This window comes from Paenibacillus vini, from assembly GCF_018403325.1.
GTDB lineage: Bacteria > Bacillota > Bacilli > Paenibacillales > Paenibacillaceae > Fontibacillus > Fontibacillus vini.
The window spans coordinates 15312-103759 of the sequence record NZ_BOSL01000018.1; the positions used below are offsets into that span (position 1 = coordinate 15312).

An 88448-nucleotide genomic window follows, 5' to 3' on the forward strand; every position below is an offset into this window, starting at 1 on the left:
AAAGCTAACAGTCGTCGCATTGCCGGCGGCATCACTCACGACAAGCGTGTAGCTGCCTTCTGCACTTATCGTAGTGCCCGAAGTATACGGCTGGTCGTTTAACAGAGCATTCCCCTCTGTAAACGTAATCGTTCGATCCGTATTATAACTCACCCCGTTCACGACACCGGAAACGGCTGGAGGTGTTTTATCAACAGTAAAAGATACCGTCGTTATATTGCCGGCCGAATCCCTGACCACAAGCGTATAATTACCGTCCGTACTTACTTTACCGCCCAAAACAAACGGTATACCATTTAATGTAGCTGTCCCTTCATCGGACGTTATTGTGATGTCGGTATTATACAATCCGCCTTGGGTAACCCCCGTTATTATAGGAGGAATGGTATCCAGCGTTATGGAGTCTTGATAGATCACGGATTCTGCATTCGAGCTGTCGCGAAGCTGATAATAGACTGTTTTAAGTCCGTCTCCGGTGGTCAGCGTCCAAGATCTCGTTGCTGCAGCCGCCTCCCAGTCCGACCAATCGACCCCATCGTTAGATAATCTCATTTCAACAGAATCACCGTTGGGATCACTGTTCGTCAAATTCAAATTCACACTGGTTGTATTGGTATAAAGCATCCCTCCAGCGATTTCAACCGAGCCCGTCGGAGGCTGATTTTCCTCATAGGTAACAATCAGCTGCGGACGCTTGTAGGCATTGTCTATTTCTTTAGAGTAAATCATCATTTTCACAGTATCAGTTAAGGACTCATTCCCTGTCAGCACAAAAGTAACATTCCGATCGTTTGCGTCTGTCTGTACATTAACAATAGAGGTTACGTCTATGGACAGTTTCTGATCTTCCCCGGGATTTGGAATCTCGTTGTAATTTACATGTACAGGGGGTCCATCCAGTTGAAAGGTGGGAAATACCAGATCGTCATCCATCATCGTGTTATTGGGAGAACCCCAAACATCGATGTAAAATTCATTCCCATTAAGAGGATCAACGTCCGCTACTAAAGTAAGCTGAAGCTCGTATTTAGTAACTGTTCCTGGGATCGACCCGAGGTTAAAACGAAGGGCTGCTCTAGCAGGTTCTACTGGACCAAAAGGATCTGTTGTGCCCACATATAATTGTTGGGCAGTGTCATCCGTCCCGACATAACTATTCCCTACGGCAAGAAGATCCGCTTCCACTTCCAAATTTCTCGTAGAGGCATGTGCCGTTGTACTTAGCAGCGCCGGAGATACGACTCCGGCAAGCAGTAATACCGCCAGGACAACGGATAATGTCTTTCTGTACATAAAAGATATCCCCCCATATTTAAATAATAGTTTAAAAGTAAAATGACCTGAAATCCTTATAGAAGTCAGGTCAGTGAGTTGAAAATAGAATATAAATCAGATTACGATCTGGGAGGGAAAATCCCCTCCAGTGCAATAATAAAATTAAGTCCAAGATACGGCTGTCTATTATTGTGCGGCTGGGTGCCGCCTTGTGGTTGAATTGCTCTTGGACTCATGGGCGTATCCGGAGCAGTTCCGTAGATTTTTTGCCCGCTTAATCCGGCAGAGTTAGTCCAGATCGCCCCTGTGGGGGTAGCGACTCCATTAGATACGGATTGGCTGTTCGGAACATGCGAATGTGAAGGAATTTGAGTTTCCAGCAGCGTGACGGCAGCTGAACCTGCCGGTTCACCAACCCTGTAATCGCGCAATCCGGGACCTCGTCCCTGGTGAATCGGAGCCCGGCCCTGGAAATTCGGAAGGGCAAAGGTGGTTTTTCCGTCACCTCCGTATTGCGTCCCCAACAGGGAGAACAAAGCCGTATATCGGGTAAGCGGGAGCAATTGACCGTTACAAAACGCCCAGCCTTTAGGCTCAAAATTTCCGGCAAACAAACGAATTTCTCCAAGAAACTGGTCCATGCTGCTCCTCCTAATTCCTTGACGGGTAAATTCCGTTAATGGCAATACAAAAAGACAACACATTATAAGGCTGCATATTGTTATGAGGCTGGCTTTGTCCCGTCGTGGATAGAGCGTTAGAGCTCATTTGTGTAGTTGCCTCAGCCGCATACATAGACGAGGGGGCAGTCCCCCAAACATTATTCGCCGCTTTGTTTGAGGACGAAGTACCAGCTCCGAATACGAAATGCGTATGTTGAGGCATTTCTTGGACCGTTAATGTATGATGCTCTTCGCCTGCGGATTGTCCAAGCTGTACACCATTGCCCGGGTGAACGGGCACTCTACCTCTAAGATCCGGCAGGGCAAACGTAGTAACCCCGTCACCGCCGTAAATGGTACCCAGTAAGGAATATAAAGCCTGGTTCTGATGAATCGGGAGAGTCTGTCCATTGCATGCGGCCCAGCCTTTAGGGACAATCCCGAAAGAAAACGAGCGAATTTCACCTAGGAAAGGTTCAGACATAATAATCCTCCTCAAAATTTTTAACCCTGCATCGGATAAACACCAAATAATGAGATAATAAAGGTGGTCGTTAAAATCGGCATCACATTGTCATGCGCCTGATTTCCGCCGGAAGGAGTAATCCCGGCTGGATTCATGGTTCCGTTCGGTTCGCCGACCACATAGGGCCTTGCGTTGCTTGATCCCCAAACGTTATTTTGCGGGCTAACCGACTCACTGGCTCCAGCATTTGCGGAAACCATATGCGTATGAGCAGGAAGTTGTCCGGTAGTTAAAGTAGCCGTTTCAGAGCCTCCAAGCTGTCCTAGCGCATACAAGGTTCTTGTAACAGGATTTTGACCGGTATGCAGAGGAATTCGCCCTCTTAAATCAGGGAGAGCGAAAGTATTCCGTCCGTCACCTCCGTAGGTTGTGCCCAAAAGCATAAACAAGAGGTCATATTCGCTAATGGATAACAGACTTCCGTCACAAAAGGCCCAACCGGCAGGCGCAAAGTTCCCCGCAAACATGCGGATTTCTCCAATATAGGGCTCACTCATTTCCAAATCCCCTCTCCCTCATTGTCCGGATGGATACGGATACCAACTCATTTTCAAGTACAGGTCATCCGAACTACCGGTTAGCTTAAAGCCCAGCCTTTCATAAAGCCGCCGGGCACGGTTATTTGACATAACTTGAAGCTCAATTGTTTGTGATTTCGCTATAGCCGCCTGCTGCAGCTGCCTGATCAGCGATTCTCCAATTCCACGGCTTCGAAAGCCTGGAAGCATTGAAATATCAACCAAGCTGATTACACCCGTAGTCCGATTAAGGATAATACGCCCAGCCGGCTTTCCTTCGTAAGAGATAATGAATTGCTCCGCATCGGGATATTGCAGCAAGTACGAACCCTTTTGCAACCTCCACTGCATATCCAGAAACTGCTCAATCTGCGTCTCTTCCCAGCCCCATAGCAAAATCTCGTCTCTTCTCGTCGAAGCATACAAGTGGTATAAGAACAATTCGTCTTCGATCCCTGCCAGTCTTGTTTCTATCATACTAAGCCTTTCGTATGGATTTGGATTAGCCGTTTGCTGACTTGAATTGATAAATTTCCTGTCTACGACAAAAATCACTATTTTACGTTAGTAATTCTACATTTATTTGGATATTCCTTCCTTAATTCATAAAAATAATTAGTTTTGTCAATGGTGCTAACAACCCATGCCTCTGGAACGCAAATAGGGCCAGACATATAACGCCTGGCCCTACTTTTTTCTCAACTTTAATAATGGATATATCCGAGGTATTAGCTGCAGCACATTACAGCTTTATTGATATCCGACTTCTTTATATGAACATTACCAAGCTCATCTGTTCTGAACTCAATCTCATTGTCGCCAAGTCTTTGCTCAAGAGACGTTCGCGTTTCGTCGGTAAGAGCGTTCGTTTCCGCGAAAATGACATAAGGATCCGATTTAGTACAACTTGCTATGGATATACAGGCCATTGCTAAGATCGAGACGAAAACCGCCTTCCTGCGAAAAGAATCTAGTTTCATTTCATCCCCCTGGCCGAGTATTTAAGGTCTAAAACACTGTTTAACCGTCCCTTTTCCTTCATTAACCTCAACCTCGGCATATGCACCGTTTATAAACGTAACCTGCGGGGGAACATGGCCGCAATCGATATCATAAATCACCGGAATTCCTAATTCCCGGGACAACTCCTCATATATATCTTCTAAAGTATAATTTTCAACAGGCCGATTTACGCCGCTTCTGCCGAACATAATCCCGGAACAATGATCGAACCACCCGGCGAGTTTCATCTGAACCAGTGATCTGCGTATGTCCGTGGTTACCAGTTCACAGTTTTCCAAATACCAAATGACCGGTTCATTATGGATATGAGCACTTTGAAAATGCCGCACGTCCCCAAAAGGGGTACCGATCAAATGCCGGATCGTATCGATACAGCCTCCCAGCAGGCGGCCTTGTAATTTTGCACCCGATCCCGATACAACCTTCCAATGAGTCTGCTCCGTTAAATGGAAAACAAACGGGGACTCGGCTTCGTGGTTCCATTCTTTTTGATATAGCGGCGATGAATGCTGTTCGATAGATTCCCCTGGCTTAGTTGATAATACGGATTGCCACATAGCTGTCGTTTCGTCGCTGTACTCGCCCCTTAAGTCGATCAGATTCGTTCCATGTGCCGTAGCGAGACCCGTTTTCAGAGTGACGGCCAGCAGCAGCACACTGAGATCCGAATAGCCCAAAATCCACTTGCTTTTCAAGTGTTCAAAATCGACGTATTCCAAAATTTCGATTAACAATTCTCCGCCCCAGGGAGGAATAATCAGGTCGATGTTTTCATCTTGCATCATTTCGTTGAATTCCTTGGCACGAGTTTCAGCTGGCGCTGATTTGGCCTTATGCTGGGTCCACACCGTTTCGCCGCAAACCACGCTGTAGCCTCTTAACTTAAGCCGATCACAGGCACGGTTGACTAAATCATGCAGGTTCTCTTCCACTCCGGAAGAAGGTGCGGTTACCCCGATTGTTGTTGCTCCTTCTTTTAAAATAGGATATCGAATCATTTCAATCACCATCCTGCTCTATTTAATGAAAGTTATTTCTACAAATCATACATTACAAAGGATATAACAGGTAGTGATTTCCTGAAAATAATTTAGAGTCATCAGTTGGCATTGCTAAAAAGACCGATAATCCGCTCAGCCAACGGCTTCCATAAATGCGGATATTCCTGGTTGATTAACTGCCTCACCTGCTCGGCCCGGATACTGCTGAAATCTTGATCCTGAACGACAAGCGTGTAGGCTCCGTTTACCGTATCGCCAATGGCAATGTGCCCGCTCGCATATCCTCCTATAGCGATGTGCGAAGCGATGGCGCCGCCGCCTAATGAGAACATACCGATCGACAAACCGCCAATCGTCAGAATTCCTAGCGCAAGCCCGCCGATGGCCAGAAGGCCGGTCGCGACTCCCCCAACTCCCAGCAGCAAGCCAATTGCCAGCGCCGCCAGACTGATAAGGCCCCCGGCAAGCACCCCGATACTCAGGCCGCCCAGCGCAAGGATTCCAATCGACAAGGCCCCAATTGAAATATTGCCGACAGCAATGATTCCCTTGGCGACTTTAATACCGCGTCCTAAATGAATATGAACGAGCGGGATTCCGAATAACTTTGCTTTACTTTTGTACTCAAAATGAAAATAAGGACGCCAACCTGCCGGGACAATTCCCGGGACTTGGGATGGGGTTTCCTCGACAACACCCGGAATATCCTTGACCAGATGATCTATCGTTACGTGAAAAAGTTCACTTAATGCGATCATCTTATCCATCTCAGGATACGACTGCCCCGATTCCCACTTGGATACGGCTTGCCTGGATACACCAATTACCTCCGCCAAATTTTCCTGGGACATTCCCTTTTGTTTTCTGTAGCTTTGCAGTTTTTCCGCAAAGTTCATCGTCATCACCTCACGCACATCTTATAATAACGACCTATTTTCGGCTATCAAGTAAGGCTGGCAATGTGTCAACTACAGGTTGCGATGTGAATTTAATAGCTTTTCTTGAAACTGTTCTCGTAATAATCGAAGAATGCCGAGATCTCGGACGCTTTCTGTCTCAAGGCCTCGTCATCGGTGATCAACTGCCAGCCATAGGTGAAATAAGGCTCCCAGTTGGTCTTGCTGATAGGTGAAAGATCATACTGCTGTTTAACCGCGTCGATCGCGTCTTTGTAGTCTTTGGTAAACTGTTTAAAAGCTTTATCGGTATCCACGAAAACGGGCATGTCTTTTTTGTTATAACCCATTCTGTAGGCCTCCTCGCCGTTTCCGAAAGAAAACTGTGGATATTGCGCATCCATCTCCTTGACTACAACAGCAAGTTCATCTGATAAGCCCCCTGGATTGAAGCATCCCCCAAGCCCAAAAGCCATGCAAACTAATAGAAGCAACCCGATAATCGGTTTTCTCATGATAAGCTCCTAACCTCCTTAAGACTATCATTTGGCGATCCCAAAAAAATAAATCCGGAATTGCCTATAATTATATAGACAACCACGGATTCGTTCCATCGTTTACTTAACTTCTATTGTTCCTTCTCTCATGCTAAAATAGCCGTTTTTCACAAAAGAGAGGATTCTGCTGACGCTGATTCCGGTTTGGTTGGAAATGTCCAATACGATCGTGTCCGGCCGGGCCTCAACGATACTGCGTATTTTCTTGTAGGTCGTTTCGCAGCTTTGGCACATCCGGCTCTCCGATCTTTCATATAAATTACCGCAAAAATCACAAATCCGATAGTTTCCCATGATGTCTCCTTACGTTTCATTAATCTTTCGATTTTCAACCCAGCTGCGAGAATACTAGGAATATTATACTAGGATTTCAGAATTTTAAACAATATTAGTGATAAATTTCTCTTCAAGAGCGTTTAATCTATATAGATCGGAGAGGAGATAACCTGAATATGAAAAAATGGATTTTGGCGATCTTGCTCACATCCCTGCTGGCATCACTGCTCATAGGCTGTTCTGACAAGTCTGACGACTCGGGCGTCCAGAAAGATCAGAATATAAAGCCTCCGGCGGAAACGCAGTCAGTAGATAACGGAACAGATGCGGATACAAACGCTGGCGCGAATACAAATACCAATTCAAACGCAAACACAACTGTGGAGACTAAAATGCCTGGCCAACAACCCGAAGGGGAGCAACATCTCGCGGACATAGACAAATTAAGCACTTTGTTCGGGTTTACGAATTCGGACGGCAGCCAAATCATCGTGACGGGGCAGAATGCCGGACTGGACACTTCCATGCCGGATTACGGAAAAATAATCGGTGAAGGCGGAAAAACTTACAGTGTAAAATTTGTGAAATGGCAAAAAGGCAGCGAGCAAAGCAACGGCCGGGACACCGCCAACAATTTCGCCCACCTGGAGGGTTATATTTTCGATGTAATCAACGGAAAGGCTGCTGGCAACGAGACCTACTATGTGGTGAATGAGCAGGACTTTGACCTGAAATCATTGATTAAAATTTCTTCCCCCGAGCAGACGATGACAGATAAGGAGCTTGAAACGGAGGAAACGCTCAAGGATAACATCTCCCTCATGAAAGACCGGGGCGTAACCGATATGTGGAGTCTAGCCGACATCGGATCAGATCAAAAACTATATCTCGTTAAATTTGAAAATAAGGATAAGGACCGGCTATTCAGCATCGTCTTGTTTACCGGAGACGACTTCTTATTTCAGGATTATCCTGCCATTGCCGAGGACGACTATTCCGTCTGGCGTGTGGATGACGGCGGCGAGGTGTCGCCTGACATGTTTCCGCTGCTCTTCGCCGCTGAAACCAGGCAAGGTCTCCTGCTCGGCTTATCCTGGTGGGGATCTGAAGGACTCAACACCTTTTTCCTGGCGGAAAACGAGGGGAACCTCAAAGAACTGGAAATCAGTTACGGGCGGTATACCGCGCCTTGATGGATTGAAGTCTCGAATCCGTTGCAATCTTGGCAGTAACAACCGAAGCAATCGGCAGACCGCTCAACGTAGTTGGGTGGTCTGCTTTTTTGATGTGTTTTTGCCCCTTGCAATTATATCGGCATCCGATATAATATATCGTAAACGGATATATCGGTCGACGATATAATAAAGGAGTGGGGTTTATGCCAGAAAGCACGGCACTCACCGAAGCGGTTTATTACATCCTCCTGTCCCTCTATGAGCCCATGCATGGTTATGGAATTATGCAGAACGTATCCAAACTAAGCGGCGACCGGCTGACGTTGGCGGCGGGAACGCTTTACGGGGCGTTGAGTACCCTTTTGGAACGCGGATGGATTCAGTCTTTACCCGGAGAAACCAATTCCAGGAAGAAGGAATACGTAATTACGGCAGCCGGGAAGCAAGTCGTTCAAAACGAATACTCGCGGCTGAAGGAATTGATCGAAAACGGAGCCAAAATTATAGGGAGGGCGGATTTATGAAGCATACCGTTCATAAGGTATTTAGCATCGGGGCGTTTGAGAAAGAGGAGCAATGGCTTAATCAAATGGCGGCAAAAGGCATGATTCTGACCGACGTCGGCTTTTGCAAATACGTTTTTGAAGAAGGACTCCCAGGCAAATATATCTATCGGCTTGAGCTGCTCAATAATCTTCCTTCCCATGCGGAAAGCATTGCCTATATTTCATTTTTAGAAGATATGGGCATCGACCATGTCGGCTCCTATTTACGCTGGGTGTATTTTCGACGGAAAGCTTCGGAAGGCAACTTCGATTTATTTTCGGATATCGATTCAAGGATCGTCCATTACAAAAGAATAACCACCCTAAGCTCGGTATTGACCTTAGTGCTGGCGATTCTCGCAGTCGTCTATTTTGGGCAGGCAGTTAGTTTTTTTGCGACCCATACATCCGGCTTCTTCCAGCCGTTTCTTGGATATGGCATCATATTCACTATCGTTGCAGCCTTGTTTCCTTTAGTGACTCGACCTGTGCGAAAATCTTTAAAAGCTTTACTCAAGGAACGTTGGATTCGAGAATAAGGAACTATAATTACTAAGCGCAAACAAAATAGCTGGAGTCTATTGCCTCCAGCTATTTTGCGACTATGTTGCGTATATTCTATTTGCCGCTCCAGAGTTTGACACGGTCTTTGACGAATTTGCCGTAAGCTTCTTCCATCTCTTTCACGCCCGCTTTATCCAAATCCGCCATATAAGCGTCCCAGATTTTATCAAACTCTTCCGGTTTCGCCATGATGGCTTCCGGAACCCGTTTCCAGGTGATGTCCTTCATTTTGGCCATAAGAATCGTTGCCTTGCTGTCGCTCGGCAATGCGATATTGTAAACTGCGCCTGCCTTTCTTTCCGGAAACTCTTCCTCACTCGGGAACAGGTCTTTCCAGTGTTCGATCTTGTAAGCTGCCAAAGCTTCTTTTTCAGGCGCGCTGTAAGAAGCAGTAAGGGATTCGCTGTTGCTCTTCGTAAAATAGTTACCGGTGGAATCCTTGATTCCGTCACCGTAATGGACCGAGAGATTCCAGTACAAGCCGAGACCCGATTCCTTCATATAAGCATTGCCTTCGTTGTCCATTTTCTCTTGTACATCTTTCGGAACGACTCTTTTTCCATCCTCAACAACGTAGTCTTCGCCTTCGACACCCCAGTTCATGAGGATTTGTCCTTCTTCCGAAGCCAGGTAGTCCAGGAATTTAATTGCCGCTACAGGATCCTTGCATTTGCTGGAAATCGCAATACCGTATCCTCCGTCAAAGCCAGCCGGCCAGAAACTCGCGTCTTTGTACTCTTTGGATACAGTAACCGGATAGTGACCATACGTCTGATCAAATTTGCCGGCAGACTTCAGAGCCTGCTGCGCCTCGCCATAATCCCAAGCCGGATCGATCAGGCCGAGTACCCGTCCGGAAGCAACTTTAGCTTTAAATTGGTCGGTCTTTTGAACAAAGCTCTCATTATCCAGCAAACCGCTAGCGTTCATATGGTTCAGCCAACGGAAATATTCACGCTCCTCCGGACGGCGGAAATGGTAAGTCACATCAAAGGTTTCTTGGTCGACGTAATATTCGCCGTCATCCGGCGCGCCCGTTGTAAAGAAGCCCATATTCGTCACCTGATACATATGCCAGTCATCCGCATTAAGCGTCAAACCGATGTTTTTGTTTCCATTTTCATCCGTCGGATGCTTAGCCAAATAATCCTTGATTACCTTCTCGTAATCTTCCAACGTGCGAATTTCCGGATAACCCGCTTCTTTTACAACGCGATGCTGGAGCTGGAATCCGTATTCAGCTTTGAATTTCCGCTCGTCGATGGAAGACCATGTCGGAATCGCATAGATGGACTGGTCGTCCAGACTATATTTAGCGCGAACGATTTTGTCGCCCAGCATTTTTTTGATATTCGGAGCATGCTCCTCAATCAAATCGGTCAAGTCCATAACCGCGCCCACATCCACCAGCTTGCCAAGATCCGCCTTGGCTGCGATGAGATCGGGAACCTCTCCGGTCGCCGCCATGATCGATACCTTCTGCACGGGATCTCCTACTGCAAACTCGGCATCCAATACGACGCCTGTTTTCTCCGTAAGTACTTTGCCGATTCGATCCTGCATGTCATTCCAGTTGGAACTCGCATCCTCGGAAAAATAAGTTAGCGTAACAGGACTTGATCCGTTACCGCCCGAATTCGTCGACTTCGCCGGATCTCCCCCGTCCGCAGCATTGTTCCCGCCGCAGCCTGCGAGCATACTTAGCAGCAGGCCCGCCGTAAGTAACGAGGCTGCCGTTCTCTTTACTTGTTTCTTCATAATGACATTACACTCCCCTGTTTAATAATATCATGTATAGTACAGGCTTACCTGGACATACCGAACCTCAGAACTCGACAGTTTTTACCAATGCATTCTGTAATTTAGCTCTTTACAGCTCCAAGCGTCATCCCTTTAACAAAATACTTCTGCAAGAAAGGATAGACGATCAGAATAGGGACTGTCGCCACGATGGTGATCGCCATTTTTACTGAATCGGGAGAAACTTGCGCCATGAGCTGCGACATATTTTCACCCCGTACGTTGTTGGCATTCGTCATCGTGCTCTGCAAGACTTTCATCAGCTCATACTGCAAGGTCGTCAACTTCTCGTTGGAACCGTTAAACAGATACGTATCGAACCATGAATTCCATTGCCCGACGGCGAGAAACAACGCAACCGTTGCGAGCGCAGGCTTGCAAAGGGGGAGAATGACCCGCCAGTAAATCGTAAAATCGTTAGCTCCATCCAGCTTCGCCGATTCCTGAAGCGCGTAGGGAATCCCGTCGATAAATGAACGGATAACGAAAATGTTGAATGCGCTTACGAGCCCTGGCAAAATATACACCGCGAACGTATTGATCAAGTTCAAGTCCTTGATGAGAATAAATCCCGGAATCAACCCGCCGGAGACATACATCGTAATGGCCAGGAACGTCGAGATGAAGCGTCTTCCTTGAAAGTCTACCCGAGCCAGCGTATAGGCCAGCATCGAACCGCTGACTAGACCCGCCAGCGTACCGACCAGCGTACGGAGCACGGAAATTTTGAAGCCGGTGATCAACCCGCTGTAGCTGAAGATTACCTTGTAATTTTCCAAAGTGAATTCTCTCGGATATATCGTAATGCCGCCCCGAACCGTGTCTACGGAATCATTGAACGAAATGGCAAGCACATTCAGGAACGGATATAGCGTTAAAATAGTAATGATCCCGATGAGCAGGTATACGATGAAATCGAATATCCAGTCTTGAGGAGACTTGGATGTCAATCTCATTCTTTTGGCGGATGTGGCCGATTCGGCTGCCTCCATATCAAAATCCCTCCTTGCACGATGCTTTTACATGATGCTTTCGTTTGCGAATTTTTTGAACATCCCATTCGCTACAAATAACAAAATTACGCTGATGACTGAATTGAAGATACTGATCGCTGTACCAAAGGAATATCGTCCCATGGATAATCCGTAATTTAACGCATATAAATCGAGTACCTCGGAATAGTCGCTCACCAAATGGTTGCCAAGCAAGAACTGCTTCTCAAATCCGATTCCGATCAAATGGCCGATGGACATAATCAACAGTACGATGATTGTCGGACGGATGCCCGGAAGCGTAATATGCCAGATTTGTTTGAGCCGGCTTGCTCCATCGACCCTGGCAGCTTCATAGAGTTCAGGCCCGATGCCCGAAATGGCGGCCAAATATATGATGGCGTTCCAGCCTGTCTCCTTCCATACGTCGGCTCCGGTTACGATCCCCCAAAACATATGACCCTTCGACATAAATTGAATCGGTTGATCGATAAGATGCAAGCCCATCAGCACGCTGTTCACCACACCGCCATCCGTAGACAGCATTTTGGTTACGATCCCCGCCGCTACAACCCAGGATACAAAGTGCGGCAAATACGAGACCGTCTGCACAAACCGCTTCAAAACCTGCACTCTCACTTCATTTAGCAACAATGCGAACAGTATCGGGAATACTAAACCGGCCACAAGTCCCATAAAGCTCATTGCTAACGTATTTCTAAGCACAAGGTAGAAGTGGTCGTCCTTAAACAAGGTTTGAAAATGCTCGAATCCAACCCATTTCTGACTAAAGAAACCTTTACCGGGTTTATAGTTTTGAAATGCCATCGTCCATCCCCAGAGCGGTAAATATTGAAAAATGAATACCCAGATTACGAAAGGAATCGACATCATATAAAGGAATCTCTGATTTTTGAACACTTTCCATCTCTGCGATTTTTTACTCAATCCGCCGCTAGTTTGGTTCTCTACTGTTATCGCTTTCATCTGTTTGTTTCCCTCCTCTCATTTCTAATCCTATAGCAATTATTAAGAGAGAAATATATCTTGGATTTCGCACAAATTCATTCCAAAATCCACAGTGTTTTCTGAAACTATCATCGTTTGCAAAACAAGGGGAAAATAAAATCCCCCCTGTCGGCAGCATGTAGATGCCGTACAGGGGGGGATCGGTGACTCAAGCATTCATGAAGTTCATATAAACCAGCAAACGTTTAAGGATAACGGCTGTTTGGGCACGGTTCACCTTACTTTTCGGTGCAAATCGGTCTGCGGTTTCTCCTTGAATTAGTCCCGAAGCTACCGCTTGTTTAATACTATGTGTCGCCCAGGAACTAACGGATGAACTGTCGCTGAATTGTTCCAACGTAATGCCTGTTGCTGCCGGGGCCTTACCTGAAATAGCCGCCGCACGAAGTATCATTGCAGCCGCCTGCTCACGAGTTATTAGAGCATTCGGTTGAAAAGTACCATCTCCCAAACCTTGGATTATTCCCATTTCACTCGCGGCTTGGACCGCTCCAGCATACCAGTCCGTTTCCGAAACATCGGAGAAGTCTCCAGTTACAGATTCAGTAGGCAGGCCGAGTGCTCTGCTGATGAGCACAGCGAATTCGGCGCGCGTGATCGATTGGTTCGGTACAAATGTCCCGTCACCTGTCCCGTTAATCACCAGTTTGTTGGACATTTGCTCGATATCGCCCTTCGCCCAGTGCCCTTCAAGATCGGCGAACGTTCGGTTCAGCTTGACCACGGTATAGCGACCGTTTTGGTTATGCTTGATCGTCACGACGGTCTTTCCGTTCCGTGTTGCAAATACCGCCGGTACAAACGACATTTCCTTGGTTACCGGATCAATCGACACCGCCGTCAGATTGTCCCCGATCGCCGGCGGGATCGTAATCGTTCGGGTTACATAGGTGTTTCCAAAGCTGTTGATTTCTACAGATCCGTTACCGGACTCAGCCGTAATGCTAAACTCGAACACATCACCAGCCAACTGGGCATTCGAGGACTTTGCCTTATTGAGGATATCCGTTTGTATTTCCGAATCCCTTTTGATTTTGACGGATATTGATGTTTTTGCAACCTCAGTGCCTAACTGTTTCGTTACTGAATCAACATCGATGAGCTTAACCGGAAGGCTGTAAGTAAAGGAATCCGACTTTATCAGGATCGTCGCATTAGGCATACGGCGTGCCGCCTCGGCGAGAGATCCTGCCGGAATGATGACCTCAGCCGTATCGCCGCCTTTTACTTCAATTTCAAAAACTTGCAACTCCGCGGGTTGCTCCTTTAATCTGTCGAGCGCTTGGGTAAGCTTCGAGCCATCCACCTCGACACGCTGAATCCCCTGGTTGCCGGTATCTCCTATGCTTCCTATATTTTCAGGTTTCCCCGAAACGCCTGTATTTCCAGCATTGCCTGTATTACCTGTGTTGCCTGTATTGCCTGTATTACCCCCATTTCCTCCACTTTCTCCATTATCTTTGGAGTACAAATCACTCGGAAGTTCGTCGAGCGTAATGACGTTATCGTGGTGATATACCTTTTGCAAATGTTCCAACGTATTCGTTTTCCCATCTCTGATAAAGTCGCCGGTCCAAGTACTGAAAAAGCTCCAGTCTGCGCCATATGCCTGCAGCAAATCCGGATCCGGTATCGGACCATTCTCGGCTAAACCAACCATCTTCTTATCATTTACCAAGGAGACAAGCCCCTCATATTTTGCAATGCTCGGATTGTAATCCCCTGCCGGATTATAGATATCCACACTTACGATGTCTACTACATCGTCGCCCGGATACCAATCCTTATTTTCGGAGTTCCATACCCAGATCAGATTGTTTAATTTATGATGGTTGGTCAACCGATCGTACATCAGCCTGTACAGCTGTTTCGTAGGTTCAGGACCTTTGGCACCCCACCAAAACCAGCCTCCCTCCGCCTCATGCAGAGGTCTCCATAACACCGGTACGTTGTTATCTTTCAACCGCTTCAACTGAGCTGCGATGGAATCGATATCCCGGATCAGCAGCCCGTAATCCTCCGATTCCGGATTACTGAGCGCATATTCAACATCAAAGGTCGTAAACTCGGTATAGAACCCTCTCCACCATTCGTAACCCGGCTCATTACCGCCGATTCCCTTCGGCGCATTCCAATGCCAGCACAAAGCAACGATCCCGCCGCGTTTGTACCATTCAATCATCTTCTCAGTCTCTGTAGAGGTAGCTCCGTTTTCAACACGAGATGGAGAGTAATCGATCAAGTCCGTGGAGAATATCGCCGGGTATTTTCCGGTCTGTTGATTAATCCACTCCACATCCTCAAGCGTCTGCTGTCCGGAAATGATATTCCGCCCGTACTGGCTGAGTAAGTAGTTCATCAGCGATCTGGTCTCCGGCGATGACTCCGGATTGTTCAATGTACCTGTCACATCATGCCCCTCCGGTTTAGCGGTTGGCGTCAACTTGACGTAGTCAATGTTGTACCACCCCCAGTTCGGCAAAAATTCAATGGTGTTATCACCCTCATTCAGAAGAGCTTTGCCGGCGGAGACTTCGATGAATTCCGTGGTTTCGGTGAAAGTAATCTCCGAGGTTTCCCCGTTAATCACCATGCTCGTCTTCTTGTCGCCGTTCGGAGAGCTATAGCCGATAACGATATCATACATGCCTGCCGAAGATGCCTTGTAGATCAGTTTAAGCGACCCCGATTGCTGGAACGCTGCGTACCCTTCCCCGGAGTACCCCTCACCAGAGGTGCCTATCGATACATCCCCGGTCATTATTCCGTCCTCTGCCTCAAGCATGCTGCCTGATGCGGGTGCGTTGGCCGGTTCAATCTTGATATGTTCAATACCATAATATCCCCAACCGCGCATAATTTTGATGGTATTGCTGCCGGCGTTAAGGAGCACTTTGCTGGCCAGCTTTTCAGCCCGCACAGTTCCGGGCGAAGGTGACTCCAGCGTCAATTCTCCGGCGCCCGCTCCATTGATCTGGATACTTGTTACCTTATCCCCGTAACCTTCAGGAATGTAGTAGCCGATACTTAGTTTATACAGACCCGCTTCAGCAACGTTCACCGGAAATGTAGAGCTGCCCGCCGGTTCTGAAGCGCTTTCATCTTCACCGAAAAAATATGAGATATAACCTTCCCCGTCATACAAAGGATCACTATCTTCACCGACTGGACCGCGCTTCTCAATGCCGTACCCTTCCAACTGAGCATCGGCATACGTGACTGTAGTGACACTCAGGGGATCTGCGGGCGGCGGCGTGATATTAACATCCGGCACCTCAGAAGAAGCAACTGCTAACAATCGAACCGAATCCAACGTTCCCATCATAGACAACAGCAAAGCGACACATAAAATAACTGAAATCCTTCTAACTATCTGCGTAGTCATTAAGCTCCTCCCAACTTCTCAGCATGATTTGGAAACCATTATAAAACGCTTTCAAACCCAACTTTAAAGGATACAAAGAAATAGAAACATATCATTAATTCATACATTTTCAATTCACAATCTACAGTGATTTCAGAAATAACCATATGTTTTCATTCTGGGAAAAGGACCCCTTGCCGGCATCTGGCCATAATCTGAACAAGGGGGTAACGCATCTTGATTAAGATTTCTTTTGATAGGCGGAAGGCGATTGACCATCGATTTTTTTGAATTTGCTGTGAAAATAATTGACGTTCGGATACCCGACTTTTTCAGCAACCTCATACACCTTCATCCCGCGAGCAAGCAGCTCCTTGGCTTTTTTAACCCGGACATGGTCCAGATAGGTATTAAAATATTCTCCGGTGTGGTTTTTAAATAGCTGGCCGAGGTAGGATCTGCTGTAATTGAACAAGCCGGACAAGATTTCCAACCTCAGGTTCTCGTTGTAATGCCGGTCTATGAAATCGAGCATCCGCTTCATTTCGTTATCCCTGCTGGAATAGTCCGAACAGCGGGCAAGTCTTTCCAGAACGGCCGCTACATAGTCGACTAGATCCCGAATGCTGCGCTGACTGTAAATCCCCGCAAGAAATTGGGTTGGATCCCCGGAATAATCCGATTCCTGCCAAAGGCTTGGAGAAGTTTTTCGAACCGTTTCATTGGCCAAGTAAAAAAATCGTTCCCGAATCTCCGTTTCATCTTTTCCTTCGGCAACCATTTGGGCAGCCACCCCATCCAGGATGGACTGGATCGCTTCCGCATGTCCAACATCTACCGAGTAAAAGAGACGAAATGCCGCTTCTTCCCCGTCCTCGGGTGACGTATCAAGCAAGCCTGCGGTTGCATGTCTATAGCTTTCCGGAAGTTCAGGCGTCAACAGCCTGCCTTTGTCATAAAAAAACCGGTGTTCCAGCAGCGATCGGGCCGTGCGGAACGATTGCGGGATTTCGAGAAGCGATGGAACCGTTTCTCCTGCCGCCGCTTCCATCTCACCGCGGATTTCAGCAGACAGTCTCAGCAGCTCCCTGTACAGATCCGCCCGGCCGAACTCGCCGACTGGCGGTTTGCTAAGAAGCAGCACGGTATAAGGAGCAAAATTAAGAACAACACCTTGACCATCCGAGGCATATGCAACGACCAAACGTTCCCGGAAATTGCGAATCCGCTCATCCTCTTCCTGATGCAGACCCGGAAAGGAGATCAGTACAATCTGATATTTCGGCCAATCCATGCCAAGGGAATCGGCCAAATCCTTAAAGGAACCGCTTTCCAAATCATGGGCACCGGAGAGAAGAGAATATACGACCCATTCCCGGGAATGGGATTCCTGCTGCACCTTCTTCTCCGCACGTTCCTCGGTAAGGCGGACATGCAACTTTTGAAGAAGAGAAGAGAGCTCCTCTTTATTTACCGGTTTAAGCAGGTAATCCTCAGCCCCGTTCTTAAGCGACTGGCGTGCATATTCAAAATCTGCATATCCGCTAAGAACGATCGCACGGTTGTTCATACCACGGTTGCGAATTTCTTGAAGGAGCTGAAGCCCATCCATGCCGGGCATACGGATATCGACCAGCAGCACATCGGGATTCTGCTTCTCAAGGAACGCAAGAGCTTCCTTTCCATTCGACGCGGTGCCAACAATCTCGTAGCCCAGCTCCTTCCATGGAATCAAAGTCTGCAATCCAAGGCGCAGTTTTGGTTCGTCATCAACAATCAGTACTGAGAACATTGGAATCATTCCCCCTTGGTATGCTAAATGTGATCCGGGTTCCTTCCCCTTCTTTACTTTTAATCGAGAGTCCCGAATCATTGCCGTAGGTAAGCCTTAATCGATCATGCACATTTCTGAGCCCGATCCTCCCTTCGCTTTCCTCCGGTTCCTTTAACTTGTTCTGTAAGTCCTCCATCTTCTGCTGAGGAATACCAGCCCCATCATCCTCAATCTCCACGAACACCTCATCGTCTCCTCTGGCCTCCGTTCGAATGGTGATCAGCATAGGCCCCTCCTCTTTCCCATCCAATCCGTGAAAAATCGAATTCTCCACAAGCGGCTGGAGAATCAAAGGCGGGATTTCGATTTCTCCGGTGCCCGGAGCAAGCGCTATATCGTAGAGAAGCCTGTCTTCATATCGGAACTTTTGGAGTTCCAAGTAGCACTGCACCATCGCAAGCTCCTCGGAGAGCCGGATCTTACCGCTTCCGACCTCTAAGCTGCTGCGAAGCAAGCTGCTTAGCTGCCAGACGGCTTGGGCTAAATCCTCCTCGCCCCGGATATGGGCCTCCATTCGAATCGATTCCAGGGTGTTGAACAGGAAATGCGGATTGATTTGACTGGCCAGCATCTTGAACTTGATCTCGTTTTGCCTGGATTCCACCAGCCGTTTTTGCTGATTACTCTCTTCCACTTCCAGCATCAACTGGCTAATTCGTTGGACAAGCGAGTTGAATTGCCGGGAGAGCTGACCGATTTCATCTTTGCCGTCCAGGTCAAGATACGCATCCCAGGAACCGGGACCGGTGCCTACTCTGGACATTTGTTTGCTTAGGCGCAGCAATCTGCTCGTAATAAGAGATGCCGAGGCGGAGACAAGCAATACCGCTATAATCAGACAGCCTCCAAGAACCATGATGGCCAGCCTAATCACTTTATTCGCATCCCGGACGATATCGGACACCGAGAATACCGAAATGACCCGCAGCCCATTCCAACTGCTCTCCGGGACCAGGCTGGAGATGACCACTTTGGATGGCTCGCCATCCATAACGGCATCAAAGCTGCCGGCCTGTTGCGTCAGTATATTGTCTCCGGCATGCACTTCAGCAAGATTTCTGCCGTACATATTCGGCCGGTTAGCGGCTACAATATTGTTTTGGTCGTCCACGATCATCGTCGTAAACGATTCTTGAGAAAGGATGGAATTCAATAACGAGGTATTTACATTAATGACAAGCACGCTTTCCTGACCAGGTTCATCGAGGCTGATTTTTCGAGCCAGACTTAAATAATACGTCTGATCGCGTTCATCCTGAATAAATCCCCAACCGGCCAGCCCTTTTTTGCTTAACGCCGTTTTGTACCACTCCTCCTGCTCTGTCTTGGCGTCAGGCGGCATGAACTCCCAGTTGTTCAGCATCGTCGGGTTATCCGTGTAGAGTCTAATAGCTTTAACCTCTTTATATAGCCGTACGTAATCCCGTATGTCGGTGTATTGCCGGTACGTCTGAATGACCTCGATGTAACTGCCGTACCTTCGGCTAGCTACGGATTTCATACGGCTATCGTTGGAAAGCTGGTACGAGATATCAAGCGGCACCTTGATTACCTCCTCCGTTCTTTTCCGAACACGGTCAACATTGTCCACGGCTTGTTCGAAGGCATCCATGATCATAACTTCACGCAGCTTGCCGGTTAAGTAAATTCCGCTGGCCAGAAGTGGAACTACCGCAACCGTGATAAAGATAAGAGACAATTTCTTTCTGAGTTTTATGTCATTCAGCATTCTGACAAACATCATGTTCTGGCCCCCTGTTTTGGAACTTCCATAAAAACGACCCCTTTCATAAAAAGGGGCCACCGGTATTCCATGACAACAATATAGAATTCAATTATACCGTCCGAAAAAAAATTTAAAAACAGGAGAAGTCTGTTAATAAAGCTTAGGCAATTTATCCAGTGTGATGGCGTAATCGTTATGATAAGCGTTATAAAGTTCCTCTTTTGTCGTAAACAACTCGGTCTTTCCGAAATCATTGGACCAGGTCATGAACCACAGCCACGGAATTCGCGATTCCGACAACCGGGCTACGCTCGGGATCGGTCCTATTTCGCCGAGGGCAACAAGTTTGCGGGTCGGGGTGATCGCGATCAATTCCTCATATTCCGCCCGTAAATCCATATGCTGATGAGCCGGCGGATACAAATCCCGGGAGATGATGTCAGCAACCTCGTCTCCGACATATCCTTCAACGAGCGGAGAATTCCAAACCCAGATCAGGTTGTTCAGATCATGAACATTCGTATACCGGTCATACATGATGCGGTATAACTGTCTAGCCGCTTCCGGACCTTTGCTTCCCCACCAGAACCAAGTTCCCTCGGATTCATGGAATGGCCGCCACAAAATTGGAATGCGCTTGTCGCGGAATTCCTTGAGAATCTCGGCCATCTCATCCATATCGGATATAAACGCCTTGTATTCGTCAGTTCCTTCAATAATCGCTTTGGTAGCGTCGAAATCGGTATGCTCCGCGTAGAAGCTTTTGTCCCGGCCGCCAAGCGGAGAGAACCAGTGCCAGGTAAAGGTGATCAGTCCGTTTTCCTTTTCCGCCCATTCCCAAGCTTTCTGAAGCGTATCCTTGTTCTCGGCAACCTCCAGCAGGCACTCTTCCCCACTGTCGTCATAATTGATGTTCGGTGAATAACCAAGCAATTCAAAGCCGAGCAGCGCCGGCGATTTCCCCGTCACTTCGCGAATGAAATGAAGTTCATCCTGAGCTATGGTCTGCGTATGCTGTCCCGTAATGATGCCCTTTCCGGATATTTCGCTTAAATAGTTCAGAACGGCCTTTACTTCATCGGATGCTTTGGGATTGCAAGGTACAGTATGGATCGTTTGCATGGAATCTACCCTTTCGTTACGCTCAATGACTAAAATGAGACGTTGTTTATTTTTTATAATACATATTTGTTATTTTTGTTATTACATTTGTCATAACAAACAAAACAAATATAACACCGAGATCATTAGCCAGTCAAATTTTCTCTATATTGGCGCGTCAAAAATCAAATAAACAACTATCTTGCTCTCTCGTTATTTTGTTATGTCCTTGTTTTTATCTGTGCGCAACATTTCCTTAACTCCCGATCCATACCTCCCAGTCGGGCAGCCCATCCAGAGTAATCGTCCAGGGATGATGATATGTCTTCCGCAACTGCTCAAGCTCGGTGTATTCCCCGGAATACACGCGACGGCCGTCCTCTTCCCTAAACACGAACTCTCCGTACCAGGTGCAGTTCCACGCCCACGGCGTGCAGTCTTTAGCCATCCGATCCGGGTCGGGAACGACGCCGTTCTCCGTCAGGGCGATGATTTTATTCCTTTTTGAGTATGAGGCGGCGGACAGAAAGCGCTCCTTCTGGGACGAGTAGTCATGCTTAGGCGGATAAATATCTTCGCCAAGGATATCTACGTATTCGTCTCCCGGGTACCAACCGGCATGCTGACCGTTCCACACCCAGATCAAATGATTCAGCCCATGGTGCCGGGTCAGCCGCTCGTACATCAGCTTCCACAGGGCAATACAAGGTTCCGGCCCCTTGGCGCCCCACCAGAACCAGCCGCCCGAAGCTTCGTGCAGCGGCCTCCACAGCACGGGAACCCCCGCTTCTTGCAGCAGGGCAAGCTGCGCGGCGATGGCATCGATATCCCGAAGGATCAGCCGGTAATCTTCACTATCAGGATCGCTCATCGCCTTCGCTACATCAAAGGTCGTCGCTTCCGTATAGAATCCTCTGCCCCACGACCGGTCAGGCGGCAAATCGACAAGATCCTTCGGAGCGTTCCAATGCCAGCAAAAGGTTACGATTCCGCCCCGCTTCCACCATTCGATCGCCAGGTCCGTGTCCCGGCATTCCGCTCCTCGCTCCACTCGGGATGGCGAATAATTCATGAAGTCGAATCCGGCTACAGCCGGATATTTGCCAGTGGCTTCATGAATCATATCCAGTTCAGGTGTCGATAACACACCGATTTGTTGGCCTGTCAGCATGTAGCGGCCATAGATACTGCACAAATATTTCATCAGCCCCTGTGCTGTCCTGGAGGCCTCAGGATTAACCAATACCGGTTCGACCTGAAAGTCTAAGCCAGACGAGTTCTGCAAATATTGCCGATTGATTTCTTCCATGAGCTATCCCACTACCCCCGTTCTCTCTACACTTTCCACGAAATGTCGCTGAACGAACAAATACAGAACTATCAACGGCAGGATAGCCAGCAATATCCCCGTGTCCACGACAAGAGCCACGTAGTTCGGATCCATTTTGCCCGAAGCGCCCAATCCCGCCAAAGCAGAAAGGTATTGACCTGCGTCCGCCGGAAACGAAGCGATTTTCAGCGGCATCAAGGCGCTGTCGCTCATAAACAGCGACGTATAGAACGTGTCGTTATACTGCCACACGAAAGAGAACAAGGTCACGGTGATAAGCGGAGGGAGCGCATTCGGCAGCATAATCGTAAAGAAAGTCTTGATTCCGCCCGCCCCGTCGATGAGCGCCGCCTCCTCGATTTCCTTCGGCAGCCCTCTGAAAAACTGACGGAAAATATAAATGAACAACCCTGCCTTTAACCCTGTCCCCGTTGCGGAAGTGATCACGGACGGCCAGAAGCTGTTCAGCAAATTGACGCCATCCTTACCCGTAAACAGGTGAACAAGACCAAGCACGTCAAAGTTCCGGAAATGCAGGTACATCGGCACCATCAAGGTGCTCATCGGAATGAGAATCGTCAGCACGACGAGCCCGAACAACAGGTTGCTCCCCGGAAACTTGAACCTGGCGAACCCATAGCCGGCCAGCGCGGTCGACATCGTCGTCAGCACCATGGTGATAACCACGTAGGTCATCGTATTCAGCAGCAACGGCCAGTAATCCAGCAAATCCAGAGCCAGCTTGAAGTTATCCAGCGTGAAATGCACCGGAATCATGTAAATCGTCGGATTGTAAATATCCTCCTTCGCCTTGAAGGCGACCGAAAACTTCATCAGAATCGGGTAAACGATAATAAACATGATCCCGATGATGAGCAAAAACCGGCAAATCGACCAAAGCCCATTCAGCGTTTTATTTTTCACCCGGTTGATTCGGTTATGGGCGGCCGCGTCTGCGGGGTTCCAAATCGGTTGCATGCCTAGCGCCCCTTCCTAGTTGTGATAAAACGTCTTTCTCGATACGATATAACCCATCACGAGCAGCAATATGCTGACAATAATCGTGTACAGCCAGGCCATGGCGGCGCTTAATCCGAAGTTTTGCGTCTTGAACGCCGTTTCGTAGATCATTTTCGTTACCGGACTATCCGAGAACGAATCGATAATCGTATAAATGATGTTCGTCAAAATCAGCGGACTGACCATCGGGAATGTCACCTTCCAAAACGTCTCATAAGCCGTTGCGCCCTCGATTTTGGCTACTTCGTACATGGAGCCGGGAACCGATTGCAGCGCCGCCAGAAAGATCAGAATCTGCACGCCCGAATTGCTGATAATTTCATAAATCCGCATAACCGCTTCCACAATGTAATCGATAAAGCTGATCGGAAACCCCGCCTCGAACAAAATCATGACCATGGAACGGATATTGAACTGGGAGGATGCCTGCCCCAGTTGTTCCGCAACCTCCGCGTTGCCGACGAGATTAATGAGGCCCGAACTTTCCGCCGCCGCGACCGCACCCGAAGCAAGAATGACGGGAAGGAAGAAGATGGCACGTGCAATTCCCCGGCCCCGGAATTTTTGGTTCAGCAGTACGGCCGAGAACAGGCTGAAGAATAGGATCAACGGCACGTCCACGATCATGCCCAATATCGATTCCGTTAAAATCCGGTTGAAATTCGCATCCACGAACAACGCATCGGTAAAGTTGCTCCAGCCGACATTTTGCAACTCATACCCGCCCGGCGATACCGTCAGCTTATTGAAGCTGAAAGAGATCGATTGGGCCAGCGGCCCCGCGAACAGGAAAATAAATCCGATCAGCCAAGGCGCGATGAACAGCAGACCGAGCATGGAGCGTTTTTGCGTAAGCGTTAATTTCAGTCTCATGCCCCATCACCCCCTGCCGCAAAATGCTGAGCTTCCACCCGTACGCCGTTAATCGTTACCGCCTGATCCGTGTAGTTAATGATGACCGACGCCCCGCCTTCGTATCTCACTTCCACAACGCCCTCCCGATGCCGGATATGTTCCGCAATCGGAACGTTCCGCAAGGGACCGAGCACTTCATTGACTTCCTTATAATAGGACACCGCTTCGTCATACCAGGCTTGGTATTCCGTTGAATACATGTAATCAAAACGCGTGAACTTCAGCGTAGAAGAAGGCTCATATGACCAAAGGAAATGCGGAGAGGTCCCCAGCTCAACCGAGCTCAGCATCTGTCTGCGTACTTCCTGTTGATCCCCGAGATTCAGCGCCTCACCGGCATAATCAATAAACCCGTGAACGACCATTTGATAAAAAGGGATTTCCTCATCGCTCAAGCTGAACCGGCTGCTCGAAGCCGGAACGTCAATGACATGCTTGGCATAAGGCCAGCTGTAGGCGCTCGCGTCTGCGAACATCAGATCCGGAAAAGAGTCGCTTAGCTTCCGAAGCTGGTCGCTTACGATTGACTTGGCATCTTCACGAAATACGACCCGCTGCACCCGATAATCCGAACTGAGAACAGCGCCGAGATCCCGAAGCGACAACGCCCCGATCCCGTATTTATCGTAACTTTTCGCAAACTCGTCGACATAGTACGGAAGCTTCGCCGGCGACAGGAGGTTGTAGGTCCCGTAATACGGATCCATCCGGTTCATATTCCGGTCATACGGATACAGCTCCGCCACTTCCCGGGTTACGAAACGGGCCGCATCCGACGAAGGATTGAAATTCCCGTCATCTCGGTACACTCTTTGAAAAGCAACATCCGGATAAAGTCCGCCTCCCTGCTCCTTAAGCCGGGCTGACAGCTCCTTCAGATCAGTCACGCTTCCTAACACCCGGTCCGCCTTCGCCTTAACCGGCGGCTTGTGATGGACGCCTTTGCCGAACCAGCCCAGATAACGCATCCGTACATTGGCGATACCGTCACCCTCCAGCTGCTGCGCCATTTCCCCGGCTTCCTCAAAGCTGGTCATCGATATCACGGCATCATAAGGCACGCCGAGAGCAGATTTCTGCTTGTCGATACTTCCGAGCACATCCAAGTAGAAGGGAAGGTTAGTTCCTTCCTCCAGCGGGTTCAGCTTGTTCTGCGCGACCAGTGATTCCCGGTAAACTTGCGCCATGCCGGAATAACTTGCGTCCCCTCCAGTCAGAAACCGGTAACGAACAGCCAAATCTCCTGAATAGATCTTGTCGCTCAGCAGTTGAATCTCCTGAATCTGATCTCCGGTGTATAACTCCAGCTCATCTTCACCGCGCACGGCAAAGCTGCTGAACACATAGTTGTACGAGTTTTGCTTGCCGCTGATATCCGCCGCGATGCTCGCAATCGCATCGCCTTCTTCGATTACCGCGAACCATGCCGTATCGCCGGCCTTCATGCCGTATACCGGCATGGTGGCCTTCCGGGCGACTTGCCCCCGGCTCCAGCTGTTGTCGTTCGGGTCATCCCCGTACACCCGCTGCACGTACTGCTCTTCCTTGACCTTGCCGTTATTGAGCCGAATCAGGGCGCCGCTGCCGTCAGGCACCAGCATGTACCCCGTTTCCTTCGTTCCCGCCGCCCCGAAGAAACGGAGCAGATCGATACTGCGGATCCGGTGCTTCGCGCTTTCCGTAACCTGACCGACCGGTACCGACACGACCAGAGAGTCCCCGTCCAGCCGGTACTCCAACGGCACCGTGAAATTCGGCTTCTCAGCACCGCCGCCGGCCCCGTACCCGTTCGCCTCGTTATCCGCGGCCAGGTCTTCTTCCGTGTACCCGGCTTCTTGGAAGGCGGCCAGCATTTTTTTCAGAACGAGCGGTTTCTTCACTTGGTCGTCGAGCCGTTCCAGCAGCTCCGGATTGTCTTTCACCGGATAGTAACGGGTCTCCACGTACCTGGCGAGCGATTCCTCCAGCTTGCTCAGCACCTTTTCCTGAAGCCTTGTCTTGGTAATATATTTAGGCATGGCGTCAATCCCTAGTGAAACGTCGCCGAGCGTGTACGTCACCCGGATTCCGTTCCGTATTCCTGCCGCCGAGAAATTGTTGTTCGCCACACTCCACGGATTGCTCCAATAAGTTTCAAGCGTACCGATTTCATCGCGGAAGGAGACCGCAAACTGGGAGGCCATCACTTCCTTTTCAAAAGGGGAGGCGATGGCGTCTTCCTCACGGTCCGAAGGATTGCTATGCCAAATTTCGCCGCTTTCCCGTTCCATGACGGACACCTCGGCCGTTTGTTCGTTGTAATACAATGACAATGCCTCGTTCTGCGCGACCAAAATCATTCCCGGAACGCCTGCGGAGTCATCCTGCAGCTTGCTCAGCTCTTTCCCGGGCTCGGGCGCCTCCGCCTTTGGCCGGTAATCGGCAGGATTTACCGCCGGAGCGCCTTGGTTCCATAGCATAAATCCTCCGGCGACAGCGATAATGACGGCACAGGCGAATATTGTCAGGATCCCTTTTCGTTTGTTCATGTGCCCGCCTCCTATACCCGAAAAATAAGCTCTCTATAAATATTGAGAAGAAAATCGTAAATTTGCTGCAGCATGCTGAAAATGAGCGTTCCCAGGAAGACGATGATGCCCATGACGATTACGGTTAATACACATGTCAGCACTGTCTTGGCGGGCGTAAATTGATGAACGGTCATGATGCCGACGAACAGGAGACCGAGAAACCAGAGGACGGCAACCGTATTCAGCAAGTAGTAAAAGGATGTTTCCTCCTGTACCATAAATCGGCTTACCAGCGTCATCGGCGGGTAAATTAGAACCATCGGAACAAGCGCGTAAGAGGTCGCCATCACGATGTCCTTGAATCTTCCCTCGCCACCCATTAGCGTCGTGACCGACCAGTTGGCGATGCTCCAGAGCAGGAACGGGAACAGGACAAAAACGAGCTCGCTTATGCTGTTCAGCCGCCGAGGATCGTTGAAGTTCACCAGAAACCCGGCAAACTGCTTCTGCAAAATCATGGCGACCACAAGCAGAAACAGTATGATCATCGCCACGCGCAGCCTGCCCTTTTGTTCATATTTCATATCCCAAAACCCGTCGAACGGATGAACGATGACATGGAGAGGAAATTTAAAATCATCCCGCTTCATGGCCACTCTCCCTCCTTTGCTTCCAGTGTCTCGCTGCTTTATATACGACAAAGGCGGCTGCGGCTGCCAATAGCAGTGTCAGTACCGTGCCGAAATGCTCCTTCATCACTTCTCTGCGGTATCTTTTGTAGGCAACGGAGTAGTTTTTCCGGTCCATGCCAAGCTTGAAGTAGGCAAGGGCTTCCTTATTCTCCTTGCGCATCAGCTTAGCTTTGCCGATCCCGGTGTAAGCGATGTCATAATTCGAATTCAGTTCAAGAACCCGGTTCCAATAGTCTTCCGCTTCGGTATCCTCGCCCTGGTAATGGAGCCGGACCGCCCGGTTCACATTGGACCCGAATTCCGTCGGTACGAACACGACGATATTGCCTTTGCCCCGGTCAAGCACAAGCTGCCTTTCTCCAATATGCTCGACGGCAACCGGCGTTTTGAACATCCCGAGCTGATTGCCGAGCCCTCCGAAAATATATAGGAGATTTCCGGATTCGTCATAAGTGAACACCCGGCCTTGCGTGGAGTCGAGCGCGCTGTACATGCCGTCACCCAACACTTTGATGTCGACGAATTTGGAAGGCCCGGTCGTTCTCCGGTAATAAATATCGCCCGAAACATCGTAATAGCCATACCGCTTCAATACGTCCTCGCCGGACGGATTCAGCCGTTTGATCGGCTCCTTGGACCCAACATCGATATTGGTCGCGTATACGAAGCCTTTATGATCGATATCCTGGTTGGAGAATTCCGTCGGTACGAACAAAGCCATCTGCGCCCGCTGCGCTTTGGTGGAGACGAGCCGCCAAAAATAATCGACATAATTCCGCTTGACCTTGATCGTCCCCACGTAGCCGATGAACGTTCCTTTTTCGTCAAATTGCATGATGCCTTCATAGACACCGTTAGCTACGACAAACACCCGCTTCGCCTCGTCGACCGTCACCTTGAGCGGCTGAAACTGAAAGCCCGCCGGAAGAACATCCGACTGCGGATTTTGAATGATCCGAACAAGCTCTCCTCCCGGGCTTAAAATAACAATCCGCTTGTTGCCCGTATCCGCCACATAAATTTGTTCTTCGTGATCCGTAAAAATGCCGGAAGGATTAGAGAACCCATCCTCTGTACCTTCATTATTAAAAGAAGAAATGACCTTAACCTCCGTCCCGTCTTCACGGAACTGCACGATCCGCTGATTGCCGGTATCCAGCACATACACCGTGCCGGATTTAGAGATATGCATATCGGCCGGTTCCAGAAAATCGCCGACCCCGAGCTCCCTGCCTGTAATGTATCGTTCGGGCAGGTAGGCCGCAGGCATCGGTGTCGCTTCCTCCCAGAAGTTATAATTGTAGCTCTCGTAAGGAGCCTGGGCGGATGACCCGATGATCGGGACCGCCGGTGTACTGGCGGTTGCGGTGGACTCGGGTGCGGCAGAAGCCCGTGAAGAAGCACCCGGCATCACGGAAGTCAGTATCAGGGAGATCGCTGCGGCGCAAATAATCCATTTTTTTGCTGTCATGAACTCCCCTCCCTTAATCCTTCATGCCCGACGTAGCCATCGTTTCGATGATCCGGCTTTGCGCGAACACGAACAGGGTGATTGGAACGCTCATCAGGATGAGTGCCACCGCCGCACCCGCTCCGGCTCGGGCGATCCCGCCCAGAATAATCTGGTTGGCAGCGTAATGAAGCGATTTGAGCTGCTCGCTGTAAATGAATCCGTTTCCGTCGCTTCCCCACAGCATCTGGAACAACAGAATAATCAGGGTCAGCCACGCCGGTTTGACGTTTGGCATGACCACCGACCAAAATATGCGGTATTCGCTGGCACCGTCGATTTTGGCCGCCTCCAGCAGCGCATCCGGAATTTGCTCCATGAACTGCTTCATTAAATACAAGCCGAGCGAGAAGGCAAATGCCGGAACGATGACCGCCCAATACGTATCGATCATGCCGAGCCACGATAGGATCATGTAGTTTGGCGTCTGTGTTACGACCGGAGTAAACATAAGCGACAGCACTACGATCGTGAACAGAATCGATTTGCCGGGAAATTTATGCTTGGCCAGCGGATAGGCCGCAGCCGATGCAAGAATGACATGGCCGAGAATTCCGGCGCCGGTAATGAATACTGTATTGAAGATATAGCGGGAAAACGGGACCCAGGACTGACCCAGCAGGTTCATCAGGTCGAGAAAGTTGTTCCATGTCGGGTTGCGGACAAACAGCGTCGGAGGAAACAGAAAGATTTCATCGAGCGGCTTGAATGCGTTATTGATCGCATAAACGAGCGGGAGCGCCATGAATGCGCCGAACACCGAGAGCAGCAGGAACAGAAAGAAAGTTCCGGCAAATGAACGGTTGACCCGCTTCTTCCCCAGCCGCAATTTGAACTTGAGCGGAAACGGACGGCTCAGCGCTCTTGTGCCGGTCATTTTCGTTTCTACCTTCACGTTTACTCACCCACCTTTTGCAGAAGTTTTTGGACGATCAGGTTCGTTCCGACCATAATAATGAACAGCACGGTCGCGATCGCGGACGCAAAGCCCATTTCAAACCGGGTCGTCCCGTAGTCGATCAGGTGAGTAACAATCGTCTCGGCAGCGTAGTTGACGCTCGGGAAGCCGGCCAGCGCGATTGAAACATCGGCGACGGCAAACGAGGTCGTGAGCTGAATCACAGCGCCGAACATCAGCTGCGGCCGCATGGATGGGAGCGTAATATGCCACAGCTCCTGCCAGCGGTTGCGAATGCCGTCAACTGCGCCTGCCTCATACAGCGTTTTGTCTACCGTTTGCAGCCCGGCGATGAATGCGAGGAACCCGGTTCCCAAGCTGAGCCACAACTGGACGAGAATAATGATCGGCAAGATGTAGGCTTCCGTTTTGAGCCATTGAATCGGCTCCAGGATGAAGCCCAGCTTGATCAAAAGCCCGTTGGCGATCCCGTAACGGTCTCCCGAGAAGATCATCAGCCAAATAAAATAGACGTTGCCCGAAATGGACGGAGCGTAAAAAACCAGTGTCAGAAACGCCCTCAGCTTCGGACTAAGCTCGTTGATAATCCAGGCGAACACGAAGCAGGCCAGGTAACTGACGGGCCCTGTGATCGCCGCGAACAGAAGCGTGTTCTTCATCGCGGTTAGGAAGATGTCGTCTTCCAGAAACAGACGGGTGTAATTTTGCCATCCTACAAAACGCGGAAACTCCAACATGTTGAAATAAGTAAAGCTCAGAATAATGGATATAAGAACCGGAAGCACCGTAAACAGCATGAACAAAATCATGTAAGGCGCCAGCAGAATGTAGGAATGCTTGCTGGCTTTGATCTCGTGCCACTTCATGGCCCACCAGGTATTGTGCATCTTGCTTCCCCCCTACTTCTGCGGCTGGCCGAATTCTTCTTGCTTGTTGCGGATTTCGTCGTGGATATACTGGACGGAATCCATGATCGCTTCCCGGGGCTCGACCCCGCTGATCACCGACCTGTAAAACGCGTTAAACAGATTTCTTCCCGTGGAGTACCCGCCGGGTACTTCCGGAATGCCTTCTACCCATTTGAACTGCTCTTCCAGGTTCTTGTAATCCTCCACGGGCCAAGGCAGTTGTTCGAGCGCTTTGATGTTGGCGGTCGGATAACGGGCGGCCGCTCCCATCAGCCCTTCCATCTCCCGGCCGAAGCTCGTTTGCGTCTCGTCACTCGTCCACCATTTCAGAAATTCCCAAGCGGCTTCTTTATCCTTGGCGTTCTCCAGCATTAACACCCCGCTACCTCCCGAAGGGACCGTGCGGTCCACGCTGCCGTCTTCTTGTGCCGTTCCCGGTACCGGAGCGAAGCCCCATAACCCGCGAATTTCCGGAGCGAAGACGGACAACTGGTTATAGGTGGTGTAGTCCGCGATTCCGATCGGCATCTGCCCGGTACGGAACCGATTCGGGAAATCGTATTCCCGCTCCAGCTTGTAATCGGTGTAATATTCAGTCCATTGCTTGAAAGCTTCTATCCCTGTTTTGGAATCGAGATCCGATTCCGTGTCGTTATTCCTATAGAACTGCCCGCCGTTTTGCATCAGCAAGGTGGCATACATGGAATTAGGCGGTAATGTCGTCCACTGGTTCGGCGCCTGAGCTACGACCGGCAGACCGAAGGCCATATGGTTTTTGTTCAACACGGCCAGCAGGTTCGCGACATCGTCCCAGGTTTCCGGTACTTCGAGTCCAAGCTCGGCCAGCACATCCTTGCGGTAAAACAACATGTTGAACGTCTGCGTTTCCGGCAGCGCATATACCCCGCCGCGATATTCATAAGGTACGATCGCGCTTTCCCGGAAGCGGGCGGCCACTTCGTCGTAACCGCTTAGCTGCGTCAGGTCGGCTGCCGCGTTCCGCATCGCGAAATTGACGGGCAGGTCATTGCCGATTTGCATCGCGACGTCAGGCCCTTGACCGGCCAGCGTCGCCGGCAGAATCGTTCCCATATTGACCAGCTTCAAATTGACATTAATCCCAGTCTCCGGCGTGAACGTTTCATCAATCATCGCTTTAATCGCATTCGCCTGGTCCCGGCCGCTGCCGATCCATACCGTTACCGACCTTTGATCTTTCTTGGCCGACACGTTGCCGATTTGGTTGTAATCAATGAAGAACGATGCGCCGAAGGTTGATAATTCATGGACGATTTTGTCCCCTGCGCTCATTCCGCCGCCCGGCAGTTTCTTTCCCGGCGACGCAATGTAAATTTCGTCGATTTCCAGCGGCTGCTCCCTTGCTTGCTGCAACCAGGTGCCTAAGCCCCCGGTATTTGTTTTGTAAGCCGCCAGTCTCCGCGGTATCGTATCCGGGTCCTTCACCATCTCATCCAATTGCACCGCCATCGTATTTAGCAAGGCTTCCTGATCGCTCGACTGTCCGGACAACTCCACCAGCCTGTCGGCAATCGCGCGCAGCCGTTCGCTTTCCGCCTGAAACAGCTCCAGCAGTTCGGGAATTCGCTGTTCTACGCGATAATCGCGGAATTCGTCCGGTTTGGTGCCGGTAATCATCAATATTTTGCGGTACATCGCATTCAGATTAAGCAAGCTGTCTTCGACCTGCTGGATCAAAGGAGCAAATTCTCCCAAGCTCACTTCCATACGCAGCACGTGCTTGCCCTCTTCCAGCTTGAACAAATACGGATCGTCCCCGCCCATGACATCGATGCGGTAGCCGCTCTTATAACGAAACGGCGCCCGGTTCATCTCCTCGAACGGTACTTGTCCGTCTATGGTCAGCTTTCGTGTCGAGTAAATCCCGCGCACGAAATTTTGTTGGGTGCGGAATCCGATGTGGTACAGCCCCGTTTCAGGAACGTCGATCTCCCACTCGATCCATTGCCCGGGCAACCGCCAGTTATAGCCGCCGATCGTATTAATCCGGACCTTTGACGAATTGTAAGGGCTTACACTCGGGCTTGAACGTTCGCTTAACGGATACAGGGTCGGAGAGGATTTCGCCGTCGCGGCTTCCCCCTGAACGATCACCAGCTGTCCTTCGGTTTCTTTTAATCCTTCCGCTTGGTACTGCTGCAACACCTGTTCATACGGGAGTGCCTCCGCATATCTGAACAGCTTTAAGCTGCGAATAACCATCGGCTCCCGGGATGCGGACAGCGTCAACGTATGCTCTCCCTTTTCTAAATAAAACTGCAGCGGCTCCGTAATAAAACCGTCGGAATCCTCCAGAAGAACTTCCCGCCAACCCGGCCGTTCTGCCTGTTTCGGTCTGAGATCGTTGCCCTGATTATCCTGTTCGATCTCCGCCTTCTCGTTGTCCCAGATCCGGTCAAATTGCAGGTAACCCGCTTCTTCAAACGGGATGCCGCCGTCGATTTTCAGCTGCCGTTCGATGGAGGAGCTTTTGCCTTCGACCGGATAGTAAAGCAGGGACAAATTATAGAGGCCTCCCTCAGGGATGTTCACCTTCCATTCAAGTTCGCCCTGTTCCCCGGTATATACCGAAATCCCCTTGTTTCCTTCGTAGTCCTGGAGCTTCTTGACTTCCGCTCCATCCTCGCGGGAATAGTCCGCAGCTTCGATGACTATTTCATAATCGGGACGAGACTTACCTTCGAACCCGGCTAAATACTCACCATACGAAGGTTCGGCCGTACTCCCCTTCACCCCGGCGGCCAGCTTGACCACAGGGAGCTCTGATCCCATTTCCCTGTTACCCTTTGAGGCGGACCCGCCGCCAAAACTGCCGGAGAACCATAAGATCAGCACCACGGCGGCAACAGCGATGAGCATCCAGCCCCATCTTGTTCTCCATTTCCGTATCCCAGTCAATGTCCATCCTCCTCGCACAACCCGTGTGAACAAGAAGGGGACGCGATTAATCATTACGTCCCCTTCTTGCCTGTCTATTCAGCTAGCCGACGCGAACCGTTTATTTACCGAGTTTATCGACGGATGCCTGCGCCTGCTGCTTGTATTTTTCGGCTGTAGCGGTGACGGATTGGTTGTTCACGATAATGTCTTCCACAAAAGTATTCGTTGGATAATCCGGATAGGCTTCGTCCAAGGTAATGACGCCTGTTCCCTTAATGTGCTGGAGAATCATATCGATGTCTTCCTGATTGCCGTACATGCTTTCCAGATAATCCTGCCCCGGATATTCCTCGGTCGGCGGGAAATCGAACGTTTCTTCATAAGCCTGGTATACGGCGGCCGCATCCTTCACGCCTTTAGGGATGAATTTGGCGGATGCTGATGTATTCGCATAGGTTTGTTCCGATGATCCTTGCGGCCCGTTCGGGAAAGGTACGATCCCGATGTCGAAGGTCAAGTCGCCGAGCATCCATTCCGCTGCAGGGAACATCGCCACATTGCCGTCTTTAAACGTGTTTGTTTCTTCCCAATTTGTTTTATTGCCTGTTTTAACCCGAACGACTTTGTCGACATTATATAAACGGTTCACGAATTCCGCAGCTTCAATGGTACGCGGATCGGACAACATTTCTTTTGCGTTTTGGGAATCCACGGTCACTCCGCCGTTGGCCGCCGTAAAATGCTTCACAGCGTCAATGGCCCACCCGGAAAATCCCCAAACATCGGTTTTTCCGTCATTGTCCGTATCCTTGGTTGCCTGTTTGGCGATTTCCAAAAATTTATCCCAGTTCCATTCTCCTTTACTGTAGATCTCCTGAAGATCCGGAAGGCCCAGCTTTTTGAACAATTCCCGGTTATAGTGGATCCCGGCCCAAGGGAGATCGGATTGTCGAAAGCATACTCTCCGCCTGCGATCGCAGGGTATTTCGTCTGCAGATTGCCCTCGTTGTTTATATTGTTTTTGTCTGTCGTAAACTCGCTGATCTGAAGGAGCTGCCCTTTCAAAATGGCAGGCAATGCCGATTTATATTCCATTTGTACGATATCGGCGAACGGCTCACCGGCCAGAACGCTCGTCGTAAATTTGTTCATGTATTCCTCAAACGGAATGTTCACGAATTCAAATTTGCAGTTATATTTTTTTTCGACCTCGGCAATTTTTTCAAGGCGCGCTTTGTCGCCCGCAGTTGCGCCGGCTGGCTTTAAATCCCACCATGCCGCAACCTTAATGATTCGTCCGCCCAAATCGACCGGAGGCTCCTCCGACGGTTCAGGCTCGGCCGTATTCTGCGGAGTCGTGTTGGTTGATTCGGGAGACGGCGCCGGCTGACTCTGTGACGTATTATTGCCGCCGCCGCAAGCGGAAAGCAGAAAAACAAAGCAGAACAACAGCAAAGAAAGCCCTTTCAATTTCTTCATTGTGAAAACCTCCCATTTGTTCTATAGATTCTACCTTCATGAAACCCCTCTTACATTTCAAACCAAACGAATAACAAAAATAACATAATAAAAACAAGTTATTGATAATCACCTCATTTTGTTATTGCCGTTTGGAAAATAATATACAACCAACCAACTAATTCGTCAATAAATAATTATGATAACAGAAGCGGTTTTATGCTAACATGTCCGTGAGAATAAAAAGAAAGCCCCAACGACAACATGTCGTTAGGGCTTTCTTCTATTTTAGTTTTGCTTATATTTCTTGATCTTTGTTAAATACGGAATTATCTTTTAAAATAACTTCTCCCTGGATGAGCAGCTTCTCGAAATTAGATTGAGGATTGGCCATTCGCCATAAAAGCTTGTCTACTGCACGCATGCCGAGAAGCTCTTTGCTGACATCCACGGTAGCTAGCAGCGGCAACGATTCGTCGGTGTTGTCGAATCCGGTGATCTGCACCTGGCCGGGAACATCAATTCCCAGCTTTTGTAGTGCTTCCATGACGAATAGAGCTGTCGTGTCATTCGTGCAGACAAACACCTCGGGCAATTCATAGGATGCCACGACTTTGGGGATCGCTTCGTGAATATGGGCGATTTCCGGACCGATCAGTTCGGGAATCTGCTCCTGTTTCAGCTTGTGATCCTCCAGCACCGACTTGAATCCGATCCAGCGTTCGTAGAAGCTTTGAGCATATCCTATCAGTCCTACAAACTGGAAGTTTTTATATCCTTTGCTGACCAGCTTGACCATCATTTCTCTCATACAGTGAAAATTATCCGCAAACACGGCATCCGCCTGAAAGGCCGGATCCTGATGATCCACCATAACTACGGGAATTTCCAGCTTTTTGATGTCTAGCAAAATCTGTGTCGATACGGCTCCGATCGTGACGATGCCGCCGATAGCCTTCGGGTTGAGCAAGGAAAACATATGCTCGCCGGAAGGCTCCGTGAGCGTAAGAATGTCCGCCCCTCTCTGATTCAGTCGCGCGGAGATTCCGTTAAAAACCGGTCCCCAATAAAGTGAATCCGCGTCCTGGTAGCGGACATTGGGAAACAGCACAAGAATAGCGCCGGAATGAGCTTCTCCTTCCGTGTAGGTTGGAGAGCTTTGGAGCATGGCCGATTTGCCTGTATCCTTAAAGTATCCAAGCTGTCCCGCGGCCTTCAAAATCATCTCTCTCGTCTGGGTGCTGACTCCCGACTTCCCCGAGAGAGCGCGTGAAACGGCAAACTTGGAAACACCGGAAAAATCTGCGATTTCTTGTATAGTTACTTTTTTCATAATATCAACCTACTTGACGGCATATTTATTCACCAACTGCAAGCCTGTTAGCTTTCGTTAGGTTGATTCCATAATAACATGGATGGAACATAAAGCAAAATACAGATTTCACAATGTTTCTATCAGTTTCCCGCACTCTCATACCGCCGCAGGCCGATTCGCAGAATCAGCAAGGCCAGACCGACGAAATAGGCCGCTACCAGCGGACTGAACCAGCCCCAATAGCTCCAAGGCTCCTTACCGAACATGGCGGCCGCCGGAAAGAAACTGACGAATGCAAACGGCACGATGATCGAAATAAAGAGCTGCAGGCCCAGCGAGAAAATCGTGATCGGATATTTGGCGAACTCGCCCAAATTATGGACCATGATCGGGAAGGCGTTCCCGCTGCTGCGGATCCAGAAGGCGGAGCAGTTCGCCGCCAGATTGATAGCCACCCGGATCGTCATCGCGGAAGCAAACAGCAAAACGGCCATAACGATGGTCTGAAGGTTCCAGGCGATGTCGATATGGGACAAAGAAATAGCGATAATGCTTCCGCCGATTAGAATATTTCCTAATCCGTTCATGCCGATCCCCGTACAAAAAATTTGCAGCACGATCGGAACCGGCCGCACCAGATAACGGTCCAGTTCGCCCATATTGACCAGCCGGAGCATCCGCCAGGTCCCCTCGAAGAATAGAGAGCCTACCCCCTCCGACACATAAATGGCGGCATACATAAAAGCAACCTCCCAAAGTCCCCAGCCTTGAATATCCGGAATTCGGGAGAATACGACCCACAGGAACAAAAACCCCGTAATCTGGGTCATCGCCGCGGCACCGATCATGATATAGAAATCGGCGGAGTATTCCATCATCGCTTTTAACTGCTGGCTGTACAAACGCCAGTATAGATACAAAATTCGCCAGGGCGAATTTTTCACCCGTATATTACTCTCCATTCCGTTACCCCCCATGAATCGTAATTTGTCGGACGGCCCGGGACCACATCCATTTGCCGAGCAGCCAGAGCAGAACGATCCATACCCATTGGATAGCGATCAGTTGAAGCGCATCGGTTCCCGCCGTCATACCGAGGCCGATGGTGACTGGCGTATTGACGATACCTTGGAACGGCAGCACCATGGCGGTCGATTGCAGCCAACCCGGGAAAAACGCCAGCGGCACAAGCGCTCCCGACAGCAGGTTCGTAATGGATGTCCTAGCCCAGTATATGCCGAAGCTGCTCGTAGTCCAGAAGCAAAGCAGGGCCGACAAGTAAACGATGCTGAACTTTAACAGAATCGAGGACACGATGCTGAACGCGAACAACAGAAGGGTGCCTGCATCGTGCGGCAAGGAAATACCGAACGTGAAAATCGCCGCAAGCCCGATCAAAATGCAACTGAGCAATCCCTCCAACACGCAGGAACCAAGCGTTTCTGCGAGACGGGCTTTCTGGAACTGGATCGGACGCAGCAGGTCCATCATGACGCTGCCGTCGATGATTTTGCTCGTAATGCTGGATTCCGAGTAATAAGAAAGCATGGAATTGACGAAAAAGGTTACCAGCAGGTAGGCCTGCATCTGACTCCAAGTGAAGCCGGAAAGCTGGTCCTGACCCGTGTAAATGGCTTGCCAAAGACAATACATGGCGATCAGCCCGATAAAGCTAGCGAGAAAATTCAGTATAAATGAGAGCCGGTAAGCAAGCGTGTTCTGCATGGAGCAACGCGCCAAAGAAACATATTTTTTGAAGGCCGGTGCGATCAATCAAGCACTCCCCTTCCCCGCTGCGGACAGGGCGGCTGAATCCAGTTTGCCGTCGTAGACGCGGCGGATGATCTCTTCGATGCTCGGTTCGTCAATGCGGAAATCGACCACTTCTCCGCGGCTCATCACCCGCTTGACGATATCGCTTGCCGTGCAGCGGAAGCGGTCGAAACGGATGGATAAATCCGTATCCGAACTAGCTTCCAGCGAATCTCCGGACCGTTTCACCTGGATTTCCGGCAACCCGCGGAACAACTCTTCCGCATCCGGGATCGGCGAACTTAATTGCATATGTATTGTCCGTTCTCTGGCAAACTCGTCCTTGACCTCCTGAAGCTTGCCGTCATAAATGATCCGGCCCTGATCGATAATGACCAGCCGCTCGCACAGATCCTCGATATCCCCGAGATCATGCGTGGTCAGCAGCATCGTCGTCCCCTTGCTCCGGTTCATTTCCTTGATAAAATCGCGGATCCGGTGCTTTACCGCAACGTCCAGCCCGATCGTAGGCTCGTCAAGGTAGACGATCTTCGGATCGTGCAGCAGCGCTGCGGCCAGGTCGGCCCGCATGCGTTGCCCGAGCGAGAGTTTCCGGGCCGATAAATGCAGGAACGAATCCATGCCTAGCAGTTCCGTGAAGACATCCAAGTTTTTCTTGAACCGGTCCGTCGGCACCTGATAAATATCTCTTAGCAAGCTGAGCGATTCCCGGACCGGGATATCCCACCATAACTGCGTCCGCTGGCCAAATACTGCACCGATCCGCTGGGCGTTCTCCATCCTCTGCTTGTAAGGAACCCGTCCGTCAACGATGATCTCTCCGCCGGAAGGTACCAATACCCCGCTCAGCATTTTAATCGTTGTCGATTTTCCCGCTCCGTTCGGGCCGACGTACGCTACCGTCTCCCCTTCCTCGATCTTCAGGTCAATCCCTTCCACCGCATACTTGTCTCTATAACGCTGGGTAAATAAATGTTTTACCGCGCCGGCCAATCCGGGATCTTTTACCGCCTGGCGGAACACTTTTTGCAGTCCCTTTGTCTCGATTAAGCTCAAGGCTGTCCACTTCCTCCCCGTATGAATTTTCTTAATCTAAATAACTATATAGCAAAATATTCCTGCTTCCTACCCCATTAATTAGGAAATCTATCACTAGATTTCTTAGAATATGAAATCGGCATGAATTAGACAAAAATTGCACTTCCCGCTATGATGTGGGGAAAACCCGCAGTAAGGGAGCCGCCTTATGAAAACTTTTTATCAGAACTGGAAACTCGATCAGGAGCTGCCTATGGTGATCCATCAAAGCATCGATCTCTCCTTTTATCCCCATTTTCATGCCGAGGTCGAATTCGTTTACGTGGAGTCGGGCAGCATTCTGGTTGGAGCAAATGAGGACAAGCGCCTGTTGAAGCAGGGCGATATGGCTATTTTCGGCAGCAACGACATTCATTACTTTGATAGCAAGGATCTTGCCTCCAACATGATCGTCGTCATTTTTCACCCGGAGCTGGTCGGAAAATCCGTGAGTTGGCCCGGCGATTTTCGTTTTGAATCTCCCTTTATTCCCGCCGATCAGCCCGGATTGCAAACGGTAAAGGCGATACTGAACCGTATTCTGCGAGAAAAAAAGGAAGCCAAGCCCGGGCACCGGCTGCTCATACAAGCGAGCTTGCTGGAACTGTGCGCCATAATGCAAAGACACCTGCCTGTTCATGCCCTGGAGCGGGAATCGCAAGAACGGATCGCCACCAGGAAAATAAGAATTCAACGGATATTGTCGTTCATTGAAGAGCATTATCAAGAGGATCTTTCTGTCGAAGCGATGTGCGTCCAGTTCGGAATGGAGCCGTCCTATTTTTGTCGCATGTTCAAAAAATCGATCGGTATGAACTTCAGAACCTACCTCAATACGATTCGCGTGCTAAATGCTACGAGACGGCTGGAAATCAGTGATGCCAGCATTACGGACATCGCATTGGACTGCGGTTTTGGCAGCGTCCGCACCTTTAACCGGGTATATCGGGAGCTTCAAGGCTGCCCGCCTTCCGAGGTTCGCAGAAGAAAGAATTAGTTGATCTCTGAGATAAAAAGTGCATTTTTTGACTATATAACGGCATAAACTGGCGAGAGATTTCGCTGGCTTCTTTCTATAATGGACTTACATTCATCATTTCAAATTTGAAATCTTTGATGGAGGGATTCTATGAAGCAACTACGCATCGGAATGGTCGGTTATAAGTTTATGGGAAAAGCCCACAGCAATGCCTATCGCACGCTGCCCATGTTTTTTCCTGAAGCCGTGAAGCCCGAAATGTCGGTGCTGTGCGGCAGAGACGAGAAAGCCGTCAGTCTTGCGGCCGAGCAATTGGGCTGGAGAGAATACGTCACGGACTGGAAGGAGCTTGTTGCCCGGGACGACATCGACCTGATCGACATCAATGCGCCAAGCGACGTCCACAAAGAGATCGCACTGGCTGCGGCCAAGGCGGGAAAGCACATTTTTTGTGAAAAACCGTTAGCGCTTACATTAGGCGATTCCCGTGAAATGCTGCAGGCGGCTGAGGCGGCTGGCGTGCGTCATATGGTCGGGTTTAACTACCGGTTTTCACCGGCGGTCCAGTTGGTCAAAAAGCTGGTCGAAAGCGGCCGCTTGGGGCAAATCTATCATTTCAGAGCCTGGTTCCTCCAGGACTGGATTCTGGATCCGGAATTCCCGCTTGTATGGCGGCTGCAAAAAGAGATCGCAGGTTCCGGTTCACACGGCGACCTTGGAGCGCATCTTATCGATCTTGCCCACTATCTCGTCGGCGACATTCGCGAGGTGATCGGCATGAGCGAGACCTTTATTAAGGAACGGCCGCTGGCCGACGAGATGACCGGACTCAGCGCCAAGGGCGGCAAGGGTAAAGACGCCCCCAAAGGTCCGGTAACGGTAGACGATGCCACCCTGTTCCTGGCCCGGTTCGAGAACGGGGCGCTCGGCAGCTTCGAAGCGACGAGGTTTGCCGCCGGACATCGCTCGACCAATTCGTTCGAGATCAACGGAAGCCTCGGCAGCGTCAAGTTCGATTTCGAACGGATGAATGAGCTCGAAGTCTATTTCACCTCGGACGACGAAGACGTGCAGGGATTCCGGCGCGTTCTGGCTACAGATCCTGCACATGCCTATGCGGAGGCCTGGTGGCCGCCGGGACATACGATCGGTTTTGAGCACACCTTTATCCACGAGGTGCTGGAACTCGGAGCAGCGATATCGGAAGGCCGCCAGCCTGAACCGAATTTCCGCGATGGCGTGAAATGTCAGGCCGTGCTGGAGGCGGTGGAACGCTCGGTGAGCGAACGCCGGTGGGTGGACTTATCAGAGATGGAATAAGAATGAAATCCGATATATGAAGGAGACCCGATCATCATGAAAAAAGCATTAATCGTCTGGGGAGGCTGGGACGGCCATGAACCGGAGCAGGTGGCGGATATTTTCGCCGGGGTTCTGCGGGAGCACCGCTTTGACGTTGAAGTCTCGGACACGCTGGAAGCTTATGCGGATGCCGAAAAATTGCTAGGGCTGGATTTGATCGTTCCGGTCTGGACGATGGGTGAAATTTCGCAGGAGCTTGTCAATAATGTGTCGGCAGCCGTACAGGCTGGGACCGGTCTCGCCGGTTGTCATGGAGGCATGTGCGATTCGTTCCGTAACAATGTGGACTGGCAGTTCATGACAGGCGGACAATGGGTAGCTCATCCCGGAAACGACGGAGTGGATTACCAAGTGGAAATCAAGCAAAGCTCCAGCCCGCTGGTCGACGGCATCGAAGATTTTGCCGTGAAGACCGAGCAGTATTATCTGCATGTCGACCCCGCGGTCGAGGTACTTGCCACGACCCGCTTTCCGGTCGTCGACGGCCCTCACCGCTTCAACAAAGCGGTCGATATGCCGGTCGTGTGGACGAAACGCTGGGGCCACGGACGCGTGTACTACAACTCGCTCGGCCATCACGCAGATATCGTTGCGCTGCCGACGGTCAAAGAGCTCATGACGCGAGGCATGCTATGGGCGGCAGATGGCAAACAACGCGCTATGTCACAGCAAGGGAAAGACTCATCCGCCGGCGGGTTCAGCTACAGCGGGATGGGCGACAGCCAATATGACGCATAAAGGGATGGAACCGGTTATGGAGAAAATCAAAGTCGGTATTATCGGCTGCGGAAAAATCAGCGGCATCTATATGGAAAATTGTCCTAAATTCGAGGTGCTGGATCTCGTGGCCTGCGCGGACCTGGATTTGAACCGGGCCCGGGAGCAAGCGGCACTGTACAGCATCCCCCGCGCTTGTACCACCGAGGAACTGTTAGCCGATCCGGAGATCGGCATCGTCATCAACCTGACGATCCCTGCCGTGCACGCCGAAGTCAGCTTGCAGGCGCTGCGGGCCGGTAAGCATGTGTATGTGGAAAAGCCGCTAACTGTCTCCCTCGAGGAAGGACGGCAGGTATTGGAGGAAGCTCAGGCCAGAGGCCTGTTGGTAGGGAGCGCGCCCGAAACATTCTTCGGAGCCGGCATTCAGACCGCGCTCGGGCTGATCGAAGACGGTGTAATCGGGCGTCCGGTCTCGGCCACGGCGTTTATGATGAGCCGGGGCCACGAGCATTGGCATCCCGATCCCGAGTTCTACTACGCGCCGGGCGGCGGCCCCATGTTTGATATGGGCCCCTACTATTTGACCGCACTCGTGCAATTGCTCGGGCCTATCGCCCGAATTGCCGGCATCACGGGCAAGGCTTTGCCGGAGCGGACCATCACCAGCGAGAAAAAGTACGGCTCGCGGGTTCCCGTTGAAGTTCCGACACATGTCGCCGGAACGCTGGAGTTCGAAAGCGGGGCGATCGCCAGCCTGATCACCAGCTTCGACATTTTCGGCGGCAGCAGCCTCCCGCCGATCGAGATCCACGGCACCGAAGGTTCGTTGCTGGTGCCGGATCCGAACACGTTCGGCGGGCCGGTCAAATATCGCCGGACCGGCGAAGCGGACTGGACCGAGCAGCCGCTGCTGCCGGGCTACGAGGACAACAGCCGCGGCATCGGCCCCGCCGATATGGCGTACGCGCTGCTGCGCGGCCGCAAGCACCGGGCGAACGGCGAGCTCGCTTACCATGTGCTTGAAGCCATGTGGGCGTTTCATCATTCTTCCGATTCCGGTCACTATCATGAAATGAAGAGCCGATGCACGCGCCCTGCTGCGCTTCCGGCAGGTCTTAAGCCGTACACGCTGGATTAATAACGATATCGGAGCGAATAAAATAAAAAGACGGTGAAGCCGATGGCTTCAACCGTCTTTTTTGAATTTGCGCTGACATTAGCGGGCTTTGGCCTGCAAATACGCCTCTTTATAAGCAGCCGCCTTTTGAGCGATGATGGAGAAATCCTTTTGCTTCAATGCCTCATTCGTCAGGTCCGAGCCGATGCCTACGGCAACCGCGCCGGCCTTGATCCAATCGCCGAGATTGTCCAGCGACACGCCGCCGGTCGGCATAATGTTGGCCTGCGGCAACGGCCCCTTGATCGCTTTGATCATGGACGGATCGTAGAGGTTGCCCGGGAACAGCTTGACGATATCCGCTCCGAGTTCCAGCGCTTCCTGGATTTCCTTGATGGTCATAACTCCCGGCATGACCGGGATCCGGTAACGGTTGCAGAGCATGACGGTATCCCGGTTGAGACAAGGACCTACGACGAATTGCGCACCGCTTAGAATCGCCGCCCGAGCGGTCTCGGGATCAAGCACCGTTCCTACGCCGATGATGGCGTAGCTGGCGGGATCTTTTGAATCCCACGAATATTTGGCGGATAGCATCTCAATGGCCCGCAGCGCGAAAGGCACGGTCATCGTCACCTCGATCACTTTAATGCCGCCGGCAATTGCCTGTTCAGCCATCTCTACCACTTGCTCAGGCGTTTCGCCGCGCAGCACGGCAACGACGCCTTCCTCCGCGATTTTCTGCACCAATTGTAATTTTTTCATATGAACTCCTCTTTCTTTATAGGATGGTTGGATAATTGATATGATTCACACGGTATATTGCTGAAATGTAATTTCGGTTCCGTTGACGCTGGACTCCGCCTTTCCTTCCGCCAACTTCGCTAAGCGAAGGTTCTCTTCATGAAGGAGTCCCGTATATTCAACGGTTAGTCCCCCTTCATCGGCAAAAACGGGAGTTCGTCCCGCCATCAACGCCGCAAAATCCGTCAAGCTGTTGATTCCTTTAGTCTTGACGTCCTCTAGGGAGACGGCCTCGACGACAACGCCGATCCGGGAACCGCGGCAAACAGCAAGGTTGTACCCGGACATCGGACGGATTTCGTAGCTTCCGTTCAAATAAACGGCAAACAGCACCTCGTCCACTTTTCCGAATAAAGCTTCCGCTTCGTAAATCCATTCGCCTTCAGGCAAGACACCGACAACTTCATTACCTTCCGGAGCATCCTGTTCAATGGCTTCGGCTGGAAGCGGATACAATGATATTACCACATTTTTACGGTAGAGGACTTCCATCCACGGACTTTGATGGCGCGGATCCCGCCCGGAAGGATCATACCCTTCGCCCGGATGGAAAAAATAGAGCTGATTTCCCTGACCGCCCCGGCGGACCGGAATACTGAACATCCAGCGCAACTGCTCATTGTCGAATTCCCGGACTCGCTCCCATAGGCCGCCGGCGGCATAATGCTTCGTCACGTAAGCATAGGAGTGAAGCTGCCGAAATCCTTCGTCCGTGACTTTCCAAAGTGCCCGGCTCACCACCGCCGGCTCCGTCCGGTTTAATGCCAGACTTCTTGCTCTTTCCGGCGCTTCCCGGAACAGAAAACCGGCATATTCCGTCCGGGGCATGTCTGCCGGAAGCTCAAAATCGCCAAACTGGGCATAATCATGGAGGACATTGGCATCGCTTGGAGCATCATGCGGCCACCCCCGCGAGTGAGCTCCTGCCCAAGCTCCCTTCAAATAATAAGAAGCTCGCAGCGTCCATAATTCGTCAAGCAGCTCATCAAGGTCGCTCTCTACCCGAGGATCGGCGGCAAATTCCAAAGCGCAGGTGATAGCCTGAATCCAGTGCCAGAACCAAGGCAGGCATCCGTACTCGGCCATACCTTCCTTGCGAAGGCGCTCCAAGGTCGAGGCCAAACAGTTTTTACCGTCCTCCAGAAGCTCCTCGTCGCCATAAAGCTGTCCGAAAATCAGCTTCGCCGCTGTGTATTTGGCCTCATGATGATTGCAGACGGTAAGCGGCCGGCGATAAAATCCTCCGCGATAAACATGACCCAGCGCTGTCTCAAACTCCGCCGCAAGGTGTCCGCTCATCTGCCGTTCGTACTTGCGGTGGAAATAAGCCATCAGGCTCCCCATCAATTCCACCGGCAGCTCATGCGGGGCCGCCGTTTCCGGTACCGGGTCCAAATTCAGCGGCCAATGGCCGTACATCGGACGGTCCGGATCCCTCTGTTGAAGCCGGAGCACCCGGACCAGGACATGCTCCGCCAACCGCTTGGCTTCCTGCCGGTCAAATGGCAGTTCTTCTTCATATAGCGGATCTGTCGAAGCGGCGAACAGGTAGGAAGCATAGTAAAAGTTATTGCGTACGTCTCCATGAAACCACAACCCGCTGGTAAGCAAGGGCTCTCTCCATGCTTGTTCCGCTACAGACCGAACGATCTCATTCATTCTTGTGGTGTAACCGTTCATTTTCTCCCCTTTCCTTTTCTTCATTTCATCCCTATTCCCTCGTTGATTAATATCCTAACATGTTTGTCCGGGACTCGTAATTCGGCAATTTAAAGGCAAAACCGCATTTATTACAACATTTTTCGATCCCATACTGAGTGCAGAAGAGGATAGCTTGCAAAATGAACAAAAAAGGATTAATGTAAACCTATATAAACATTATAAACCTAAATAAACGAAAAGAGGAGATTTATTTATGGAAAGACGTTACGCCTCTCATCCCAACGAAGTTAAGCGGTTCGATACGGAACGGCTTCGTCAGGAATTTCATATTCCCAAACTATTCACGCCAGACCAGCTTGAGCTGGTGCTTACCCATGAGGACCGCATGATTGTCGGCGGAGCGGCGCCGGTAAACGAAGCTGTGAAGCTGGAAGTCGATTTGAAAGAACTGGGTGTGGCCTACTTCCTGGAGCGGCGCGAACTCGGAGCGATCAATGTCGGCGGCCCCGGCATCATCTCCGTAGACGGTACGGACTATGAATTGAACACAAAGGATTGCCTGTATGTAGGAATGGGCTCGGAAGAGGTTCTGTTCAAAAGCAAGGACGCTGCGAATCCGGCCAAATTCTATCTGAATTCAGCGCCTGCCCATAAAGAATTCCCAACCGCAAAAACAACGCTCGCCGAAGCGGAATCCGGTGCACTGGGCTCTATCGAAAATTCCAACGACCGGACGATCCATCGCTTCATTCACGAGAACGGGCTTCAAAGCTCGCAGCTGGTGATGGGAATGACGCAGCTCAAAACCGGCAACATGTGGAATACGATGCCTGCCCACGTTCATCCTCGCCGGATGGAAGCTTACATGTATTTCGACTTGCCGGAGGAAGCTGTTGTTTTCCACCTGATGGGCGAGCCGGACGAAACGCGTCACATCGTAATGAGAAACGAACAAGCCGTCATTTCGCCGAGCTGGTCGATTCACAGCGGAGTGGGCACCAGCAATTATACGTTTATTTGGGGCATGGCCGGAGATAACAAAGCTTATTCCGATATGGACGCCGTCCCTATGAAACATTTAAAATAAGAGGTAAAACTAAACGGAAGCGTGGACATGATATGAGCTCGATACGACGTTACGAAAAAATTATGGAGGTTCTGCTGACGAACAAAGAGGTCACGGTAGCGGAACTAAGCGACAGGCTCGGGGTTACGGGCAAAACGATCCGTGAGGATCTTACCCGGCTTGAGGAGCAAGGGTTGATCATCCGCGTGCATGGCGGAGCGGTTCTTGCCCAAGGGGACCAGTTCGGTATTCTTCCCGCCAAGGAACCCCTGGTCAAGCATGCGGAGGAAAAAGCCGATATCGCCCGCAAAGCGCTGGCCCATATCCAGGAAGGCGACATCATTGCGCTTGACGGCGGCAGCACCACGCTGGAGATTGCGCGCCGCCTCGATAACCGGCCTATGACCGTCATTACGAACGACGTCTATATTATCAGCGAACTTGCCGCCAAAGACCATATCCGTCTCGTCGTTCCGGGCGGGTATCGCGTCCGCAATATGCTGGCCGGTCCGGAGGCAACGGATTACGTAAAACAATTGAACATTCAAAAAGCGTTTATTTCGGCGACCGGAATCCATCCGGAACACGGACTATCCATCTACACCGGCGATCTGATTGAATTCAAGCGGGCCTTGATCGATACGGCCCGTGAAGTGATCGCCGTGATCAATCATCATAAATTCGGACAAACCGCGCTTCGTACCTTTGCATCCCTGAACGAAATCACGCGGATCATAACGGACGGCGCACTTCCCGCCGAGATAGGCCGTACCTATTCGGATGCGGGCATTATTGTGGAATAACTACGATTCTCCACTTATTCTAAGGAGTGTTCTTACTATGAAATTATTCGATCTTTCGGGAAAAACAGCCCTTGTTACCGGCTCGTCCGGCGGACTCGGCCAAGGCATCGCGATCGGCCTGGCGGAAGCGGGCGCCGATGTCGTGTGCGCTTCTTATAGTTCAAGCCAGGAAACCGCGGACCGGATTACGGCACTGGGCAGAAAAGCATCCGTCATCGAGGTCGATCTCAGCAATCACGATAAGCTGCAGGCAACCTTTGACGAAGCCCTCAAGTTGACCGGGCATATCGATATTCTCGTCAACAATGCCGGTATCATCCGCCGTACGCCGGCCAAGGACCATAGCGAGAAAGACTGGTTCGATGTCATCGACATTAACTTGAACACCGTATTCCTGCTCTCGCAGATCGCCGGCAGACATATGATCGAGCGGGGAAGCGGTAAAATCATCAACATCTGTTCGATGCTCTCCTACCAGGGCGGTATCAATGTTCCGGGTTACACGGCCTCGAAGCATGGAGTCGCCGGGCTGACCAAAGCCTTCGCCAATGAGTGGGCAGCAAGCGGCATCCAGGTCAACGGGATCGCCCCGGGATATATGTCAACGGACAATACGGCTCCGATCCGTGCCGATGAGAACAGAACCGCCTCGATCACCGATCGGATTCCTGCCGCACGTTGGGGAACGCAGGAGGATGTTAAAGGACCCGCCGTCTTCCTGGCATCCACTGCAGCCGATTATGTGAACGGTCATATCCTCTGCGTCGACGGCGGCTGGATGGCGAGATAACTGAGTACAGCTGAGTACAACTAAGCATAATTTAGCACACAAAAAAGCCCGTTCGGGGGATCAACCTCCGAACGGGCTTTTCTTTATTTCTATTACTGAAGCAGGCAGGAGAAGTTATAGAGGTTATCTACCGCTCCACATGGCCTTTCCCGGCCAGCAGCCTTTCGATCTCCGCTGCGCTCGGCAAGCCTTCCCAATCCCCGACGGCCTGAATGACCTGAGATCCGATCAGGTTGCCGAGGCGGACCGATTCCTCAAGGCCATACTCCCGGAGCAGACCCGCCAGGAAGCCGGCGCAAAATCCGTCGCCCGCGCCAACCGTATCAACGACGTGCTCCGCTTTGAAGTAAGGGACCGCCGTCAGTTTTCCTTTTTCGTACAAGTAAGTCTCGTTCTCTCCGCCCTTAATGACGCTTGCTCCCGGCAGCTCATCGAGCTTCGCAAGAATCGCGTCCATCGAATCGGTCTCGTACAGCAGCTTCAGTTCATCCAGGCCCGGCAAGAAATAATCCGCTTTCATAGCGAGCGGCAAAAGCACCTTCCTTGCTTCATCTACTCCCCACAGCTTCAACCGCAAGTTCGGATCAAAGCTGACTTTGACGCCATGACGCTTGGCCATGTCCATTGCGGCCGCTACCGTGTCTGCGCAGGATGCGCCCAGCGCCGGCGTGATGCCGGTAACATGCAGGATTTTGGCGGATGCTATGTATTCCTCGTCCAGATGCTCCGGGGCCATACGGCTCGCGGCCGATTGCTTGCGGTAATAGTAAACCGAGCTCTTGCCTGCGACATTCTCACGAATCATCAGCCCTGTAGGGGCTTCTTCCGTCAGCTCCGCACGGGAAACGTCAACGCCTTCGCCGCGGATGGATTTCATGATCCGTTGTCCGAACGGATCATTTCCCAGACGTCCGCACCAACCCGAGGCATGCCCCAGCCGGGCCAGCCCGATCGCCACATTGCTCTCCGCCCCGCCGAACGAAGGCTCCAGCGATCTGGCGTATTCCAGCCCTTTGCCACCCTCGGCGATCAGTAAAGCCATACTTTCCCCGAAAGTAATGACCTCGGGGGTACCAATCTTTGTCACTAGTTCATTCATTCCTGTTCTCTCCTAATTCCTTAAGGGCTTTAGTGAATAACTCCAAGAATTGTTCCTCTTCATACTCGTTTGTTATCGACCTCGACGAAGCCAAGTAAGACAGGCCGTTAAATTTCGTAGAAATCAAGATGGCGTTTAATGGCACTGAACGATTGTATTGAATTGTCAGGCCGTTCACGGTCCGAGTGTTCTCATATTCCGTTGTTGATTTTCCGGCTACGGGCTCACTAATTCCAATCTCCAGCAGTCCATCCCCTTCATAGGGCCCATAAAGAGCCTGAATGCTATCTTCGGGACCAAACTCGGATTTCAACTTCTTTCCTTTGCGCTCTGTGTAATTAATAATAAAGGCCGAAGTATCAGATTGAGGCAGAGATATATCAAAAACAGAGTTCACCTCATAACCATCCAAGACTGGAATGGTGAAATTAGGAATAGTCTCCCGAATATCCCTAACAACTTCGGCGAGGCTTCTATCGCTGGGATTACACGCTGAAAGAAATACAGTGAAGAAAGTAAAGAAAATGAATAACGATTTTCTCATTCCTGACCTCCCCCCATAGAAAAAATACATCTGGATACTTAATAATATTCTCCATATTTTCATGAAAACCTTTTAAAAAAGGGAAACGTTCGAGGCGTTATTCCTTTCAGATTATATTAAAAAAGGCGGCCCCTAAGGCCGCCTTCCAAAATACTTGTTTCTTATTATACCTCCAAAATCGAAGGCATAATATGTGGTGCTCTTCCGACTTCTTTCATGAAGTACTTCCGCATCATCCGATGAATGCTTCTGATCCAGACCGCCCGGTCATAGGCCTCTCGTTCAGCCTGTTTGGTAAGGCCCCGCTTGAGCACCGCTTCTGCCCGTCTCAGCAGCGGTCTTGCATCCTGCATGTACACGAAGCCGCGGGTCACAATATCCGGTCCGGCCAAGATTTGCCCGGTCTTCTTATCCAAGGTCATCACGACGATGACAATGCCTTCCTGCGCAAGCTCCAGCCGTTCTTCCATCAATTCATCCTCGCGGGCCCGCATCTCGCCGTTGCTGATAAACACTTCACCCGATGGAATTGTTCTGCCGCGCTTGGCCCGGTTGCGATAGATGGAGAGCGTATCGCCGATATTAAGCACAAAGGTCCGGTCTTCCGTCAGGCCGGTTTGCAGCGCCAGTTTCTTGTGACTGAGCAGCATCCGATACTCTCCGTGAATCGGAATGAAGAATTTGGGACGAATAAAGCTGAGCATCAGCTTCAAGTCCTCACGATTTCCGTGTCCCGAGGTATGGATGTCAAATATAGAACCGTAAATGACATGCGCCCCGGCCCGCATCAGCATATCGATGCTCCGGTTGACGTTTTGCGTATTTCCCGGAATCGGAGACGAGGAGAAAATTACCGTATCGCCGGGATAAATCTGAACCGAGCGGTGGGCGCCTGAAGCGATCCGGCTTAGCGCCGCGTTAGGCTCGCCCTGGCTTCCGGTACATACGATCAGGATTTGGCTGTCTTCATACCGGTCGATATGCTTAACATCGATCAACATGCCTTCCGGAATACGGATATAGCCCAAATCTTGTCCAATCGAAAATACTTTTTCCATACTGCGGCCGATAACCGCGATTTTCCGGTTACACTGCATGGCCGCTTCGACAACCTGCTGCAGCCGATGGACGTTCGATGCAAACGTTGCGAACAGGATTCTTCCGTCGCATTGCCGGAAAGTATCCAGAATGGCGCCGCCTACCCGGCGTTCGGAAGGGGTGAAACCTTCCTTCTCGCTGTTGGTGCTGTCCGCGAGCAAGGCAAGTACGCCTTCGCCCCCAATGCTGGCCATCTTGAACAGATCGGCCGGCTTGTCCTCCGGAGTAAAATCGAATTTAAAATCGCCCGTATGAACGACAGCTCCGTAAGGCGTGTCTACTACGATGCCGAACGCGTCGGGAATGCTGTGAGTCGTCCGGAAAAAATGCACCGAAAGCTGTTGAAAATCGTACCGATCATTCTCCTCGAACACATGCAGCTTGACTTCCCCAAGCATCCTGTATTCCTCCAGCTTGGCACGGACCAGGCCGATCGTCAGCGGACCGCCGTAAACCGGAACGGACAACTGGCGGAGCACAAAAGGAAGCGCACCGATATGGTCCTCATGCCCGTGAGTCAGAAACAAACCCTTGATTTTGTGTTGGTTCTCGATCAAGTAGGTAATGTCCGGGATAATATAATCGATACCGGACAATTTGGAGTCCGGGAATTTCAATCCTGCGTCAATAATTACAATCTCGTTCTTGTATTCGATGCCGTACATGTTCTTGCCGATTTCGCCGATTCCGCCGAGGGAATAGATTCGTACCGGGGGCGGCGAAGGCTTAGGGCGCCGGTTAGGCTTTGCCGTAGCTACTGGTTTGGTATTTGCTTCATTCATTATGCGGTTAATCCTCTCTAGAATAATGCAGACTGATCTAAACATAATTATACTGAAATCTAATCGCAATAACTAATTAATTTTTAGAAGAGACCACATTAACCTTAATGCACAGAAACAAGCTGACGCCGGAACAAGGCCGAACGCCAGCTAAAATGATCTTATTTCGAGAATTTACCCAATTGGCTACTGGTTAAAACACTTCATAAAATCGAATTATTTCAAGGGCCTGGCCCCGCGCCAATCCGGATTAACGGCGCTAATTCAACCCAAGCTGCTGCAGCAACCCGCTATCACTTACTACTTCCATCCAACGCTCGGCGATAAGATGATGACCTGCCGCCGTAGGGTGTACTCCGTCCCAAAGCCAGTAAGCTTCCTCCCTGCGTCCGGCAGCGGCGTCGAAGGCATCCTGAAGCGGAACATGAACCGCGCCGAATTCCCGGGCCAATTCACGGACGATGGATTGATAAGCGGAAATCAGGTCGGTCCATTGCTCCCATTTGGCCACGGTTGCTCCCGTTTTAAGAATAAACGGCTCGCACAATACCAGTTTGGACTGAGGCAGAACCTCCTTGTTTTCGGTCAGCAGATGCCGGTAAGCCCTTTCAAATCGGTCTGTAACCCCGCTCGGTTCTTCGGACATGATTCTCCAAGCGTCATTCACGCCGATCAGGATACTGAGCACATCGGGCTTCAGGCTGATCGCGTCTTCATTCCAGCGCGCGTACAAATCCGAGACACGGTCACCGCTCACACCCCGGTTTATAAACAACGGATTTTGTTCGGCGCAGGTATGGCCAAGCTTTCCCGCGATCATATAAGCGTAACTATGTCCCAATACATGATTGAGGTCGGTTCCCCGATCCCGGTTACCGTCGGTAATCGAATCTCCCTGAAATAAAATCACCTTGTTATTCTTTTGCATAAACTAAAATCCCCTTTTCGATGAACTTGTTAGTACAAGTTCTTTAATTATATAAGAGAATGCCGTTTTTCGCAGCCAAATTGCGGTAGAGCAGCTTAATTATCTAACACTGCAAATTCCGGCCGCAGCAAAGAAGGCTCCGCCTCATCGGGGCAGAGCCTTCTCTTATTTTGTGTCCGCACTATTTTATCGCTACAAAAAACAGTCTGGCCGCGTCATCCTTCGCTTCCACCCACTCGAAGTCGGCATAACAGGAGACGTCCCGGAACCCGCACTTAAGCAGCTCGCTGGTCATCCAATCCGGATCATAGGCACGCTGGACATGAGTTTCCTCAAATCGCCGGTACAAGCCAGGACCGTTCTCTTCCTCACGGGCAAAAATCGTTAAATGATGTTCTATTTCATCCCGTGCGTCATCCCGTTCGCAGGTCCAGATATAAGCTACGGAGGATTCGTCCCAGATGAACGGCTGTTCTTCTTCATACCGGCGAAGCGTGTTCGGGTGATGGACATCAAACAGGAAGGTCCCACCCGGCTTCAGCCCCTCATAGGTTCTGCGGAAGGTACTGACGATGTCATCCTTCTCTAGCAGATAGTTCAGGCAATCGCAAAAAGAAATTACCGAATCGACCGGCTCTGGCATTTCCCATTCCGTCATATCCTGTTGAACCCAGCGGATGCTCCCGTCACGGAACAATCGGACGCCTTGCGTGGTTCCTTCCATTTTGCGCCGGGCAACCGACAGCATGTCCGCCGAAAGATCGATACCGGTCACCTGAAATCCGGCATTCACGAGGGGAATCGAAATGCTGCCCGTACCGCAGCCGAGATCAACGACCGATGTGGGCATACCGTGCTTCTCCCAGGCCATGCGGGCGAACCGGATCCACTCGGGATACGGCATATCTTCCATCAATTCATCGTAAACATAGGCAAATTTTCGATAAGATACCATGGTTGTCACCGCACTTTCGTTTCCGCACGTTCTGATTATTCTGGCTTAGTCTCTGCTTGGGAATCATCTTTCGATTGCGATTCCCCTTTATTCTTCAAAGCGGAGGTCAGGTAAGTCCAGTTTTCGCTCTGTGTAATTTTCCCGTCCTTCATCAGCTTGCCAAGCGCACGTTTGAACGCTGATTTGCTGATCCCGAAGCGCTGCTTGATAAGATCGGGCGCTGTGGCATCCGAGAAAGGCATTCCGCCGCCGGGCCGGCTCTCCAGGTAAGCCAAGATACGCTCGGAATCTTCGTCACGGCCGATTTCCTTGCGCGGCGCCATCGACAGGTTGACGCGCCCGTCCTCACGGACATGCGCAATACGCACCTTAACCCGCTCACCCAAACGAAGCATACGATTTCGTTCCGAGGAGTGGATCATGCCGATCGCTCCGAAACCGAGAACTCCGCCTTCCACGATTACAAACGTCCCCATCTGCAACGGCTTGTATACGATCGCTTCCATCCACTGATTGTTCCAGGAAGATGGTGCGTGAAAAGCATGCTGAACCAGCTCCTGCTCGCCGGCCAGTTTGGCCTTCAGGCGTCCCTGTTTGTCGTGCTCCATAAGGACGTAGACCCGGTCTCCCACTTGGGGGTGCAGTTCTTTCAGCTCCGGCAGCTCCCGGATCGGAAGCAGCAGTTGCCGGCCCAATCCCATCTCCAGGAAGCAGCCGAGACGGGGATGAACGTCGGCCACTTCAAGCAGAGCGAGCTCACCTAACGTGAGATACGGCTTTTTCATCGTTGCGGCCAACCGGTCTTCCGTATCATAGAACAAGAATACTTCGACCGTGTCCCCAGGCTGAATCTTGCTTGTCAGTTCGGAGTAGTGGAGCAGCACGTCCTGCGTTCCTCCGCCGAGAAAATAACCGTAAGGCGAAACTTCCCGGTCTACGGGAAGAGATACGATCGTTCCCGCGATCAGGCTCATACGTTCTCCACTACCTTGGCGTCAGACCAAAGCCGCTCAATGTTGTAATATTCCCGCTCATCCCGGTGGAATATGTGTACTACGACATCCCCCAGATCCATGAGGACCCAGCGGGCGGAGTTCATTCCCTCGATGCCGCGGATTTGCACGCCCGCTTCCTGCGTACGTTTGCGAACCTCTGTAGCGATCGCCTGCACCTGCGTGTCCGAGTTCCCGTGACAAATCACGAAATAATCGGCAATCAGCGAAATACCTTTCAGGTCCAGCGCCACAAGATTCATAGCTTTTTTATCTTCCGCGGCTGCCACCGCGATGCTTAGCAATTCAGTTGGTGATACCGGCATTCATATATCCTCCTATGGAAAATGATAATTGTTTTATTGTTTTGAACCCTTGATTTCCTGGATCAGGCCGTTACGGGAAAGGACGGTCAGCGGGAAAATCACTTTTCCCTTCTCCAGCAGGAAGGAAATCGTCGAATCGAACCCTGCGACCAACGCCTCCTCCAAGCTATGTTCAGCCAGATCACGAATCCGTTCTACGCCGGGAAACTCCCGGCCCGGCTCGATATAGTCGGCCAGGCAGACGATTTTGTCGAGCTTCGTCATGCCTACTCTGCCCGAGGTATGGTAGCGGACCGCGTCCAGCACCTCCGGATCCTCGATCCCGTAGTCCCGCTGCGCAACGAACGCGCCGATTTCGGCATGCATAAGCTGCTTGTCATGCTCCAGCAACTCGGGATTGAGCCCGTTGTCACGGATCATGGCTTCCTGGCGCTCAACCGGCCAGAATTTGGCCAAATCATGCAGCAACGCGGCCAGATCCGCCTTCTCCTTATCGCCGCCGAACCGCTCCGCCAGAATGACCGCCGTCTCCATCACGCCTTCGACATGCTTCCACCGTTTGGCAGGCATTTGACCGGAGACGATTTCGATCAGCTGTTCACGGGTGTATTCCATACAATCCGCTCCTTACGATATATTCATACACCGCTTCGGGCACCATGTAACGCACCGACAACCCATTCGCGATCCGCTTGCGGATCAGGCTGGACGAAATGTCGACGAGCGGCATATCCGCCAGAAGCACCGACTCCTGAATATATGGAGGCAGCGCATCAAGTTCAAGGAAGCTTCCCGGGCGCTGCAGCCCGATAAACGTGAGCATTCCCGTCAGTTCCTCGATCCCTTCCCATTTTGGAAGATAATTGACCATGTCGGCTCCAATGATAAAAAACAGCTCCAGCTCAGGATGCTGTTTCCGCAGGGCCTTGATCGTATCTACCGTATAGGATACCCCGCCGCGCCGCAGTTCTATATCAAGCGGCTTAAAAGCGGGATGGCTATGGGTTGCGGCTTCCACCATGGCGAGCCTCTGCTCCCCGCTCACACCGGCCTGGTGTTTGTGAGGAGGAATATGGGACGGCATGAACCAAACCTCTTCCAAGGCATGCTGTTCCCGGGCGGCCTCCGCCGCCAGCAGATGCCCGAGATGGATCGGATCAAACGCGCCTCCCATGATGCCGATTCTTTTCATGACTGTTTCCTCCTCCCCGATTCCATTGCGGTCATTTGTTAGGGAAGCTCAATCTGCTTGTATTCGCGCGATTCTTTATACAATACGATCGTTCTGCCGATCAGTTGAACCAGTTCCGCTCCGGCGCCTTCCGCCAATTCTTCGGCGATTTCGCGCGGATCGTCCAGATTGTTGTTCAGCACCGATACTTTAATCAGTTCCCGGCGCTCCAGCGCTTCGGAAATATGCCGGACGATCTGATCGTTCGTGCCCCCCTTGCCAACCTGAAAAATCGGTTGAAGATGGTGGGCCTGGCTCCGTAAATAACGCTTTTGTTTTCCTGTAAGCATGTAATTTCATAACTCCTCTAAATGTAAAATAGTTGTTTTCATATATTAACACTTCAACGTCCGCCGGCTAAACCAAACTGCTCAAGACCGCTGCGCGCATCGCGTCCACCGGAGCCGGCATGCCGGTCCAATATTCGAAGGCATAGCCGCCTTGATAGACGAACATGCCGATTCCATTATGAATCGTACATCCTTTCCGTTCCGCTTGAAGGAGCAGTTCCGTGCGCAGCGGATTATAGATGAGGTCGCTGACGACGATGCCGGAAGGCAGCAGCGCCTCATCCAGCGGCGTTTGGCCGGGATGCGGATACATGCCTACGGAGGTCGTATTGATCAAAATATCGATCTCCGGCAGCAGGCCGCCGATCTCCTCCATGCCGCAGCCCTTGAGCGCACCGAGATGGCTCCATTCCGCGGCCAGCTCACGCGCTTTCTCCGCCGTGCGGTTCGCCACGGTTACCCGGGCGGGCGACTCCTGCAGCAAGGCGTACACGATCCCGCGCGCCGCGCCGCCGGAACCGAGCACCAGCACCCGCTTCCCGGCCAAATCCGGTGCAGCTTGCTCTTTCAGGGAACGGATATAGCCGATGCCATCCGTATTATAGCCTTTCAGGACGCCTCCGTCATTGACGATTGTGTTGACCGCACCGATCGCACGGGCTCCTTCATCCACCTCGTCGAGATATTTCATGACCTCGACTTTGTGGGGCACCGTTACGTTCACGCCGCGAAATCCGAGCGCACGCACTCCTTTGATCGCATCCTCGAGACGGTCACCCTTTACATGAAGCGGCACATAAGTCCCTTCGATACCGGAAGCCTGGAGTGCAGCCCGGTGCATGGACGGAGATTTGGACTGGATGATCGGATCTCCCATGACGCCCAGCAGCAGAGGCAATTTCAGCTCCTCCCGCTCTTTCCCCACGACATTCATAGTTCTCCCCCTTTGACCCGTTCCGTAAACGAAAATTCCGGCTAGATCAGCGACGGCCGGACTAAAACTTTAATCCCCTTCGGCGCATGAACCGCTACAACGGCACCCGCCTCATTATTGACTTTGATCCAGCCGAGTCCTGATATAAACAGGTCGGTCCGGCTGCCTTTGGCGATGCGGAATTCATGCCGCGTCCAGTCCGGAAGCTTATCCAAGCTCTCCTTGCTCGGCGGAGCCAGCATTTCACCGGCATGATCCGCAAACAATTCGTCCGCACGCTCCAATTTGGTTCGGTGCAGCGGAATTCGTCCGCTGACAAAACAAGTGAACGATTGGCGTTCTCCCTGTACAAAATCAAACCGCCCAAACCCGCCGAAGAAGATAGTTTGGCCTTCGTTCAACTGGTAAACGGCCGGCTTCAACGGCTTGTCCGGCAGAATGATGCCTAAATCCTGCGGGCTTACGAGCTCGCTGTATCTCGACGGATACATGATTCCCGGCGTATCGATAATCGATCTTCCGTCATCCAGCGGAATGTGCACCATATCCAGCGTCGTACCCGGGTATCTTGACACCGTCAGCTCCTGATCCAGATCGCTGTAATCCCGGATCAGCCGGTTGATGAGCGTGGATTTGCCGACATTCGTCGAGCCGACCACGTATACATCCCGGTCGCCTCTATGCTGCTCCAGCGCTTCCAGCAAGCGATCGAAACCGCTGTTTTGCTTCGCGCTGCACAGGACGACGTCCTCCACCTTAAGACCAAGATCCTTCGCTTCTTTTTGCACCCAGTTCCGGACTTTGTTCCAATTGGTCACTTTAGGCAGCAAATCGATTTTGTTGACCGCAAGCAGCACCGGATTATTGCCTATAAACCGCTGTAATCCCGAAATCACGCTGCCGTGAAAATCAAAGATATCGACAATATGAATGACCAGCGCTTCTTTTCCGCCGATCTGGCTCAGCAGCCGCAGGAACTCGTCCTGCTCCACGGTAACCGATGACGACTCATTATAGTTTTTAATGCGGAAGCAGCGCTGGCAAATGACCGGCTCCCGCGTTAGCGCCTGCTGCGGGGTATACCCCGGTTTGTTCTGCTCTTCGCTCTGCAGTTTAATCCCGCAGCCGCTGCAGCGGAATTCGCGCTCTTCGCTCCGCTTATCTGTCATTTCTGTTTTTCCTCCTCAAGCCATAATCCCGATTTCCCCAGACGGTGCTTCACGATCCGCTCCAGTCTTCGGTTGATGCGTGTGCCGAAACCTTCATCCGCTGCGGAGATCGGAAGCACCAGAACGGTGAACAACCCTTGACGGTTCCCACCTAAAATATCGGTCATCATTTGATCGCCGACCACGATCGTCTCTTCCGGTCTGAGGCCCATCATCTCCATCCCCTTCCGGAATGAAGACCCCGCCGGTTTTCTCGCCTTATGCACGAACTCAATATTCAAAGGAGTCGCAAATACCGACACCCTGTCCAAATTATTGTTTGACACGATCACAAGTTTAAACCCGGCCTTCTTAACTTTTTCGAACCATTCTACCAGTTCGGGCGTGGCTAACGGCGCTTTGGCACCGACCAGCGTATTGTCCAGATCCGTGATGATTCCCCGGTACCCTTGTTCGTACAAGCCTTGGAGGTCGATATCAAAGACATTGTTGACTCGCAATTTGGGCAAAAATCTTTCAAACAATTTACGTTCACCTCGGTTTCATACGAAAAACTATACCATATTCTACCCTTGCTTTATATTTATATTTTAAAAAAGAAAAGGTCCCCGGTGCAACCACCGGGGATCATTGTCGTGCTAGTGACATTCGGAAGTGTTCACAAATTCATTTTATTATCTCATTACCGCGTACCGCTCCCGCTTCTTTCTCTTCCGGGTCATCCGCATTAATTTGCGGGATTGCTCCCGAACGATTCTCCATTGTTGCGGAGAAAATGATTCCGGACTGTAGCTTGCCCGTTCGAATTCACTCAGCAAGGTGTCCAGGGTCGCAGCCAGTTCAGGCTGCTTCTCTTTCCAGCGGTCGACCGACTCCCGTAACGTTTCATCACCGCTCCGGTTAAATCCTCTACGTCGCAGCCTGCGTATTAAATGCTGCGTCTGCAGAACCGCCTTCTCGCCCAGCGTCAAAGGCCGACCCAGACGAAGCCGGAAAAAGGCAAAGTAAAGCACCGAACGCAGCTGATAAACAGCCCATAGCAGAATTACCGCAATGCAGATAATAATCAAATTCCGGATCGTCTCGGGACTCATGCTCTCCAGCATTCCCTTGCCGTTATCCCGGGATGCTCCGTCGAGGTCGGAAGAATCAGCTAATGTCATTACACTTCCGTCCTGCTTATACAACACCGGCGCACTGAAGCCGGGAGTCGCTTCAAACGGAACCCAGCCATAGTCTCCGAAATATAGCTCTGTCCACGAATGCGCATCCGCATTGTTGACCCGGTAGTCCATCCCCGTCTCCGGGAACCGCTGCATATACTCGGGATTGGGCTGTGTTCCGGGTGAATATCCCTTGACCCATCTCGCCGGAATGCCAAGTGAGCGGGCCATCATGACCATCGCAGTGGAATAATAATCGCAGTAACCCTGTTTGATCTCGAAGAGAAAGGAATCCACGAAATCTTCACTTTTTTTCAAAGATAAATCCGGCTGGTTGGTATACTCATAATTTTGTCTCAAATAGTCCTGCAGGAGCTCCATTTTCCTGTAGGGCGTCGTACCTTCAGCGGTGACCTGCAGCGCCAATTCGCGGACGCGGTCCGGAAAACCGGAAGGGATTTGCAAATAAGCATTTTCCTTATCCGCAGGATACAGGGTCTCGAAACTGGCCTCGCGAAGCTCTTCCAAAGGAATAACCGGGATATTCGCCACTACTTTATACTTTTTCGGATAGAGGCGTCCTATAGGTTGAGAACTTCTGGTCAAAGCCTGATGGTTCATCTCCCAGTGAAGCTCGGCTTCTTTGGGCGCCCACATCATTGTTCCCCCGGTTTGCTGCTCCTCCTCATCCAGCAGTTCCACACTGCCCATGGTATAGCCGCCGAACAATACCGGATAAATCTCCTCGTTTTGCATCGTAATCGTCTGCTCTACTTGCATGATTTCAACTTTCGGAGGTATCTCCTCACCTGGAAGCTCGCCAGTGGAGACGCCTTGAATCCGGTTAAATTCGCGCCCTTCTTCGCTCAGATCCATCCAGCCCTTGCCGGTATAATTCCGGCGAGTCTCGCCGCGCCAATAAGATCTTACTGACGTATCGACCGTCATCACAGGGCCGTAACTGAATTCAAAGCCGCCTCCGAGCTCTTTGTCGTCTCGGCTATAGCCGGAAATGACCTCCTGCGGGGCGATAATCATGACCGATCCCGAATCAGTGGAAGAAACGGGGGTCGCAGCGGCATTGCCGCCTGGTCCCCCCCGATTTTTCCAAGCGGTATATGGGTCCGTCAGAACAGGCGAGACCGATGGCATACTGACGCCGATCAGCAATACGCAGGCAAAGATCGCGACAATGTTGGCGGCAATCCTAAGCGGCTGATGCCGCAGACGATTCCATCCGTGCGGATATTTAAGCTGGAAGGACCGGAAATGAAGGCTCGCCAGCCAACCGAGGCCGGCAAACACCGTCCAGGCTACATTTTGCCATAAATAATAGGAAGTAAAAGAGTCCAAAATCGCAAAGGCAATCAGATCTCCAGCCAAAAACAACAAGATTCGTTTCTTTCCGTTCAGCAGCTCCAATGCCAGCTCAAAAAATACCCAGGCCGCCAGCGAGAACCAAATATAAGGCGTGAATTGTTGCGCCATACCATAAAGCTGATCCGGGACCAGCCGGCCTGAAGGCAAATACACATCATAAGCGATGAGAACGATGCGCCAGCCCGCCATAACGACGATCGCTTTGATGATCCAGCGCCAGGTCGCTCTCAAAGGCAGTAGATCTATGGCAGCCACCGACAAAAGCGTTACGGTAACAAGCGCCGTCGTCTCATCGAACCATAAAGGCTCCGTATAATCGATCCATTGCATAGCGATAACTAAAAGCCACAAGACCGAAAATAGGCGGTACCAGGAAAAAAGGGACCGATCGTGTGATTGTTTCATATTCTGCCACCCCCCAGCGCTGCCGGAAGATCGCTCAGCGAAGATACTGTAACCCCTTTCATTCCTCGTTCCTGAAGGACCGTCTTCAGGGATCCCTGCCGGTATACGGTCTGCCCCGGAATCCCCGTATGAATCTGGTAAGGCGTCATATGACGCGATTTGGCCCAGCGCATAATGCCGAGCATTTTATCGTCGGTCAGCGGACTGATCAGAATAAAAAACGCCCCGGACGGAAAGTATTGCCGTTTCCCTTCCAGCTTCTCCTTATATCCTCCATATCCATCCGCATGGATATCAACCAGATGATGAAGCATTTGCTGCCGTTCCAGGTAGCCCTCCGCCGGCGCGAATGCACGAACGGTTTTGCCCAGTGTACACAAGCCCATACTGATCCTTTCCCTTGATCCGTATTCCAGCAGCGAGGCTGCGGTCGATACCGCGAGCTCGAACTGGGACGGCTGCGTGTAACTGAGCGTATGCGCATCCAGCACCAATATGGTTTTCGGGAGCGATTCGTGCTCGAATTCCTTCGATTTCCAAGCTCCTGTTTTCGCGGTAGCGTTCCAGTGGATCCGGGAAATCCGGTCTCCGTATATGTAATCACGGACCCCGTTGATTTGGGTCGTTTCCCGCCGCGACATGGAAACTGCGGTTTCCGGTCCGGCCAGCCGTGAATTCCGGCTATGCAACTGCCAATTCGGAATGAAGACGGTGCGCGGAAGGATACGGAACTCTCCGCCGGTCTCAAACACCCCTTTATGCTTCATCAATCCGAAGATGTCTTCAGAATGGCATTCCGTCCCGGAAAATACGTATTTCCCCCTCTCCAGAGGAGGAGTTTGGTAGGTCAGAATGCTGTCCTTATTAAAGTGAGGAACCAGACTGTCTTCGAATATCCAGGAGTCTCCGTTATGACGCTGCAAATGTTCCCTGACGATGATATAAGGGAGCGGCATAAACCGCGGAGGTTGGATCTGAAGCCTGATTTGAACCTGTTCCCCGGCTTTCAGCAGGCCCGGGCGGTCTTCATTCTGCGAAAGGCTTCTCGAGCCCCTGATTCGCTTGATTCCTCCCATACCACCCGCCACCCAGTAAAGGGCCAGCAGCGATATCATCGTGAACAGCATTATCGACGTTTTTCCACCTTGGAACAAAACATAGAATAGACATATAAGCCATAATGATGCCACTTTCCAAAAGTTTAATGAGGACAACCCGGATTTGAACATCTCCAGCACGGCCCGCATCATTTACCGTCCCGCAGATATCGGCACCTGAACCTGCCGCAAAATCTGCTGAAGCACTTGTTTGGAATTCATGCTGTCCAGCCGGGATTCGGGACGAAGCAATATCCGGTGGCCGAGCACGTAAGGAGCCAGAACTTTCAAATCGTCAGGCAGAACAAAATGACGTCCATCTATAAATGCGAACGCTTTCGCAGCAGCCATGAAAGCGAGAGAGGCGCGCGGAGAAGCTCCGAGGAGCACGGCTTCATGCTCACGGGTGCGCCGCACGATTTCCAGCAAATAATCGCTGAGCAGATCGCTGATATATACGTCGCGGATTTCGTGCTGAATCGCGGCGATTTCCTCCATGCTCGTCACCGGACACAATTGGTCTACGGGCTGTCCCAGGCTGTGAGTGTGGAGCATATTTTTTTCGGTAGCCGCATCCGGGTATCCCATCCCGATCTTCAGCATAAACCGGTCAAGCTGCGCCTCGGGCAGCAAATAAGTCCCTTCAAAATCGATCGGGTTCTGAGTGGCGCAAAGCATAAAAGGATGCGGCAGCGGATAAGTCACGCCATCCGCGGTGACGCTGCGCTCCTCCATGACTTCGAGAAGGGCGGATTGCGTTTTGGTCGTAGCCCGGTTAATTTCGTCGGCCAGCAGAATGTGAGTCATAACCGGTCCGGGACGGAACACAAATCGTTCCTCATGAGGGTGAAATACGGATACGCCGGTAATATCGCTGGGGAGAATATCCGGATTGCATTGAATGCGCCGGTACTCGCCGTCCATCGATTTGGCTAACGCCTTAATCAACTGGGTTTTGCCGGTTCCGGGCACATCCTCGATCAGTACGTGGCCGCCGGCGAGCAAAGCGGTTAAGAGCAGGTTGATTTCAAATGATTTTCCGAGAATGCATGATTCCAAATTGTCTTTTACGGCGGTCAATGTTCGTATCGATTGCTCATTTACGGGCACGTTTTTTCCCTCCAGACATTTGATCATCCTGTTTCATCGTGTTGTATTCATTTATTTCTTTCTATTGTACATGAAGTTAGTCGGTGAAGTATACTCGGCACTTTTCGGGATGAGTGTTGATTTTTTTATGATTCGGATATTTCCTGAAAACAGAAAAAACCTTCAGTCCGCAGACCAAAGGTTTTCGAAGATATTTGTTCAATTTGTTCATCCCTATTCGATTCAATTGAGTTATCCTTTCGGACGTACAACAAGCGCAGCCAGGAATGAAAATATGATCGCCGCGGAGATCCCCGCGCTGGTCACGTCAAAAATCCCGGTGATTACGCCGATCCATCCGTCACGCTGTAACTCGGTCAACGCGCCATGTACCAAGGAATTGCCGAAGCTGGTTATCGGTACGGAAGCCCCTGCGCCGGCAAATTTGACAAGCGGATCATACCAACCGAAGGCATCCATGACCGCACCAATCACGACGAGTGAACTCATCGTATGAGCGGGGGTCAGTTTGAATACGTCAAACATGATCTGACCGACTACGCAAAACAATCCTCCTATGACAAACGCCCAGAGAAATATCATCCTATGCTTTCCTCCTTTTCCAGAGCTACCGCATGCGCGATGCACGGAATGCTCTCTCCCTGCTGGTAGGACAGCGGGGACAGCAGCGCCCCGGTCGCCGCAATCAACACCCGATTCAGCTCCCCTTTTTTGATTTTCTTCAAAATATGTCCGTAAGTCACAACCGCCGAGCAACCGCATCCGCTGCCCCCCGCTATCACGTAGGGCTGTTTCTCCCTGTCAAAGATCATCAGGCCGCAATCATTGAAGGTCGTCCCTTTCATGGATACACCATCCTTCTCGAGCACATCCTTTACAATAGCGTGCCCTACCGATGCCAAGTCACCGGTAACGATTAAATCATAATCCTCTGGACTGCGGCCCGTATCATTAAAATGAGCGACCAGCGTGTCCGCGGCCGCCGGCGCCATGGCTTCGCCCATATTGAACGGGTCTTTCACTCCCAGATCCTGTATCCTCCCGATCGTGGCATGGGTGATGCGCGGGCCTGATCCTTTCGAGGATACGACCGCCGCGCCCGAGCCGGTGATCGTGTATTGGGCGGTCGGCGGCTTTTGCGAACCGTATTCCGTGGGATAGCGAAACTGCTTCTCCGCCGTACAGTTGTGGCTTGCCGTTCCCGCCAGCGCATGATGAGCGCCCCCGGCATCCACGATCAAAGCGGCCAAAGCCAAGCTCTCCATGGATGTTGAGCAGGCTCCAAACACGCCCAAGTAAGGAGCGCCTATCTTCCGCGCCGCAAACGTCGCGCTGATGATCTGATTCATCAAATCACCGCCGATAAAAAACTGGAGCTCTTCTCTGGAAATCCCCGCATGCACGAGGGCTAAGGCGGATGCGTGTTCCAGCAGCTTGCGTTCGGCCTTTTCCCAAGTCTTCTCGTCGATCTCCAAGTTGTCATACACAAAATCAAAATCGGCCGACAGCGGGCCTTGTCCTTCTTCCGGACCGACGACGGTCGCCGCCCCGATAATCGCCGGCTTCGACTTGAATTCCCAGGTTTGCGAACCGGTCAGCACCATCAGTGTGCGCCTCCCAAGCCGAAGATGACATGAACTACGCCGACTAAAAAAGCCGCGACTACACCGAATACAATGACCGAACCCGCCAGTTTAAACATGTTGGCCCCTACGCCGAGCACCAGACCTTCCGCCTTGGATTCCAGCGCCGAGGAGCACATGGAGTTCGCGAATCCCGTAACCGGCACGGCCGAGCCTGCGCCTGCCCATTGCGCGATTTTATCGTAAACTCCGAACGAGGTGAGGATTACGGAAATGATAATCAGCACGGCGACCGTCGGGCTGCTCGCCTCTTTGGAGGTCATCCCGCCATAAGACATGAACAATTGCTGGATGCACTGCCCGATCAGGCAGATCAGCCCCCCGACAAGAAACGCCTTCAGGCAGTTTCCGAAAATATTCGTCTTGGGTTTATGTTTTTTGGCGATTTCCTTATAATCCTGTTCGGTCAGCGACATCGTATTCAGCTTCACCCGGGCACCGGATCTCGATTTGGTTTTGGCTGGCAAGCGCCATCCCTCCTTCATGCATTCAAACATTTCCTTACGCGGTATACTCATTATTTGTCATCATGCCGCTTGTTATGTTTGGTAAATCATCCATAGCCGCAAATAGCGGTTATCTTCGAGCACAACAAAAAAACAGCGTAATCCGTTGGCGGGAAAACGCTGTTTAAGTCGTGATCATAAGATGATTTTTTGAAACCTCTTTAAGTTCAAGTTCAAAAAGTCGCTTTTAAGCACCGAGAAGGTTGCGAGAACCCGAAGAAGGAGGAACGGAGTGTAGGCAAAACCTACATGAGTACCGGACTTCGAGGGTGAACGCAAGATTCGATGTCGATTCAACATCTGGGATGTACTTCGTGATCAAAAGATGACTTTTTGAACAACCTCTTATAGATATTGAAGAATAATGACCAGCAGAATGAACAGTAGCATGATCATCAGCCAATCCTTGGAATATCGCTCCATTATGACTTGCCCCCTTGCCTCCTCGGTTCACGAACAAATGCTTTGCTGCAGTATATGAGTTTTACGGTATTCCGGTGCCATTCAAAGAGTGGAATTCGAAGCGGAAATACGGAGACCGTTTAGCGGATCATAGACATTCTTTCACAGGTGGTACATACTAAATAAGGACGGAAAGGAGAGTACGATTTATGAACAATAAAACAATGGAACTGTTTAAACACTTGACCGAATTTCCCGCTGCCCCAGGATTTGAGCGAGAGCTCCGGGCCTGGTTTAAAGAGCAGCTATCCGCTTATACCAATGAATTCGTGCAGGATCGATTAGGAAGCCTGTTCGGCATCCTCCGCGGTGACGATCAAGGCCCGAAAGTCATGGTGGCCGGACATATGGATGAAGTCGGTTTTATGACCACCGGCATTACCGATAACGGCATGGTGCATTTTCAGCCAATCGGCGGCTGGTGGAGTCAGGCCGTTTTGGCGCAGCGCCTGCAAATCATTACCCCGCAGGGCCGGATCGTCGGTGTAGTCGGATCGATTCCGACGCATCTGCTGGACGAGGCTCAGCGCAGCAAGCCTGTCGATATCAAAACAATGTATCTTGATATCGGAGCCGACAGCCGTGCGGAAGCCGAAGAGGCCGGCGTTCGGCCTGGACAGCAGATCGTCCCGATTTGCGAATTTACGCCGATGGTCAATCCGAAGAAGATTATGGCCAAGGCGTGGGACAACCGTTATGGCGTCGGCCTTGCCATCGAGCTGATGGAGGCGCTGCATGGCGAGAAGCTGCCGAATACGCTGTATTGCGGCGCCACCGTGCAGGAAGAGCTCGGCCTTCGCGGAGCGCGTACCTCGGCTAACCTGATTCAGCCTGACATTTTCTTTGGCCTCGACGCCAGCGCCGCTAACGACATGACCGGCGACAAGAAGGCGTTCGGGCAATTGGGGCAAGGAGCCCTGCTGCGGATTTATGATCCGACGATGCTCACTCACCGGGGCATGGTGGAATACATTCAGGACACGGCTGACACGCACAAAATCAAGTACCAATATTTCGTTTCCCCAGGCGGTACGGATGCCGGACAGGTGCATTTAAGCGGAATCGGCGTTCCTTCCACGGTGATCGGCATATGTTCCCGTTACATTCACACTTCGTCCTCAATCATTCATACCGACGATTACGAGGCGGCCAAGGAATTGCTGATCAAGCTGGTGAAAGGTCTCGACCGCACGACGTTAAATACGATTTTGGAAAACAGCTAATTACACAAAAGAGCTAACCGCCTGGCCAGTTTCGGCCTGTGGATAGCTCTTTTTTAGTAAATATGAACTATGTACTAGTAGTATGGAAATGCTAATCAACCCAATAGGGGACATTTTGGGCTCTATTATCAGGTTTTCGGGGTTTAACTTGCCAATAGGAGCCTTTTTGTCCCCTAATAACCTCCATCCTGATTAAAACCGACCTTTTAGGCGGTCCATCTGCAAAATAAGACCCGGAATGGACCCTATTTTCCCGGAATGGGGAACATCCGCGCAAATAAAGCCCTAAAAGCCCCTTATTTCTCACTCGATGTACCCGCTATGCTCTCCCAACACTGCTGCAAATGCTCCGAAGCCCAACGCCGATGGTTCTCATCGCTGTATTGGCGATAGGTACATTCAATATGTAGAATTAGGGCAAGATACAGGTCATAAAGCTCCAGCCGCTCTTTTTCGAGATTCGTAAAAGCTTCCTTCCCGTATCCCTTCAAAAAAGCGGAATGATCCCCGGCTAATGTCCGGAAATAGTATTCCATGAGCGGGTCGCCCCACAATGCCCTCTCGCAATCAATAATTCCGGTAATCCGGCCGGAATCCACAAACACATTGCCGTCCCATAAATCCCAATGAACCAAACGCGGAACGGTGACTTCCTCCAAACTGGATTTACGGAGAGCAATTGCAGACTTTATTTGCTCTTCATTTGCCGGCAGCTCAATTTCTTTGTCCTTCGCATCGGCTAGCAAGCCGGAAACCATGTCTGAAAATACCGTCAGCCAATCACTTCCCTGCTGTTCTTCCAGGGCATAGTAGCCAAACCGGTCACTTTGAATCTCATTTATGTATCTGCTCAATCTCCCGAGCTCTTCTTCAATCTGCCCTCGCTCTTCCGGCAATAGTTGTTCCTTGATCTTATTGTACGGGGTGCCGGGGAGGTATTCCATCAGAAAGCACTCATTGCCGCCTTCTTCTGCTTCATAATAATAAACTTCAGGTACCGGAATATTACCGGTTTCCTTCAATAAACGCAGCACCTCGACCTCAGTTTTCATTACATTGCGTTCATAGCGCATCATTCCGGCCTCTGCGTGGGGAGCAACCTTCAGAACCGCCCGCGAACCGTCGTTCAAAGTGAGATCGTAAGCAGAGTTGAACCAGCCGTCCTTTAATTCGTGAACTTCAGTGATCTCCACTTGTTCACCGAAAGCTCTTGCAGTCAAAACCGCCAACTCATCCCGACTCAATTGACGCTTGATCATATTCTCCATACGGTATCCTCCAATGTTTTCTTTTTCAATGCTAATGAAAAATTCGTTACTGTTATCTTACAACGATTACAGCTACCAATGGAAAATAAAGATGATTCCTGTGTTGCACAGGAATCATCTTCAACGTTTATGATAACCCTTGATTCATAATCTTCAATAAATTAAAAACTAAGATTGCAGCTTCCGCACGATTGACAGATGACGCTGGCCTGTAGCTTCCGCCTGAATCTGTAACCAGCACATTAGCTTGTTTCAATGATTCCACAGCTGTCTTCGCATATTCGGAAATAACGGCTTCATCGGTGTAGGCCGAAACCGGAGGTTCACTAGATTGCAGGGTATGCCCTGTTACCTGAAGTGTACGATAGAGAAGAGTGGCCATATCCTGTCTGGACAACACATCGTGCATACCAAACGTACCATCGGTTTTGCCTTGCACGATCCCGAGTTTCTCAGCCGATGCTACCGTTCTGTAGTACCAAGCGCCTTCTTTAACGTCGGTAAATTTGCTGACAGCAGCAGGATCGGAAATATCGAAATAATTCACCAGCATTTGGACGAATTCCGCTCTTGTCAGTTTCCCTTGCGGATCGTATTGTCCAGGTGCTTTGCCGTTAATGACTCCCCTGGCAGCAATCGCACGGATGGAATCACTAGTTGAGGCGGACAATCCATCGATATCTTTAAAACTGACTTTCGTATGAACAGCCGTATATTTACTGAAATGTTTTGGCTGGAAGACAACCTTCCCCGATGCTTGGTCAAACAGACTGTTTTTGACGACTTCCGGACCGTTATCTACATTATATATAACAACTTGGTTTGCATTTTCCCCTAATTGCAACTTATATGGAATTTTTACCTTCACCGGATGTCCCTCCCATTGAATCCGGGAATTGCCAATACTCAATGAAAAATCGTAAACAAGGTTGTTTCCTGCAAACTTGCGAGTGTCCTCAGGCAGCTTCTCATTTGGAACAACTGCCATACCGATCGCTAGCTTCTGAAGATCTTTCCCCAACAATTCTTTCAAATAGGCCAGATCCAATTCAATCGTGGTGCCAAGACTCTCGACAGATATTGACTTTATCGTTGCGGAATCCAACGCGCTAATCCATTCGCCTGGCAGCTCCACAGTGACACGCTTCACATCGTTTGCAGTTTGGATCGGGATTGTAATTTTCCCGTTGTCTGCCAAGCTCACGGCTTTCTCCAGACTCTCGCGTGTCGGAGATACCGTAACCCCCTGCTTATCCCCGGACTCGGTTACCGGTGCAGGCGTAGTCAGTGATCCTCCTGACGAAGAACCGGAACCGGATCCTGGCAAGGAACCGCTATTGGAAAATACCTCCACCTGATACGTCGCTTGAATTCGTCCATCAAAAGAACGAACCGTAATATCTGTCCGACCGTTGTTAATCGCAGTCACTTGAAAAGAGGTAATTCCCGTCTCCTCATTGTATGTGATACTGCTGACCTTAGCCGTATTCTCGTCAGCGGAAACAACCTGCAATTTCTTGAACGAAGCATCATTCGGCGTTACGGATGCAGACACTTTGACCGTTTCACCAACGGACAATTTTCCTCCTGTGCTATCAAGTTGAATGCTTTCAGCGAAGCTCTTATTTTCAACATCTGTCAGCAATGCAGTTAAATAGATCAGCGGTGAGTTGTAGTTCAAAGCTTGCTCATTGCTCTCCCAGTCCACAGTCGCTTGATTGTAAGCTTTAGCTGGGAAATTGAGTTTTCCGCTTTGATTATTCGGTCCGCCTGGCATATAGCCATTCGGCATCTCCTTAATAAAATCTCTCATATAGATTTCATGATGAGTAATATGAACCCGATTCTCTCCGTATCCCGTTATAAAGCTGAGCTGCAGGGGGTTAATGCCAAGCAGGTAGTTTAAGTTGCCGCTGGCAACCTGGATCATACGCTCATCATACTCACCGATGATTCGGCTCCCAATATCCAGACTGACCGCTACACTGGCCACATTTGAATTGGCGCCCCAATAAAAAGCTTTGTCCGTCGAATTGCGCCATACTGCACCATTTACAGCGGTATCGATGACTGTGTTTCTCCATTCCTGGTACCTTGGAACAAACCATGCCTTCACTTCTTCACTTGGGGAAGGACTGCTCAAATAGTGATAAAAACCTATCTGTTCCATACTCCCGATACCATGAGAGAAATCCGTCGTTTCGAATTTGGATTCGAATGCTTCATAGTTCGCCAAAACGTAATCACTGTATTTATTTTCACCAGTCGCTCTATATAAAGCTGCTGCCGCATAGAAACGGTCATTCAAATCGTTATCATCATAATAGGGGCCGTTGTCTCCTTTGGGATCTTTGGGTTGAGCAATAAACTCGGGATGTGCTTCAAGATACTCCCAGCCTCTAACCGCAGAAGCAAGCAACCCATTCGCATAGACTTCCAAACCGGGCACATCTTTAAATACGATGTATGCATGTGCCAAGGCACCTACAGTTGTCGCAGTTTGTGAAGTCGGCAGGATACTTTCCGGTCCGCCGCCATCGATGATAAAACGGCCCGGAGCGGGTTCACGAATAACATAAGCATAAAATCCGCCGGACTGCTCTTCTTGCATCTTCAGGAAGAAGTCGGTTTCCACTTTAATTTCGTCAATCAGATCCGGGATACCGTTCCCGCTTTCCGGAATGTTCAATTGGTTATCCGTAAATTGGCCCGGGAAACTTTCATAGGCCCACAACAGGTCTGATACCGCAGTCGAAGCCGCGGTAACATATTTCCCCATATCACCCGCGTCCCACCATCCGCCATACACGTCCTTCGTCACACTAGGGTTGGATTGCAGGGGCAGGCTGATATCATTTTTATGGAGACCGGTGCGCGAGAAAATCCCCGCATGCTCCGGAAGGAGATCCACGTTTGCTCTTTGAAAGTAAAAGAACTTTTGAACATCATTAAACAACTCGTCATAAACGTCAGGGCCGATCTCGAAAGGTACGGACGGTTCGGCAACGCCATCCACGGTAACGTAATATTCACCAGCCTCGTTCAAAGGGGAGAAATCGGCCTTGAATACTTTTTCGCCGGACAATTCATCATAAGCAGCCACGAGAGTCAGTATTCCGGAAAAAGCAACACTATCGTCCGCAACTCTCTTCACTTGAAATGGAGTTCCAACATCAGCGGACAACTCATTATAGTAACCGCTAATATTCGCATACTTCTCACCGTAGTTCAAATACCCGACCTGATTGACTTTGACCGGTGCATAACTTCTCTCTACGTCCGGCGAGGTTACTTTGATATTCGTAATCCAGAAAGTAATAGGTGTATTATCCTTTCCGGTCATTTTGAACAATTGGATTTTGCTTTCGTCAAAAAGAGGATTGCTGTTAAAAATGTTTTTGAGCGGAATCGATGCGTGCTGCCATTCTGTCGTAACACTTATGTAATCGCTAACGTTAACAAGCGCATCGATATTTGTTTCTTCGGGGTTTGCGTCATCATCCTTGTGGAACCCGCCATTGCCATCGGATCTTTCATGAACGACATCCCGAAACCCGATGTTGAAGGTTTCTCCGCCATCTTTACCGACAATATCGAACTCCAATGTACCGTTCTCGTAATAAGGGCTGAAGTCAAAGGACTGCCAACCAGCAGGCACTAAATGCTCCCCCCACCAGTCATGAGTTTCAAACTTTCGGGTGTCCTTTTCCAGATATACTTCTTCGGTAACCGTTGTCCCATAGCCCCAGCCATAATCCTTAATCTCGATATCACGAAGCTTGTTCCAATTTTCGCCTGCGGGAGGCAGATAATTGATTGTGTTGCTCGCCTTCTCTGCCGACACAAAAGATGCTGGCAGCACCATCGTAAAAGCGGTTACAAAAACTAACGAGAAAACAGCTAATGACTTGGAGAATGCTAATTTGGACATTTTTCTTTTCTGTGTTTGCCTCAATATTGTATCCCCTTTCATTTTTTAGTCAATTAGATGCTAACAATGTTGCTGGAATAATAATACATACATAATTGCATAATTTTTCATATAACTTTTTCGCTATATAGGACTTAAATCAATATCTTAAGCTTGTTATTAAAGAAAAAATAACGAAGAGGAGGGGATTACCCCCTCCTCTTCGTTATTTATTTTCTTTGATCTTCAAGAATGATAACTCCGCGGCCAGGAACAGTGACGGAATCCTTCACGTTCTTGCCTGCCAGCAGGTCTTTCTTCCCTTCGGAGCCGATTTCTACCTCGGCACTCTCCGCATTGTGATTGAGCAGGAACAGGAACTCCTTATCGCCCTTCACCCGGCGAGCTACTTCTATGCCCGCAGGAGCATGCAGTAAAGGCTTGATGCCCTTCTCATCGCACAAATTAGCAAGGAATCCTTCAAGGAAAGATGCCTCCGGGCTGCTCGCCACATAATAGGCGTGGCCGGAACCAAAGCTGTTCTTCGTCAGGACAGGCATCCCCTTATAGAAATCGGAGCCATATTCGGCCAGTACTTCAGCACCTTCGGAATGAATGAGATCGCAAAGCAATCCGCATTCGAACTGTCCTTCCAGCTGGCCCCAAGCCTGCTTCATCACGATCTGATTCTTCTGCTCCGGGAACAGCGCATCGATCTCTTCCGCCCAAATCCCAAGCACCTTCCGCAGTTCACCGGGGTATCCTCCGGTCGTTACGATATCGTTCTCGTTCACGATGCCGCTGAAGAAAGTGGTAATAAACGTGCCACCCTTTGCGACAAACTGCTCTACTTTTTGCGCGAAGCCCGGTTTCACCATGTACATGACCGGTGCTATGACGATTTCATATTTGCTCAGGTCCTCTTCCACCGATACCATATCGCTCTCCACATGCATCTGGAACAAAGCGTCATAATATTTGTGAACCTCATTCACATAATTCAAGGCGATCGTCGGGCCGCTGGACAGTTCAGTCGCCCAACGATTTTCCCAATCATAAACAATCGCAATTTTAGCCTCCGTGCGAGCGTCCAGGAGCGTATCACCAAGCTGTTCCAGCTCGCGGCCTAGCTCGGCGCATTCGCGGAAGACACGGGTATGTTCATGCCCGACATGCTCGATCACGGCGCCGTGATACTTCTCGCACGCCCCGATGGAACGGCGAAGCTGGAAGAACAGCACCGTATCCGCTCCGCGGGCAACGGCCTGGTAGCTCCATAAGCGCATAACGCCCGGCCGCTTCAGTGAATTGTAGGCTTGCCAGTTTTGCTGGCTCGGTGTTTGCTCCATCAGCATGAACGGATCCCCGCTTTTCAATCCGCGCATCAGATCATGCGTCATTGCCGTAAAGCTGACCGGGGTATCCAGGGAAGGATAATTGTCCCAAGATACGATGTCCAGATATTTAGCCCATTCAAAATAGTCAAGCTCCGGATAGAAGCCCATCAGGTTCGTCGTCACCGGAATGTCCGGGGTATGTTTTTTGATCTCTTCATACTCCAGTTTATAGCATTCCAGCAAGCTGTAAGACATAAAGCGGCGGTAGTCCAACGAGATCCCCTGGAAGTTGGTGCGGTTGCCGTTCCATTCTTCGCTCAGTTCACTCGGAGGTACGATCTCCTCCCAATCGTAGAACGTGTGGCCCCAGAAACGGGTATTCCATGCCTTGTTCAAGGCATCCAGATTACCGTAACGCTCCTCCAGCCATTTGCGGAATCCGGCTGCGCAATTGTCACAGTAGCAATATCCGCCGTATTCGTTGGATACGTGCCAAATCAGCAGGCCGGGATGGTCCTTGTATCTCTCCGCCAATTTACCGGCCATGCGGACGGAATATTTGCGATAAGTCGGCGAATTCGGGCAGGAGTTATGGCGTCCGCCAAACTTCCGCTTTCTTCCCTGCACGTCCACGCGCGTGACATCGTGATACTTTCTCGCCATCCATGCCGGGTGGGCACCCGTGCTCGTTGCCAGGCAAGTATACACACCGCTCTTGTACAAGCGGTCCATCGTCTCATCAAGTTGGGCAAAATCATAAGTATCTTCATCCGGCTGGTTCAGCGCCCAAGAGAACACGTTGACGGTCGCTACATCAATACCTGCGAGCTTGAACATACGCTCGTCCTCTTTCCAAATCTCAGCGTCCCATTGCTCGGGATTGTAGTCCCCGCCATACCATATTTTCGGCAGCTTATCGTTAATCACTGCGAACACATCCTTTAAAGTGATATAATTATATTACCATTGTAAAAGTAAATCTTAGCCCTTCATATATAATATTTCCGACTTCAAATATAATAATATGGAACTAACAAGGAGGTCATAATCTCATGCAAACGCCAGCATCCCGGCGGTTCGTCTTTTCCCCTTCCGGAACTCCTCATCTCCCCCTGATCGTCGAAAGCATCGGCTATAATCCGAATCAGGAGAAGATCATCCGCCCCGAAGGCTACCCCTTCTACCACTGGATTCAAACCGAAGCGGGCGAAGGCAAATTGTCCTATGGGAATGAGACTATCGTGCTTGAGCCGTTCACGGGGCTGCTTCTCCCTCCCGGAATGCCGCATGCTTACGAGGCGATATCCCACGGAACTGTGTGGAGTACGCTGTACATCACGTTCGGCGGAGAAGCGACGGGTCCGGTTCTGAACGCATTTGCTATCCGTGAACCCGCCTTTTTTCGCTGGGATCCGGATTCGCCGCTGGCTCCCCTGCTCGGCTCGATGCTTGAGCAGCTGGATACCGGAAACGATCTGTTCGGTCTGGAGATATCCACTAAAACTTACCGGTTCCTTGGTCTTTTGAGCAAATTCGGACAAGCCAGCAGCGTTTCCGTAACCCGCAATGTGGAAAAGCTCGCCCCCCTGCTGCAGTGGATGGAAAACCATTATCGCGATCCTGATATCGGTCTGGACAGTCTGGCCGAAGTACTCGGCATTTCCAGCCGACATTTAAGCAAGCTGTTCCAGCTTACTTTTGGACTTTCCCCGTATGCCTACCTCGTCCAGATGCGCATTCACAAAGCCAAGGAGCGGCTGGCCGGGAACCCGGAACTCACCGTCGCGAGCATCGCCGGGGAAACCGGATTTCGCGACACCAGCCATTTCGTGGCCACGTTCCGCAAGCATACGAACCTGACTCCGCAACAATTTCGAAGATTACATTAAAAAGGCTGTCCTTTGCGACCGGAATGTGGCGGATCCCTGGACAGCCTTGCTTGCCATGAATGGACGAGAATTATTGCACGGAAATCAGATATGTGCTGCCTTGCTCCGCATAGAAACGGCCATCTTCGACCGGAACAGGCGATCCGTCCGACTTAACAACCGAAATTGCCTCATTGTAACGCAGAGTACACCAACCGCTGCGGGAAGCGGTGATGCCGGCTTCCGTAAGACGGCCGTTCAGCCATGCGGCGCTAACGGTGTAGCCGCCTCTGGCCCGGAGTCCGATGACGCTGCCCGAAGACGACCAAGCCTTCGGCAGGGCAGGCAAAAGGTCGATACCGTTGTTGTGGCTCTGAACCAGCAATTCGGCGATGCCTGAAGTTCCTCCGAAGTTGCCGTCAATCTGGAATGGCGGATGATCATCAAACAGATTAGGATAGGTCGAACGGGACAGCAGCGTATTTACAAAACGGTATGCCGTTTCCCCGTCCCCCAGTCTGGCGTACAAGTTGATCAGCCACGCGCAGCTCCAGCCGGTATGTCCGCCCCCTTGGCTGATCCGGCTGTCCAGCGATTTGCGGACCGCTTCCGCCAGCTCCGGCGTTCCATCCGGTGTAATGGCATTTCCCGGATACAAGCCGTAAAGATGCGATACATGCCGATGCCCCGGTTCCGCTTCCACAAAATCCTCGCTCCATTCCCGCAGCCGGCCATCCGGCCCTATTTGCGGCTTCGCCATTCGCTCCATCGTTTCTTCCAGCAGTCGAGACCATTCCCGATCGGCACCAACAATTTCGGAAGCCAGAATACAATGGTTGAACAGCTCGCGGATCAGGAACAAATCCATAGTGGAGCCGGCCGATATGCTGCATGGCTCGCCGTCCGCCGTCAGAAACTTGTTCTCCGGCGAGGTGGAAGGGGCTGTAGTCAATTCTCCGTTTGGTCCCGGAACAAGCCAACCCAGGCAAAACTCAGCCGCCCCTTTCAATAGGGGATAAGCGGTTTCCCGCAAAAATTGTTCATCCTGCGTAAAGACATAATGTTCCCAAAGATGACGGCTAAGCCATACTCCGCCCATCGGCCAGAACGCCCAACTGGCATCTCCGTCACTCGGTGTGGATGTCCGCCACAAATCCACATTGTGATGCGCGGTCCACCCTCCGGTTCCGTAATGAATCCTTGCGGTTCTTGCACCGGTTTTGCTAAGATCGCCGATAAGATCAAACAAAGGTTCATGACACTCGCTTAAATTACAAACTTCTGCAGGCCAGTAGTTCATTTCCGTGTTTATATTCGTCGTATAGTTGCTGTTCCAAGGTGGCTGCATATGCGGATTCCAAATACCCTGCAGATGAGCCGGCTGTGTGCCGGGTCTGGAACTGGCCATCAGCAAGTATCTTCCGTACTGAAAATACAAAGCTTCAAGCCCAGGATCACTCTTCCCGGATTGATAGCGTACGAGACGTTCATCTGTGGGTAAAGAGGTTACGTCCTCTCCATCTAACTTTAAGTCCACCCGTCTGAACAGGCTCTCGTGATCTGCGATATGCCGCTTGCGAAGTTCATTGAATCCAAGCTGCTCGGCCGCATCGAGGGCAGCCGTGCACTTCCCGCTCACGATCTCCGCCGAACCGTTTCCCGGCATCACGTCGTACCCGGCGAAGTCAGTAGCCGCCGCTAGTAGCACGGTCACTGATTTCGCACCGCTTACTTGCGCCCGGCCGGATTCGTGCACAAGGGTTCCTCCATCATGATATATACGGATTTGCGCTTCAAAAGAAAGGCCCATCCCTTCCTCATACAAAACAGATTGAGGGTGATCCCCCCTATAATTGTCGGCAATATGGCTAGGTGCCCTACCGTTCATTTTCAGCCCGTTTCCTTCCGCCGTTTCGCTCCTTGTGTATCTTAAAGGCGAATCCAGCGAAATCGTTAAATCCAGTAAATCCTCCGAAGGAGAATCATATCTGAGCGCTAAAACTTGATCCGCCGCACTAACGAACACCTCGCGCGTAAAGACGGCTTCTCCGCGGGAGTAACGGACCTCCGCTACTCCTGTTTCCAGGTCAAGCCCTCTATAGTATCCGGCAGATGCCATATCTCCATGGTGCTCCACCTTCAAGTTGCCTAAAGGCTGGTAAGACTCGGTCCGCCGGCCCAGCATCTTCGAGTTGATCAATGCTTCCGCCTCTTTATATTTCCCGGAAAATATCAGTTCCCTTGCCTGGCCCAAATGCCGGAGAGCGTCGTAGTTTTGGGTGTCGCGCGGAAATCCCGACCATAAAGTATCCTCATTAAGCGCTATCATTTCTGTACGGTCTCCCCCGTAAACCATTCCGCCAATCCGCCCGTTTCCGACTGGCAGAGCCTCTTCCCAGCGGGAAGCGGGCTGATTATACCACAATCTCCATAATGACTTCTCTTTGTTCATATCCGGCATCTCTACTGCCTCCCATCCATAACTTAGAGAAAAAGGCCCGAGCAAACTGCGGGCCTTTTTCCTGTTCAACCTATTTAGTTCTTATAATAGCTGATTACTTAACTTCTTTGCCAGTGAACAAAGATACTCTCTTCTTCACAAGCTCAGTGTATTCAGCTTCCATTTTTTCCGCACCGGCTTTATCCAATTCAACCAGGAATGCGTCGTAAACCTTGTCGAAATCAGTCGTTTTAGCAAGAACTGCTTCCGGAATACGCTTGCGGATGATGTCTTGTGTTTTTTGGAAAATCACTTGATAGTCACCGTCTGTAGGAACCGGCATGTTGTACAGCGCGCCCCATTCTTTAGCAGGGAATGCATCTTCAGCCGGGAACAGATCTTTCCAAGTCGTAGCGTTGTAAGCTTTCAATGTTTCTTTTTCAGCTTCAGTGTAACCAGCAACGATTTGATCCGGGAAGTTAGTTGTATAGTAGTTGCCTGTGGAATCCTTCACGCCGTCGCCATAGAATGGCGCCAGAACTCTATACTGACCGATACCGGATTCTTTAGTAAAGTTGGTCGAATCATTTACTTTTCTGTCTTGAATGTCGGCAGGAACTACACGTGTTCCATTCTCATCTACAGTGTAATGCTTGCCTTCAACGCCCCACATTCTGAGCACTTGACCTTCATCGGAAGCAAGCCAGTCAATGAATTTGATCGCGCGAACCGGGTCTTTACATTCCGTAGTAATAGCGATACCGTATCCGTCCAGACCTGCAGTTTGGAAGGAATGATCTTCATAGTCTTCCGACAGAGTTACTGGGAAGTGAGCGTAAGTGGATTCGTCTTTTCCAGCTGTTTTCAGAGCGTTCTCTGCATCTTGGTATCCCCACTCTTGGTCGATCAGACCAAGAACGCGGCCGCTGGCAATTTTCGCTTTGTATTGGTCGTCTTTTTGTACGAAAGTATCTTTGTCGAGCAGACCTTCATTGTACATATGGTTCAACCAACGGAAATATTCTTTCTCTTCAGGACGTTTGTAGTGCAATTTTGCTTCATAGGTTTGTGGATCAACAAAGTACTCGCCGTCATCCGGTGCTCCCGTAGCAATGAACGCCGGATTCGTTACGGTGATCATAATTCTCCAGTCATCCGCGTTCAAAGTGAGCGGGATGTTTGGCTGACCGTCCGTAGTCGGGTTCTTTTCCATATATTGTTTCAAAACATTTTCAAAGTCTTGAACGGTACGAACTTTCGGGTAGCCAAGCTCTTTCAACACGCGCTGCTGGATTTCAAAACCGCCGCCAGCATCAAAGTTCTGTTGATCAACCCCGACATTCGTCGTAATTTGATAAATCGCTGGATCTTCGTTGCTGTATTTCAGACGATTCATATTTTCGCCGATAACCTTTTTAATGTTTGGAGCATGCTCTTCAATCAAATCGGTCAAATCCAGAACAAGTCCGGCGTCAATCAGCTTACCGATTTCATTCTTTGCAAAAATGATGTCCGGAACGTCGCCACTCGCAGCCATCAAAGCGATTTTGCTTTGTCCGCCGCCGCTGCCTACGTCATATTCTGCATCCAGCGTTACGCCGGTTTTTTCAGTGATGACTTTACCCACATCATCCTTCATGTTGTTCCAGTTCGGGCTGGCATCAGCGCCGAAGAAAGTGAAAGTGACTGGGCTCGTATCTTCAGCCTTTTGTTCATTTTGTGTGTTACCCGAATTGCCAGTGTTACCAGCCGCGTTGTTCTTGTCGTTACCGGAATTTCCGCAACCGCCGACGAGTAATGTGCTTGCCAACAAGATCGCAGCAAAGGCCTTAGGACTCTTCCAACTCATTTCTAGTTCCCCCTTGTAATAAATAATAAAGCTATATTGTATAACAGGTAAAACCTGTAAATACCAAACCAAAACAACTAAACTTTGTTAATAAGAGCGCGTTCATTTGAATAGACAAGTCATCTCTTGCCTGAGCATTTTAAGTAAGGGCTTTCAACGAAAGCTTAAAAAAAGATTTTCCGATTCAGCCCGCCGTACCGGTTGCTGCCGGCACGGCGAAACTGTTCATGCTTGTTACTGCTGTTCCGTTATGGAAGGTTAAGCTTTAACTGCGCCCAACGTCATACCGGATACAAAGTACCGCTGTAAGAACGGATAAACAATCAAGATCGGAAGTGTTACGACTATGGTAATCGCCATTTTAATCGATTCCGGTGAAATCTGAGCCATCTGATTCGCCAAGTCGTTCGCATTCGTCATCGCCGAACCTTGGTTCGTGCTGGCCAGAACCTTCATCAATTCGTATTGCAAGGTAGTCAAGTGAGGTTTATTCCCGTTGTACAGATAGGTATCAAACCAGGAATTCCACTGTCCGACTGCAAGGAACAAGGCGATGGTCGCAAGCACCGGCTTACAGAGTGGAAGAATAACTTTGTAATAAATCGTAAAGTCATTGGCACCGTCCAATTTGGCCGACTCTTGCAGAGCGTATGGAAGCCCGTCAATGAAGGAACGGATGATGAATACGTTAAATGCGCTGACAATACCAGGCAAAATGTATATCCAGAACGTTCCGATCAGATCCAGATGCCGCATCAACATATAAGTCGGTACAAGTCCTCCGGAGAAATACATCGTCAGTGCAAGAAACGTGGAAACAAATTTCCGGGATTTAAAATCCGGTCGGCTTAACGTATACGCCAGCATTGAGGCACTAATCAAGCCTAACACTGTACCGGATACCGTACGAAGAATCGTAACTTTAAAACCTTGAATCAGGCCGGTGTATCCAAAGATCGTTTTATAGTTTTCCAAAGTGAATTCCCGCGGCCAAAGATAGATGCCGCCACGGACCGTGTCTGTCGAATCGTTCAACGAAATCGCAAGCACGTTCAGGAAAGGATATAAAGTAATGATCAAGATAATGGCCATAACGATTACGTTGACAGTGTCGAATACTTTATCGGATCTTGTAGCGTTAAAAGCTTTTGAGTTTGTCGCCATTTTGTCCCCTCCCCCTCTACATGATGCTTTCTTTCGTCGTTTTCTTCATGATGCCGTTTGCCGTGAGCAAGAGAATAATGCTTACGACGGAGGTGAACATACTGATCGCCGTTCCGTAGGAGAAGCGACTGATGTTTATACCATAATTCAAAGCATACAAATCCAATACTTCGGAATAATCTTTTACCAGCGCATTTTGCAACTGGAACTGTTTCTCGAAGCCGATACCGATCAGGTGACCAATCGACATAATCAGCAGTACGGATATCGTAGTTCGAATGCCCGGAAGCGTAATATTCCATATTTGTCTGAAACGTCCCGCTCCATCCACGCGGGAAGCCTCGTAGAGTTCTTTGTCAATCCCTGTGATCGCAGCCAGGTAGATAATGGCGTTCCAGCCGGTCTCTTTCCATATATCGGAAGCGGTTACAATACCCCAAAACCATTTCCCTTCAGCCATGAATTGTATCGGCTCGTTAATAATATGCAATGACAGTAGAAGTTCGTTAACGATCCCGCCGTCAATCGAGAGCATTTTGGTAATGATACCTCCGACGACGACCCAGGATACAAAGTGCGGCAGATAAGACACCGTTTGAACCGTACGTTTGAAAATACTTCCCCTGAGCTCGTTCAGGAATACCGCGAAAAAGATCGGTACGATAAATCCAAAGATCAATCCCATAAGACTCATGGCTAATGTGTTTCTTAATACCAGATAGAATCTTTCGTCTTGGAACAAGTCCACAAAGTTTTTCATTCCAACCCATTTTTGTTCTGAAAAAGACTTGGACGGTTTATAGTTCTGGAATGCCATCGTCCAGCCCCAGATCGGTAAATAATTAAATACAAACAACCAAATTACGAATGGCAAGGACATCAGGTATAAATATTTTTGTTGAACTATACTTTGCCACATTCCTTGCTTCCGCTTTTTTGGCGGCTTAGGGGTTACGCTTACATTTCTAGTTCCAGGTTTTTCTGAGAGCGTTTCCATCTGTCCAATCCCCCCTTCTCTGCTATACCTTTATGATAAAGGAACGAGGGGATTGGAAATACCCGATAGATTTGAGAGAAAACCATATAAAAATTAGACATTAACCGGAATCGTAAAGGAAAACTCCGTTCCGCGGCCATATTCACTGAAGATTTTCAGCCCATGCTCTTCTCCATAGGACAGTACTAGTCTTTGGTGGACGTTGCGCAGCCCGATCCGGTTGTTCTCGGATTCGTCCGGACTTGAAATCGAATGGATCACCTCGTCAAGCCGCTGCGGAGTCATCCCTAAACCGTTATCTCGTATTCGAATGACTAGAAGTTCGCCATTAAATTGAATATCGACATTTACTTCCACGCCGTCTTCCTTATCCTCTACCCCGTGAACTACCGCATTCTCTACCAAAGGTTGAATGATTAATGGAGGAATCCGGATCTCCTGCGCTTGCGGATCAATATTCAACTCGTATTTCAATCGATCCTCATAACGGAATTTCTGGATTTCCAAATAGGAACGCACCATTTCGATCTCTTCCTTAATAGGCGTACTCTCTCTGCCGACTTCAAGATTTTTGCGCATTAAACGACCCAGCAAGCGGACGACATTCGCAATTTCCTTTTCACCCTTCATATGAGCATTCATCCGAATCGACTCCAGGGCATTAAAAAGGAAGTGCGGGTTAATTTGGCTGGCCATCATTTTCAGCTTGATCTCACGTTGAGCGATCTCCAGCGCCGTATTCTGCTCCGTTTTCTCCACAACCTGATTCATCAGGCTGCGAATGCTTTCGACCATGTAGTTAAACTGCCGTGATAACTGGCCGATCTCGTCATTTCCGTCGATTCGGGAGACTACATTTAAATCGCCAAGGGCCAAGCGGTTCAAATGTCGGCTAAGCCGCAGCAACCGATTGGAAGTCAGAAATGAAACAATATAAACAAACGCAAGGGCGATCAGCAAAACAAGCAGAATGATGACCAAACCGATCAAACTGACCTTGTTCGCATCCTTGACGATAGATTCCGTACTGAAAACGGATACGACTCTTAGCCCGTTGATGCTATTTTCCGGAATAAGTTCATCCACGATCATATAGGAAGGTTCGCCTTTAATGTTGAGCTTGTGAGTCCCTTTTTCCAATTGACTCAGGTCAACGCCGAAATCGAGACTTTCAAGCGTTTTACCGACAAAGCTGGAGTCCTTGGCGGCTACTACGTTTCCCGCTTCATCCGCAATCAGCGTTTCAAACGGTTCCTGGAGCAACATACGATTTAATTCATTCTGATCGAGAGAGACCATTAGTACTCCGCTTGTCCGGCGTTCCGGAAAAGGCAGTTGTCTTATGAGACTAAGCTTTCGTACCGGAATGGGTTCATTATCATCGATATAAGTCCAGATCAAGCTTTTTGTGGACATCGCCTGCTGATACCAATGCGTTTTACTAGTATTTTCATCGATCGGGATCAGTTCCAGGTTATTGATTAAGGTCTGGTTGTCGTAATAAAAACGTACGCCGGCAATCTCCCGGTAAGTACGTTTGAATCTCGTAAACTCGTCATAATTCAGGTAAGCCTTTGTTAATTCCAGCACGCTTTCATAACGGGTAGTGACCATTCTCTCCAGATCCTTGTCAAGCAATAAGGTGTTCGACACATCCATCGGTATGCGCAGCAAGTTGCCAAGTTGAGATTTAGTCTTCTCAACATTATTGGTCGCCTGATCAATCGCCCGGTCCATCGCCTGGGAACGGAAATAGCTAACCACTCCTCCGCCAACAATCATGACGGGAATCATGACAACGAGAATGTAGGAAATAATGAGCTTGTGCTTGAGCTTGAAGTTGTTCGTGACTTGTACGACTTTTCTAAACATGTCTGCCCCTCCCTGACCTCGGGTTACCATAACGGAGATCTCCGTAAAAACCGAATATCCCCGACTCTTTGACAAGCGGGGATCATTCGGGCCGCGTCCGCACGGCGGACGCATTAGCTTAATATTAGTTTATTGCTCCGTCAGGGGCAACACGGTTATTTCAGGGAAATCTGCAATTCCGTCTTGCCGGAGAAGGAAGTCACCGAAACCGTTCCTTCATTAGTAAGCTCCCCGCCTTGAACGGAAGCCACTTCACCCATGCCGTGCAGCGAAACTTTGAATGCTTTTCCGGCACCTTGAGCGCCGAGAGTTACTTTGGAGCCTTGGCGAACCGCGGTAACGGTCAGTTCGGTTTCACCCTTCATGTTGCGGACCGTGCGCGTTACAGTAACGCCTTCTTGCAGCTGGTACAATCCGAGCTCTACGCCGTCTGCGAAGTCATAATCCGGACGGCTGTTGTTAGCGCCTTTTGCCAGGATGGAGTTCTGGCGGACAAACAACGGCAGGCCGAAGAAATCGTAAGTTTCTTTTTGCCATTTACCACCTTCGACAGTTTTGCCTGTGAGCAGGTGGGTCCAAGTGCCTTCCGGCATGAAGTAGGTAACTTCCCCGGTTTCGCTGAATACCGGAGCAACCAGCAAGGAATCGCCCAACATATATTGACGATCCAGCGTCTCGGTAGCCGGGTCATTCGGGAATTCCAGGAACATGGCGCGCATGGTCGGAACACCTTTTTCCGTAGCATAAACAGCTGTATCGAACAGGTATGGCATCAGGCTGCATTTCAGCTTGGTGAAGAAACGGGTAACGTCAACCGCTTCATCATCATAAGCCCAAGGCACCCGGTACGAGCTGCTTCCGTGCAGACGGCTATGGCTGGACATCAGGCCGAATGCGAGCCAGCGCTTGAACACATGAACCGGAGCGGTGTTTTCGAAACCGCCGATATCATGGCTCCAGAAGCCGAAGCCGGACAATCCGAGCGACAGACCGCCGCGAAGGCTTTCCGCCATCGATTCATAATCCGCATAGCAATCCCCGCCCCAGTGTACAGGGAATTTCTGTCCGCCGACGGTAGCCGAACGGGCAAACAGCGCCGCTTCGTTCTTGCCAAGCTTCTCTTCCAGGACTTCAAATACCACTTTATTGTAAAGGTAAGTGTAGTAGTTGTGCATTTTGACCGGATCGGAGCCGTCATGGTAAACGACGTCGGTAGGAATCCGCTCGCCGAAGTCGGTCTTGAAGCTGTCGACGCCCATATCAACGAGTTCACGCAGGTAGCCGGCATACCACTCGCAAGCTTCCGGGTTCGTAAAGTCAACCAGAGCCATTCCCGGCTGCCACAAATTCCATTGCCATACATCGCCGTTCGGCTTCTTCACGAGGTAGCCGTTTTGCTTGCCTTCTTCGAACAAACGGGAACGCTGACCGATGTAAGGGTTAATCCATACGCAAATTTTCAGGCCTTTTTCCTTCAAACGTTTCAGCATGCCGACAGGATCCGGGAATACCCGCTCATCCCATTTGAAATCCGTCCAATGGAACTCGCGCATCCAGAAGCAGTCGAAATGGAAGACATGCAGCGGAAGGTCTCTTTCGGCCATGCCGTCAACAAAGGAATTGACCGTAGCTTCGTCATAATCGGTGGTAAACGAAGTCGTGAGCCACAGACCGAACGACCATGCCGGCGGCAACGCAGGTTTGCCGGTCAATGCGGTGTATTTATCAAGTACATCCTTCGGCTCAGGTCCGTCGATAACGAAATATTCAATCGATTCGCCTGGTACGCTGAATTGAACTTTTTTCACTTTTTCAGAAGCTACTTCAAAGGAAACGCCGCCCGGGTCATTTACCAATACACCGTAGCCTTTATTAGTTACATAAAACGGAATGTTCTTATAGGATTGTTCGGAGCTTGTGCCGCCGTCTTTGTTCCAAATGTCGACAACCTGTCCGTTCTTGATAAAGGACGTAAAACGTTCGCCCAAACCGTAAACGAGTTCACCAACGCTTAAGTCGAGCTCTTCGCGCATGAAGGTGTTTCCGCCGGCTTCGGTCACGTGTGCCATCGATTTAAACGCACTACCTGTAAGGCGCTGAGTTCCGCGATAGAAATCCACCGACCACTGCGCACCTTTGTTAATGCGTACGCTGAGATTGCCGCTTTTGAGTTCGGCATACTCATCGTTTTCGGTAATTACTGCATGATCGCCGCCCTTAGCCAATTCAAAGTTAGGCCCATGATCCACAGTACCGGCAAAATGCACAAGCTTGACGCCGATTACGCCAGGAAGCGGGGAGTGGAAATGTACGGTAAGAAGCGTTGTATTAATCATATCGCCGCGTCCGCGAAGCGGAGTAGTCGAAGCTGAAGCTGTCAGTGTATGATTCTGTTCCATAAAATCGTATGCTTGAACCGCAGTGGAAAGCGTGTATCCATCACGAATCAGCCAGTTGCCATCGGTAAATTTCATCTGTTATATACCGCCTTTCGATTCACTTTTCATAATTATCACTATTAAACTGCTTACACTTGCATTATACTGATTGAAAAGGAAATATTCTAACATAATTCGATGATATTATAACACTATATTGATGAGGTGACTTTCATGGATCAAGCACTCCGACGCTCTCTGAAAGAAAGCAAATCGCACGGTAGTGAGCATCTTCCATTTGGAACCTACTGGTACAGTTATGGCCCCGGCGAGCACGTTATTGACTGCCACTGGCATGAAGAACCCGAAATATTCTACTGCATAGACGGCGAGACGGTGTTCCAGGTCGATACCGATTATTTTACCGTCAAGGCCGGAGAAGCCGTATTCGTCGATGGTGGCGACATTCACGCCGCTCATGCCAGCGGAGAGACAGGCTGCTCTTTTTTCTCACTGGTCTTCGACACGCAATTGCTGGCCAGCGCTCATTACGACGCCGTGCAAGAAAATCTGATCCTTCCTTTGCAGGAAAGAAAAGCGACTTTTCCGAGACATATCCGGCATGCCGAAAGCTTTGAGGTCAGCCTGCTGGACCATATTGTGTCCATCATGAAAGGCTGCAGCGTGCAATCCCCCGGCTACGAAGGCTCGGTTAAGGGTCATCTCTACCTTATGTTGGCGGAGATTATCGCACAAGGTAAAACTTGCAACCGGACCGCAAGCAACCGGAGCGAGTCTTCAAAAATCGAGCGCCTCAAAACCGTGATTCACTATATTCAGCACAATTATGAGCACCCGATCCGCCTGTCTGAGCTCGCTGCGCTCGTTCCGATGAGCGAAGGCCAGTTCTGCCGTTTCTTCAAATCCATGACCCGGCAAACTCCGATGGACTATATTAACTCCTACCGGATTCGACAGGCCGTCGAACTGCTGCGGCAACCGGAACGAAAAATTTCCGATGTTGCGCTAGAGGTCGGTTACGACAATATCAGCTACTTTATCCGGGTATTCCGCAAGACCATGAACTGCTCGCCTTCGGAATTCCGAAAAAAACTCCAAAGCCGGATCGAAGCCTAGATTGACCGGCTCAAACGCCTTCAGCTAATATTCCTTTTTTCCCGGAGATTCATACTTGCTAGGGCTCTACCGTCCTACAAGATGTCTCGTCGCCAAGCCGGCTTATCGTGTTTATGATTCACAAACCTATCATACCGCCTACTGAAAGCGCTTTAATACATCCATTATTAGTCACATTTTCATGTGAAAATTTAACTTCAACTATCTAAAATTGCTGAGCTGCAAATGCAGAACGAACTTTATTGGATATTCGGCTAGGCCCCTTAAATCCGGAGTCTTACCCACCAAAAATGGCTCGTTCGCATAATAGCTCACTATTTCAAACAATTACATCGCTTTATGAAATTCAGACGTATCCTCCTGCGTTTTAACCCAAAC

Annotated in this window: 73 protein-coding genes and 1 pseudogene; 13 read left to right on the forward strand and 61 right to left on the reverse strand. The window is 50.4% G+C overall.

Going from position 1 to position 88448, the window contains the following annotated elements; translation table 11 throughout:
- From KJS57_RS21770 to KJS57_RS21810, 9 genes are all read right to left on the reverse strand, one after another.
- On the reverse strand, window positions 1-1293 hold a 1293-nt coding region (locus KJS57_RS21770), incomplete at its 3' end, for a DNRLRE domain-containing protein (RefSeq protein ID WP_213656342.1).
- Window positions 1294-1394: 101 nt separating this feature from the next.
- Entirely contained in the window at window positions 1395-1916 is a 522-nt protein-coding gene (locus tag KJS57_RS21775; RefSeq protein ID WP_211019903.1) for a phage tail protein, read from the reverse strand.
- A gap of 10 nt (window positions 1917-1926) precedes the next feature.
- A complete protein-coding gene (locus KJS57_RS21780) occupies window positions 1927-2421 on the reverse strand; it encodes a phage tail protein (RefSeq protein WP_211019904.1) in 495 nt (164 codons plus the stop codon).
- Window positions 2422-2441: 20 nt separating this feature from the next.
- On the reverse strand, window positions 2442-2960 hold the full coding sequence (locus tag KJS57_RS21785) for a phage tail protein (protein WP_211019905.1): 519 nt from the start codon (window positions 2958-2960) through the stop codon (window positions 2442-2444).
- 18 nt (window positions 2961-2978) lie between these two features.
- Entirely contained in the window at window positions 2979-3458 is a 480-nt protein-coding gene (locus tag KJS57_RS21790; RefSeq protein ID WP_211019906.1) for a GNAT family N-acetyltransferase, read from the reverse strand.
- A 524-nt stretch (window positions 3459-3982) separates the two neighbouring features.
- The gene (locus tag KJS57_RS21795; protein WP_213656343.1) at window positions 3983-5002 is read right to left on the reverse strand and encodes a S66 family peptidase; all 1020 of its coding nucleotides are present in this window, start codon (window positions 5000-5002) and stop codon (window positions 3983-3985) included.
- Between the two features lie 101 nt (window positions 5003-5103).
- The gene (locus KJS57_RS21800; protein WP_213656344.1) at window positions 5104-5901 is read right to left on the reverse strand and encodes a helix-turn-helix transcriptional regulator; all 798 of its coding nucleotides are present in this window, start codon (window positions 5899-5901) and stop codon (window positions 5104-5106) included.
- A gap of 92 nt (window positions 5902-5993) precedes the next feature.
- Window positions 5994-6416, reverse strand: coding sequence for a hypothetical protein (locus KJS57_RS21805; protein ID WP_213656345.1), 423 nt, complete (start codon window positions 6414-6416; stop codon window positions 5994-5996).
- A gap of 102 nt (window positions 6417-6518) precedes the next feature.
- Window positions 6519-6752, reverse strand: coding sequence for a hypothetical protein (locus KJS57_RS21810; protein WP_211019910.1), 234 nt, complete (start codon window positions 6750-6752; stop codon window positions 6519-6521).
- 158 nt (window positions 6753-6910) lie between these two features.
- On the opposite strand from KJS57_RS21810, the gene KJS57_RS21815 reads away from it, so the two are divergent.
- The 3 genes from KJS57_RS21815 (at window position 6911) to KJS57_RS21825 (ending at window position 8993) form a co-directional block, all read left to right on the forward strand.
- Complete coding sequence (locus KJS57_RS21815) at window positions 6911-7927, forward strand: hypothetical protein (RefSeq protein WP_213656346.1); 1017 nt, start codon at window positions 6911-6913, stop codon at window positions 7925-7927.
- Between the two features lie 185 nt (window positions 7928-8112).
- Window positions 8113-8433: a PadR family transcriptional regulator gene (locus KJS57_RS21820; protein ID WP_211019912.1), complete on the forward strand. Its 321-nt coding sequence runs from the start codon at window positions 8113-8115 to the stop codon at window positions 8431-8433.
- On the forward strand, window positions 8430-8993 hold the full coding sequence (locus KJS57_RS21825; RefSeq protein WP_213656347.1) for a DUF2812 domain-containing protein: 564 nt from the start codon (window positions 8430-8432) through the stop codon (window positions 8991-8993). Before KJS57_RS21820 ends, KJS57_RS21825 begins: the two co-directional genes overlap by 4 nt.
- Window positions 8994-9072: 79 nt before the next feature.
- On the opposite strand, the gene KJS57_RS21830 is transcribed toward KJS57_RS21825, so the two are convergent.
- From KJS57_RS21830 to KJS57_RS21930, 22 genes and pseudogenes are all read right to left on the reverse strand, one after another.
- Window positions 9073-10776: an ABC transporter substrate-binding protein gene (locus tag KJS57_RS21830; RefSeq protein WP_213656348.1), complete on the reverse strand. Its 1704-nt coding sequence runs from the start codon at window positions 10774-10776 to the stop codon at window positions 9073-9075.
- 104 nt (window positions 10777-10880) lie between these two features.
- Window positions 10881-11810, reverse strand: a complete 930-nt coding sequence (locus KJS57_RS21835; protein ID WP_213656349.1) for a carbohydrate ABC transporter permease — start codon at window positions 11808-11810, stop codon at window positions 10881-10883.
- Between the two features lie 27 nt (window positions 11811-11837).
- Window positions 11838-12797, reverse strand: coding sequence for an ABC transporter permease (locus KJS57_RS21840; protein WP_213656350.1), 960 nt, complete (start codon window positions 12795-12797; stop codon window positions 11838-11840).
- A 190-nt stretch (window positions 12798-12987) separates the two neighbouring features.
- On the reverse strand, window positions 12988-16224 hold the full coding sequence (locus tag KJS57_RS21845; protein WP_213656351.1) for a glycosyl hydrolase: 3237 nt from the start codon (window positions 16222-16224) through the stop codon (window positions 12988-12990).
- A 220-nt stretch (window positions 16225-16444) separates the two neighbouring features.
- Window positions 16445-17995: a response regulator transcription factor gene (locus KJS57_RS21850; protein WP_213656352.1), complete on the reverse strand. Its 1551-nt coding sequence runs from the start codon at window positions 17993-17995 to the stop codon at window positions 16445-16447.
- Window positions 17973-19781 carry a sensor histidine kinase gene (locus KJS57_RS21855; protein ID WP_213656353.1) on the reverse strand — a complete coding sequence of 603 codons (1809 nt, stop codon included), beginning with the start codon at window positions 19779-19781 and terminating at the stop codon, window positions 17973-17975. Before KJS57_RS21855 ends, KJS57_RS21850 begins: the two co-directional genes overlap by 23 nt.
- Window positions 19782-19913: 132 nt before the next feature.
- Window positions 19914-20885: a glycosyl hydrolase gene (locus KJS57_RS21860; RefSeq protein ID WP_213656354.1), complete on the reverse strand. Its 972-nt coding sequence runs from the start codon at window positions 20883-20885 to the stop codon at window positions 19914-19916.
- A gap of 235 nt (window positions 20886-21120) precedes the next feature.
- Complete coding sequence (locus KJS57_RS21865) at window positions 21121-22173, reverse strand: glycosyl hydrolase (RefSeq protein ID WP_213656355.1); 1053 nt, start codon at window positions 22171-22173, stop codon at window positions 21121-21123.
- Window positions 22174-22176: 3 nt separating this feature from the next.
- The gene (locus KJS57_RS21870) at window positions 22177-23172 is read right to left on the reverse strand and encodes a carbohydrate ABC transporter permease (protein WP_213656356.1); all 996 of its coding nucleotides are present in this window, start codon (window positions 23170-23172) and stop codon (window positions 22177-22179) included.
- A 15-nt stretch (window positions 23173-23187) separates the two neighbouring features.
- Window positions 23188-24087, reverse strand: coding sequence for a carbohydrate ABC transporter permease (locus KJS57_RS21875; protein WP_211019923.1), 900 nt, complete (start codon window positions 24085-24087; stop codon window positions 23188-23190).
- A complete protein-coding gene (locus tag KJS57_RS21880) occupies window positions 24084-26657 on the reverse strand; it encodes a DUF5696 domain-containing protein (protein ID WP_213656357.1) in 2574 nt (857 codons plus the stop codon). Before KJS57_RS21880 ends, KJS57_RS21875 begins: the two co-directional genes overlap by 4 nt.
- Before the next feature lie 11 nt (window positions 26658-26668).
- Window positions 26669-27289 (reverse strand): Yip1 family protein, encoded by a 621-nt coding sequence (locus KJS57_RS21885; RefSeq protein WP_211019925.1) that lies wholly within the window; start codon window positions 27287-27289, stop codon window positions 26669-26671.
- On the reverse strand, window positions 27276-28802 hold the full coding sequence (locus KJS57_RS21890) for an NHL repeat-containing protein (RefSeq protein WP_211019926.1): 1527 nt from the start codon (window positions 28800-28802) through the stop codon (window positions 27276-27278). Before KJS57_RS21890 ends, KJS57_RS21885 begins: the two co-directional genes overlap by 14 nt.
- Window positions 28803-28815: 13 nt before the next feature.
- On the reverse strand, window positions 28816-29718 hold the full coding sequence (locus KJS57_RS21895; protein WP_211020235.1) for a carbohydrate ABC transporter permease: 903 nt from the start codon (window positions 29716-29718) through the stop codon (window positions 28816-28818).
- Between the two features lie 20 nt (window positions 29719-29738).
- The gene (locus KJS57_RS21900; RefSeq protein ID WP_211019927.1) at window positions 29739-30647 is read right to left on the reverse strand and encodes a carbohydrate ABC transporter permease; all 909 of its coding nucleotides are present in this window, start codon (window positions 30645-30647) and stop codon (window positions 29739-29741) included.
- Between the two features lie 12 nt (window positions 30648-30659).
- Window positions 30660-33566, reverse strand: coding sequence for an extracellular solute-binding protein (locus KJS57_RS21905; RefSeq protein WP_244861667.1), 2907 nt, complete (start codon window positions 33564-33566; stop codon window positions 30660-30662).
- Window positions 33567-33705: 139 nt separating this feature from the next.
- Window positions 33706-34494 (reverse strand): extracellular solute-binding protein, encoded by a 789-nt coding sequence (locus KJS57_RS26635; RefSeq protein ID WP_280520399.1) that lies wholly within the window; start codon window positions 34492-34494, stop codon window positions 33706-33708.
- 167 nt (window positions 34495-34661) lie between these two features.
- Window positions 34662-35066: pseudogene (locus KJS57_RS26640) on the reverse strand (ABC transporter substrate-binding protein); the annotation flags it as partial.
- Window positions 35067-35343: 277 nt separating this feature from the next.
- Window positions 35344-36378 (reverse strand): LacI family DNA-binding transcriptional regulator, encoded by a 1035-nt coding sequence (locus tag KJS57_RS21915; RefSeq protein ID WP_306434262.1) that lies wholly within the window; start codon window positions 36376-36378, stop codon window positions 35344-35346.
- Between the two features lie 122 nt (window positions 36379-36500).
- Window positions 36501-37322, reverse strand: coding sequence for an ABC transporter permease (locus KJS57_RS21920; protein ID WP_244861664.1), 822 nt, complete (start codon window positions 37320-37322; stop codon window positions 36501-36503).
- A 4-nt stretch (window positions 37323-37326) separates the two neighbouring features.
- Entirely contained in the window at window positions 37327-38133 is an 807-nt protein-coding gene (locus tag KJS57_RS21925; RefSeq protein ID WP_244861665.1) for an ABC transporter permease, read from the reverse strand.
- Entirely contained in the window at window positions 38134-39189 is a 1056-nt protein-coding gene (locus tag KJS57_RS21930) for an ABC transporter ATP-binding protein (RefSeq protein WP_213656359.1), read from the reverse strand.
- A 190-nt stretch (window positions 39190-39379) separates the two neighbouring features.
- Here KJS57_RS21930 and KJS57_RS21935 point away from each other — a divergent pair, with 190 nt between their 5' ends.
- From KJS57_RS21935 to KJS57_RS21950, 4 genes are all read left to right on the forward strand, one after another.
- Window positions 39380-40207, forward strand: a complete 828-nt coding sequence (locus tag KJS57_RS21935) for an AraC family transcriptional regulator (protein WP_213656360.1) — start codon at window positions 39380-39382, stop codon at window positions 40205-40207.
- Window positions 40208-40339: 132 nt separating this feature from the next.
- Window positions 40340-41509, forward strand: coding sequence for a Gfo/Idh/MocA family protein (locus tag KJS57_RS21940; protein WP_213656361.1), 1170 nt, complete (start codon window positions 40340-40342; stop codon window positions 41507-41509).
- Between the two features lie 36 nt (window positions 41510-41545).
- Window positions 41546-42289, forward strand: coding sequence for a ThuA domain-containing protein (locus KJS57_RS21945; RefSeq protein WP_211019932.1), 744 nt, complete (start codon window positions 41546-41548; stop codon window positions 42287-42289).
- Between the two features lie 16 nt (window positions 42290-42305).
- Window positions 42306-43409: a Gfo/Idh/MocA family protein gene (locus KJS57_RS21950; protein WP_213656362.1), complete on the forward strand. Its 1104-nt coding sequence runs from the start codon at window positions 42306-42308 to the stop codon at window positions 43407-43409.
- 78 nt (window positions 43410-43487) lie between these two features.
- Here the strand turns inward: KJS57_RS21950 and KJS57_RS21955 are convergent, their stop codons facing one another.
- Both KJS57_RS21955 and KJS57_RS21960 read right to left on the reverse strand, forming a co-directional pair.
- Complete coding sequence (locus KJS57_RS21955; protein WP_211019934.1) at window positions 43488-44153, reverse strand: bifunctional 2-keto-4-hydroxyglutarate aldolase/2-keto-3-deoxy-6-phosphogluconate aldolase; 666 nt, start codon at window positions 44151-44153, stop codon at window positions 43488-43490.
- Between the two features lie 45 nt (window positions 44154-44198).
- A complete protein-coding gene (locus tag KJS57_RS21960; protein ID WP_244861666.1) occupies window positions 44199-45896 on the reverse strand; it encodes a hypothetical protein in 1698 nt (565 codons plus the stop codon).
- Window positions 45897-46107: 211 nt separating this feature from the next.
- Between KJS57_RS21960 and kduI the strand changes: the two genes are divergently transcribed.
- Genes kduI through kduD form a run of 3 tightly spaced genes read left to right on the forward strand, consistent with a single transcriptional unit; the run spans window position 46108 to window position 48513 of the window.
- Window positions 46108-46941: a 5-dehydro-4-deoxy-D-glucuronate isomerase gene (gene kduI / locus KJS57_RS21965; RefSeq protein WP_213656363.1), complete on the forward strand. Its 834-nt coding sequence runs from the start codon at window positions 46108-46110 to the stop codon at window positions 46939-46941.
- Window positions 46942-46973: 32 nt separating this feature from the next.
- Window positions 46974-47723: a DeoR/GlpR family DNA-binding transcription regulator gene (locus KJS57_RS21970; protein WP_213656364.1), complete on the forward strand. Its 750-nt coding sequence runs from the start codon at window positions 46974-46976 to the stop codon at window positions 47721-47723.
- 37 nt (window positions 47724-47760) lie between these two features.
- The gene (gene kduD, locus KJS57_RS21975; protein ID WP_213656365.1) at window positions 47761-48513 is read left to right on the forward strand and encodes a 2-dehydro-3-deoxy-D-gluconate 5-dehydrogenase KduD; all 753 of its coding nucleotides are present in this window, start codon (window positions 47761-47763) and stop codon (window positions 48511-48513) included.
- Between the two features lie 127 nt (window positions 48514-48640).
- Here the strand turns inward: kduD and KJS57_RS21980 are convergent, their stop codons facing one another.
- From KJS57_RS21980 to spoVAC, 19 genes are all read right to left on the reverse strand, one after another.
- Window positions 48641-49612 carry a sugar kinase gene (locus KJS57_RS21980; protein ID WP_213656366.1) on the reverse strand — a complete coding sequence of 324 codons (972 nt, stop codon included), beginning with the start codon at window positions 49610-49612 and terminating at the stop codon, window positions 48641-48643.
- Window positions 49605-50156, reverse strand: a complete 552-nt coding sequence (locus KJS57_RS21985) for a hypothetical protein (protein WP_213656367.1) — start codon at window positions 50154-50156, stop codon at window positions 49605-49607. Before KJS57_RS21985 ends, KJS57_RS21980 begins: the two co-directional genes overlap by 8 nt.
- Window positions 50157-50320: 164 nt before the next feature.
- Entirely contained in the window at window positions 50321-52036 is a 1716-nt protein-coding gene (gene rnjA, locus KJS57_RS21990; RefSeq protein ID WP_211019940.1) for a ribonuclease J1, read from the reverse strand.
- Between the two features lie 259 nt (window positions 52037-52295).
- A complete protein-coding gene (locus KJS57_RS21995) occupies window positions 52296-52964 on the reverse strand; it encodes an SGNH/GDSL hydrolase family protein (protein WP_213656368.1) in 669 nt (222 codons plus the stop codon).
- 181 nt (window positions 52965-53145) lie between these two features.
- Window positions 53146-53919, reverse strand: coding sequence for a class I SAM-dependent DNA methyltransferase (locus KJS57_RS22000; RefSeq protein ID WP_213656369.1), 774 nt, complete (start codon window positions 53917-53919; stop codon window positions 53146-53148).
- Window positions 53920-53954: 35 nt separating this feature from the next.
- Window positions 53955-54893: a CvfB family protein gene (locus KJS57_RS22005; protein ID WP_213656370.1), complete on the reverse strand. Its 939-nt coding sequence runs from the start codon at window positions 54891-54893 to the stop codon at window positions 53955-53957.
- Window positions 54890-55237, reverse strand: coding sequence for a ribosome silencing factor (gene rsfS / locus KJS57_RS22010; protein ID WP_211019944.1), 348 nt, complete (start codon window positions 55235-55237; stop codon window positions 54890-54892). Before rsfS ends, KJS57_RS22005 begins: the two co-directional genes overlap by 4 nt.
- A gap of 33 nt (window positions 55238-55270) precedes the next feature.
- Window positions 55271-55852: a bis(5'-nucleosyl)-tetraphosphatase (symmetrical) YqeK gene (gene yqeK / locus KJS57_RS22015; RefSeq protein WP_213656371.1), complete on the reverse strand. Its 582-nt coding sequence runs from the start codon at window positions 55850-55852 to the stop codon at window positions 55271-55273.
- On the reverse strand, window positions 55836-56429 hold the full coding sequence (locus KJS57_RS22020) for a nicotinate-nucleotide adenylyltransferase (protein WP_211019946.1): 594 nt from the start codon (window positions 56427-56429) through the stop codon (window positions 55836-55838). Before KJS57_RS22020 ends, yqeK begins: the two co-directional genes overlap by 17 nt.
- Window positions 56430-56467: 38 nt before the next feature.
- The gene (gene yhbY / locus KJS57_RS22025) at window positions 56468-56758 is read right to left on the reverse strand and encodes a ribosome assembly RNA-binding protein YhbY (RefSeq protein ID WP_211019947.1); all 291 of its coding nucleotides are present in this window, start codon (window positions 56756-56758) and stop codon (window positions 56468-56470) included.
- Window positions 56759-56825: 67 nt separating this feature from the next.
- Window positions 56826-57692 (reverse strand): shikimate dehydrogenase, encoded by an 867-nt coding sequence (gene aroE, locus KJS57_RS22030; protein WP_213656372.1) that lies wholly within the window; start codon window positions 57690-57692, stop codon window positions 56826-56828.
- Window positions 57693-57733: 41 nt separating this feature from the next.
- Window positions 57734-58861 (reverse strand): ribosome biogenesis GTPase YqeH, encoded by a 1128-nt coding sequence (gene yqeH, locus KJS57_RS22035; RefSeq protein ID WP_211019949.1) that lies wholly within the window; start codon window positions 58859-58861, stop codon window positions 57734-57736.
- Window positions 58858-59385, reverse strand: a complete 528-nt coding sequence (locus KJS57_RS22040) for a YqeG family HAD IIIA-type phosphatase (RefSeq protein WP_211019950.1) — start codon at window positions 59383-59385, stop codon at window positions 58858-58860. The genes yqeH and KJS57_RS22040 overlap by 4 nt, the downstream gene beginning before the upstream one ends.
- A gap of 150 nt (window positions 59386-59535) precedes the next feature.
- Window positions 59536-61809, reverse strand: a complete 2274-nt coding sequence (locus KJS57_RS22045; protein WP_213656373.1) for a transglutaminase TgpA family protein — start codon at window positions 61807-61809, stop codon at window positions 59536-59538.
- Window positions 61806-63056 carry a DUF58 domain-containing protein gene (locus KJS57_RS22050; RefSeq protein WP_211019952.1) on the reverse strand — a complete coding sequence of 417 codons (1251 nt, stop codon included), beginning with the start codon at window positions 63054-63056 and terminating at the stop codon, window positions 61806-61808. The genes KJS57_RS22045 and KJS57_RS22050 overlap by 4 nt, the downstream gene beginning before the upstream one ends.
- Before the next feature lie 3 nt (window positions 63057-63059).
- Window positions 63060-64016, reverse strand: a complete 957-nt coding sequence (locus KJS57_RS22055) for an AAA family ATPase (RefSeq protein WP_213656374.1) — start codon at window positions 64014-64016, stop codon at window positions 63060-63062.
- 231 nt (window positions 64017-64247) lie between these two features.
- A complete protein-coding gene (spoVAE, locus tag KJS57_RS22060) occupies window positions 64248-64598 on the reverse strand; it encodes a stage V sporulation protein AE (RefSeq protein WP_211019953.1) in 351 nt (116 codons plus the stop codon).
- The gene (gene spoVAD / locus KJS57_RS22065; protein WP_211019954.1) at window positions 64595-65620 is read right to left on the reverse strand and encodes a stage V sporulation protein AD; all 1026 of its coding nucleotides are present in this window, start codon (window positions 65618-65620) and stop codon (window positions 64595-64597) included. The genes spoVAE and spoVAD overlap by 4 nt, the downstream gene beginning before the upstream one ends.
- Entirely contained in the window at window positions 65620-66126 is a 507-nt protein-coding gene (spoVAC, locus tag KJS57_RS22070) for a stage V sporulation protein AC (RefSeq protein ID WP_211019955.1), read from the reverse strand. Before spoVAC ends, spoVAD begins: the two co-directional genes overlap by 1 nt.
- 650 nt (window positions 66127-66776) lie before the next feature.
- Between spoVAC and KJS57_RS22075 the strand changes: the two genes are divergently transcribed.
- A complete protein-coding gene (locus tag KJS57_RS22075; RefSeq protein WP_211019956.1) occupies window positions 66777-67850 on the forward strand; it encodes a M42 family metallopeptidase in 1074 nt (357 codons plus the stop codon).
- A 296-nt stretch (window positions 67851-68146) separates the two neighbouring features.
- Here the strand turns inward: KJS57_RS22075 and KJS57_RS22080 are convergent, their stop codons facing one another.
- The 3 genes from KJS57_RS22080 to KJS57_RS22090 form a co-directional block, all read right to left on the reverse strand.
- Complete coding sequence (locus KJS57_RS22080; RefSeq protein ID WP_213656375.1) at window positions 68147-69118, reverse strand: phosphotransferase family protein; 972 nt, start codon at window positions 69116-69118, stop codon at window positions 68147-68149.
- Window positions 69119-69245: 127 nt separating this feature from the next.
- Window positions 69246-73073 carry a glycoside hydrolase family 9 protein gene (locus KJS57_RS22085; RefSeq protein ID WP_213656376.1) on the reverse strand — a complete coding sequence of 1276 codons (3828 nt, stop codon included), beginning with the start codon at window positions 73071-73073 and terminating at the stop codon, window positions 69246-69248.
- Between the two features lie 185 nt (window positions 73074-73258).
- The gene (locus tag KJS57_RS22090; RefSeq protein WP_213656377.1) at window positions 73259-75292 is read right to left on the reverse strand and encodes a beta-galactosidase; all 2034 of its coding nucleotides are present in this window, start codon (window positions 75290-75292) and stop codon (window positions 73259-73261) included.
- Between the two features lie 125 nt (window positions 75293-75417).
- Between KJS57_RS22090 and KJS57_RS22095 the strand changes: the two genes are divergently transcribed.
- On the forward strand, window positions 75418-76254 hold the full coding sequence (locus tag KJS57_RS22095; RefSeq protein WP_213656378.1) for an AraC family transcriptional regulator: 837 nt from the start codon (window positions 75418-75420) through the stop codon (window positions 76252-76254).
- 70 nt (window positions 76255-76324) lie between these two features.
- Here the strand turns inward: KJS57_RS22095 and KJS57_RS22100 are convergent, their stop codons facing one another.
- From KJS57_RS22100 to yicI, 6 genes are all read right to left on the reverse strand, one after another.
- Window positions 76325-78694, reverse strand: a complete 2370-nt coding sequence (locus tag KJS57_RS22100; protein ID WP_213656379.1) for a glycoside hydrolase family 95 protein — start codon at window positions 78692-78694, stop codon at window positions 76325-76327.
- 94 nt (window positions 78695-78788) lie between these two features.
- Window positions 78789-80522 (reverse strand): ABC transporter substrate-binding protein, encoded by a 1734-nt coding sequence (locus KJS57_RS22105; RefSeq protein ID WP_211019962.1) that lies wholly within the window; start codon window positions 80520-80522, stop codon window positions 78789-78791.
- A gap of 258 nt (window positions 80523-80780) precedes the next feature.
- Window positions 80781-81686, reverse strand: a complete 906-nt coding sequence (locus KJS57_RS22110; protein WP_211019963.1) for a carbohydrate ABC transporter permease — start codon at window positions 81684-81686, stop codon at window positions 80781-80783.
- Window positions 81687-81702: 16 nt separating this feature from the next.
- Window positions 81703-82683, reverse strand: a complete 981-nt coding sequence (locus tag KJS57_RS22115) for an ABC transporter permease (RefSeq protein ID WP_211019964.1) — start codon at window positions 82681-82683, stop codon at window positions 81703-81705.
- Between the two features lie 93 nt (window positions 82684-82776).
- Window positions 82777-84555 carry a cache domain-containing sensor histidine kinase gene (locus tag KJS57_RS22120; RefSeq protein WP_211019965.1) on the reverse strand — a complete coding sequence of 593 codons (1779 nt, stop codon included), beginning with the start codon at window positions 84553-84555 and terminating at the stop codon, window positions 82777-82779.
- Window positions 84556-84710: 155 nt separating this feature from the next.
- Complete coding sequence (yicI, locus tag KJS57_RS22125; protein WP_211019966.1) at window positions 84711-87029, reverse strand: alpha-xylosidase; 2319 nt, start codon at window positions 87027-87029, stop codon at window positions 84711-84713.
- 138 nt (window positions 87030-87167) lie between these two features.
- On the opposite strand from yicI, the gene KJS57_RS22130 reads away from it, so the two are divergent.
- The gene (locus KJS57_RS22130; protein ID WP_213656380.1) at window positions 87168-88070 is read left to right on the forward strand and encodes an AraC family transcriptional regulator; all 903 of its coding nucleotides are present in this window, start codon (window positions 87168-87170) and stop codon (window positions 88068-88070) included.
- Window positions 88071-88448: the final 378 nt, after the last annotated feature.

Coding starts and splice junctions, on each gene's coding strand:
- KJS57_RS21775 (WP_211019903.1), bottom strand. CDS start 1,916: ATGGACCAGTTTCTTGGAGAAATTCGTTTGTTTGCCGGAAATTTTGAG.
- KJS57_RS21780 (WP_211019904.1), bottom strand. CDS start 2,421: ATGTCTGAACCTTTCCTAGGTGAAATTCGCTCGTTTTCTTTCGGGATT.
- KJS57_RS21785 (WP_211019905.1), bottom strand. CDS start 2,960: ATGAGTGAGCCCTATATTGGAGAAATCCGCATGTTTGCGGGGAACTTT.
- KJS57_RS21790 (WP_211019906.1), bottom strand. CDS start 3,458: ATGATAGAAACAAGACTGGCAGGGATCGAAGACGAATTGTTCTTATAC.
- KJS57_RS21795 (WP_213656343.1), bottom strand. CDS start 5,002: ATGATTCGATATCCTATTTTAAAAGAAGGAGCAACAACAATCGGGGTA.
- KJS57_RS21800 (WP_213656344.1), bottom strand. CDS start 5,901: ATGAACTTTGCGGAAAAACTGCAAAGCTACAGAAAACAAAAGGGAATG.
- KJS57_RS21805 (WP_213656345.1), bottom strand. CDS start 6,416: ATGAGAAAACCGATTATCGGGTTGCTTCTATTAGTTTGCATGGCTTTT.
- KJS57_RS21810 (WP_211019910.1), bottom strand. CDS start 6,752: ATGGGAAACTATCGGATTTGTGATTTTTGCGGTAATTTATATGAAAGA.
- KJS57_RS21815 (WP_213656346.1), top strand. CDS start 6,911: ATGAAAAAATGGATTTTGGCGATCTTGCTCACATCCCTGCTGGCATCA.
- KJS57_RS21820 (WP_211019912.1), top strand. CDS start 8,113: ATGCCAGAAAGCACGGCACTCACCGAAGCGGTTTATTACATCCTCCTG.
- KJS57_RS21825 (WP_213656347.1), top strand. CDS start 8,430: ATGAAGCATACCGTTCATAAGGTATTTAGCATCGGGGCGTTTGAGAAA.
- KJS57_RS21830 (WP_213656348.1), bottom strand. CDS start 10,776: ATGAAGAAACAAGTAAAGAGAACGGCAGCCTCGTTACTTACGGCGGGC.
- KJS57_RS21835 (WP_213656349.1), bottom strand. CDS start 11,810: ATGGAGGCAGCCGAATCGGCCACATCCGCCAAAAGAATGAGATTGACA.
- KJS57_RS21840 (WP_213656350.1), bottom strand. CDS start 12,797: ATGAAAGCGATAACAGTAGAGAACCAAACTAGCGGCGGATTGAGTAAA.
- KJS57_RS21845 (WP_213656351.1), bottom strand. CDS start 16,224: ATGACTACGCAGATAGTTAGAAGGATTTCAGTTATTTTATGTGTCGCT.
- KJS57_RS21850 (WP_213656352.1), bottom strand. CDS start 17,995: ATGTTCTCAGTACTGATTGTTGATGACGAACCAAAACTGCGCCTTGGA.
- KJS57_RS21855 (WP_213656353.1), bottom strand. CDS start 19,781: ATGATGTTTGTCAGAATGCTGAATGACATAAAACTCAGAAAGAAATTG.
- KJS57_RS21860 (WP_213656354.1), bottom strand. CDS start 20,885: ATGCAAACGATCCATACTGTACCTTGCAATCCCAAAGCATCCGATGAA.
- KJS57_RS21865 (WP_213656355.1), bottom strand. CDS start 22,173: ATGGAAGAAATCAATCGGCAATATTTGCAGAACTCGTCTGGCTTAGAC.
- KJS57_RS21870 (WP_213656356.1), bottom strand. CDS start 23,172: ATGCAACCGATTTGGAACCCCGCAGACGCGGCCGCCCATAACCGAATC.
- KJS57_RS21875 (WP_211019923.1), bottom strand. CDS start 24,087: ATGAGACTGAAATTAACGCTTACGCAAAAACGCTCCATGCTCGGTCTG.
- KJS57_RS21880 (WP_213656357.1), bottom strand. CDS start 26,657: ATGAACAAACGAAAAGGGATCCTGACAATATTCGCCTGTGCCGTCATT.
- KJS57_RS21885 (WP_211019925.1), bottom strand. CDS start 27,289: ATGAAGCGGGATGATTTTAAATTTCCTCTCCATGTCATCGTTCATCCG.
- KJS57_RS21890 (WP_211019926.1), bottom strand. CDS start 28,802: ATGACAGCAAAAAAATGGATTATTTGCGCCGCAGCGATCTCCCTGATA.
- KJS57_RS21895 (WP_211020235.1), bottom strand. CDS start 29,718: ATGACCGGCACAAGAGCGCTGAGCCGTCCGTTTCCGCTCAAGTTCAAA.
- KJS57_RS21900 (WP_211019927.1), bottom strand. CDS start 30,647: ATGCACAATACCTGGTGGGCCATGAAGTGGCACGAGATCAAAGCCAGC.
- KJS57_RS21905 (WP_244861667.1), bottom strand. CDS start 33,566: ATGCTCATCGCTGTTGCCGCCGTGGTGCTGATCTTATGGTTCTCCGGC.
- KJS57_RS21915 (WP_306434262.1), bottom strand. CDS start 36,378: ATGAAAAAAGTAACTATACAAGAAATCGCAGATTTTTCCGGTGTTTCC.
- KJS57_RS21920 (WP_244861664.1), bottom strand. CDS start 37,322: ATGGAGAGTAATATACGGGTGAAAAATTCGCCCTGGCGAATTTTGTAT.
- KJS57_RS21935 (WP_213656360.1), top strand. CDS start 39,380: ATGAAAACTTTTTATCAGAACTGGAAACTCGATCAGGAGCTGCCTATG.
- KJS57_RS21940 (WP_213656361.1), top strand. CDS start 40,340: ATGAAGCAACTACGCATCGGAATGGTCGGTTATAAGTTTATGGGAAAA.
- KJS57_RS21945 (WP_211019932.1), top strand. CDS start 41,546: ATGAAAAAAGCATTAATCGTCTGGGGAGGCTGGGACGGCCATGAACCG.
- KJS57_RS21950 (WP_213656362.1), top strand. CDS start 42,306: ATGGAGAAAATCAAAGTCGGTATTATCGGCTGCGGAAAAATCAGCGGC.
- KJS57_RS21955 (WP_211019934.1), bottom strand. CDS start 44,153: ATGAAAAAATTACAATTGGTGCAGAAAATCGCGGAGGAAGGCGTCGTT.
- KJS57_RS21960 (WP_244861666.1), bottom strand. CDS start 45,896: ATGAAGAAAAGGAAAGGGGAGAAAATGAACGGTTACACCACAAGAATG.
- kduI (WP_213656363.1), top strand. CDS start 46,108: ATGGAAAGACGTTACGCCTCTCATCCCAACGAAGTTAAGCGGTTCGAT.
- KJS57_RS21970 (WP_213656364.1), top strand. CDS start 46,974: ATGAGCTCGATACGACGTTACGAAAAAATTATGGAGGTTCTGCTGACG.
- kduD (WP_213656365.1), top strand. CDS start 47,761: ATGAAATTATTCGATCTTTCGGGAAAAACAGCCCTTGTTACCGGCTCG.
- KJS57_RS21980 (WP_213656366.1), bottom strand. CDS start 49,612: ATGAATGAACTAGTGACAAAGATTGGTACCCCCGAGGTCATTACTTTC.
- KJS57_RS21985 (WP_213656367.1), bottom strand. CDS start 50,156: ATGAGAAAATCGTTATTCATTTTCTTTACTTTCTTCACTGTATTTCTT.
- rnjA (WP_211019940.1), bottom strand. CDS start 52,036: ATGAATGAAGCAAATACCAAACCAGTAGCTACGGCAAAGCCTAACCGG.
- KJS57_RS21995 (WP_213656368.1), bottom strand. CDS start 52,964: ATGCAAAAGAATAACAAGGTGATTTTATTTCAGGGAGATTCGATTACC.
- KJS57_RS22000 (WP_213656369.1), bottom strand. CDS start 53,919: ATGGTATCTTATCGAAAATTTGCCTATGTTTACGATGAATTGATGGAA.
- KJS57_RS22005 (WP_213656370.1), bottom strand. CDS start 54,893: ATGAGCCTGATCGCGGGAACGATCGTATCTCTTCCCGTAGACCGGGAA.
- rsfS (WP_211019944.1), bottom strand. CDS start 55,237: ATGCCGGTATCACCAACTGAATTGCTAAGCATCGCGGTGGCAGCCGCG.
- yqeK (WP_213656371.1), bottom strand. CDS start 55,852: ATGGAATACACCCGTGAACAGCTGATCGAAATCGTCTCCGGTCAAATG.
- KJS57_RS22020 (WP_211019946.1), bottom strand. CDS start 56,429: ATGAAAAGAATCGGCATCATGGGAGGCGCGTTTGATCCGATCCATCTC.
- yhbY (WP_211019947.1), bottom strand. CDS start 56,758: ATGCTTACAGGAAAACAAAAGCGTTATTTACGGAGCCAGGCCCACCAT.
- aroE (WP_213656372.1), bottom strand. CDS start 57,692: ATGAATGTCGTGGGGAAAGAGCGGGAGGAGCTGAAATTGCCTCTGCTG.
- yqeH (WP_211019949.1), bottom strand. CDS start 58,861: ATGACAGATAAGCGGAGCGAAGAGCGCGAATTCCGCTGCAGCGGCTGC.
- KJS57_RS22045 (WP_213656373.1), bottom strand. CDS start 61,809: ATGAAACAATCACACGATCGGTCCCTTTTTTCCTGGTACCGCCTATTT.
- KJS57_RS22050 (WP_211019952.1), bottom strand. CDS start 63,056: ATGCGGGCCGTGCTGGAGATGTTCAAATCCGGGTTGTCCTCATTAAAC.
- spoVAE (WP_211019953.1), bottom strand. CDS start 64,598: ATGATATTTCTCTGGGCGTTTGTCATAGGAGGATTGTTTTGCGTAGTC.
- spoVAD (WP_211019954.1), bottom strand. CDS start 65,620: ATGGTGCTGACCGGTTCGCAAACCTGGGAATTCAAGTCGAAGCCGGCG.
- KJS57_RS22075 (WP_211019956.1), top strand. CDS start 66,777: ATGAACAATAAAACAATGGAACTGTTTAAACACTTGACCGAATTTCCC.
- KJS57_RS22080 (WP_213656375.1), bottom strand. CDS start 69,118: ATGGAGAATATGATCAAGCGTCAATTGAGTCGGGATGAGTTGGCGGTT.
- KJS57_RS22095 (WP_213656378.1), top strand. CDS start 75,418: ATGCAAACGCCAGCATCCCGGCGGTTCGTCTTTTCCCCTTCCGGAACT.
- KJS57_RS22100 (WP_213656379.1), bottom strand. CDS start 78,694: ATGCCGGATATGAACAAAGAGAAGTCATTATGGAGATTGTGGTATAAT.
- KJS57_RS22105 (WP_211019962.1), bottom strand. CDS start 80,522: ATGAGTTGGAAGAGTCCTAAGGCCTTTGCTGCGATCTTGTTGGCAAGC.
- KJS57_RS22110 (WP_211019963.1), bottom strand. CDS start 81,686: ATGGCGACAAACTCAAAAGCTTTTAACGCTACAAGATCCGATAAAGTA.
- KJS57_RS22115 (WP_211019964.1), bottom strand. CDS start 82,683: ATGGAAACGCTCTCAGAAAAACCTGGAACTAGAAATGTAAGCGTAACC.
- KJS57_RS22120 (WP_211019965.1), bottom strand. CDS start 84,555: ATGTTTAGAAAAGTCGTACAAGTCACGAACAACTTCAAGCTCAAGCAC.
- yicI (WP_211019966.1), bottom strand. CDS start 87,029: ATGAAATTTACCGATGGCAACTGGCTGATTCGTGATGGATACACGCTT.
- KJS57_RS22130 (WP_213656380.1), top strand. CDS start 87,168: ATGGATCAAGCACTCCGACGCTCTCTGAAAGAAAGCAAATCGCACGGT.